84 protein-coding genes and 2 pseudogenes are annotated in these 93,903 nt (G+C 31.1%); 38 read left to right on the forward strand and 48 right to left on the reverse strand.

The features are described from left to right. The first annotated feature begins 299 nt into the window (after positions 1-299). From kdpF to B0A57_RS02675, 7 genes are all read left to right on the forward strand, one after another. A complete protein-coding gene (gene kdpF / locus B0A57_RS12445) occupies positions 300-377 on the forward strand; it encodes a K(+)-transporting ATPase subunit F (protein ID WP_016362011.1) in 78 nt (25 codons plus the stop codon). A 116-nt stretch (positions 378-493) separates the two neighbouring features. Then, a complete protein-coding gene (gene kdpA / locus B0A57_RS02650; protein ID WP_038466858.1) occupies positions 494-2,215 on the forward strand; it encodes a potassium-transporting ATPase subunit KdpA in 1,722 nt (573 codons plus the stop codon). A gap of 100 nt (positions 2,216-2,315) precedes the next feature. Next, complete coding sequence (gene kdpB, locus B0A57_RS02655; protein WP_034098450.1) at positions 2,316-4,349, forward strand: potassium-transporting ATPase subunit KdpB; 2,034 nt, start codon at positions 2,316-2,318, stop codon at positions 4,347-4,349. A gap of 52 nt (positions 4,350-4,401) precedes the next feature. Continuing rightward, on the forward strand, positions 4,402-4,956 hold the full coding sequence (locus B0A57_RS02660) for a K(+)-transporting ATPase subunit C (protein WP_011963800.1): 555 nt from the start codon (positions 4,402-4,404) through the stop codon (positions 4,954-4,956). A gap of 285 nt (positions 4,957-5,241) precedes the next feature. Beyond that, entirely contained in the window at positions 5,242-6,318 is a 1,077-nt protein-coding gene (locus B0A57_RS02665; RefSeq protein WP_034098448.1) for a porin, read from the forward strand. A 128-nt stretch (positions 6,319-6,446) separates the two neighbouring features. Then, complete coding sequence (locus tag B0A57_RS02670) at positions 6,447-7,574, forward strand: histidine kinase (protein WP_034098446.1); 1,128 nt, start codon at positions 6,447-6,449, stop codon at positions 7,572-7,574. Positions 7,575-7,601: 27 nt separating this feature from the next. Continuing rightward, the gene (locus B0A57_RS02675) at positions 7,602-9,332 is read left to right on the forward strand and encodes an ATP-binding protein (protein WP_038466863.1); all 1,731 of its coding nucleotides are present in this window, start codon (positions 7,602-7,604) and stop codon (positions 9,330-9,332) included. A 110-nt stretch (positions 9,333-9,442) separates the two neighbouring features. Here the strand turns inward: B0A57_RS02675 and B0A57_RS02680 are convergent, their stop codons facing one another. Next, complete coding sequence (locus B0A57_RS02680; protein WP_034098444.1) at positions 9,443-10,420, reverse strand: YitT family protein; 978 nt, start codon at positions 10,418-10,420, stop codon at positions 9,443-9,445. Positions 10,421-10,439: 19 nt separating this feature from the next. Further along, positions 10,440-10,892 carry a hypothetical protein gene (locus B0A57_RS02685; protein WP_034098442.1) on the reverse strand — a complete coding sequence of 151 codons (453 nt, stop codon included), beginning with the start codon at positions 10,890-10,892 and terminating at the stop codon, positions 10,440-10,442. Between the two features lie 70 nt (positions 10,893-10,962). Between B0A57_RS02685 and B0A57_RS02690 the strand changes: the two genes are divergently transcribed. Both B0A57_RS02690 and B0A57_RS02695 read left to right on the forward strand, forming a co-directional pair. Next, positions 10,963-11,520, forward strand: a complete 558-nt coding sequence (locus B0A57_RS02690) for a YeeE/YedE family protein (protein ID WP_011963794.1) — start codon at positions 10,963-10,965, stop codon at positions 11,518-11,520. A gap of 4 nt (positions 11,521-11,524) precedes the next feature. Then, on the forward strand, positions 11,525-11,938 hold the full coding sequence (locus tag B0A57_RS02695) for a DUF6691 family protein (protein WP_034098440.1): 414 nt from the start codon (positions 11,525-11,527) through the stop codon (positions 11,936-11,938). Here B0A57_RS02695 and B0A57_RS02700 read toward each other — a convergent pair. The 5 genes and pseudogenes from B0A57_RS02700 to B0A57_RS02720 form a co-directional block, all read right to left on the reverse strand. Beyond that, a pseudogene (locus tag B0A57_RS02700) lies at positions 11,935-12,600 on the reverse strand (lysoplasmalogenase). The gene B0A57_RS02695 and the pseudogene B0A57_RS02700 sit on opposite strands and share 4 nt — an antisense overlap. A gap of 214 nt (positions 12,601-12,814) precedes the next feature. Then, entirely contained in the window at positions 12,815-13,168 is a 354-nt protein-coding gene (locus tag B0A57_RS02705) for a sterol desaturase family protein (RefSeq protein ID WP_052079112.1), read from the reverse strand. A 33-nt stretch (positions 13,169-13,201) separates the two neighbouring features. Continuing rightward, positions 13,202-13,477 (reverse strand): ATP-dependent Clp protease adaptor ClpS, encoded by a 276-nt coding sequence (locus tag B0A57_RS02710; protein ID WP_011963789.1) that lies wholly within the window; start codon positions 13,475-13,477, stop codon positions 13,202-13,204. A gap of 40 nt (positions 13,478-13,517) precedes the next feature. Then, positions 13,518-14,351, reverse strand: coding sequence for a 50S ribosomal protein L11 methyltransferase (prmA, locus tag B0A57_RS02715; protein WP_011963788.1), 834 nt, complete (start codon positions 14,349-14,351; stop codon positions 13,518-13,520). A gap of 129 nt (positions 14,352-14,480) precedes the next feature. Next, on the reverse strand, positions 14,481-14,978 hold the full coding sequence (locus tag B0A57_RS02720; protein WP_011963787.1) for a GNAT family N-acetyltransferase: 498 nt from the start codon (positions 14,976-14,978) through the stop codon (positions 14,481-14,483). A gap of 78 nt (positions 14,979-15,056) precedes the next feature. On the opposite strand from B0A57_RS02720, the gene menD reads away from it, so the two are divergent. Together menD and B0A57_RS02730 are read left to right on the forward strand one after the other, a co-directional pair. Beyond that, positions 15,057-16,709, forward strand: coding sequence for a 2-succinyl-5-enolpyruvyl-6-hydroxy-3-cyclohexene-1-carboxylic-acid synthase (gene menD, locus B0A57_RS02725; protein ID WP_034098437.1), 1,653 nt, complete (start codon positions 15,057-15,059; stop codon positions 16,707-16,709). A 73-nt stretch (positions 16,710-16,782) separates the two neighbouring features. Continuing rightward, positions 16,783-17,127, forward strand: coding sequence for a DUF2853 family protein (locus B0A57_RS02730; RefSeq protein ID WP_011963785.1), 345 nt, complete (start codon positions 16,783-16,785; stop codon positions 17,125-17,127). Positions 17,128-17,263: 136 nt separating this feature from the next. On the opposite strand, the gene B0A57_RS02735 is transcribed toward B0A57_RS02730, so the two are convergent. Further along, positions 17,264-17,644, reverse strand: a complete 381-nt coding sequence (locus B0A57_RS02735; RefSeq protein WP_038466868.1) for a heavy-metal-associated domain-containing protein — start codon at positions 17,642-17,644, stop codon at positions 17,264-17,266. 90 nt (positions 17,645-17,734) lie between these two features. On the opposite strand from B0A57_RS02735, the gene B0A57_RS02740 reads away from it, so the two are divergent. Next, positions 17,735-18,601, forward strand: coding sequence for a DMT family transporter (locus tag B0A57_RS02740; RefSeq protein ID WP_034098435.1), 867 nt, complete (start codon positions 17,735-17,737; stop codon positions 18,599-18,601). A 6-nt stretch (positions 18,602-18,607) separates the two neighbouring features. Here the strand turns inward: B0A57_RS02740 and B0A57_RS02745 are convergent, their stop codons facing one another. From B0A57_RS02745 to B0A57_RS02770, 6 genes are all read right to left on the reverse strand, one after another. Beyond that, entirely contained in the window at positions 18,608-19,171 is a 564-nt protein-coding gene (locus B0A57_RS02745) for a ferritin family protein (protein WP_011963783.1), read from the reverse strand. Then, positions 19,171-20,226, reverse strand: a complete 1,056-nt coding sequence (locus tag B0A57_RS02750; protein ID WP_011963782.1) for an NAD(P)/FAD-dependent oxidoreductase — start codon at positions 20,224-20,226, stop codon at positions 19,171-19,173. Before B0A57_RS02750 ends, B0A57_RS02745 begins: the two co-directional genes overlap by 1 nt. 191 nt (positions 20,227-20,417) lie before the next feature. Then, a complete protein-coding gene (locus B0A57_RS02755; protein WP_011963781.1) occupies positions 20,418-20,657 on the reverse strand; it encodes a NifU family protein in 240 nt (79 codons plus the stop codon). A gap of 3 nt (positions 20,658-20,660) precedes the next feature. After that, positions 20,661-21,794 carry an Mrp/NBP35 family ATP-binding protein gene (locus tag B0A57_RS02760; protein ID WP_034098553.1) on the reverse strand — a complete coding sequence of 378 codons (1,134 nt, stop codon included), beginning with the start codon at positions 21,792-21,794 and terminating at the stop codon, positions 20,661-20,663. A 156-nt stretch (positions 21,795-21,950) separates the two neighbouring features. Beyond that, a complete protein-coding gene (locus B0A57_RS02765; RefSeq protein WP_011963779.1) occupies positions 21,951-23,495 on the reverse strand; it encodes an Rne/Rng family ribonuclease in 1,545 nt (514 codons plus the stop codon). Between the two features lie 384 nt (positions 23,496-23,879). Further along, on the reverse strand, positions 23,880-24,176 hold the full coding sequence (locus B0A57_RS02770; protein ID WP_011963778.1) for an HU family DNA-binding protein: 297 nt from the start codon (positions 24,174-24,176) through the stop codon (positions 23,880-23,882). A gap of 129 nt (positions 24,177-24,305) precedes the next feature. On the opposite strand from B0A57_RS02770, the gene mutY reads away from it, so the two are divergent. From mutY to gldD, 3 genes are read left to right on the forward strand one after another with little or no spacing between them, the layout of a single operon-like run. Then, positions 24,306-25,337: an A/G-specific adenine glycosylase gene (mutY, locus tag B0A57_RS02775; RefSeq protein ID WP_034098433.1), complete on the forward strand. Its 1,032-nt coding sequence runs from the start codon at positions 24,306-24,308 to the stop codon at positions 25,335-25,337. Between the two features lie 40 nt (positions 25,338-25,377). Beyond that, positions 25,378-25,800: a single-stranded DNA-binding protein gene (locus tag B0A57_RS02780; protein ID WP_011963776.1), complete on the forward strand. Its 423-nt coding sequence runs from the start codon at positions 25,378-25,380 to the stop codon at positions 25,798-25,800. 10 nt (positions 25,801-25,810) lie between these two features. Continuing rightward, a complete protein-coding gene (gene gldD / locus B0A57_RS02785; protein ID WP_034098550.1) occupies positions 25,811-26,374 on the forward strand; it encodes a gliding motility lipoprotein GldD in 564 nt (187 codons plus the stop codon). Positions 26,375-26,408: 34 nt separating this feature from the next. On the opposite strand, the gene B0A57_RS02790 is transcribed toward gldD, so the two are convergent. From B0A57_RS02790 to B0A57_RS02825, 8 genes are all read right to left on the reverse strand, one after another. Further along, a complete protein-coding gene (locus B0A57_RS02790) occupies positions 26,409-28,805 on the reverse strand; it encodes a T9SS type B sorting domain-containing protein (protein WP_034098431.1) in 2,397 nt (798 codons plus the stop codon). A 39-nt stretch (positions 28,806-28,844) separates the two neighbouring features. Next, entirely contained in the window at positions 28,845-31,118 is a 2,274-nt protein-coding gene (locus tag B0A57_RS02795) for a T9SS type B sorting domain-containing protein (protein WP_034098429.1), read from the reverse strand. 14 nt (positions 31,119-31,132) lie between these two features. Then, entirely contained in the window at positions 31,133-31,969 is an 837-nt protein-coding gene (locus B0A57_RS02800; protein ID WP_011963772.1) for an ABC transporter permease, read from the reverse strand. A gap of 35 nt (positions 31,970-32,004) precedes the next feature. Then, positions 32,005-32,928, reverse strand: a complete 924-nt coding sequence (locus tag B0A57_RS02805; protein ID WP_011963771.1) for an ABC transporter ATP-binding protein — start codon at positions 32,926-32,928, stop codon at positions 32,005-32,007. 205 nt (positions 32,929-33,133) lie between these two features. Beyond that, the gene (locus B0A57_RS02810; RefSeq protein ID WP_011963770.1) at positions 33,134-34,192 is read right to left on the reverse strand and encodes a nucleoid-associated protein; all 1,059 of its coding nucleotides are present in this window, start codon (positions 34,190-34,192) and stop codon (positions 33,134-33,136) included. A gap of 56 nt (positions 34,193-34,248) precedes the next feature. After that, positions 34,249-34,560: a four helix bundle protein gene (locus B0A57_RS02815; protein ID WP_052079113.1), complete on the reverse strand. Its 312-nt coding sequence runs from the start codon at positions 34,558-34,560 to the stop codon at positions 34,249-34,251. Positions 34,561-34,649: 89 nt separating this feature from the next. Further along, positions 34,650-35,189 carry an IS1096 element passenger TnpR family protein gene (locus B0A57_RS02820; protein WP_011963768.1) on the reverse strand — a complete coding sequence of 180 codons (540 nt, stop codon included), beginning with the start codon at positions 35,187-35,189 and terminating at the stop codon, positions 34,650-34,652. Positions 35,190-35,275: 86 nt separating this feature from the next. Then, positions 35,276-36,502, reverse strand: coding sequence for a T9SS type A sorting domain-containing protein (locus B0A57_RS02825; protein ID WP_034098427.1), 1,227 nt, complete (start codon positions 36,500-36,502; stop codon positions 35,276-35,278). A 440-nt stretch (positions 36,503-36,942) separates the two neighbouring features. Between B0A57_RS02825 and B0A57_RS02830 the strand changes: the two genes are divergently transcribed. The 7 genes from B0A57_RS02830 to B0A57_RS02860 all read left to right on the forward strand — a co-directional run bounded on the left by B0A57_RS02830 (position 36,943) and on the right by B0A57_RS02860 (position 43,103). Then, positions 36,943-39,096, forward strand: a complete 2,154-nt coding sequence (locus B0A57_RS02830) for a TonB-dependent receptor (protein WP_034098548.1) — start codon at positions 36,943-36,945, stop codon at positions 39,094-39,096. A 121-nt stretch (positions 39,097-39,217) separates the two neighbouring features. After that, on the forward strand, positions 39,218-39,838 hold the full coding sequence (locus B0A57_RS02835) for a hypothetical protein (RefSeq protein ID WP_011963764.1): 621 nt from the start codon (positions 39,218-39,220) through the stop codon (positions 39,836-39,838). A gap of 58 nt (positions 39,839-39,896) precedes the next feature. Further along, positions 39,897-41,264, forward strand: coding sequence for a histidine kinase (locus B0A57_RS02840; RefSeq protein WP_034098425.1), 1,368 nt, complete (start codon positions 39,897-39,899; stop codon positions 41,262-41,264). 2 nt (positions 41,265-41,266) lie between these two features. Next, positions 41,267-41,587 carry a 2TM domain-containing protein gene (locus tag B0A57_RS02845; RefSeq protein ID WP_038466873.1) on the forward strand — a complete coding sequence of 107 codons (321 nt, stop codon included), beginning with the start codon at positions 41,267-41,269 and terminating at the stop codon, positions 41,585-41,587. Between the two features lie 21 nt (positions 41,588-41,608). Next, positions 41,609-41,914 (forward strand): 2TM domain-containing protein, encoded by a 306-nt coding sequence (locus B0A57_RS02850; RefSeq protein ID WP_011963761.1) that lies wholly within the window; start codon positions 41,609-41,611, stop codon positions 41,912-41,914. Between the two features lie 7 nt (positions 41,915-41,921). Further along, positions 41,922-42,272: a 2TM domain-containing protein gene (locus B0A57_RS02855; RefSeq protein ID WP_038466876.1), complete on the forward strand. Its 351-nt coding sequence runs from the start codon at positions 41,922-41,924 to the stop codon at positions 42,270-42,272. A gap of 69 nt (positions 42,273-42,341) precedes the next feature. Next, positions 42,342-43,103: a LytR/AlgR family response regulator transcription factor gene (locus B0A57_RS02860; protein WP_034098420.1), complete on the forward strand. Its 762-nt coding sequence runs from the start codon at positions 42,342-42,344 to the stop codon at positions 43,101-43,103. Positions 43,104-43,195: 92 nt separating this feature from the next. Here the strand turns inward: B0A57_RS02860 and B0A57_RS02865 are convergent, their stop codons facing one another. The 7 genes from B0A57_RS02865 to gmd all read right to left on the reverse strand — a co-directional run bounded on the left by B0A57_RS02865 (position 43,196) and on the right by gmd (position 50,299). Next, positions 43,196-43,969, reverse strand: coding sequence for a CDP-alcohol phosphatidyltransferase family protein (locus tag B0A57_RS02865; RefSeq protein ID WP_011963758.1), 774 nt, complete (start codon positions 43,967-43,969; stop codon positions 43,196-43,198). A gap of 104 nt (positions 43,970-44,073) precedes the next feature. Next, on the reverse strand, positions 44,074-45,093 hold the full coding sequence (locus tag B0A57_RS02870) for a COX15/CtaA family protein (RefSeq protein WP_011963757.1): 1,020 nt from the start codon (positions 45,091-45,093) through the stop codon (positions 44,074-44,076). 85 nt (positions 45,094-45,178) lie between these two features. Beyond that, positions 45,179-46,600 (reverse strand): CCA tRNA nucleotidyltransferase, encoded by a 1,422-nt coding sequence (locus B0A57_RS02875; RefSeq protein ID WP_034098417.1) that lies wholly within the window; start codon positions 46,598-46,600, stop codon positions 45,179-45,181. A 54-nt stretch (positions 46,601-46,654) separates the two neighbouring features. Continuing rightward, the gene (locus tag B0A57_RS02880) at positions 46,655-47,221 is read right to left on the reverse strand and encodes an L-threonylcarbamoyladenylate synthase (RefSeq protein ID WP_011963755.1); all 567 of its coding nucleotides are present in this window, start codon (positions 47,219-47,221) and stop codon (positions 46,655-46,657) included. A gap of 12 nt (positions 47,222-47,233) precedes the next feature. Continuing rightward, positions 47,234-48,337: a glycosyltransferase family 2 protein gene (locus tag B0A57_RS02885; RefSeq protein WP_034098415.1), complete on the reverse strand. Its 1,104-nt coding sequence runs from the start codon at positions 48,335-48,337 to the stop codon at positions 47,234-47,236. A gap of 50 nt (positions 48,338-48,387) precedes the next feature. Further along, entirely contained in the window at positions 48,388-49,281 is an 894-nt protein-coding gene (locus tag B0A57_RS02890) for a GDP-mannose 4,6-dehydratase (RefSeq protein WP_034098412.1), read from the reverse strand. Continuing rightward, complete coding sequence (gmd, locus tag B0A57_RS02895; protein WP_034098410.1) at positions 49,265-50,299, reverse strand: GDP-mannose 4,6-dehydratase; 1,035 nt, start codon at positions 50,297-50,299, stop codon at positions 49,265-49,267. Before gmd ends, B0A57_RS02890 begins: the two co-directional genes overlap by 17 nt. A 161-nt stretch (positions 50,300-50,460) precedes the next feature. Between gmd and B0A57_RS02900 the strand changes: the two genes are divergently transcribed. Further along, positions 50,461-51,747: a glycosyltransferase gene (locus B0A57_RS02900; RefSeq protein ID WP_052079114.1), complete on the forward strand. Its 1,287-nt coding sequence runs from the start codon at positions 50,461-50,463 to the stop codon at positions 51,745-51,747. A gap of 57 nt (positions 51,748-51,804) precedes the next feature. Here the strand turns inward: B0A57_RS02900 and B0A57_RS02905 are convergent, their stop codons facing one another. Then, positions 51,805-52,770 (reverse strand): glycosyltransferase, encoded by a 966-nt coding sequence (locus B0A57_RS02905; protein WP_038466880.1) that lies wholly within the window; start codon positions 52,768-52,770, stop codon positions 51,805-51,807. 4 nt (positions 52,771-52,774) lie between these two features. Further along, positions 52,775-53,752 carry a glycosyltransferase gene (locus B0A57_RS02910; RefSeq protein WP_034098391.1) on the reverse strand — a complete coding sequence of 326 codons (978 nt, stop codon included), beginning with the start codon at positions 53,750-53,752 and terminating at the stop codon, positions 52,775-52,777. A 273-nt stretch (positions 53,753-54,025) separates the two neighbouring features. Here B0A57_RS02910 and B0A57_RS02915 point away from each other — a divergent pair, with 273 nt between their 5' ends. From B0A57_RS02915 to B0A57_RS02935, 5 genes are read left to right on the forward strand one after another with little or no spacing between them, the layout of a single operon-like run. Next, positions 54,026-54,748 carry a lipopolysaccharide kinase InaA family protein gene (locus B0A57_RS02915; RefSeq protein ID WP_034098389.1) on the forward strand — a complete coding sequence of 241 codons (723 nt, stop codon included), beginning with the start codon at positions 54,026-54,028 and terminating at the stop codon, positions 54,746-54,748. Positions 54,749-54,757: 9 nt separating this feature from the next. Further along, positions 54,758-55,942, forward strand: coding sequence for a glycosyltransferase family 87 protein (locus B0A57_RS02920; RefSeq protein WP_034098387.1), 1,185 nt, complete (start codon positions 54,758-54,760; stop codon positions 55,940-55,942). A gap of 2 nt (positions 55,943-55,944) precedes the next feature. Beyond that, positions 55,945-56,883, forward strand: a complete 939-nt coding sequence (locus B0A57_RS02925; protein ID WP_011963746.1) for a glycosyltransferase family 2 protein — start codon at positions 55,945-55,947, stop codon at positions 56,881-56,883. Further along, positions 56,883-57,656: a polysaccharide deacetylase family protein gene (locus B0A57_RS02930; protein WP_034098385.1), complete on the forward strand. Its 774-nt coding sequence runs from the start codon at positions 56,883-56,885 to the stop codon at positions 57,654-57,656. Before B0A57_RS02925 ends, B0A57_RS02930 begins: the two co-directional genes overlap by 1 nt. Before the next feature lie 2 nt (positions 57,657-57,658). Further along, a complete protein-coding gene (locus B0A57_RS02935; RefSeq protein ID WP_034098383.1) occupies positions 57,659-58,405 on the forward strand; it encodes a glycosyltransferase family 2 protein in 747 nt (248 codons plus the stop codon). Here B0A57_RS02935 and B0A57_RS02940 read toward each other — a convergent pair. From B0A57_RS02940 to B0A57_RS02970, 7 genes are all read right to left on the reverse strand, one after another. Then, a complete protein-coding gene (locus tag B0A57_RS02940) occupies positions 58,387-59,502 on the reverse strand; it encodes a glycosyltransferase family 4 protein (protein WP_034098381.1) in 1,116 nt (371 codons plus the stop codon). The genes B0A57_RS02935 and B0A57_RS02940 overlap by 19 nt on opposite strands. 153 nt (positions 59,503-59,655) lie before the next feature. Further along, entirely contained in the window at positions 59,656-60,624 is a 969-nt protein-coding gene (locus B0A57_RS02945) for a glycosyl transferase family 90 (protein ID WP_011963742.1), read from the reverse strand. 114 nt (positions 60,625-60,738) lie between these two features. Further along, positions 60,739-61,698: an exostosin domain-containing protein gene (locus B0A57_RS02950; protein ID WP_011963741.1), complete on the reverse strand. Its 960-nt coding sequence runs from the start codon at positions 61,696-61,698 to the stop codon at positions 60,739-60,741. A gap of 20 nt (positions 61,699-61,718) precedes the next feature. Further along, a complete protein-coding gene (locus B0A57_RS02955; protein ID WP_011963740.1) occupies positions 61,719-62,534 on the reverse strand; it encodes a 2,3,4,5-tetrahydropyridine-2,6-dicarboxylate N-succinyltransferase in 816 nt (271 codons plus the stop codon). Between the two features lie 894 nt (positions 62,535-63,428). Beyond that, positions 63,429-65,441, reverse strand: a complete 2,013-nt coding sequence (locus B0A57_RS02960; RefSeq protein ID WP_034098404.1) for a protein-disulfide reductase DsbD family protein — start codon at positions 65,439-65,441, stop codon at positions 63,429-63,431. Positions 65,442-65,515: 74 nt separating this feature from the next. Then, complete coding sequence (gene tilS, locus B0A57_RS02965) at positions 65,516-66,820, reverse strand: tRNA lysidine(34) synthetase TilS (protein ID WP_034098375.1); 1,305 nt, start codon at positions 66,818-66,820, stop codon at positions 65,516-65,518. Between the two features lie 141 nt (positions 66,821-66,961). Beyond that, on the reverse strand, positions 66,962-68,248 hold the full coding sequence (locus B0A57_RS02970; RefSeq protein ID WP_034098373.1) for an anthranilate synthase component I family protein: 1,287 nt from the start codon (positions 68,246-68,248) through the stop codon (positions 66,962-66,964). A 176-nt stretch (positions 68,249-68,424) separates the two neighbouring features. Between B0A57_RS02970 and B0A57_RS02975 the strand changes: the two genes are divergently transcribed. Further along, positions 68,425-69,330 (forward strand): DUF4349 domain-containing protein, encoded by a 906-nt coding sequence (locus B0A57_RS02975; RefSeq protein ID WP_011963736.1) that lies wholly within the window; start codon positions 68,425-68,427, stop codon positions 69,328-69,330. Between the two features lie 65 nt (positions 69,331-69,395). Further along, a complete protein-coding gene (locus B0A57_RS02980) occupies positions 69,396-70,037 on the forward strand; it encodes a M15 family metallopeptidase (protein ID WP_011963735.1) in 642 nt (213 codons plus the stop codon). On the opposite strand, the gene B0A57_RS02985 is transcribed toward B0A57_RS02980, so the two are convergent. From B0A57_RS02985 to tsaD, 7 genes are all read right to left on the reverse strand, one after another. Then, positions 70,038-70,607 carry a hypothetical protein gene (locus tag B0A57_RS02985; protein ID WP_034098400.1) on the reverse strand — a complete coding sequence of 190 codons (570 nt, stop codon included), beginning with the start codon at positions 70,605-70,607 and terminating at the stop codon, positions 70,038-70,040. A 5-nt stretch (positions 70,608-70,612) separates the two neighbouring features. Then, a complete protein-coding gene (locus B0A57_RS02990; protein ID WP_034098371.1) occupies positions 70,613-71,791 on the reverse strand; it encodes a THUMP-like domain-containing protein in 1,179 nt (392 codons plus the stop codon). Further along, on the reverse strand, positions 71,791-72,879 hold the full coding sequence (locus B0A57_RS02995; protein ID WP_011963732.1) for an AI-2E family transporter: 1,089 nt from the start codon (positions 72,877-72,879) through the stop codon (positions 71,791-71,793). The genes B0A57_RS02990 and B0A57_RS02995 overlap by 1 nt, the downstream gene beginning before the upstream one ends. An 81-nt stretch (positions 72,880-72,960) precedes the next feature. Further along, positions 72,961-73,956, reverse strand: coding sequence for a zinc metalloprotease (locus B0A57_RS03000; protein ID WP_034098369.1), 996 nt, complete (start codon positions 73,954-73,956; stop codon positions 72,961-72,963). Between the two features lie 301 nt (positions 73,957-74,257). Further along, the gene (locus B0A57_RS03005; RefSeq protein WP_034098367.1) at positions 74,258-74,896 is read right to left on the reverse strand and encodes a DUF4159 domain-containing protein; all 639 of its coding nucleotides are present in this window, start codon (positions 74,894-74,896) and stop codon (positions 74,258-74,260) included. Between the two features lie 33 nt (positions 74,897-74,929). Further along, complete coding sequence (locus B0A57_RS03010) at positions 74,930-75,634, reverse strand: 16S rRNA (uracil(1498)-N(3))-methyltransferase (RefSeq protein ID WP_011963729.1); 705 nt, start codon at positions 75,632-75,634, stop codon at positions 74,930-74,932. 1 nt (position 75,635) lies between these two features. After that, positions 75,636-76,658, reverse strand: coding sequence for a tRNA (adenosine(37)-N6)-threonylcarbamoyltransferase complex transferase subunit TsaD (gene tsaD, locus B0A57_RS03015; protein ID WP_034098365.1), 1,023 nt, complete (start codon positions 76,656-76,658; stop codon positions 75,636-75,638). A 130-nt stretch (positions 76,659-76,788) separates the two neighbouring features. Here tsaD and B0A57_RS03020 point away from each other — a divergent pair, with 130 nt between their 5' ends. The 6 genes and pseudogenes from B0A57_RS03020 (at position 76,789) to B0A57_RS03045 (ending at position 87,213) form a co-directional block, all read left to right on the forward strand. Then, positions 76,789-81,315 (forward strand): translocation/assembly module TamB domain-containing protein, encoded by a 4,527-nt coding sequence (locus tag B0A57_RS03020; RefSeq protein WP_052079116.1) that lies wholly within the window; start codon positions 76,789-76,791, stop codon positions 81,313-81,315. A 71-nt stretch (positions 81,316-81,386) separates the two neighbouring features. Continuing rightward, positions 81,387-82,373: a 6-phosphofructokinase gene (pfkA, locus tag B0A57_RS03025; protein WP_011963726.1), complete on the forward strand. Its 987-nt coding sequence runs from the start codon at positions 81,387-81,389 to the stop codon at positions 82,371-82,373. A 60-nt stretch (positions 82,374-82,433) separates the two neighbouring features. Continuing rightward, positions 82,434-83,435, forward strand: a complete 1,002-nt coding sequence (gene gap, locus B0A57_RS03030) for a type I glyceraldehyde-3-phosphate dehydrogenase (protein ID WP_034098363.1) — start codon at positions 82,434-82,436, stop codon at positions 83,433-83,435. Between the two features lie 148 nt (positions 83,436-83,583). Continuing rightward, positions 83,584-84,428, forward strand: a pseudogene (locus tag B0A57_RS03035) (BadF/BadG/BcrA/BcrD ATPase family protein). Between the two features lie 223 nt (positions 84,429-84,651). Beyond that, positions 84,652-85,263, forward strand: coding sequence for a hypothetical protein (locus B0A57_RS03040; protein ID WP_011963723.1), 612 nt, complete (start codon positions 84,652-84,654; stop codon positions 85,261-85,263). Positions 85,264-85,677: 414 nt separating this feature from the next. After that, on the forward strand, positions 85,678-87,213 hold the full coding sequence (locus B0A57_RS03045) for a YifB family Mg chelatase-like AAA ATPase (protein ID WP_034098360.1): 1,536 nt from the start codon (positions 85,678-85,680) through the stop codon (positions 87,211-87,213). Positions 87,214-87,510: 297 nt separating this feature from the next. Here B0A57_RS03045 and B0A57_RS03050 read toward each other — a convergent pair whose 3' ends face one another. Beyond that, positions 87,511-88,398 (reverse strand): EamA family transporter, encoded by an 888-nt coding sequence (locus B0A57_RS03050; protein ID WP_011963721.1) that lies wholly within the window; start codon positions 88,396-88,398, stop codon positions 87,511-87,513. A gap of 308 nt (positions 88,399-88,706) precedes the next feature. Next, a complete protein-coding gene (locus B0A57_RS03055; protein ID WP_034098358.1) occupies positions 88,707-90,479 on the reverse strand; it encodes an MFS transporter in 1,773 nt (590 codons plus the stop codon). A 116-nt stretch (positions 90,480-90,595) separates the two neighbouring features. Between B0A57_RS03055 and B0A57_RS03060 the strand changes: the two genes are divergently transcribed. Further along, positions 90,596-91,525: a hypothetical protein gene (locus B0A57_RS03060; RefSeq protein ID WP_034098356.1), complete on the forward strand. Its 930-nt coding sequence runs from the start codon at positions 90,596-90,598 to the stop codon at positions 91,523-91,525. A 493-nt stretch (positions 91,526-92,018) separates the two neighbouring features. On the opposite strand, the gene fumC is transcribed toward B0A57_RS03060, so the two are convergent. Next, positions 92,019-93,416: a class II fumarate hydratase gene (gene fumC / locus B0A57_RS03065; RefSeq protein WP_011963718.1), complete on the reverse strand. Its 1,398-nt coding sequence runs from the start codon at positions 93,414-93,416 to the stop codon at positions 92,019-92,021. A gap of 295 nt (positions 93,417-93,711) precedes the next feature. On the opposite strand from fumC, the gene B0A57_RS03070 reads away from it, so the two are divergent. Continuing rightward, positions 93,712-93,879 (forward strand): hypothetical protein, encoded by a 168-nt coding sequence (locus B0A57_RS03070; RefSeq protein ID WP_011963717.1) that lies wholly within the window; start codon positions 93,712-93,714, stop codon positions 93,877-93,879. Positions 93,880-93,903 lie beyond the last annotated feature (24 nt).

Below are 93,903 nucleotides of genomic sequence, written 5' to 3' on the forward strand. Positions count from 1 at the left end.
AGGAATCTCATAATTTGAATAACTTGATGAGACTCCTCGTTGCTCGGAATGACAAACTGTATGTTTTTTTATCCCAGTAAATTTAAACTTTAAATGGTATTAGATAATAGGCTAAAAATGAAGTATAAAGTGTCTAAATCCTAGTTTCTAATTGCTGTGTCTATTATCTCTTTGTCTCTCATCTCAAATTCTAAATATCTTAAATCTTATGTTAATCACCATTCTTTTACTCGCATTAGGAACTTTGCTTTTTGCGATTTGTTTTAAAACCGTTCAATTTTTCGAAAAAATCTAAATATATGACAGCACTATTTATTATCGCACTTGCCGTATTTGGTTATTTGGTTTACGTATTAATTAAACCTGAAAAATTTTAATGAGAAGAGATATTCAGATCATAGACAAATAAATTATAGACAATAAAAGTCAAAAATATATCATCTATTCGTCTATCATCTATTCGTCTATATTCAACAATCTAAAATTAAATAATATGAACACAGAGTTATTTGGTGTCATCAGTATTTTTATAGTTTCAATCGTTTTAGCAATTCCTTTGGGAAGATATATTGCTAAAATCTATTCAAACGATAAAACATTGCTCGACCCGATTTTTAATCCAATTGAAAAATTTATTTTTAAAATCAGCGGCATCAATGCAACTGAGGAAATGAACTGGAAACAACATCTCAAAGCGCTTTTAAGCATCAACATGGTTTGGTTCTTTCTTTGCTTTTTTATCTTATTGTTTCAAGGATCTCTATTTTTAAACCCAGACAATAATCCGTCTATGCCACCAGATTTGGCCTTTAATACCGCCATTTCGTTTCTAGTAAACTGCAACTTGCAGCATTATTCCGGAGAAAGCGGCGTTTCTTATTTGTCACAACTCTTTTTAATGTTTTTGCAATTTGTTTCTGCTGGTGTCGGAATGGCTGCTGCAGCAATGGTTTTCACGGCTATGAAAGAACGAACTACCGATAAATTAGGAAATTTTTATAATTTTTTCATCAAAAGTTGTACCCGTATTTTATTACCGCTTTCTGTTATCGTTGCTGTTGCTCTATTATTTAGCGGCACACCAATGACATTTGAAGGAAAAGATACCATTACCACTTTGCAAGGCGATACTGTTGAAATTTCACGAGGTCCAGCCGCTGCATTTATAGCCATTAAACATATAGGTACTAATGGCGGTGGTTTTTTTGGAGCCAATTCTGCTCATCCTTTAGAAAATCCTACTTATTTTACCAATGCGGTTGAACTTTGGGCACAATTAATCATTCCGTTTGCAATGATTTTTGCTTTGGGTTTTTATTTAAAGAAAAGAAAATTCTCGTATGTTATTTTTGGTGTAATGACTGTTGGTTTCTTGCTTTTAGTAATTCCAACTGTTATTAGTGAACTCAACGGAAATCCAGCTATCGAAAGAATGGGAATTACCCAAGCTACTGGTGCTATGGAAGGCAAGGAAGTTCGTTTTGGACCTGCCGTTACTGGGTTTTGGAGTATTGCCACGACGGTAATTTCTACAGGATCAGTTAATAGTATGCACGATAGTTCGATGCCAGTTTCAGGTTCGATGGAATTGCTGGCCATGATGATTAATGCTTTTTATGGTGGATGCGGAGTAGGGATCTTGAACTTTTATATTTTTATTATTCTCGCGGTGTTTATTTCGGGTTTAATGGTGGGACGAACCCCTGAATTTCTAGGAAAGAAAATTGAAGCCCGTGAAGTAAAAATTGCTGCATTTATTGCTATTCTACATCCTTTATTGATCTTGTCGGGAACGGCTTTGGCTTCTTATTTTGCTGCGAATGATACCGCAATGGGTTATTGGTTTAGCGGTAACGCAACAGGCTGGTTGAATAATCCAGGACATCATGGATTTTCGGAAATGTTGTACGAATATACTTCGAGTGCTGCCAATAATGGTTCTGGTTTTGAAGGTTTAGCAGATAATAATCCGTTTTGGAACATCACTACAGGAATTGTATTGTTATTGAGTCGTTTTCTTCCTATAATTGGGCCATTGGCTATTGCAGGATTATTGGCTAATAAAAAATACATTCCAGAAAGTGCAGGAACTTTAAAAACAGATACTACCATTTTTGGAGTAATGGTTTTTGCTGTAATCGCGATTATTGCTGCTTTGTCTTTCTTTCCAGCGTTGGCTTTAGGACCATTAGCAGAATATTTTACATTAAAATAAAAAAAGTTAAAGGTTAGAAGTTAGAGGTTAGAAGTGCATCACTAAACTTAGAACCCGAAACCCATAAACTTAAAACTTATAACAGTTAACTCATTTCAAAATGACTAAAAATAAATCTAAATCATTGTTTGAGAGTAAGCAGGTGAAAGATGCCTTGGTGCAATCTTTTGTGAAGCTGAACCCGAAAACGATGTTCAAAAATCCGGTAATGTTTACCGTAGAAATAGGGACTGCCATTATGTTTGCTGTGTGTATTGCCATTTTATTTGGCGCACAGGACCAAGGTAGTTTTATTTACAATTTCATCGTATTCTTAATCTTATTAGCAACGCTTTTGTTTGCCAATTTTGCCGAAGCCATTGCCGAAGCACGTGGCAAAGCACAAGCCGACAGTTTAAGAAAAACACGTGAAGAAACGCCTGCCAAACAACTTTTTGCCAATGGTGAAATTAAAAATATAAGTTCTTCTGAATTGAAAAAAGGCGATATTTTCGTTTGCGAAGCAGGCGATCTAATTGCCACCGATGGCGAAATCATTGAAGGTCTGGCAACGATTGATGAAAGTGCCATTACTGGGGAAAGTGCACCAGTTATTCGGGAATCTGGTGGAGATAAATCATCAGTTACGGGAGGAACAAAAGTATTGTCTGACAAAATTAAAGTAATCGTGACCAACGAACCGGGCGAAAGCTTTCTGGATAAAATGATTGCTTTGGTAGAAGGGGCAAGCCGTCAGAAAACACCAAACGAAATTGCTTTGACGATTTTGTTGGCTGCTTTCACCTTAATATTCGTAATTGTTTGCGTGACCTTGAAACCGTTTGCTGACTATGCCAATGCACCAATTACGATTGCTGCTTTTATCTCTCTTTTTGTTTGTTTGATTCCAACAACTATTGGTGGTTTACTTTCGGCTATAGGGATTGCAGGAATGGACAGAGCGTTGCGCGCCAATGTAATTACAAAATCTGGAAAAGCGGTAGAAACTGCTGGAGATATAGATGTATTGCTTTTAGATAAAACAGGAACAATCACTATTGGAAACCGGAAAGCAACCCATTTTTATCCTGCAAAAGGAATCTTAGAAGAGGATTTTATTAAGTCAGCGGTGTTGAGTTCACTGGCAGATGATACGCCCGAAGGGAAAAGTATTGTGGAATTGGCAGGAGCTGAATTGGCTCAAAAACTGTCTATTGAAGGAGCTACTTTAATCAAATTTACTGCCGAAACTAGAACTAGTGGTGTTGTATTGAAAGACGGAACCAATATTAGAAAAGGAGCGCAAGATGCTGCTAAAAACATAGCGACTCAAGCGGGTAATGATTTTCCAGAGGATATTACTCAAAGGGTTATTGCTATTTCTTCAAAAGGAGGAACGCCTCTGGTTGTTGTAAAAAATAACCAAGTACAAGGAGTTATCGAATTGCAGGATATCATTAAAACGGGAATGAAAGAACGTTTTGACCGTTTGCGAAAAATGGGGGTAAAAACCGTGATGGTTACTGGAGACAATCCATTAACTGCTAAGTTTATTGCCCAAGCTGCTGGTGTCGATGATTTTATTGCCGAAGCTAAACCTGAGGATAAAATGAACTACATTAAAAATGAGCAACAAAACGGTAAACTCGTGGCGATGATGGGAGATGGTACCAATGATGCACCCGCTCTTGCGCAAGCCGATGTTGGTGTTGCCATGAATAGCGGCACACAAGCTGCTAAAGAAGCCGGAAACATGGTAGATCTAGACAATGACCCAACCAAGTTAATTGAGATTATCGAAATAGGAAAACAGTTATTAATGACCAGAGGAACACTTACCACGTTCTCGATTGCGAATGATGTTGCCAAATATTTTGCCATTGTTCCTGCACTTTTCATCACGGCTATTCCTGCTCTTGAGGGTTTAAATATTATGCGTTTGCATAGTCCAGAAAGTGCAATTTTATCGGCCGTTATCTTTAATGCGATTATCATTCCGATATTGATTCCGCTGGCTTTAAGAGGGGTAAATTATAAGCCAATTGGTGCCAGTGCCATCTTGAAAAGAAATTTATTAATTTATGGTTTGGGAGGATTGATTGTCCCGTTTATTGGAATTAAATTAATCGATATGGCGGTGGCGTTATTTATGTAATAATGACGTAGAGACGTTGCTATGCAACGTTTTTACAAAATAAACAAAAAAAATGAAAAATATATTTTCAATATTAAAATTGACCTTTTTAATGGTCGTTTTATTCGCAGTCATTTATCCTTTGGCGATTTATGGAATTGCACAATTTGCCCCAAATAAAGGGAAAGGAGAAACTATTTCTGTAAACGAAAAAGTGGTAGGGTATCAGAAAATTGGACAGAAATTTGATCAATCTAATTATTTCTGGGGACGACCATCGGCGGTAGATTACAATGCTGCGGGAAGCGGGGGAAGTAACAAAGCAGCAAGTAATCCGGATTATTTGGCTTTGGTTCAAAAAAGAATTGATACGTTTCTAATTGCACATCCTTATTTGAAAAAATTAGAAATTCCTGCCGATATGGTTACGGCTTCGGGGAGTGGTTTAGATCCGAATATTTCGCCAGAAGGGGCGCTTATTCAGGTGAAACGAGTTGCCGAAGTGCGCAAATTGTCTGAAGAAAAAGTAAAAGCCTTGGTAGAAAATAAAATTAATAAACCTACATTAGCGGGAACTTCAACAGTTAATGTTCTGGAGTTGAATGTGGCTTTAGATGAATTAAAATAGGGGTTCGATCTTTTGTCATTTCGACCTTTTGGGAGAAATCACATAATCTAGATCAACGTGATGTGATTTCTCCTTCGTCGAAATGACAAATTGGAATGATGAGAAACTGAATGAAAATGATAATGTCTAACAGGTTTTGGAAACCTTGAAGGATAACAAAAGCCCTTGTTACCCCAAGTTCCCTAGCCCAGATAGTAGTGGAAATCCTTTTGTGTTCGCTTTTTTTGCGAACACAAAAGATTGAAGCGAATAGCTGGAAATAGCTCCTTAAAATAAACAATAAAAATGAAAAAAATAATAGTTACAGCTTTAATAGCTTTTGGTTTTACAACGATTAGTGCTCAGGAAGTGTCTAAAAGTCCTATTGCGTTTTCGGGTTATGTAGATATTTATTATAGTTATGATTTTGGGAAACCAGACAATCATACTCGACCAGGATTTATTTATAATTACAATAAATCGAATGAAATGAACCTGAATTTGGGTATGGTTAAAGTAAATTATGCGAAGGAGAATGTTCGTGGGAATTTTGCGTTAATGGCAGGAACGTATCCTCAGTATAATATGGCGGGGGAACAGGGATTGCTAAAAAATGTTAATGAGGCAAATGTAGGTGTTAGAATTTCGAAAGATAAAAACCTTTGGGTAGATGCTGGAGTAATGTCTTCGCATATTGGTTTTGAAAGTGCGATTGGTAAAGATTGTATGACTTTTACTAGGAGTATTCTGGCTGAAAATTCGCCATATTATGATACTGGAGTAAAAATTGGTTATACTTCTGCGTCCGAAAAATGGTATTTGGCGGCTATGTATTTGAATGGTTGGCAACGTATTGAGAAAGTTGATGGCAATCAGACACCAGCTTTTGGAACACAAATTACGTATAAGGCAGTTTCGGGTGTTGTCTTAAATTGGAGTACTTATGTTGGTAACGAACAACCAGATGTAGATAAGAAATGGCGTTATTTTAATAATTTTTACGGGCAATTTAAAGTTACCGAAAAAACAAGTATGATAGCAGGTTTTGATATTGGTGCACAACAAGCGGCTAAGGGGAGTAGTAATTATAATGTTTGGTATTCTCCAATTTTGGTGGCGCAATACAAACCAATATCTAAAATTCAATTGGCTGCAAGAGGCGAATATTATAATGATGCGAAAGGTGTTATTATCGCAACAGGAACGCCAAATGGTTTTAAGACCTTTGGTTTTTCTACCAATTTTGATTATTTGCCCGCAGAAAATGTAATGTTTAGAATAGAAGCCCGAACTCTAAATAGTAAAGATAATGTCTTTTTGAAAGGCAATAATCCTACGGATAAGAACGTGTTTGTTACTACATCTTTAGCTATATCTATTTAAAAAAAAGTTGCTAAAAAGTAAAATTTTTATTGAAAACCATTAATAAATTAAGCCTCACAAACTTAATTTATTTAATGGTTTAAATAGGGTTTTTTATAAACAAAAAAATTTAACTCTTAGTTTAATTTATGGAGAACGAAAAAGAAAATAATGTCAAACACTTTCTCGATTTAATTCAGAAATCACGCAGAGGAAAGTTTAAAATTTACATTGGGATGAGTGCTGGTGTGGGCAAAACTTTTAGAATGTTACAGGAAGCACATACCTTGTTGAAAAATGGTATTGATGTAAAAATTGGTTATATAGAAACCCATAACCGTAAGGAAACCCAAGAGTTAATTGACGGTTTACCAATCATACCAAGACGAACCCTTTTTTATAAAGGAAAACAGCTCGAAGAAATGAATTTGCAAGCCATCATTAACCTGCGTCCCGAAGTGGTTATTGTCGACGAGTTAGCACATACTAACATTGAGGGGAGCAAAAATGAAAAACGTTGGCAAGATGTTTTGGAGATTTTAGAAGCGGGAATCAATGTGATTTCGGCTGTAAATATCCAACATATTGAGAGTTTAAATAAAAATGTAAAGCTCATTACCAATATAGAGGTGCAGGAACGCATACCTGACAGTGTTTTGAAATTAGCAGATGAGGTGGTTAATATCGATTTGACTGCTGATGAATTGATTGCACGTTTGAAAGAGGGCAAAATTTATACTGCCGATAAAATTCCTACTGCGTTGAATAATTTTTTTAAATCAGACCAAATTTTGCAATTGCGGGAATTGGCATTGAAAGAAGTGGCCAGTCAAGTTGTTCGAAAAGTAGAAAATGAAGTTCCTAAAAATCTCGCTTTGAAACACGATAAATTCCTAGCCTGCATTAGTAGTAACGATACAATGGCTAAAATCGTGATTAGAAAAACGGCCCGTTTGGCCAGTTATTACAATAGCAAATGGTATGTTTTATATGTTGAAATACCTAGTGAGAACAGTGATAAAATTGCGCTCGACAAACAACGACATTTAATTAATAATTTCAAATTAGCAACACAGCTTGGTGGCGAAGTTATAAAAGTGCAAAACAAGAAGATCACAGATGCTATCTTGGAGGTAGTTAAGCAAAAAGAAGTAACTACGGTTTGTATTGGTAAACCGCATTTGAGTTTGTTTAAAGTCATTTTGTCTACCACTATCTTCAATAAATTACTTCACAATTTATCCTCATCCAATATTGATTTAATAATTTTATCATAGAAAAAACAACCTCAAAAAAGAATAAAAATGAGAATAAAAACTAAATTAAATTTGGGAGTAGGATTGCTATTTGTACTAATATTAATTCTCACATTTGTAAGTGGTTTCTATATGTTTTCTATTAAAAAAGATACCGAAAACATTCTGAAAGCCAATTATAATACTTTAGAATATTCTAGAAATATGCTACTTTTATTAGATGAAATAAATGATAGTGAAATAGATAAAATTACGGTTTTTGAAACAAATTTACTCAAACAAGTAAATAATGTTACAGAACTAGGCGAGGCCAAAGCCACAAATGATTTGAAAAATAAATTTGATTTATTAAAACACAATTTTAGCGCAATAAGTATCAAAAATCAAATTAGAGTCGATATTTTCGAAATCATGGGATTAAACATGAAAGCGATAAAACAGAAAAGCGATATCGCTAAACATACTGCCGAAACTGCAAATTTGTGGATTGCTATTACAGGAACACTTTGTTTTCTAATTGCCTTTAATTTGCTGGTAAATTTACCCAATAATATTGCCAATCCAATTCAAGAACTCACAGAGAGTATCAAAGAAATTGCGAATAAAAACTATTCGAAACGGGTACATTTTATGAGTCATAATGAGTTTGGTGATTTAGCAAAATCATTCAATACGATGGCAAAAAAACTCGAAGAATATCACAATAGTAATCTCTATAAATTATCTTTTGAAAAGAAAAGACTGGAAACACTCATCAATAACATGCATGATCCAATTGTAGGATTAGATGAGCAAGGGTTTATCTTATTTGCAAATAATGAAGCCTTAAAAATAATGGGCGTAAAATTAGATGAGGTTATAGGAAAATTAGCGGCAAATTTGGCTTTAAAAAATGATTTAGTAAAATCTTTAATCATGACCGAATTAGAAGATGAAAAGCAAAAAGCAGTTCCAATGAAAATTTTTGCCGATGGAAAAGAAAGTTATTTTGAAAAAGAAATTGTAAATATTATAATAAAGCCCACAGGAGAAGAAAATACTATATACATTGGCGATGTTATTATATTAAGAAATATTACCCCATTTAAAGAATTAGATTTTGCCAAAACTAATTTTATTGCCACAATTTCTCATGAACTAAAAACACCAATTTCTTCTATAAAATTTAGTTTGCAATTATTAGAAAAAGAACAAACAGGAATCCTAAATGAAGAGCAAAAATACTTAGTAGAAAGTATTCAGGACGATAGCCAACGTTTGCTAAAAATTACTGGCGAGTTGCTAGAACTATCGCAAGTAGAAACAGGAAATATTCAGCTAAACATAGAAAAAAGTAATCCTTATGATATTGTTTATTACGCCACAGAAGCCGTAAAAATTCAAGCCGAACAAAAACAAATAGAACTAGTTGTTGAAGCCGATGAAAAGCTTCCCAATATAAAGGCAGATAAAGAAAAAACGGCTTGGGTTCTCATTAATTTTTTAACTAATGCTATAAAATATTCTTCTGAAAACAGTAAGATAATTGTAAAATTAAAACAAGAAAATAACCATATCATATTTCAAGTTATCGACACAGGAAAAGGAATTGATAATCGCTATAAAAGCAAAGTTTTTGACAAATATTTCCAAATTCCTGGGAGTCACAAATTAGGAACTGGATTGGGTTTAGCAATTAGTAAAGAATTTATCGAAGCACAAAACGGAACCATAAGCGTAGAGAGTGAGTTGGGTTTAGGAAGTACTTTTGCAGTTAAATTAAAACTGTTTAATATATAATGCGATAAGCATTATTGTTTAATCTAGTTCGATTACTGGTAATGTATTTAAACTAAAAATTCTTCAANNTTGAAGAATTTTTAGTTTAATTTTTTAAATTCATCAGCATATTATTGTTCTAACGGACGTTTTCTAATCATGCCACCTTTAGTGTCTTTCACACTATTTATTACTACAAAAGCTGTGGGTTCAATTTTTTCGATTTCGGTATTTAATTTGTTAAGTTCAAACCTAGTAATAACGGTATATATAATTTCTATATCTTTTGTTTCACCACGTTTTCCGTAACCTTTTTTCCCACTGTAAATCGTTACACCACGTCCCATTTTATTTATAATCATTTGTCGTATTTCTTCACTATGTGACGAAATAATGGTAACTCCAGTATATTGTTCGATACCTTCTACAATAAAATCTAATGTTTTAGAGGCTGCTAAATAGGTTATCATCGAGTATAAAGCAATTTCTATACCTAAAAAAAAGGCCGCTGCTGCAAAAATAAATACATTAATCACTATTATAACGTCACCAATAGTTGTTCCAAATTTTCGGCTTAAATAAATAGCCAATACTTCAGTTCCGTCTATAACTGCACCACCACGAACGGCAAAACCAATCCCTGCTCCAAGAAAAAAACCACCAAATATGGCTACTAATAAATTGTCGTTTGTAATATTAGGAAAAGTAACTGTTGCTAATACTATTGAAAGTCCTGTTATGGCTATAGTTGTTTTGATCGCAAATTCTTTTCCTAAAATGTTGTAAGCAAGCAGTATAAAGGGAATGTTTACGCAAATAATAAGTATGTAAAGCGGTATATCTGTTAGTGCCGAAATAAGTAAAGAAATACCTGTTGCTCCACCATCTATAAAATGGTTGGTTAGCAAAAATCCTTTAAACCCAAATGATGCCGAGAAAACACCAATTGTTACAAGAATTAAGTCCTTGAGGAGTCGCTTAACATGAATTAAAAATTCTCTATAACCTTTTGCAAGTACAAAGTTCGAATACTCTTTTTTAGCTACAGATTTTTTATTCTTATATTTAAGAATGGTTTGAGCAATGATTAGTTTCCAAAATGAATTCATGTTTTTTGTTTTTATTAAATCATTTTCTAGCCGATAAACCAATAGGGATAAATAATTCGCCTTTTTCGAATTTGTTTATATAAAGCAAAATTGGTTTGTTTTGTCCTTCCCAAGTTATTTCAAAAACATCTATTATTCCTGCTCCAGTATTTGCTCTTTTACTAGGAAATGGGCAACAAGGATCTTTTTGTGTGTACTTAATTTTTTCACCTTTTGGTCCAGCTAAAGCCTTCAGAAATCTAATCTGATTATTAAGCCCATCTTCTTCCGAAGTAAAATTTACATTTACAGGATAATCTGGGTCATAGCCGTATTTTTTTGACGTCGCATTTTTTGTAATTATAAAACTGCTAAAACCTTCATTTAATGCTGGTTTAATAGCTAATTCATCTATATTTTGTATTGTCAATTTTGTACTAATGCAAGAAGACATTAATAAAATTATAAGGCAACTAATAATATTTTTTTTCATTTTTTTAAATCTTAGTATAATTCTAACAAATATAAGAAGATTCTGCTATTTTTGTATAAAAAAACATTTAATGGAATATATCACACATACTTGGCATTGGTCAATTTCTGGTTTTTTAATCGGAATTATAATGCTATTATTAATTTATTTTGGCAAACATTTTGGTATGTCTTCTAATCTTAGAAGCTTATGTTCTATGACTGGAGTAGGTAAGTATGTTTCGTTTTTCGATTGGGATTGGAAAACACAACGTTGGAATCTAATTGTAGTTATAGGTGCCATGATTGGCGGTTTTGTAGCGGTTCATTTTTTGTCAGACCCTTCTAATGTGGCATTAAATCCAGAAACGATTAAACAATTATCTAAATTTGGTATCGAAGCACCAGATGGTAAAATAGCACCCAATAGTATGTTTGGGTTCGAAGTTTTTCAGTCATTTAAAAAGATTTTTATTTTGCTAATTGGAGGAATTTTAATAGGGTTTGGTTCTCGTTATGCTGGAGGTTGCACTTCTGGTCATGCCATTTCTGGACTTAGTAATTTACAAATGCCATCGCTAAAAGCCGTTGTTGGGTTTTTTATTGGCGGTTTAATTATGGCTCATTTTATTTTTCCACTTTTATTTTAATACAATGAAATTACTTAAATACTTAGCAGTTGGTTTTCTTTTCGGATTGGTATTAACCAAATCTGAAGCGGTTTCTTGGTACAGAATATACGAAATGTTTATGTTTCAATCGTTTCACATGTACGGTATTATTGGGGTTGCAATAACTACAGGCATTATTGGAATTCAGATTATGAAACGAAATAATCTTAAGGATATTAATGGATTACCTATTGAGATTATCGACAAAGAAAAAGGTTCTTTTCGCTATTGGATTGGAGGCCTAATCTTCGGATTGGGTTGGGCATTAGTAGGTTCTTGTCCAGGGCCTATTTTTATACTTATTGGCGCAGGATTTATGAGTGTTGGTATTATATTAGTTGGCGCACTTTTAGGCACATTCCTTTACGGAGTTATAAAAGATAAATTGCCACATTAATTTTTTTTATTCATTTTTAAAACTCCAGCAGTAATACAATATTGCGCCACAAGATAAGTAAACATAATAATAAATTGGGCGCTTAAAATGGGGTTGTAAAATTTATTGATAGACAAAAAACTATCGGATACAATAAAAAATAAGGCACCAATTAGTATTAATATATTCATGGGTTTTTGCCATGTAAAATAACCTTTTATAGCCGTAATAAGCATTATCGAAATGGTAAAAGCATAAACAAAAACAGGTATTTTTAAATTTCCAAGTTTTGTAAATAATAACGATAATATACTTATAATATAAACCAATACAACCACAAAACCCAACTAAAACAGGCATTTTTTAGTATAATTCCCTTCCGATTTTTGTTTAATAAAAAGTACAATAAACAAAATATGAGCAATTAGAAACGAAACTAATCCTAAGATAAAATACAATTCGTTTTTGCTTGCAAATAGCAGAATAATATCGCCAATCCAAGAAAAGGTTAGGGCATACAATAACCATTTTTTTGTTTCAAACGCATCAGATTTATAAGTGGCTAATATTAAAAAAGGCAACAAGAAGGGCTTAAAATACCAAGCAGTATTGTCCTGATTAAAAATAAATAGCAGCAAATAAATAGTACTTATTACTATAAAATAGATAAATGAGTTTCTCATTTTTAATTAAGTGTTTGAAAATGACTTGTTTTCTAATTTGAAATCGATAGTAATCAAGTAAATATTTGCCAGTACCGAAACAGATAAGTATGCCAAAATAAAGTAATTTCCTTTCGATACTATTGTGTTAAAGCAAAACCAATCTCCATAATGAAGAATGATTCCTATGGCAAGAGCAAAGCGCATACATTCCCAGATGATCGAATATTTGTTTTTATGCACTGTGATGAATAGCGTGTTTGTTCCAGAAAAAGTTAATTAGATGAGACCATCTGTGTGTCCAGTAACCATAAAAATCGATAACTAAGAAAGCAATAATATATGTATATACAGAGGCTTTTAAAGTAAAAATGGCCATTTTAGAAACCAACCATTCATAGGAAAAAACAGAAACACTTAGTCCTAAAACATCTTTAACAGCATTTGCCATTCCTGAACTGATACTCGAAATACTATTTATTACAGGGGCGTAGTTTATACCTTTGTAATAGCCATATATTTTTTCTATTATTATCAATAACAAGAAAATAGGCATAGCAATAATTAGTATCTTTCCGTATTGTTCCATCTTTGTAGATTGAAAATTGCTGTTAAAGAATGATTATATTATCTCTGCACTCAAACCTGCTTCTAGCAATGAAGAACATTGTGGTTTTAGCTCGTCGAAAGTTCCAGTTTTTACAACACATTTGCCTTTATAATGTACTAGTAAAGCACATTGTTCTGCTTGTAATTCCTCGTGATGGCAAACTCTAATTAGGGTATTTATAACATGATCGAAAGTATTTACATCGTCATTAAATAATACAATTTCGTTGTTAATTGCTACATATTCTAGAACATCAGTTTCTGTTTGTGTTTTTTCTATTGTTGCCATTTTTTAGAACTTTAATATATTTTATTTTTAAACGCTATGACTAAATTACATATTTTAATGATACCCAGTTGTTTCGCTCAAATTTTTTAACATAAGTTAGCCCTTTTTCAGTGCAAGAAGCATTTATAAAGGGAATATCTTCGGTATAAAACCCGCTAAAAAGTATCGTTCCTTTTGGGTTCAAACAATCTACATAAGCTTGCATATCGTTTAGAAGTATGTTTCTGTTAATATTGGCAATGATTAAATCGTATTTTTTGTCTTTTAGCAAAGCTGCATCGCCTTCATAAACTGTAATATGCTTACAATTATTTCGTTCTGCATTTTCGATAGAATTCAGGTAACACCAATTGTCTATATCAATAGCATCAATAGGTTGTGCGCCTTTCATTTCGGCAAGAATGGCAAGAATTGCTGTGCCACAACCCATGTCTAAAGTTTTCATTCCAGTAACCTCTATTTCTAATAAATGCTGAATCATCATGTGTGTTGTTTCGTGATGACCCGTTCCGAAACTCATTTTAGGTTCGATAACAATATCAAATTCGGCATCGGTTTTTGGGTGAAAAGGGGCACGAACATGACAATTTCCGTTTACATCAATCGCTTCAAAGTTTTTTTCCCATTCTTCGTTCCAATTTACTTGCTCTATTTCTTCGAAAGTATAAGAAATTTTAAATTCTGGATTTTCTAAAATATAAACATCATTCATAATATCTTCTGTCCAAAGCGATTTTTGCACAAAAGCCGAAAAACCAGTTTCTGTTTCAACAAAACTTTCAAAAGCTTTTTCGCCTAATTCGGCAATAAGGATTTCTGAACCCAATTCCTTTGGCTCGACTATGAAATGGTAACCTAAATATATGTTTGACATTTTTTTATTTTTTGCCAAAGGTAAGAATCAAATTAGTATTAAAGTAGTAATGTTGAAAAGTCTTAATATGAAAGTTAAAAACCCTTAAAAGTCTTTATAATCTTCAATTTTATAGTTTTCAGGAATTATTTATTCTAAAATAAGTTGCATAAAAACAGAATCTAGCCAACGGTTAAATTTGAAACCTGATTCTTTAATAATTCCAACATTTTTAAAACCAAATTTTTCATGAAAAGTAATACTGCTTTTGTTTTCGGCATCAATCACACCAATCATTGTGTGTAGTTTTTGGGCTTTCGCCAAAGAGATTAATTCTAATAATAGCAATTTTCCTATTCCATTTCCATGAAAATCTTTGTGTACATAAATAGAATGTTCGACCGTAAATTTGTAAGCTTCTCTAAAACGAAATTCACTATAATAACCAAAACCAGTTACCATTTTATTTTCGGTAGCCACAATTATAGGGAAACCCTTGGTTGTTTTTTCTTCAAGAATAGCAATTTGTGTGGCTAAATTTCTAGGATTGTAGTCATATAAAGCGGTCGAATTTAAAATGTTGTAGTTAATAATAGCTAAAATAGCTTGCGTATCTTCAATTTGGAAAGGTCTTATTTCTATATTCATTTTAAAATAAATTTATAGTGTAAAAGTATCAAAAACCTTTTACAACTTTGTAACTTTGATACTTTGAAACTAAAAAAGATGATTTATCCAAAAATACCTTTAGCACAAAGTATTATCGAAATATGTAATACTAAAGGATTGCACCATATTGTAATTTCTCCAGGTTCACGAAATGCACCGCTCACTATTGGTTTTACAAATAACCCAGTATTTACCTGTTATAGCATTGCCGATGAGCGTTGCGCCGCATTTTTTGCTTTAGGAATAGCACAACAATTGAAGAAACCAGTAGCTCTTGTGTGCACCTCGGGGTCAGCATTATTAAACTATTATCCCGCTTTTGCAGAAGCTTTTTATAGTCAAATTCCCTTAGTGGTTATTTCTGCCGATAGACCTCAAAGTAAGATAGATATTGGCGATGGGCAAACTATTCGTCAGGAAAATGTATTTGCAAACCATAGTTTGTACAATGCCAATTTAGTCGAAAATGTATCGGAAGAAAATGATACTAAAATTCAAGAAGCGATACATTTGGCTACGACCAAAAAAGGGCCAGTACATATTAATGTTCCTTTTGAAGAACCTTTGTATGAAACGGTCGATACAATCTCTGTTAATACAAAAATAATAGATTTTGATACAGAAAATAAGCCATTAGAAAACCTAGATGTTTTTGTAAATCGATGGAATGATGCCAAGAAAAAGCTAATTCTAATAGGAGGTTGCGATCCAAATGTTATACAACAATTTATTATAGATTTTTTGGCAAACGATACTTCGGTGGTGGTCATGACCGAAGTAACATCGAACGTGCATCATGCTAATTTTATAACCAATATAGATGCGATTATCACACCATTTACAGATGATGATTTTACTAATTTTCAACCAGAAATTCTAATAACAATGGGCGGAATGATAGTTTCTAAAAGGATTAAAGCATTTCTTAGAAAATACAAACCACAACAACATTGGCATATAGATGAGTTGCGTGCTTATGATACTTTTGGTAGTTTGACAAAACATTTTGAAGTTTTGCCAAGTGTTTTTTTTAAAGAATTTATACCAAAAATAAATTCTTTAAAAAGTAATTATTTGCCATATTCTTTAGAAATAAAAAAAGTAAGAACCCAGAAAACCAACACTTATTTAGCAACAATTCCGTTTTCCGATTTTAAAGCTTTCGAGATTATATTGCCAAAATTACCTTTATACAGCCAGTTGCAAATAAGTAATAGTTCGGCAATTCGTTATGCACAATTATTTTCTATACATTCTAGTATCGAAGTATTTTGCAATCGTGGTACTAGTGGGATTGATGGCAGCACCTCGACAGCAATAGGAGCAGCGATAGCTTCAGGCAAAGAAACGATTCTCATTACGGGCGATATTAGTTTTTTGTACGATAGTAATGCGTTATGGAATAATTATATACCTGAAAATTTTAAGATAATTTTACTAAATAATGGAGGTGGAGGCATTTTTAGAATATTGCCAGGACACAAAGAAAATGAAACTTTCAATACTTATTTTGAAACTTCTCATAGATTAACGGCAAAATATCTCGCTAAAATGTATAATTTTGGATACGAAAAGGCTGTTGATGAAAAAACATTAGAAGAAAAACTAAAAATTACGATAAATACTAAGAAATCGATAATTTTAGAGGTATTTACACCTACAAAAGTTAATGATTTAGTGTTATTAAATTATTTTAAGAATTTAACCTAAGATTGTTTATTATTTATAATAAAAATATATTATATTTGATTTTAAAATAACAACAACACAACAAACTATTATTATGAGTAAAAGAGACGAACTTATAGCTGTATATGCAGCAGATTTGAAAGAAAAATGCGCACATACTGCCGATATAGATTTACTAACGAAAGTAACCGTTGGTTGTGGGCCATCTATTTACAATAAAGATGCAGCAACAGTAGCAGGCAGCCAGCAATCTGAATTAGATACTGTAAAAAATAATTTCTTAATTAAAAAATTAGGTTTGGCAGATGGTGACCATTTAGATAATGGTATCGATGCAGTTTTAGAAAAGTATGGTAAATCTAATAAAAATAAATACAGAGCAGTAGTTTACTATTTGTTGACAATACATTTCAATAAAGAAAGTGTTTACGACAAATAAATTTAATTGCAGATTAAAATAGGTAATTAGATAACTTAATGTAAATTAAAAAAGCCATTCTATTTTTTAGAATGGCTTTTTTTATACGAAAAGTTACCTGATTTTATAATAACAGCATTATTACTTTATTTGCAAATCATTTTACGTTCGAAACCTTGTAGGTTTTACCATCAGCAACCGCTTCTACAGTTTGTACTAATTTTTCTGGGGTTTGTACCGTTGCATCATATTGTATAATTGCCATTTTTTTATCAAAATCGACCGTTGCTTTTTGTACGCCATCAAGGCTTACTAATTTATTTTCGATTGTTTTTGCACAACCTATAGCGCAGGTCATTCCTTCAATATTAAAACTTGTCGTTTGCTTCGCCTGTTTGCTAATGCTCGAGTCTGTTTTTGAAATTGTTGTTGTAACAGAAGTTTTTTCGGTTTTAGACACTGTGTTTTCTTTCTTACAACTTACAAATATTGAAGCAGTTGCAATTAGTATTCCTAATGTTATTTTAATGTTTTTCATGGTGCAAAAAATAATTGTTTAACAAAAATATACAAAAAATGAGTTGATATTCATAAAAATAACAGAATTTTGGGAATTAAAAATTAAACTATGCACATTAAAACTAATAAATGGATTTTATTGATTGTCCTTTCGCTTATTTGGGGAAGCTCATTTATACTCATGAAAAGAGGATTGGTTGGGTTAAATCCTTATCAGTTAGGTTCATTGCGAATTATTTTTGCAACTATTTTTTTGCTTATTGTAGGCTTTAAAAGTTTGGCTAAAATTCCTATTGTTAAATGGAAATTTATAGTCTTTACAGCCTTTTTAGGCACATTTTTTCCTGTTTTTTTATTCGCTTATGCTCAAACGGGAATAAAAAGTTCTGTTAGTGGAATTTTAAATTCCTTAACACCATTATATACTATGCTTTTGGGGGCATTAGCTTTTGGATTTTCTTTTCGAAGAAACCAAATAATAGGAGTTGTTTTAGGTCTTAGTGGTTGTTTGATATTAGTTATTAATGGAAATTCAGCAAATGGGGATACTAATTTTTTTTGTACGATTCTAGTAGTTATTGCTACTGTTTGTTATGCTTTGAATGTAAATTTGATTAAGAAATATTTATCTGATGTGAGTCCGTTAAGCATTACAACGGGAAATTTTGCAGTATTGCTAATACCTGCAATTATCATCTTATTTGGTTCTGGTTTTACAAATGTGATTGCACAAGCGACTGTGCAACATTCGGTTTTGTTTGTTATGTTGCTTGGTGTTTTAGGTACTGGTGTTGCTAATATTTTGTATTTTCAATTGGTACAAATAACCTCTCCACTTACGGCTTCATCAGTAACATATTTTATCCCTGTTGTGGCTATGAGTTGGGGAATTCTTGATGGAGAAATGCTTAATCCTTTACAGTTTTTGGGTGCTTTTATAATTTTATTGGGTGTTTATATGGCCACAAAAAAGTAGAGAGAATTATTTTTTGCAATAATGATTAGAATTTTCGACGGGATATTTTTTGTCTAAATCAATATTATTGAAACTTTGGTTGTTTCCCCAAGAAAAATATTTTTCGTAAAAAGGTAAAAATTTATTGGTTTTTATTTTCTCTAAAAAGTAGATTTCGTGTTCTTTTTCTTTGATACCCATTTCGTAAAGCATTGTGTCATAAGTATTAATTCCGAGTGAATTAAAAAATTGTTTCATTCTGAAATACTCGCAAACATTGCCACTTTCTAATCTTCCAGCGAAATAAAAAGGCATAAACCAACCTATAATATGACAACTTGCTGAGATTGCTTTTCCAATAATATGAAATTTGAACTCGTAATATTTTGAAATAGAAATATCAAAATCATTCATAATTTGCAAAACTTCCTTACGGTGAAACCATTCATCGATTTCTATTTGACGAATTTCTTTTTTCTCTGTTTCATCTTTTACCGAGGCGGCATGACCTTGATAAGCAAATGCTGCAGCTTTCTCGGCAGAGTATGCTTTTTTTATTAAATCGACTAATTCAGGATGATTTAATGTCATTACTCGATCGATTTTACTACTTGTTTTTCTGCTTCTTTTCTAGTCCCATCGAAACCATCAATTCCTGAAACGGTTGTGTATTTTAGAACATATTTTTTTCCAGGATTTATGCGTTGGTACACACTTTGTACCATAAGTGTTGCCTCGTGAAAACCGCAAAGAATTAATTTTAATTTTCCAGGATAAGTATTTACATCGCCTATGGCATAAATTCCTTCGATATTGGTCTGATAATCTAAGGCATTATTTACTTTGATGGCATTTTTTTCAATCTCTAATCCCCAGTTTGCAATGGCGCCAAGTTTTGGGGTAAGACCAAATAGTGGAATAAAATAGTCACAAGGAACTGTTGTAAGTGTTGTGTTAACTTGAATGTCGACTGATTCTATTTTTTCAGAACCTTTAAAACCTACGACTTCTCCGGGGGTAATTAGTTTTATTTTTCCTGCCGATTTTAATTCCTGTACTTTTTCTACCGAATCTAAAGCGCCGCGAAACTCATTTCTGCGATGTACTAGTGTTACTTCGGAAGCTATATTAGATAGGTAAATACTCCAGTCTAGGGCAGAATCTCCCCCGCCTGAAATGACTACTTTTTTATCTCGGAATTTTTCGGGGTCTTTTACAAAATATTCTACACCTTTGTCATTTTCGTAAAATTCGATATCTTTTAGAATGGGTTTTCGGGGTTCGAAACTTCCTAATCCTCCTGCAATGGCTATAGAGTTTGCGTGGTGTTTTGTTCCTTTGTTTGAGGTTACTATAAATGTTCCGTCTTCTAATTTTTCGATAGTTTCGGCAGTTTCGTTTAGGGTAAATCCTGGTTGAAATTGCTTGATTTGTTCTATTAGATTAGTTATTAAATCTCCTGCTAATACTGATGGGTAGCCTGGAATGTCGAAAATGGGTTTCTTGGGGTATAATTCTGTTAGTTGCCCTCCTGGTTGGGGTAGTCCGTCTATTATATGGCATTTTAATTTGAGTAGTCCTGCTTCAAATACTGTAAATAGTCCGGTTGGACCTGCTCCGATGATGAGTATATCTGTTTCGATCATTTTATTCTAGTCTAAAGTATAAAGATTTAAAGTGCTAAAGACTTTAAATTTTTGAAAATCTAATTATATTTTGAAAAATATTGTTGGTTTGCGTGAGGGATTGCAGTGGAAATCCTTTTTTGAGGTTTTTCTCCGAAAAAAAGATTGTAACGGAAAGCCCGACCCGATTTTTCTTCGGGTCACGCCCAATTTTAGGCTATATTTACTACGGTTTCTATTTGTGGTGCGTATTTTTTTATTGTGGTTTCTACTCCAGCTCGCATGGTCATTTGGCTTACACTGCATGAGTTACAAGCGCCTTGTAGGCGAACCTTGACGTGTTTAGAGTCTTCTATTGAAACCAATTCTATATCACCGCCATCGGAATTCAGAAAAGGTCTGATTTCTTCTAAGGCTTTTTCTACGTTTAATGTTAGTTCTTCTGGTGTCATAATCTATTTTTTATTTGCTGCTGAACAACCTGCCATAGTTGTAATTTTTATGGCTTCGGTAGCGGGTAAATTTTCGTTTCTGGCTACGGTTTCTCTTACTACATTTCTTGTTACTTCTTCGAAAATAGTTTCGATTATTGATGCGGTTTGTAGTGCTGCTGGTCTGCCGTAATCTCCTGCTTCTCGAATGCTTTGTACTAATGGGATTTCTCCTAGAAATGGTACTTGTAGATCTTCGGCTAGGTTTTTTGCGCCTTCTTTTCCGAAAATGTAATATTTGTTGTTGGGTAATTCTTCTGGTGTAAAATAGGCCATGTTTTCGATAATTCCTAAAACGGGTACGTTGATGCTGTCTGAGAGGAACATTGATACTCCTTTTTTTGCATCTGCTAAAGCCACGGCTTGTGGGGTGCTTACAACTACTGCGCCAGTTATGGGTAGGGATTGCATGATTGATAAGTGGATGTCTCCTGTGCCTGGTGGTAAATCGATTAGCATAAAGTCGAGTTCGCCCCAATTTGCATCAAAAATCATTTGGTTTAGTGCTTTGGCAGCCATTGGTCCACGCCATATAACGGCTTGGCTTGGTGCTGTAAAAAATCCGATGGATAGGATTTTTACTTCGAAACTTTCGACTGGTTTCATTTTAGATTTTCCGTCGACTTCGATAGAAATAGGTTTTTCGTTTTCTACATCGAACATAATTGGCATGCTTGGTCCGTAAATGTCGGCATCTAGTACGCCAACTTTAAAGCCCATTTTTGCTAGTGTTACGGCTAAATTTGCTGTAACAGTAGATTTTCCTACGCCTCCTTTTCCTGAGGCTACGGCAATGATATTTTTTATTCCAGGAATGGCTTTTCCTTTTATTTCGTTTGCTTTTTCAGGTGTTTCGACCTTGATGTTTACTTTTACTTTGGCTGTTGCCAAAAAGGTGTCTTGTATTAATTTTCGGATGTCGTCTTCTGCACGTTTTTTGATGTGCATGGCTGGTGTAGAAAGTACTAAGTCGACTACAACTTCGTCTCCAAATGTGATTACATTAGTGATTGCGCCACTTTCGATCATGTTTTTTCCTTCGCCTGCTATAGAAATGGTTTCTAAAGCTTTGAGTATTTCTTTTCTATCTAATTTTATCATATATCTAGTGTCTTATTAAGACTCAGTTTTTATTACAAAGATAGTGAAGAAGTTGTAATATGACAAAGTAATAGGCTTGTAAAGTTTTGATAATTTTTTGTAGGGTTTGGAAACAAAAAAACCGTCTCATTGTTATAATGAAACGGTTTTTATTTAGTCTTTTATTTCCTTTCCTTGGTTGTCATTAAAATGATATTCGAGGTACGTGTAGGAGTCACGTGGAATGATTTTTATCCATTTTTTGTATTCAAAGAACCATTTTGAACGTATTGATGGATATCCTTTTACAAGGTAAGCAGCTATAAATGGGTGTACGTTAAGTACTACTTTTTTATGCAACTTTATAATTCTTTCTAGATCGGAAGCAATTCGGTCAATAATTAAAATAGGTGCTTCAATGTCACTGTTTTCATTATTAGGATTCTCTTCGCGAGTTTCAATATTTACCTCTGGTCTAACTCTTTGTCTAGTAATTTGTACTATTCCGAATTTGCTAGGAGGCAATATTTTGTGTTTTGCTTTGTCGTCACTCATTTCTTCTCTTAAGAAATCGAACAGTACTTTACGATTGTCTGGATTAGACATATCTATAAAATCGACACATATTATACCACCCATATCTCTTAAACGCAATTGTCTTGCTACTTCGGCAGCGGCAATCATGTTTACCTCGAGCGCTGTGTCTTCTTGATTGGTGGCTTTGTTTGATCGGTTTCCGCTGTTTACATCGATAACGTGCATGGCTTCGGTGTGCTCTATAATTAGGTAAGCACCTTTACTCATCGATACGGATTTTCCAAACGAAGTTTTTATTTGTCTTTCGATACTGTACTTTTCAAAAATTGGAGTGTCTTTTGACTGATAAAGCTTTACCATTGATTCTTTACTGGGAGCAATTTGTTGTATGTACTCTTTCGTTTCGTTAAATAGTTCTTCGTCATCTATAATAATTCCGCTAAAAGTATCGTTAAAAACATCTCGTAATATTGATGATGCTCTGTTTAGTTCTCCTAGCACTTTTGATGGATGATGTGCTGTTGGAATACGTTTGCACATAGATGTCCATTTGTCCATCAAGTTTTGTAAGTCTTTGTCTATTTCTGCAACTTTTTTGCCTTCTGCTACTGTGCGAACAATAACACCGAATCCTTTTGGTTTGATAGATTGTACAAGGCGTTTTAGCCTGTCTTTTTCTTCTTTAGAGTCTATTTTTTGAGAAATAGAAACGCGGTCAGAAAAGGGTACTAAAACTATATACCTACCGGCAAGCGAAAGCTCTGAGCTTATTCTTGGTCCTTTGGTAGATATTGGTTCTTTTACCACTTGTACAAGAATTGATTGATTAACTGCAATTACATCGGTAATTGTACCATCTTTATCAATTTCTTTTTCAAATTGGAAACTTTTAAGGGAGAAATCTTTTATTTTACCTGTTGTTACAAGTTTTATGAATTTCATCTGAGAAGCAAGATTAGGTCCTAAATCATGATAATGTAAAAAGGCATCTTTTTCGAAGCCTACATTTACAAAAGCAGCATTAAGACCAGCAACTGGTTTTCTTATTTTGGCAATAAAAATATCACCTACTTGAAAATTGCTTGTTTCTTCTTCCTTATGTAATTCGATTAATTTTCCATCTTTTAATAAGGCAAAATCTACAGCGTCAGAACTAGATCTAATAATCAATTCTTTATTCATGTGTAAATTTTTATCTGTATTTTTAGATAATAGATATTTAGATTGATTGATAGATTTAAAAAAAATCTAAAAAATGACAGTCTAAAATCTAAAATAAATTAGTACAGATGGATTAAACATTACAGGTTTTTACCTGGGAGAAAATTAGATTTTTTTAGATAAAATATTCTAGATAACAAACTTTTGTCTTTTATCTTTTGTCTTTTATCTATTTATCTTTCCTCAATTTCAATGAACGTTTAAAAAAGAAAAAAGTAGTTTAAAACTACTTTTTCTTTTTATGACGGTTAGCTCTTGCACGTTTTTTACGTTTGTGCGTTGCTACCTTATGTCTTTTTCTTTTTTTTCCACTTGGCATAATGTGTAGTTTTATTGATTAATAATTTATTTTGTTGTTGCTTCGTTATTTGTTTTTACTCCTTCTACGAATACTTTTGCAGGTTTAAATGCTGGAATATTGTGTGCTGGGATTTTAATCGTTGTGTTTTTAGAAATATTTCTTCCTGTTTTTTCGGCTCTTGTTTTTACTATAAAACTTCCAAAACCTCTTAAGTAAACATTATCTCCAGTTTCTAATGAATTTTTAACCTCTTCCATAAAAGTTTCTACTGTAGCCTGTACATCTCCTTTTTCTAGTCCTAATTTCTCTGAAATTTTCGCTACGATATCTGCCTTTGTCATTTTAATACGTAATTATGTTTATGTAATTTTTTGAGGTTGCAAATATATAAATTAAATAAACAATATTTCAAGCTAAATGATTAAAATTTAATCACATAAATTTTTATTTTTGCTAACCAAATAATTATAATGAATTTTACTGAAAAAATAATCGCTTGGTATTTAGAAAATAAGCGAGATTTGCCCTGGCGGAAAACCTCAAATCCGTATGCAATTTGGTTGTCGGAAATTATGCTGCAACAAACAAGAGTTGCACAAGGACTGCCTTATTATAAGGCTTTTACGGAAAAATTCCCTACGGTTTTCGATTTGGCTAATGCCACCGAAGAGCAGGTTTTAAAACTTTGGCAAGGGTTAGGATATTATTCTCGGGCTCGAAATTTGCATGCTACGGCAAAATTTATTGCTAATGATTTGAACGGAATTTTTCCTTCAGATTATAAAAATTTACTAAAATTAAAAGGGGTTGGAGAATATACAGCCGCCGCAATTGCCTCTTTTTCTTATAATGAAGTGGTTCCTGTTGTTGATGGAAACGTATTTAGGGTGCTTTCTCGTTATTATAATGTAGCAACAGATATCGCTTCGGGAAAAGCCAAAAAAGAATTTACGCTTTTGGCTCAAGAACTAATATCGAAAGATAATCCAGCCTTGTTTAATCAAGCTATTATGGAGTTTGGCGCTTTGCAATGTGTTCCTAAGAATCCTAATTGTTATTTTTGCCCTTTAAATACAAGTTGTGCTGCGCTTTCGCTAAAAATAGTTGGCCAATTGCCAGTAAAAATTAAGCGATTGAAAGTAAAAAATAGGTTTTTGAACTATCTATATATATTAGACAATAATAATGAAACAACAATAAACCAGCGAACAGTTAAAGGAATTTGGCATAATTTATATGAATTTCCATTGGTTGAAACCGAAGCTTTAGAGCCAGAAAATATTGTTTTACAATTAATTAAAGATAAATTTGATGATATTTCCGAGATATTATTAATGGAAACCGAAACCATAATACACAAACTAACACACCAACATTTGCATGTTAAATTCTGGAAAATTAGAAGAAATACCATATTAGAAAACGGTCTGGATTTTGAAAATTTAAATAAATTTCCTTTTCCTATTGTGCTTCACAATTTTATCGAGAATAATAGGTTTTAATTAAAATGCCTTATCTTTGGTTTTCTCAAATTAAATTATAATGAACGGAACGTTAAATAAAGTCATGCTAATAGGTCATCTAGGGGAAGATATTAAAATGCATTATTTTGATGGAGGCAATTGCATCGGGAGATTTCCGCTTGCAACAAATGAGATTTATATTAATAAATCTACTAATGAAAAAATAACTTCGACCGAGTGGCACAATGTAGTAGTTCGAAATAAAGCTGCCGAAATTTGTGAAAAATACTTGTCTAAAGGCGATAAAATATATGTAGAAGGCAGGATAAAATCGCGCCAATGGCAAGCAGAAGATGGAACTGTTAAATACACAACAGAAATACAAGTTACTGAATTTACATTTTTGAATACTAAAAAAGATTCTGAAATTGTAAAAACAGCCTCTGAAGCACCAAAAACAACAAGTTTCGATTCAACTGTAGAAAATGATTTGCCTTTTTAAAACAAAAAAAATGTTTAATAAATATATTACTTCTCTTTTTTTTATAGGTATTACAACTTGCATTGTTAGTTGTAAAGACGATGTTTTGCCTAAACCTAAAGCTTATTTGAGCCTAAATTACCCAAAACCCAAGTATTCAAATTTCGATAAAACATGCGGTTATACATTTCAATATAATACATTAGGAAAGGTTGTAGATAAGGGTAATTGTAATTTCGATATCGATTATCCAAAGTTAAAAGCAACGGTTTATTTGAATTATAAATCTGTAAATAACAATCTAAAGGATTTGTTGCGTGATGCTCAAAAACTAACTTACGAACATGTTATAAAAGCGGACGGGATTAGCGAGCAACCTTATGCAAACAAAGAAAGAAAAGCATACGGAATGTTTTATGAAGTGGGCGGTAATGCAGCTTCGCAATCACAATTTTATTTAACAGATAGTACGAAACATTTTCTTGTAGGTTCTGTTTATTTTTATGCAAAACCCAATTACGATTCGGTATTACCAGCAGCGGATTATATAAAAAATGATTTGCGAATTTTGATGGAAAGTTTAAAATGGAAATAAGAAAAGGCTCCTGTTTTTGAGCCTTTTCTATTTATTATCGTTTTAAAGAAAAATTGCCTTTTATGTTTTTTCCGTTTTCAAACTGAATTGTGTACCAGTAATCTGTTGCGGGAAGTTTTTGTCCGTTATCTGTTCCGTCCCAACCTTGGTCTAAAGGAGAAATTTGTTTTATTAATTTTCCGAAACGGTCAAAAATGGTAATAGTAGTATTGGCATTAAAAGTGGCGGTTATACCTTCTACATTCCAATAATCGTGTATTCCATCTCCATTTGGTGTAAAATATTTAGGAACTCCTAACACATTTATTTCTTGAGGAACAGTACCGCAACCATTTAAATCTTTAACATATATTTGATGTATTCCAGCTGTAACATTAGAAAAAATATTACTTTCTTGGAATGGTCCAAATTCTTCATCGATGCTATAAACATAATCTCCAGTACCAGAAATATTTACTACCGCAGTGTTGTTGTTAACTAAATCTGTAATCGTTATATTTTTAATTATTGCTGTTTCTGAAGGGGTTATGGTAATACTTCTTGATTTTTTACAATGTGTTAATTTGTTCTCAACTTCTACAGCGTAATTTCCTGGTAAAAATGTGTTAATATTTTGCGTAATTTGTTCATTAGGTGTCCATTTATATGAATATAAATTGGGGTCATCAATTGTTTTTACTATTAAATTTACGGGCTTTGTGGGGTTATTTAAACATAAGATTTCATTGTTCTGAATTTCAAAAGAAGGTAGCGGATTTACTTTAAGAGTAATTAAATTTATCTCTTTGCAGTTATTTCCATTTTCTATTCTAGCATAAATGGTTTGGTTGTTAGCTTGTGTATTAGTAAATAGTGTAGCAATTGCATGTTCTTCTAATAAGGCATCGTTTAAATTTTGAAAATAAGTAGCTGTATTTCCTGAAATTTCAAAACCAGCTTGGGATAAATTAAATTTTGTAAATCCTATGGTAGTAATGTCATCGTCATCGCATTCTTCTAATGTAACATTTCGGGTTGGATTAGTAATTCCTTTTAGTGTTAGAGTTGTAATAGAATAGCATCCTGTTGTATTATTAATAACTCGAACTGATATAACCTGAGGGTTTGTTGTATTTTGAAAATTTGGTGCTATTGAATTTGACTGGCTTTGGGCGTCTGTAGGATTTAAATAAAATTTTGTTGAAAGATTTGTATCGTTATTTGTTAAAAAGGCATTGGCTTCATTTAAATTGAAGGTTGTTAATCCGTCTGGAAATAGTTCTAAATCACATTGAATAAGAGTTGTAGGATTTGTAGGGGGAATTTTATTTAATATTAAATTTAAAGATTTATAAGCATAACAACCTGTTACTGTATTTTTAATTTTTGCCCAAATAGTTTCATTTGTAAAAGCAGTTTGGTTAGTATAGTTGTTGGCTAAGGTTATAAGGTCATTGTTGTTTGGGTGGTAGGATACAGCAATATCAGAATTTCCATTAATTAGCGTTGCATTATTGGCTGAAAGTGTATAAGTAACAAAACCATCATTATTTAAATCACATTCTTTTAGGTCGTTTGGATTATTTGTATCAAACGGAGTTACATGAAGTGAGAAACCTGATGTGGTAAAGCATTTTGTAGCAATATTTGTAAGTCTTATGTATATATTTTGAGGATTTGATGTGTTCCTAAAATTAGTAGAGTTTGTTATAGGGTTTGCATTAACCGTGGCATCGTTAAGAGATGTGTGAAAACTAGCTGTAACACCAGTTTGATTTCCAATAGCTAAAGTAGCATTTTGAGTAAAATTGAAACTTGTTTTATTATCTTGTACGTTGTCAGAGTCACATTTTTCTATGTTCAAAGTGTTTTCCGCATTGGGATTGGTATTTATTGTAGGAGGCTGATTGAAGGTTGCTGTTCCTGTCCAGTTGATCGAGAAGTTGCTATTACCATCAAAACGATCAATAACAATGTAATAAGTTTCTCCTATTTGCACGTCTAGCCATTTTATGAAACTATTTCCGTTTGCTCCAGGACCTTCCGATGTATCTGTTTCGGTGCCATTCATTCCTGTGGTATTATTTGTGGCATTTACAGCAGCAGGGTTTGTTGTTGAGCATCTGATTGCATTACCTAAATTTCCGCAAGTTGCAGTAGGTCCAAAAATATAAAAATCGAAATCGACATTTAAATTTGTATTTTGAGGTGTTAAAGTAAAGCCGAGAGTACCAGCAGTTCTAATATTAACCTTAATCCATAATGAGTTTGTTTCGTTTCCATCGCAAGTGTTAGCATTTGATATCTCGTTAACTCCTGATCCAGTTATATATAGGTCTGTGTAACTGTTGTTTCCACAAGCTGTTAGTGCATCTGTACAGTCATTTTGAGAATATATGGTTTGAGAAATAAGCAAAAAAATAAAAAAAGTAACGTTTTTTAATAATTTCATTTTGGTAAAAAATTAATTTAATCCCCCAAAAGTAGTTATTTATCTCTTAAGTATAAAGTGATTTTTTATAGTTTTGTTATTCAAAAGGGTTAGCACAAACCAGTAATCGTCGGAGGGTAAGTTTTCGCCATTATAAGTTCCGTTCCAGCCTGCAGAATTCGAATCTAATTGTTTTAATAATTTTCCAAATCGGTCAAATATATTAATGGTCGCACTGGGTCTAATTTTTATATTTTGTATTATCCAAGTGTCATTTATTCCGTCTCCATTTGGTGTAAAAAACTTAGGGTAATCTAATACATAAATTACTTTTGATGGAGTTGGCAAACAACCATTTTTATCTTTTACATAAATGGTGTACTCGCCAAGAGAAATATTTGTAAAAACGGGACTTTCTTGATAGTTTACTCCATCAATCGAGAATATATAATCGCCGCCATTGTTGGTATAAGTAATAGTTATTGTATTATTGTTTTCTGAAAAATCATTTATCACAGCATCAATATTTGTGGCTGGTGCCGATGGTTGTACGATAAATGTTTTAGTTGCTTTGCATCCGTTTGAGTTTGTAACTTCTATCGAATAATTGCCAGGGGTAAAAATTTCTGTTTCAAAATTAGCATCACCATTACTCCATGTGTAGTTTAAAAAAATTGGGTCAACGCTTAAAAAAACAGATGATCCTTGGCACAAACCAATAATTTCATCTTCAAAATTATCTGGTTTTAAAACATCAACTTTCAAATTCACATCAATAATTCCGCTACAATCAGGCCCATTAATAATTCGGGCAAAAATGGATTCACTATTTGCAATTACGTTCGTATAATTATTTGGTAGTGGGCTATTTTGAGTTATTGCATTATTTTTTGTAGCATAATATTTAACGACTAATCCGGGGGCAATATTGGGAGTAATTTCAGTATTTAAATCGAAAGAAGTTATACCGTCTTGGGCTCCAACTGTATCGCATTTTTTCTTTAGATAAGGCAAATAGACTGTGTTGTTAATTTGTAATGTTACTTGTGCAATGCTTTTGCAGTTATTAGAGTTAGAAACTTCGGCAAAAATGGTTTTAGGAATACTAGTATAATTTGATGGGTTTGTAATAGCAATACCACCAATGGTTTCGTAATAAGTTACGGCACTTAATGTATTGTCGTTTGAATTTTTAATCAAATCATCTAGTTTGGTAAGATTAAAAATAGTGCTTCCATCATTATCATCGTCGCATTGCACTAAAGTTTTATTGCTAAGTACTGGTATGGGGCTATATTCAATAGTTACTTTTCCTTTTGCAATACATGATTTTGCGCCAAGACTTACTTCTACACTATATGTTCCTGTTGTCGAAACCTGATATGTTGGATTTGTTTGTCCAATAATTTCGATTCCGTTTTTAAACCATTTGTAGCTATTTATACCAGCTTCTGTAGCATCTAATAGATAGGTTTCTCCTTGACAAAGCGGATTTTTTGTAGCAATGAGTTTGTTTTCTCCAAGATCTGTACCTACCTGAAAGGTTCCTGCGCCTAGAAAAATGGCAGAATCATATTGCGGATTTGTTTCGTCGGCAATAACTAATTTTATATGATATTTTGTACCAGGTATAACCGTTGCTTTTGCCGTCATGACAACAGTTTGCCCGTTAAAGTTTATAGATGCATTTGGGCCATTATAACTGCCAAAATACGTTTCATTTATTGCCGAACAACCGTTAGGAATATCTCTGTGAACGGAGGTTACTTTTACAGGCATGTTAGTGTTAGGTACTAAAGCTAAATTTTGATATGGTGCAGAACTTCCCGCAACTTTAAGCAAAAAACCAAACCCATCAGAGTATTTACAAGGTGCAGTACCATGATATTCTTCGGAAGCAAACAAATAATCGAAACTGATGTTACTTGCAAAGGGTATAAAATCGAATTCTAATATAGTTGCATTTGATGTGTTAGAAATATTTAGCGCTTGCTCTAAATCTGTGTCACCAAACCAGCCAGTTGCATTTTCACTTAATAAACTGTTGTTTGGGCCTTTAGTAGAAGCTGCTCTACTTGTACTAAGTACAATCCCTTTTGCGAAAGGAAAACCACTTGTTCCAGCATTAAAATAAGCATAACTTTGTTTTCCAGTTTCAAAATTTCCGCCTGTTGCAGAAAAATTTGAAACAAGGGCACAGGAACTATTTATGAGTGTGTTTTGTACTAAATCTTGTGCAGTAACATTGTCGGTAATTTGAATGTATTGCGAAAATGTATTTGTAGATACAAATAAGATAATACTAAAAATAAAAATTTGCAGATGTAATTTCATAGTTTACAAATATACTACAAATCTCGTTTTTCTAGAACTTTATAAGACATTAACATAAATATAACAGTCCAGACCAAAACAATAAGAATTGTAGTAAAATGTACAGTATAATCCTTAATATTGTTTACACCTATTTGTGTACCAATGGTTTTAATGACTGACAACCTAGAGAATGGTTCGACTATCAAATTTGACATTGCTTCTAATGGAAAAAATTGCGTAATATTTTGAGCGGTATTGCTATTAGGGAAAATTTTAAAAGTTAGCATTCCTTTAGCAATTCCTTCCACAATATTCCACACAAATAAAAATCCTAGTGCAAAGGCAGAACGTTTTACAAAAATGCCTAAAAATAAGCAGAAAGAGAAAAAACCAACCAATTTTACAAAAAAGGCTAAAATATATTCTAAACCCGAAAATACAATCCCCAATTCTGTATAAGACGAGAAGCTATAACCAAGAATTATACTCATTACAAAAACAAAAACGGTCGAGCATAAAGCAAATAAAATAACCGTAAGAAATTTAGATAAAATAAACTCTTTTTTACTCATGCCATCAATAAGGTTTTGCTTTAAAGTACCATAACTATATTCGTTTGCCATCATAGATACGATGACTATAGCCAAGAAAAACTTTAATATTGCAGCAATATAAGTATTGAAATGCCAAATAAAAGGGAAATTAAATATTCCCATTTCGGCAAGATTTAATTTAAAAGCACCTAAATCAAATTTAATTGAAGCTATTAATGCAATAAAGGAAAGCAATACAAAATAGGTAATTGTTAAAACACGACTTGCTTTATTTTTCCAAATTTTTTGTAATTCGATAGATAATAATCTTTTCATGGTTTTATTTTTTCACAGAGATTGTTAAAGTTTTTTTATCGATTTTTGAAATTGTTATCACTATGATTAGCTGTTAGTTCTAAAAACTGTTCTTCTAAACTTACTTTTCGTTTTACAAGATGTTCTAAACTAATATTATTATCAAATAAATATTTGTTTAAATCTGCGGGTTCTAAATTTCCTTTCAAGTAAACTAAGACTTTTCCTTCTTCTTCAACTATTTTATCGACAGCTTGATGGTTTGCTAAAACTAATTTTAATGTTTGATGATTTTCAGATTTCAATTCAAAAAAACCTTCGTTGTTTGTCATTCCGTTTACTGTTCCAGAATATAGCATTTCGCCTTTTCGTAAGACCAAAACATGGGTACATACTTTTTCTACTTCATCTAGCAAATGCGAAGCCAGTAAAATAGTGGTTCCTTGCGAAGCAATATGCTTAATAATATCCCGTATTTGATGTATTCCTTGAGGGTCTAAACCATTTGTGGGTTCGTCTAGGATTAAAATTTCTGGATCGTTAAGTAGGGCAGAAGCAATAGCCAAACGTTGTTTCATTCCTAACGAAAAGGTGCTAAATTTACTATCTTTTCTATCTACGAGTCCTACTAATTCTAGCTTTTCTTGAACTTTAGCATAATTAATGTTCTTAATTTTGCAAACTAGTTCTAGATTTTCTTTAGCCGTCATATAAGGGTAAAAGTTTGGGCGCTCGATAATAGCACCTACTTTTTTTAGCGCTTCATGTGTTTGTGTTTTTCCGTCAAACCAACTATAACTTCCTGATGTTTTGTTTACTACATTTAAAACAATTCCTAATGTTGTCGATTTTCCTGAACCATTTGGTCCCAAAATCCCATAAACATTGCCTTTATAAATTTTGATCGAGAGGTTTTTTACAGCATGAACATGTTTGTTGTAAATCTTATTAAGGTTGGTAATTGTAAGAATAGTTTCCAAAAGGTTTTATTTTTTGATTAATTATAGTAAGACGAAAGCGTTTGTTTTTTGTTACAAAAAAAATAGTGACTATTTTTTTTGCAACTTCTAAAAAAAAAAAGCAAACCGCAAATTCGCAGTTTTTGTTAAATAATCTGTGAATTTGCGGTGAGATTTTATATATTCAACTTCACAATTTTTTAGTCTGTAAAATTAAACTAATGCACTAGGATTTTTGCTCTTTATTAAAGTAAACCAAATAATAATACATTTGTTTTTCTTCGTCCCATCCTTTTTCTACAAATTTTTCGGCGCTTTCTGGGTTTATAAAATCTAGTTTTATTTGAATATTTGTATCTAAATTGATTACATTTTTCATGGTTCTTCTTGCATCCGAAACCGCAGCGTTTGCAATAGGAAAACTAGTTAAATCTTCGATACTGTATTTCTCGCCTTTGTCTACTTTGTAGTTCTTGAATTCTGAAATTAGATCTGGGTTATCTATAACTTCATTCAAAAAATTGCTTTCTTCGAACTGGTCATTTTTTGCAAAATGATTTACTGCTCTGTTCATAAACATGACTTCTTCTTTCTTGTCTTCTGCAGGAAAAACAACATCTTTTGCAAAATCCTGACAAAATTTTAAATATTTTTTAGTTTTAAAATTTTCATCCTGAAAAGCATCTACCGATAGGAAATGTTCTAGCCAATAGCGAGCATCATAACGATTACTATCTACAGTAAGAATTTTATAACCTTCTTCTTTTTTGTAATTAAAAATTAAACAACCTTTGTCTAGTTTATTCAAATTAATTCCTTGTTGCAAGATCATTTCTAGCGTTGTTCCTTTTTCTTCAAACTGAAGAAAATCGGCTTTAAGTTCACTTTTAAATATTCCTATAGCATCAACAACATTATTATCGATAGAAATATTGGTAAGATGCGTTACATAAACTTCTCCATTTTTTATATGTGGATGGTTTGATTGCTCGAAAAGATGTTTGGTTATTTTTTTTGAAATGTCATGAGTTTTGCTTGGATTTTCGAAAATTTCGGTTGCAAATTTAAACATTTCATTATATTCTAAATCTACTTCGTGAGCAAACTGAAAATAATTTTCTTCTTTTTCCCGAAATGATTTAAGGAAATATTCCTTTAGTAATGGCATGATTTCGTCATTTAACCCATAAGGATTTTCAGATAAAAACATATCCTCGTTACGACTTACATTTCCTACTCTGTGAATAGAAAGGGATTCGATATGTGTGTTGAAAAGGTTAATCATTTTTTTTAATGGTATAAGGTACAAAGTGGCAAAGGTTCAGAGGAAAAAGCAGATAATTAAACTCTTTCTTTTATTCTTCTGATGAATGAACTTAACATTCTCTTACTTTCTTCGTTTATTTTGTTAAATTGAATTTCGTTGATATATTGTAAATTGTATGCAATTTCAAATTGTGTTTGCATTTCGAAAAGAGAACTAATTCCTATGTTTAGAAATTTTAAATAATCTTTATTTCCGTGTCTTTCGTAACTTTCGGCAATATTGCTTGGAACTGAAATTGTACTTCTTCTTATTTGTGATGTTAGTCCGTAAATTTCTTCTTTAGGAAATGTATTAGTCATTTGATACACTTCGGTTACTAAAGCCATCGATTTTTGCTAACTTAGTAGATCCCTAAATGTGCTCATTTTTTATTTTCTTAAAACCTTTGTGCCTTAATAACTTTGCAGCTCAAAATTTAATTCCAATTATCTTCGAATCCGTAATTTTCATAACTATCATCGCCGCTAAACATATCTAAATCTTCGTCGTCTATATCATCTTCATATTCGTTATAGCTTTCTTCGTCTTGATCTGCAAGGAAGTTTTTTTCGCCAGAATCGTCTGGCATTTCTCCATGCGAAAAAATAGTTTCTGGATACGTTGCACTAGCAGATATTTCTTCGATAGCCGCTAGTTCTACTAGAAATGTCCACATGTTTATAAAATCGTAAACGTAAATTATTTTTCTGTTTTCCTTGTCTAAAATATCAGAAAGCAAGTAATCGCTCATGATTTTCATTTGGCCAAGTATATCGCCTGAATCAAAAAGGGGAATTTCATCTTCCTGATTCCAAGTATCATCGCAAGTATAAAAAGAGCCCACCTCCATTCCGTCGAAACCAAATGAATTGAAAATTGCATTGTGCAAATCTTCTAAAGTATCATCGGCAAGTATTGCAATATCTCTAAAAACATCGTCTTCATTGTCAAGAATTACTCTGAATTTGTAAACCATAATCGTATTTTTATTAAAGCATCAAAGGTAAAATATAAATTACGAATTACGAATTACAAATTACGATTTGTTGATAAGATTTTTAATTATAGTTTAATAAATTTATAAACCGATTGGTTTTGAATGTTTATATAGTAAATACCTGTACTATAATTTGACACATCTATTTGCCATGTTTTTTTTAGATGCTTACTAGTAAATACTTCCTGGCCTATAGAATTGGTTATTTTTATATTAAATTCGTTAGTGTTTGAAATGTTAAGTTGCGAATAAGTAGGGTTCGGATAAATTGACGGCGCTTTTTTCTCAAATGAGTTGGTATTGAGTGTTCTTATAACGATTTCTTTTTCTATTGTTTCTTCACAATTGTTTCTAATTACTTTTAGCTTTACAATTTTAATTCCTAGGGTTGTGTATATATGTGTTGGATTGTTATTTGTAGATATGTCTCCATCTCCAAAATCCCATTCTAACGAAGTAGCGTTGCTAGAGGTATTGGTAAAAGAAATTAAATTAGAATTTACGATAAAATTAAAATCGGCATGAAGATCGAAATTATTTATGCGCCATAAAGGTTTATTGGGCAAAACAACCTGATCTGCTATACCCTGAAAATATTCGGCAGTTGCTTGTGTTAATCCTCCATAAAAAGTACTTCCTGTTACTGGTTCCTGAAAAATTGTTGCAAACATTGTTGCGGCAACTAAATAAGATCCGTTTAAGTTTGGGTGAATATCATTGTAACTACTATGTAGTAGTAAATCTTGTTGTGCAGTGTAATGCATTCTGGCACTTTCTCCAGCAGGGGCAAAAGCGACATGTAGGTTATCGGCCATTTTTATAATAGAATCCCTAATTTTAGTTTGTATATTAAAATAAGCTGGATAAGTAGTTGACGATGGCACTCCGTAAGGGATTTGGTACAATATAATTTTAGCACAAGGACTATACTTTTTTATAGAATCTATTAGTTTTTGACCACGTTGTATTGTTGTATTTACCGTAGAGGAAGTACCCGAAGACTCACCAGTTCCTGGCTGTAATACGACAGTATCCCAAACATTATTCTTAAACAAATTATATACAGCAGGATCTGCGACATGGTTTACAAATCCTTTTCCGCCTATTGCGTACATTTGGGTGACCACATTTTTGGCTTTATTATTTGCAATGTTGCGAAATAGTATGGGCATATCATTAAAATAGGTAATACTATTACCTACAAATAATATTTTTTTTTCTTGGGCTTGTGTATAATATATTGTAGTAAAGAATAAAAGTATCCAAATAATTAGAGGTAATTTAAGTTTCATTTTTTAAAAATTAGGGATACAAATATACAGCTTTTTTTTTAAAAGACTGATGTACAATGCTATTGTTTTCGTAAGAATGATATATAAAAAAAATATACAGCAATTTTAATTATTTTAATGATCTTCTGTATTCGAGATAAATATGCAAATTGGGCAGGATAAAGAATTGTGTATTTATTATTTCAGTAAGATTAATCATAAAATGATGCAATACATAGTTTTGTGGGCTAATAATTAGTTTGTTGAACTCTTTTTTGTATCTCTTTATTTGGTTTATATTTTAAAAGGCTAAATTTTTATTAATTATGTCCAACGGGGTAATTAATAAAAATTTAGCCCAAAAAAAGCATAGCAATTCATCATTATATTTCTACAATTCAGTAAATATAAATTTCAAATTTATTGGTTATAATTCAACTTTGCATTATCAAAAAAACATTATGAAAATTATATTAAACATTGTAATCTTATTATTATCAATCATGGGTTTTTCCCAAATTACAGTTTCAGGCAAAGTTGTCGATAAAAAAAACATTCCCATTTCTGGCGTTAATATTTTTATTGAAGGCACTTATGACGGAGCAACATCGACTGAAAATGGAGATTTTATTTTCGAAACATCAGCAAAAGGCAATCAAGTTTTAGTACTTAGTTTGATGGCTTTCGAAACTTTAAAAATTAATATCGATGTAACTAATTATCAAAACAAAAACATCGTTCTTAAACAAAGCATTAATATGCTCGATGCGGTTGTTATATCGGCAGGAACTTTTAGGGCGGGCGATCATTCTAAAATTACGGCATTAAAAGCTATGGATATTTATACCACGGCAGGTTCTAATGCCAATATTGTTGCTGCAATGCAAACTTTGCCTGGAACACAAAAGGTAGGAGAGGACGGTCGGCTTTTTGTTCGTGGTGGCGAAGCCGACGAAACCCAAACCTATGTAGATGGTATTCGAGTGTCGCAACCCTACAACGCTTCGGTTAGTAATTTGCCAACTCGAAATAGGTTTTCGCCTAATTTATTTAGTAATATGTCGTTTTCTACAGGAGGCTATTCTGCCGAGTATGGGTTTGCTTTGTCTAGCGTTTTACTCATGAATTCTATAAACGAACCTGCAGACGATGTGACTAATATAGGCATTATGACTTTGGGTTTAGGAATAGGAAAAACATCTAAATTTAAAAAAAGTTCTTTGAGTTTCGATGTCAGCTATATTAACCTAGCACCCTATCAGTTAGTTGTTCCTCAAAAAACAGATTGGAACAAACCTGTACAAGCTATTTCTGGACAAAGTATTTATCGCTATAAATGCAACAAAGGGTTGTTTAAATTGTATGTTACTTACGATCATACTTCGTTAGATTTGAATCAGGAAGATATTAATTATTCCAATAAAATTAGGTTCGATTTACACAACGATAATTTTTATATCAATTCGTCTTATAAAGGTGAGGTAAGTGATAGATTACAAATTCAAACTGGTTTGAGTTTTGGTTATAACAAAAATACAATAGGTATTGTTTCAGATAAATTAAATAATACCGAAAGGGATTTTCATTATAAATTAAAATTTCGAGAATCGTTTTCTAATTATTTTAAATTGAATTTTGGAGCAGAAATTTTTAACACCCATTTTGATGAAAGCTATACGGCAACAACTCATTCTGCTATTAATTATGGATATAAAAACGTACAAACAGCACTTTTTACCGAAGCCGAAATCATGTTTAGTCCAAAAGTAGCATTAAATCTCGGAGTTCGTGGTTCGAATGCTTCTGTAGTTGACAAATTTGTGGTAGAACCAAGGATTTCTTTTGGTTATAAAATGGCTAAAAACAGTCAGTTTTCTGTAGCATACGGTACTTTTAATCAAACAGCGAAACAAGATTATCTAAAATTCGATCCTCATTTAGATTACGAAAAAGCATCTCATTATATTTTAAATTATATGTATAATACTAATGGAAAAATGCTTCGTGTAGAAACTTATTTTAAAGATTATTCTAATTTAATAAAATACGATTCTAATAAGGCAACTTACAATAGTACTTATAATAATGATGGTTTTGGTTACGCTAAAGGTTTAGATATTTTCTGGAAAGACAGCAAAACTATTAAAAACCTAGAATATGCTATTTCTTATTCCTATATAGATTCTAAAAGAAATTACAAAAATTACACACAACAAGTTACTCCTAGTTTTGTGGCCACAAATAGTGTTTCGGTAGTAACAAAATACTGGATAGAAAGTTTAAAATCTCAGCTAGGATTAACCTATTCGTATAGTTCAGGAAGACCTTATAATGATCCAAATACCAATAATTTTATGGCAGAAAAAACAAAATCATATACTGATTTGTCATTAGGTTGGGCTTATATTTTGCGACCACAAAAAATTATTTATATTAGTATTTCTAATTTGTTAAATACTAATGCTATTTACGGATATCAATATGCCAATGCTAAAAATAGTAATAATATTTATGAGAGTCAAGCCATCACGCCACCAGCAAATCGTTTCTTTTTTGTAGGTTTTTTCTGGACGATAAGTACTAATAAAAAAACAAATCAATTGAAGGATTTGTAAAACAAGAGGGTATTTTACAATTCAGTATCATAAAAATACAGTTCAGTAAAAATCAATTTTAAAACAAAAACAATCAATATAAATTTACATCAGAATTAAAACAATTAAAAAATTAGAAATTATGACAAAAGTTATCATCGCTATCGCATTTTTTGTAACCAGTTTAGTAAGTGCGCAAACTCAATTTGAGCAGGGTATGGGCAAAGCATTCGGATTATGGAAAGAAGGAAAAAATACCGAAGCATCGGACATGTTTGAGCGAATAGCATCGGCAGAAAAAAGTAGTTGGTTGCCTAACTATTATGTGGCGTTAGTAAACACAACGGAAGCATTTAAACCAGAAAATAAAGAAAAAGTATCTGTTTTTCTAGACAAAGCAAATGCCGCTTTAGATATCGAATTAGCAAAAAACAAAAACAATGCAGAGCTTTTAGTTATTCAGGCTATGGCAAAAACAGCATTGCTGGCTTCTAATCCTATGGCTTACGGTATGACACTTTCGCCTAAAATTGCCCAAATTTACGCATTAGCAAGTTTATTAGCTCCAGAAAATCCAAGAGTGGTATATTGCAAAGCCGAATTTGCAATAGGTGGTGCAAAATGGACTGGCGCCGATGTAAAACAATTATGCGGGGAGGTAGAAAAAGCTATCGGACTTTTTGCTACTTTTAAGCCAGAAACAGTTTTTTCGCCAAAATGGGGATTAGAAAGAGCTACAGCAGCAATAAAAAATTGTAAATAATTAAGCAATAAATTGTAATATTCAGAATTTTATTATTGCTTTTAAAAAAGATGAAAAAATGGAGAATCAGAGAATACGTACTTTTTCAGAGATTAAAAAAGGGACTATTGCTTGTCTGAAAATTTCGGTCCTATTTACCTTAATTTCGGTGCTAATCAATCAGGAGTATAGCCTCGAAAATATTGGATTCTCCTTTCTAATTAGTTCTTTGTATTCTTTCGGACTTGGTTTTGGCAACGGATTGATAAATAATGTGTTAGATAAAAATTGGGATTGGTTAGAACAAACAAATTTGCGAGTTTATTTGGGGGTTATAGCCACTATTTTATATACAATTCCAGTAGTTTTGGGTGTAAATTATGTTATTTTTGTTATATTAATGAAACTACCAATCGCCGATTTTTTTAGCGAAAGAATCGTTTTAATACATCTTTTTTATATTATTTTATCCCTTGGTATATCTACCTTTATGCACGCCAGAAGTTTTATGATTAACTGGAAAAACGTAAGTAAAAAAGAAGTTATCGAGCAGAAAATTATTGCAGGAACAGCTTCCGCAAAATTTGAAAGTTTAAAAAATCAGATCGATCCACATTTTTTGTTTAACAGCCTAAATGTTTTAAGCTCTTTGATCGAAGAAAATCCCGAAAACGCACAACGATTTACCACTTCTTTATCTAAAATTTATCGATATGTTCTCGAACAAAAAGACAAAGAATTAGTTTCGGTCGATGAGGAATTAGCTTTCGCAAAAACGTATATGAACTTGCTCAAAATGCGTTTCGAAAATAGTTTAACATACGAAATAACAATTAATCACATTGCTCCGTCTATAGCAATAAAAGACGCAAAAGTAGTACCACTCTCATTACAATTATTACTCGAAAATACAGTGAAACACAATGTGGTTTCAGAACAGAAACCGTTGCATATTAAGATTTTTATTGATAGTGATTATTTAGTCATTCAAAATAATTTTCAGAAGAAAGACGTTTTGCAAGATAGAAAAGGTCTTGGATTGCAAAACATCATTAACCGTTACGGGATTATTTCTAATAGAAAAGTCCTAATCGAACAAACCGAAAACACATTTAGCGTAAGAATACCCATACTAACAAAACAAATAACTGTATTAGAAACAAACGCTAATTATGCAGAAAATAATGCCTATTATCGTGCAAAAAAACGAGTAGAAGAGCTAAAAGGTTTTTATGGTAATTTAATATCTTATTGTTGTGTGATTCCTATTTTAGTTTTTATAAACTTAAGATTTTCGCCAGAATTTCAATGGTTTTGGTATTCTGCTGTGGGTTGGGGATTTGGTTTAATGATGCACGCCTTCAAAATTTTTGGATATACAACCCATTGGGAAGAACGAAAAATTCAAGAAATTTTAGACAAACAAGATAAAAACAATTGCAAATAATTATGAAAAAAAATCAAAATTATTATCAAAATAAAGAAATTTTAAATATAGCTCAAAGCAAGGTGGCAAGGCTGAAAGGATTTTATATACACACTTTTGTTTTTAGTATTGGTGTTATTATTTTTGTTTTAAAAGAATATTTTAAAATGAAACTTAATTTTTTCCCAATAAAACATATCAATTACTTTGCCATGGCAATCTGGATAGTCGCTTATTTAATCTCTGTGCTGGGAATGTTTTTTGAGTATAAGGTCTTTGGGGAAAAATGGGAAGATCAAAAAATAAAAAATATGATTAAAAAACAATCTGAAAAAACAATCTGAAAAAACAATCTGGAGATAATCATGGAAAATAAATATCATAATGAAGATCGCTATTATGCCGCAAAGAAAAGAGTAAACGAAATTAAGGGTTTTTACGGAAATTTGGTTTCTTATATTCTTGTAAATCTTATACTTTTAGCAATTAATTTTGCTACCTCCCCCGAGTGTTTATGGTTTTTTTGGCCATTATTGGGTTGGGGCGTAGGGGTTGTTATTCACGGTATGATTATTTTTCAGTGGTTGCCCTTTTTTGGAAAAGATTGGGAAGAAAAAAAGATAAAAGAGTTTATAGACATCGAAAAAAGGACAAAAGAACGCTTTAAATAAGTATAAAATGAGAATGAATAATCGTTTCTTTGATGACAATATATTAAGTAACATAAGTTCTAACACGCGTTATGACAGGGCATTAAAAAGAGTAAAAAGGATAAAAAGTTTCTATATTCATTTATTGGTTTATATTCTGGTAAATGCCTTTTTTCTTTGCAGTAGTTACCTCAGGCATCAATCAGAAAGTGAAATATTTTGGCGCTGGGAAACCTTTTCGAGTGGGCTGTATTGGGGCGTTGGTTTAGTAGCCCACGGAATATCTGTTTTTGGTAAAAATATATTTTTTGGAAATGAATGGGAAGAAAAGAAAATCAAAGCGCTAATAGAAAATGATAAAGACGAGAAATGGGAGTAAATTAGTGGTAAGGTTCCGAGATTCAAAACCTCAGAAACCTTGTATCGTTGTAACTTTGAACCTAAAAACATGAAAACTATAATAATTGAAGACGAAAAACCAGCAGCAAGATTATTACAACGCAAGCTCGATAAACTTGGAGTAAAAGTCGATGTCATGCTACACTCGGTCGAGGAAGCGATAGCTTGGTTTTCTAATAATAAACATCCTGATTTGATATTTTTAGACATTCAATTATCTGACGGATTATCTTTTGAAATTTTTGAAAAAGTAACCATAAAATCGGCAATAATTTTTACAACGGCATACGACGAGTACGCATTAAAAGCTTTCAAACTAAATTCGATAGATTATTTGTTGAAGCCTATTGATGACGATGAATTGTCAATTGCTATTTTTAAATTCAGAAATCAATTTCAAAAAACAGAAAATATTCCTGTAAATTTAGATTTCGAAGCTATAAAAAAAATGTTTCAAAACCCGTTTGATAAAAATTTCAAAACCAGATTTATTGTAAAAATAGGGCAACAACTAAAAATTATTTTAATAGAAGAAATAGAATGTTTTTTTAGTGAAAATAAAGGAACCTATATTCATACTTTCGACAACAGAAATTACCTGATAGACTTGACTCTGGAAGTTTTAGAGCAAGGTTTAGATCCAGAAAATTTCTTTCGTATTAGTAGGAAATTTATTGTTCCTTTAAAATCTGTTAAAGAAATTATCTTGTATTCTAACTCACGATTAAAGATTGTTTTGCCAACTTATAAAGAAGAAGAAGTCGTAGTTTCTCGAGAAAAAGTACAAGAATTTAAATCTTGGATAGGATGATTTTTAAATAAAGTTTATGATTAACTAAGTGATGTTAAAGTAATGGTGTTTAGTTTTTTAGTTGTTTACAATCAATTTTATTGATAGTAAATTTAAGCTTTAAAATATACTTTTCTAATCCCAATAAAAACAAACATAGGTATCGTATAAATGATAAAAAAGGGAACGATATATTGTATTAAATTCATTGGGAGCATCACCGCAATTATGAGTAATTGAAATCCTAAACCATAAATAGAAACCAAAGTCATAAACCAGTTTGGAAACGTTTTTACTTTATAAGCATTGCTATCTAAATAATGAATTATCTTATCGAAAATCCCATAAACCAAGGTGTAAATTTTAAATAAAATATTTACTGTTTTTTGACTCTCTCCAGGTAAAGCACGAGGTGATTTATACTCAAAAACTTTACTTGTTGTATCTCCTCCAACTAATTTGTTTCTTAAGATTACATAATAATAATTGTATAAAGTTCCTTGCAATTGAACACAAAAAAAGGCTAAAATTGTTATTAAAAAGGATGTTTTAGAAACGTAACAAATCGTCATCAAAAACATAAAATTTAAGACAATATCAAACACACTATCTAGATATCTTCCAGAATACGAGGGTGTGTTTTTTAGTCTTGCAAGTTCGCCATCTGCAGCATCTATTGCTGATTTTAGTATGATAAAAAGACTTGCAAAAAAGTAATTTTTACTCAATATGCAACCAATTGCAATTAGACCAGAGAGCCCAAAGAGTAGCGTTACATGAATAGGTGTGAAGCGTGTTTTTTTGAGAGAATTGGCAAGTAATTTTCCAAAAGACCTTCCGTAATCTGATAAATCTAAAAATTTATCCTGAGCAGCGAGTTTAGACATTTAAGTGTGAAAACGAATAGATGTGACAATATAGTCAGATTACAAAAGTAATCTTTTTTAGCTATTATTTTTTGTATAAATAATAGTTTGTATTTTGTTAAATATTACTTACTAAATCTATGTAAAGTATAAGTTGTAGTTGCTAGTAATATAAATGCCATGGCTTGATGTATAACTCCTAACCAAAGCGGAACGCTGTATAATAAAGTTAGCACACCAAGTGTAAATTGTATAAAGACAATTATAAGTAATGCGTTTAATCCGTTTTTTTGTTCTAACGAAAGTGTATGTTTTTTACTTTTGAAGGTTAAAAATACTATTAATCCAGCTACAAAATAAGCAATGGTTCTGTGTACAAATTGCACACCACTTTTACCTTCTGTAAATCTTGCAAACCAAGACTCTTTTTCTAGAATAATACTTTCGTGAAAGAATTGCCCATCACTCATTAAAGGCCAATGGTTGTGTATTAATCCGGCATTAAGACCAGCAACAAATCCGCCGTAAATAATTTGCAGAATTATTATTGCCAAAGTAATCCTAGCGATATTTCGTAAAGGGAGAATTACTTGTTTTTTTTCAGGATAAATTAAATCTAGAGCAACCCATAAGGTGTAAGCAAAAGTTATAAAAGCAAAAGTTAAGTGTAATGAAAGGCGAAAATGGCTTACATCTGGTGCATCAATTAAACCACTTTTTACCATAAACCAGCCTAAAAAACCCTGAAAAGCACCCATTCCTAGTAGAATTGCACATTTTCTTAGGGTTTCGGTATTCAATTTTTTCTTTATCAAGAAATAAATAAAAGGAATAATAAAAACCAATCCAATTATTCTGCCAATAAATCGATGAAACCATTCCCAGAAATAGATAAATTTATAATCTGACAGTGTAAAATCGTTGTGAATATTTATTTTTTGGTATTCTGGAAAAAGCTTATATTTTTCGAAAGTTTCTTCCCATTTAGCTTCAGTAAGCGGAGGGAACGTATCGGTTACTAGATGCCAATCTGTCATCGATAAACCAGAATTTGTTAATCTTGTGATTCCGCCCACGACAACCATTATAAATACTAAAAAGCACCCCGAAAGTAACCAGATTATTACAGATTTATTATTTTTCATTAATTATAAATTTTCAACATGTAAAGTTATATGGTTTAGATATTTTTTGTTTTAAAACAAATTATAATTAAATATTAATTATTTGTTAATTTAACACTTTTTTTAAACCTAATTTTTCAGCTTTTTTTAAAACAAATTTATAGGCTGCTTGGTATTCATTTGGAATTTCCCCTTCTAAAATGGCTTCTTTTACAGCTTCTTTCAAAACGCCAATTTCTCTACCTGGTTTTATGTCAAAAATTTCCATAATCTGTTCACCAGTAATTGGCGGTTGAAAGTTTCGGACAGAATCACGTTCTTCTACTTCGATGATTTTCTGACGTACAATTTCGAAGTTTTTATGGTATTTCTTAAACTTATTTGGGTTTTTTGTGGTAATATCGGCTTCGCACAAAGTCATTAAATTTTCTACATCTTGGCCAGCATCAAAAACGAGACGGCGCACTGCAGAATCAGTCACAATATCTTCGGACAAAACGATGGGACGAGAACTCATCATAACCATTTTTTGTACAAATTTCATTTTTTGATTTAGGGGCATGTGTAAACGTTCGAATATTTTTTTTGCCATTTTACCTCCTAAAAACTCATGTCCGTGAAAAGTCCAGCCTTGTTTTTTATTAAAACGTTTGGTTGGTGCTTTGCCAATATCATGTAATAATGCAGACCAACGCAACCAAACATCATTGGTATTTGGGCAAATATTATCAACGACTTCTAACGTGTGGTAAAAGTTGTTTTTGTGTGTATGACCTTCTATTTCTTCTACTTGATTTAAAGCGGTTAGTTCTGGAAGAATAATATCTAACAATCCTGTTTTAAACAATAATAAAAATCCTATTGAGGGTTTATCTGACGAAAGGATTTTATTTAATTCATCGACAATTCGTTCGCCCGAAATAATATTTATTCTATCGGTATTTTTAGCGATAGAATTTAAAGAATTTTCTTCAATGGCGAAACCCAATTGTGTTGCAAACCGAATACCACGAAGCATTCGCAAAGGATCATCAGAATAGGTAATATCAGGATCTAAAGGGGTTTTTATTGTTTTGTTTTCTAAATCGGTTAAGCCATCAAAAGGATCTAAAAGTTGGCCGTAATTGGTTTTGTTTAGGGAAATTGCTAAGGCATTTATTGTAAAATCACGACGGTTTTGGTCATCTTCAAGCGTTCCGTTTTCTACAACAGGATTGCGACTTTCGAGATTGTAAGATTCTTTTCTTGCTCCAACAAATTCTATTTCAGTATCTTCAAAACGAAGCATCGCTGTTCCGTATGTTTTAAAAACTTGTACTTTAGGTTTGTGTGGTAATAATGCTGAAACTTTTAGTGCCAACTCGATTCCTGAGCCTACTGCAACAATATCTATGTCTTTTTTAAATTCTCTTTTTAAAATCAAATCACGTACAAACCCGCCAATTACATAGCTATCTATGCTAAGTTCTTGGGAAGCTTCTGAAATTATTTCAAAAATTTTGTTATTTAGTGCTGATTTATAGTTCATTTCTTGTTTCTGTATTTTCTCCTTGGTCGAAATGACAAACTATAATATAAAACTTTATTTGCGAATGACCTTTACTTGCGAATCATTCGTTAATTTTATGATTGTAGATGGTTTTCCTCCAATTTTTTCGTGATGCAAATTTACAACATAGTCTACACCTTTTAAAATTTCTGGGCTAATATCTTTAAACGCAATAGGGGTAGGTTGTCCAGAAATATTTGCTGAAGTTGATACTAGAGGTTTTTTCATTCTTTCTAGTAATTTGAAGCAAAATGGTTCTTTTACGATTCTAATACCAAGTGTCTTATCTGTTGCGATTAAGTTTGGTGCTATGTTTCTAGGATTGTCTAATATTAGAGTAGTTGGTTTTTCGGACACATCCATAATTTGCCAAGCTACTTCTGGGATGTCTTTAAAAACGTTGTACATCATTTTTTCGCCATTCATGAGGCAAATCATGCTTTGTGTTTCGGCTCTTTGTTTGAGTTTGTATATTTTGGCAACTGCCTCAGGGTTTGTAGCATCGCAGCCTATTCCCCAAACGGTATCGGTAGGGTAAAGAATGATTCCGCCTTCTTTGATGACTTCGTAGGCGTTGTGTATTTCTTGGTTGATGTCCATATTAAGAAGGTTTTAAATCTTTAATTTCCAGATAAATTTTTTATTATAGTGTTTTATTTTAAAAAAATTGAAAAATAATGGGCGATTTAGAATAAAACGTCTTTTATATCTATCATATTTTTTTGGAGAATCTATAATTTCAAAATATTTATTTATTGTCTTAATCGTATTAAAGGATAGCAAAGTAAATATATAATGTTTGTTTTCTGTTAATAAAGATAGATAAGGTTTAGATCTTGGGTATTGGTTTTTCTTAAATTTATTATGAACAAGCTTTAAGGTGTTATTATTTATTTCTATAGTGTTTACTTCTTTTAAAATCAAGGTTTTAAAGTAAGTTAAATATATACCTATAATTTCTTTATAATTTTTAAATATAATATTATTATAATATTTTTCGTTAATAATATCGAATGCTTTTAAAATATATATTATGTTTTGATCTTTTTTGTTATTTGTAATGGAATGAATGTTATTTGTGTGATAATAGTAAGTTTCCTTATTGCAAAATGAGATTTGTTTTGCTAAAAACCAGGTTTCAAAAAACCATAAATAATCTTCATGTAAAATTCCTTTTTTAAATTGAAGCGAATTATCTTCTATGAATGTTTTACGATATATTTTATTCATTACCGTAACGCAATGTCCTTCTTCAATTATTTTCAGAATTATTTCCTTATTCAAATTTTTTAATGTGCCCTGAGTGTATTTAAAATGATGTGTTTCACCTAAAAATTCAGTTGTAAGAATGTTTCTCATTTGGGTTATTCCTACGACAAAATCAGATTTGATATCAATTGAATTAATCAAATCCAGTATCGAATTTGAAGGTAATAAATCATCAGCATCAAGAAAAAAAATGTACTCTCCCTTAGCCAATTGAACGCCATTATTTCTTGAAGTTGATACCCCTTGATTCTCTTGATGGTGGTGAAAAAAGCGATTGTCTTTCTTTACCCAGTTATCTATTATATTTGAACTTTGATCTGTGCTACCATCATTAACAATTACACATTCCCAGTTTTTATACTCTTGATTAAAAACAGATTCTAATGTATTGTTTAAATAGTTTTCTCCGTTGTAACACGGAACTATTATGGATACTAAATTTTTCATAATTACAAGGGCGTTGTTGTAAATTTTTTTTTTGAACTAATTGGGGTTGTTTAAAAAAAAGATTTTAAAGTTTCTTTTATCGAAAAATCATCTGTTAAACTAATCATACCATTTAGTTTTTCAGGGGAACCGGATAATTTATATATTTCGTTGTTTCTTACAAAAGCTGGATTTATCTTAATTTCTAAATTATGTTTTGAAATTTCTTTGCAGGCATTTATAACTTCATCTAGCGAATGTGTTTTTCCAGAACATAAATTCACAATTTCTGATAAAAAATCACTTATTGCTAACTTATGGTAGCATTCACAAATAAAATTTATCGAATTATATTCTCTATATACATTAATATTTCCCAGTTCTAATACGCTAGCTTTTTCTTTAAATGCTTTCGTGATTTTGGGTATTACAAAATTTACATTTTGTTCTGGTGCTGTATAATTAAACGGTCTTGTTATAATTATTGGTAGTGTGTCAAAATAAGTTTTGGCAACAAATTCCATAGCTAGTTTACTAATCCCATAATGATTTACGGGATTAGGACATAAAGCTTCTGAAAGTACTGTTTCAGTTTGGTTTCCGTAAACGGTTGCGCTACTTGCTATAATTATTTTGCGAATACTATCTTTCGATTCGTTTTTTATTGCTTCTAGCAGGTTTTGTGTTCCTATTACATTTACATCATACATTTCGTTAAGATTCTCATGTCCAACAAAAGATATTGCTGCAAGATGAATTACGATGCTTGGTTGAATTTCTTTTATAATTGCACTTAGTTTTTCTTTTTCTAATAAGTTACAAATAAAGATATTAGGATTTTTACTTTTATTACTATTTGCTAAACCAAAAACTTCAAAGTTTTTATCGGCAAAATATTTAGAAAGATAAATTCCTGTAAAACCATTTATTCCAGTAATAAAAACTTTTTTAGAATGAGAATCCATTTGTGTTTCTTCTTATATCGGCTTCCACCATTATTGAGCAAAGTTTTTCTAAGCTTGTTTTAGGATGCCAGTTTAATAAATCATTTGCTTTTTTTGCATCACCAATTAACAATTCTACTTCTGAAGGTCTGAAAAATGCTGGGTTAATTTGAACTAATAATTCATTAGTTTTTTGATTAAAACCTTTTTCGTCGACACCTTGACCTTTCCAAACTAGATCGACGCCAATTTGTTTGAAAGAAAGTTCTACAAAAGTTTTAACAGTAAATGTTTTATTGGTTGCTAAAACAAAAGTCTCTGCATCCTTGTATTGTAACATTTTATACATTCCTTCTACATATTCTTTGGCATAACCCCAATCTCTTTGTGCATCTAAATTTCCTAATTCTAATATAGATTGTTTTTTAAGAGATATTTTAGCAACGGTATCTGTAATTTTTCTTGTTACAAATTCCCTTCCTCTTAAGGGCGATTCGTGGTTAAATAAAATACCACTTACACCAAAAATATCATAACTTTCTCTATAGTTTATTGTTGCCCAGTGTGCAAAAAGTTTCGAAAAACCATAAGGACTTCTTGGGTAAAAAGGGGTGTCCTCGGTTTGTGGTACTTGTTGTACTTTACCAAACATTTCTGAGGTACTGGCTTGATAAAATCTAATTTTAGGATTAATTATTCTAATAGCTTCTAATAAATGTAAAGCCCCAATTCCGGTTGTTTGTGCCGTAGAAATTGGTTGATCAAAAGATACCCCTACAAAACTTTGTGCTGCTAAATTATAAATTTCGTCTGGCTGAACTTTGTCTATTAGTCGGATATTGCTCGTTTGGTCATTTAAATCATATTCTAGTAAATGCAAATTTGGATTGTTTTGAATTCCTAATTCTTCAATTCTCCAGAAATTCATAGAACTAGAACGTCTATATGTCCCGTAAACTTCATATCCTTTGCTTAAAAGTAATTCAGCTAAATATGCACCATCTTGTCCTGTAATACCTGTTATGATTGCTTTTTTCATGTATATATATTAAATTTTTATTAACTGCTTTTATGCAAAAGTACATTTTTTTAAAACAACCCGAAAAAGAATTAATCAAAAGTATATCTTTGTCCCTGAAGTTTTATTAAAAGGTAATTTAAATTACTTTTGCATTTGTTTTTTTGTAAATTATTTTAACTATGAAAGAGAAAATTGGCGTTAACGTTTTTGGATATATAAATGGTGAATTTGGTCTAGGTGAAGCCGTAAGATTACTAATAAAAGCTATGCAAAGCGTAGATATTCCAGTAGCATTAATAAATTTAGACATAAAAACAAATCATCGTCACGAAGATAAGACTTTCGAAAACTTTACAAAAGAAGCTCCTTATTCAATAAATTTAGTGTTATTAGGACCAGGAGAGGCAAGCTTACCGCTAACTTATTTTGAGGATTCTGGCTTGTTTAAAAATAAATACAATATCTATTATTTAAATTGGGAGTCTGAATATTTCCCTCAGGAATATGTAGATAATATTAGCTTTTTTGATGAAATTTGGGTGCCTGCAAAATATTGTCAAAATGTAATTTCTAAGGTTACTAACATACCAGTAACGGTTATTCATTATCCTATTGAAATTGTAATACCAGATACAATCGATGAGGAAGCCGAAAAATTCTATGATAAATCAAGTTTTAATTTTTTATTTATTTTCGATTACAACAGTACACTCGAAAGAAAAAATCCTATAAATTTAATTAAAGCATTCAAAAAAGCATTTGACAAGCACGATAAAACAGTTTCGCTAACGATCAAAACCTCTAGAGCTACTAGGTTTGCAAAAGAAAAATTAAAATTATTGGAGGAAATAGAAGGGTTTGAAAATATAAATATTGTAGAAAAAATATTCGAGAAATACACTTTACATAACATTATAAAAGGTTGCGATAGTTATGTTTCTCTTCACCGTTCAGAAGGATTTGGTCTCACCATGGCCGAAGCTATGTTTTTTGGGAAACCAGTTATAGCAACGGGTTACTCAGGGAATCTAGAATTTATGAATAATGAAAATAGCTTTTTAGTTGATTATAAAACCTGTACAGTAGATTCAAAAATCATCAATTATGACAAAAATACGATTTGGTCTGATCCTGATTTTGAGTACATGGGAGAATTAATGAAAAGAGTAAAAGAAAATTCAACTGCGATTAAAGAAATTGCAAATAAAGGTAATGAAACAATACTAAATGAGTTCTCAACTATAAAAATAGGGAATGAAATTAAAACTAAAATAGAGTCAATATTAGAGAATTTTAGAATAGATCCAATCAAAAACGGATACATTTCTGTTTATTTAGAAAATATAAAACTAAAGGAAGAACTTCGTCTCGTTTATAAAAGCAAGTTAATTACTACAATATTAGATGTTAAACTATACTTTAGAAATAGAAAATTAAAACGTAAAAATAAAAATAAAAATAAATAAAAGCGTAATTTTTTACGAATGTTTTTTTTTGTTGGTTAAAAATGAGATATTCATTTTCTAACTAAATTGACGTTTTTTTAATAGTTTATCTGTAAAATTTAATAAACTGGTTTTAATAAAATATCTTTTCTTCATTTCAAATTTTGTGTTATTAATTAATTCTTTTAGTTCTAATAAAACGAAGCCAAATCGATTGTCTAAATTTGTTTGAAAAGCTAAAAAAGTTTCTATTTGATTGTATGAATTAATGATTTTTTTCAATCTTTTTTTATAACCATAAAATGATATTTCATAATTTTTATAATCAAAAATCTCTGTTAGTAATAATTTTTCTTTTTGGGTTTCATTAAAAAAAACACCTCCAACTTGTTGATTATTATGAATTCTATAGTAAAAATATTTTTCATTCAACATTTCAAAAGCATTATTATTGCTAGAAACTAATGCAATCCATTCATCATGATGAAAATTTTTCATTATTGGAAAAGGTATTATTTCGGGTATGATTTTTTTTCTGAAAGCCATTGAAGCTCCAGTTGCAATATTTTCTAAATAACTAATCATATTGAAATAATTATAATCGATATTTTTTTCTCTTAAAAATTGAGGTACATCCCAAATTGCATATTTATCATGAACAATTCCTCTTTCGTCGATGCAATAACCGTTTGATGCTAATGCATCAATTTTAGGGTTATTATTAAAATATTCAGCATATTTTTCTACTTTAATTTCTACCCAAAAATCATCTTGATCTGACAGAAAAATAATATCACCAGTACATAAAGTAATTGCTTTTTCGAAATTTTTTACACTGCGAAGATTTTGTTCATTAATATAAATCTTAAATAAACCAGGATTTGTCGAAGAATAATGATTTAAAATTTCGACAGTTTTGTCGGATGAACAATCATCGCAAACTATAATTTCGTCAACTTTTTTTGTTTGGTTTAAAATAGAATCTAATTGTTCCTTAATATATTTCTCACCATTATATGTGCATAATGCTACCGATGTTTTCATTTATTTATATTTTGAAAATAGTATTCACCCAATTGTCTAAAGAATATTGGTAATAAATTTTATCAGAAAGTGGTTCGTAATTGGTTTCAAAAAAACATTTATCAAAATCATAGTTTTCATTTTCTAATACTAAAATATTATTAGGGTTATAAAAATTATAAGTCTTAATATTTTTGTTATTTGTAATTAGTTTTTTCTGAAAAGCCATGGCTTCAAAAACTCTAAAGCTAAGCCCTGATTGGTTATCTCTAACTAAATCGAGTATGGTTTGTGTTTGTGCATATAATTTTTTTAAATCATTTTGTTTGATGCGATTTCTCTTGAATTCGATTCCTAATATTTTCGATGAAAAAACATTTTTTAATTTATATAAACTCGTTTTTTTTCCTACAATTATAAATTTATAACTCACTTTTATTTTCTCGAAAGCTTGTTTTAGCAACATGACTTTCTCCAGTCTATTGTCAAAAGAAGCAATGTATAAAACCTGATTTTTAATCGAAAGACCATCGGTTATAGGTTGTTTTTCGAGATAATTATAATTTGTTGTTTCTTTAAAACCATATTTTTTTACATCTCCTTTATCGAAGGAGTATATTTCGTTAAATACGCCATGTAACAAATGCTCGATAGGGCATCTTTCTACGCTGTCATATAAATAGGCAATATATTTAGGTGTAAATTTTTTTATTTTCTGATGGTATTCTAAACTAATAACTTCAGGATTTATGACTAGGATTTGATCTTGAAAACCTTTTTCTTCAAGCATTTTTATAATATGTTCCTGACGTTTTTTTATCTTAGGATTTTTTCCAAGTACTATTTTACTAAATGTGTTAATAATTCTTGTACCTATATTTTTATGCTTAAAACCACCAATTTTTATGTGAAAAGAATCAATACCTTTTTCATTTAATTTATCAACTATGTGTTTGTCGTAGTTCCAGTGGTCAAAACTAATGATGCAAATTTTTTGAGACATTTTTAAATTTTATAACCTAACAAAGGTATTAATATTTTTTGCTAAAGTAACAAGCCAAAAAGGCAATTTTATAAAAAGGTCTAGTTTATTAATTTACTCTACTACTTATTTTTTGTTACAAAAATTAAAAACATAATAAGTTAGTGTGGTAGGTCTTTGCGGGCTTAAAACTTGATGACTTTCGACTTTAATTTTACTTTTTTTAATTATTTTTTTGAAATCAGAATATTTAAAATCTAAAATTAGTCTATTTTTGTTTTTCAAAATATATTTATGAATAACGAATTGCTCAACATTATTACCAATTTTGATTCTTTAGGGAGCGATTTTGTAATAGGTAAAAGAAATAAAATAAAAACAATACCTTATAATGATATAATTTTAAATGTAAAATCATTTAAAATCCCCTTTTTTTTTAACGGAATTGTGTACAAATTTTTCAGAAAATCTAAAGCAGAACGTTCTTATAACTATGCCAAAATATTATCAGAGAAAGGAATTGGAACACCTAATCCTATTGGTTTTTATGAAAATAAATCTGCCTTTAGATTATTAGATAGTTATTATATTTGCGAGCATTTATCGCCAGATTATGTTTTTAAAGATTTATTTAATACTCCAAATGAAAACTTAGATGATATACTAAAGCAATTTACATACTTTACATTCAATCTGCATGAAAGAGGTATCGAATTTTTAGATCATTCTTCTGGAAATACACTCTTAAAAAAAGTTAGTCAAGATAAATATGAGTTTTATTTGGTAGATTTAAATAGAATGAAATTTCATAAAGAAATGGATTTTAAGACCCGAATGAAAAATTTTAATCGTATCACACCTAGTGAAGCGATGATAAAAATTATAAGTTTTGAATACGCAAAATTATACGGAAAACCTGAAGAAGAAACCTTTCAATTAATGTGGAAATATGCTTCGGAGTTTCAAGAAAAAGCAAGAAGAAAAATTAGGTTAAAGAAGAAACTAGGTATTAAATAGACTGTTAGTATGAATAATTTTTTTAGAAACATTTTTAAGCATCCTTTTTTTACAGATAAAAAATATATTATAGCAATATGGCTTCTTGTTACCATTGTTTCTGTTGTAAAACAGTTATTTATTGGTAGATACAATAATTATAAAATTTTTAAGGCAGTTTATTTTCATACCATAAATAAGCTTCCTTTATATAGTGAATATCCTTCTGAATATTTCGATCACAATCATTACGGACCAGTTTTTAGTTTGCTAATCGCTCCCTTTGCTATGCTACCAGATTGTGTTGGAATAGTGCTATGGGGAATTTTTAATGCCTCAGTTTTAGTATGGGCAATTACAAAACTACCACTAAAACAAACTCAAATAGCAGCTGTTTTATGGATCTGTTTTCATGAGTTTCTAACTACTTTGTTAGGGCTTCAGTTTAATCCTTTAATGACCGCACTTATTATACTTTCCTTTGTATATGTAGATAAAGAAAAAGTTTTTTGGGCAGCTTTTTTTATAGTTTTAGGAGTATTTGTTAAATTGTATGGTATTGTTGGGTTGGCATTTTTCTTTTTTACCAAAGATAAAATTAAGTTTATAGCATCCTTAATCTTCTGGAGCGTTATCCTTTTTGCGCTTCCTATGCTTATTTCATCTCCAGACTATATTATTCAAACTTATCAGCAATGGTTTTACGATATTATTGATAAAAACACCGAAAACACAAACTTAACTTCCTATCAAGATATCTGTTTAATGGGAATGGTTCGACGATTTATGCAAGACAGCAACATTTCAAACCTACCCTTTTTATTTAGCGGAATTATATTATTTGGGTTGCAATATTTGAGAATAAAACAATACAAAGAAAAAGGATTTAGATTAATGCTATTAGCTTCGGTATTAATATTTACAGTTATTTTTAGTACAGGATCAGAATCACCAACCTATATTATTGCATTTCTAGGCGTTGCAATTTGGTTTGTTATTCAGCCCAAACCAATATCAAAATTTCATGTATTCTTATTTGTTTTTGCTATGATTTTAACAAGTTTATCTCCATCAGATTTAATGCCTAAATTTTTAAGAGAAAATTATATTCGTCCTTATGCACTAAAAGCCTTGCCTTGTGTGCTTATCTGGATTGCTATAATTTATGAAATGCTAACCAAGCAATTTAATAAATACCGTTCTATAACAACTTAAAAATGAGTTTAAATAATAAAATATCTATTGTTATACCCTGTTTTAATGAATCACTAAATATTTCAAAAATCATCAATGAAATTGAAAATGTTTTTGCCGAAATTACTTATGATTTCGAATTAATTTTTGTAGATGACGGAAGTATAGACGATTCTGTTTCAATTCTAAAAACAGAAGCCGAAAATAAATCATTTGTAAAATATATAGAATTTTCTAGAAATTTTGGAAAAGACCAAGCCCTAAAAGCTGGAATTGATATAGCAAAAGGAGACGCATTAGTAACTATTGATGCCGATTTGCAGCACCCACCAGCATTAATCAAAGAAATGATTAAAAAATGGGAAAACGGTTACGAAGTAATTTATGCTTTTAGGAAAGAAAATAACCCAGATGCCAGTTTTAAAAACAGAATAGGTTCGAAAGTATTTTATAAATTAGTAAATTATTTGTCTGATATTAATTTAGAAAATGGTATTGCAGATTACCGATTGATGGATAAAAAAGTAATAAAATCATTAAAAAATATTAATGAATACGAACTTTTTTTACGAGGAATGGTCAAATGGATTGGATTTAAACAAATAGGAATCCCTTATATCCCAGAGCAACGCTTTGCAGGCGAAAGTACTTACTCTATAAAATCACTTATAAAATTAGCCTTGCATGGCATAACTTCCTTTAGCACAAAACCTTTGTATTTGTCTATATATTTAGGTTTTTTGTTGTCAGGAATCGGATTTTTGTTCTATTGTACTTATGTTTTTTATAGCCTTTTTTATAGTTTAGCCATTTCTGGATGGGCATCGGTAATTTTTACCATCGTATTTTTCGGAGGATTAAATCTAATAGTTTTAGGTATTGTAGGAATTTATGTAGGTAAAATTTTTATGCAATCTAAAGGTCGTCCCAATTATCTAATTAAAGAAACAAATTATAAATAATGGTATTATTAAGTTTTGATATCGAAGAATTTGACATGCCTTTCGAATATGGTAAATCAATCTCTTTCGAAGAACAAATAGCAATTTCTATAGAAGGAACAACAGTAATTTTAAATTTATTAGAAAAAAATAAGGTAAAAGCTACTTTTTTTAGTACAGTTATTTTTGCTCAAAATGCTCCCGATATTATAAACAGAATTATTGCCAACGGACACGAAATAGCTTCTCATAGTTATTATCATAGCGACTTTACAATAGAACATTTGCGAGAATCTAGAGAAAAATTAGAAGAAATAACCAATACTAAAGTGGTAGGTTACCGTATGCCTCGTATGTTTCCTGTTGATGAAAAAGAAATTTTTAAAGCTGGTTATTTATACAATTCGTCTATAAATCCCACCTATTTACCTGGTAGATACAATCATTTCGATAAACCTAGGACTTATTTTAAACAAGTAGGAGTGTGGCAAATTCCAGCATCGGTAAGTCCAATTATTCGATTTCCATTATTCTGGTTGTCTTTTCATAATTTGCCTTTGTGGTTGTACCAAATTTTAATTAAATGGACAATTAATAAAGATAATTATTTAAATATTTATTTTCATCCTTGGGAATTTACGAATTTGAAACAGCCCGAAAAATTTGGCTTTCCTGCGTATGTTTCTAAAAATAGCGGCAAAGAAATGATCGCACGTTTTGATCGCATGTTAGTTTGGATGAACAAAAGAAACTATAAATTTGGATCTTTTAAAGATTTTTTAACCACAATATAATTATGCAAAAAATATCAGTATTTATAATTGCTTACAACGAAGAAAAAATAATTGAAAAATGCCTTAAAAAACTTTCTTGGGCAAATGAAATTATTGTTGTCGATTCTGGAAGTACTGATAAAACAATTAGAATTTGCGAAAAATTAGGTGCCAAAGTGATTTATAATAAATTCGAAAATTTTGGTAAGCAGAAGCAATTTGCATTAAATCAGACCACTAATAATTGGGTTTTATCACTCGATGCAGACGAAGTTTTGTCGGACGAATTAATATCAGAAATTAAAAACATCGATTTTTCATGTAATGGCTACTTAATTCCTAGAACTCATGTTTTTTTGCATAAAATTTTTAAATCAGGTAGCGAAAACAAGAAGCCAATTCTTCGGTTTTTTAATAAAAAACAGGGGAAATTTATCGAAAACAAAGTGCATGAAATTATTACAGTTGATGGGGAAATTGGGGTGCTTAAAAACGAAATGCTTCATTATACCGTTTTTGATGTTTCGACAGCAATACAAAAGCAAGTTAAATATTCACTTTTAAGTGGGGAATTTTTGTTCGAAAAAGGAAAAAAAGCTTCATTGGCTAAAGTAATAATCAAATTTCCATTCGATTTTATTCGATTTTATTTCCTTCATCGAAATTTTTTAAATGGGTATCAAGGCTTCATTTGGAGTATGTTATCGGCCTTTGGTAGCTTTATAAAATATGCAAAATTATATGATTTGCATCAAAATAAAGATTCATAGCATTGCATAATTTCTTTTGCAATGAGATTATCATTAAATTTCTGAACAAAGTTGAAACCTTTATCTGAAATTTCATTTCTTAAAGGTTCGCTAAGCAAAAGTTTTTCTATTTCTACTTTTAAATCTTCAGCATTATTAGGGTTTATGTAAATAGAATTTGGTCCGCCAGCTTCGGGGAAAACACCAGAATTTGTAGTAATAACAGGTGTTTTAGAAAATAATGCTTCAATAATAGGAATCCCGAAACCTTCAAATACCGATGGGTAAACAAAAACTGTGGCTAGTTGATAAGTAATTGCTAATTCTTTGCTGGTTAAACCTTGTAAGAAAATTACTTTTTCTTCTATATCATTTTCTTTGATATAGGTTTTTATTTTGTCAGCATAAGCAGTTTTTTTTCCTATTAATACCAGTTTGGTATCAATATTTTTAATGGCTTTTACAATAGTTAAAGCGTTTTTTCGTTCTTCAATTGTACCTACATTTAGTATAAACGTTGCGGGTAAATTATATTTTGCAGTAACTTTATTCTTTTCTTCTACCGAATATTTTTCTTTAAATACCGCTTGACAACCTTGATAAATGACCTTTATTTTATGGGCAGGAACTTTAAGATAAGTAATAATGTCTTCTTTAGTTTGTTGGCTAATTGCAATTATTAAATTAGCATTTTTTGCTGATTTTTTGAATTTATAATAATGTATTTTTCTGTCAAGAAAAGAATATAAGTGTGGGTATCTCATGAAAATTAAATCATGAATTGTAACCACACTTTTTATGTTTTTACTTTTTAATCCAGAAGGAATTTCACCAGATAATCCATGAAATAGTTCAATTTTATCAGCTTCTAAATCATTAATAATTCCTTTTTGTCTCCACAAATTATAAAATTTAGTATAAAATGAGGTAGTAGGCAATTTTTCGAAAATAACAGGTGAATTAGTCGTAAAAAGGGCTTCTTTATTTTTTTTAGGATTGTAAAGAAAATAGCTATTTTTAGGATAATAAGTAGCCAAAATACGTACTAAATCCCTACTATAATTGCCTAAGCCAGTTTTGTTATGAAAAATTCTTTTTGCTTCGTATCCTATATTCATTTGTTCTTTAAAATTAATATTTTTCTAGAATAAGTTTGCTTGTAATGGCTTTTGTAAGTTACTGAAATTCGAAAACAGTTTAAATTCTGTTTACCCCCAACACAAATGTACTAAAAGTAGATTTGAGTGTTTTTAGTATCTCTTTAAAAAAAGTTAGTAGGATTGATTTGTTTTTTCAAAATATTTTACCATTACCAGTAGGCTAATTATTTTTTCTCTTTTGTAATCGAAAAATTGAGCACAGTACTCATTGGCATTTTTAATAATTTCTAGTGCTTTCTCAGGGTGTTTTAAGTAATATTGTATTTTTACTTCTAAATCTGAGAAATCAGGGTTTACTTCTATATAATGAAAATTAGGTATTAATTTTGCTTCCATGAACCAAGTTTCGCAAGTAGGCTTTGGCATAACTGCAATAGAATTTGATGACATTACCCATTTTAAGTTGCTGGCTACATCATTTCCTTCTATTGCCATGATAAATTTGTAATTTAAATGTTCCCAAAGTGTTTTTTTAGGTGTTTTCCACTGTGGATTAATTAGGTGTTTCGAGACATCTCCTATATCAAAGAGATCGTTTCCAAAGAATTTTTGCATAAAATCTACTCGTTGTTGCTTGCCAATTATCTTACCTCTAAATATTACTTTGTTTGCTTTATCTTGGTATGTTTTTCGGTCTTTTAAAAAAATGAAATGGCGAACTTTATCTAGCTTTAGTAAAATACTATTTTGGTTATTATTGCTAATAGGGCGACTTTTTAAGATAGAGGGATTCTCCGGAATGTGGGTAATATCTCCATAACAATAAAACCATTTTAGGTTTGGTTTAAAATAGCGTATGATTTCTTGTGTATCATAATAATATACCGAGCCTTCTTTTTGTATAGTATTCTCTTTTAATTTTTTTGCATTTTCATGTAGTGAAGTTATCACTGTAAGTTTATTGTAGTAATTTACTCTATCTAATATATATTGCTTGTCGATTCTTTTTTCAAATTCTTTTAAAATTGGTTTTAGCCGTATTCTAAATATAATTTTAGGGAGAAATCCTAAGGCTATATTTTTTAAATAATACTTCCATTTTGGGTTTTTACCATTATTTAAAATGAAAAATAAATTCATATTGATTAATATTAGTGAAAATGTTGTTCGTTATAATAGTTTTGAAAACTAATAATTATCTATAATTTCTATTTGACTTTTATGCGAAAAAAGACGTTCTGTATTTTTATTTGTTTATGATTTCTTATTTAAATTAATTTTTATAGTAGCTATTTTTTTCTTGATTTTATATTTTAGATGCGGAAATTTCAGAAAAAAAGGTTTTTCTGATTTGATAATTTTAGGGTTATTTTTTTCAATAATCAGAAAATTAAAAATTTGAGAACCAAAGCCTTTTTCAGAAAAGTAATCCTCAAAAAGTTGTCTGCATTTTTGTTGCACTTCTATAACATCAGTTTCATTTTTTTGAGTCCACCAATTATTTATTTTTTGTGTTAATTGAGTTTCTGTTTTTGCTTTGATTATATAGGAATCCCAATTTATTTTTTTATCAAACGGAAAAACCATATCAGTATCTAATAAAACTGGAATTCTTCCTAAAGATAATACTTGATAAAAACGTATCGAGAAATTGCCCATTCCTCTATTGCAAATTGTAAAATGAGAGTTTAAAATATTATTTTTAAATCGCTCAATAAGCTCACTTTTTCCTCCTCCAAAACCTATATGTTTTATAAAATTTGTTGCAATGCGAGTATCTGATTCTATTTTCTGCATTGTACTTTCTCTGAGGCCAGTATTGTTTTTTACATTGCCACAAAAGCCAACTATTGGTTTTTTTGTTTTAGCTAGAGATTGAAAATCATCATAAAACGATTCCCATATATATGGCAAAATATACTCATTTTGTTTTTTAATAGATTTATATATTGAAGTTCTAAATAAAATTACATTTGAAGGGATTTTTAATTCATTATTATAGTCACTAATTAGAAAAACAATGACCCTTTTTGGGGAATTATTATATTTATTTAAACTTTTCTGAATGTATTCTTTGTTTGCATTTCCAAATTCAAAATTAGAACTTACTACAAAGTCACATTCATTATAATTTACACTAATATGTTTTACATTTTTTTTAAAAAAAATTGTACAATAATCATTTCCTTCAAAAAATAATTTTAAATTTTCCATATATAATTTTGGTTAGCGCTCTATACCGCTACATCATATTCGCGCAAAGCGTCATTCAGAGAAGTTTTTAAATCTGTCGATGCTTTTCTAGTACCAATAATTAGTGCACAAGGTACTTGAAATTCTCCTGCAGCAAATTTCTTAGTATAACTACCAGGAATTACGACTGATCTTGCAGGAACATATCCTTTTCTTTCTATAGGAGTTTCTCCTGTTACATCGATAATTTTTGTCGAGGCTGTCAAGCAAACATTAGCACCCAGAACAGCTTCTTTTCCTACATGTACTCCTTCAACCACAATGCAACGAGAACCAATAAAAGCGCCATCTTCAATAATAACTGGTGCTGCTTGCAAAGGCTCTAGTACGCCACCAATTCCTACGCCACCAGATAAATGTACGTTTTTTCCTATTTGTGCACAACTTCCTACGGTTGCCCAGGTATCTACCATAGTACCTTCATCTACATATGCGCCAATGTTTACATAGCTTGGCATGAGGATAACACCTCTAGCAATATAAGCGCCATGACGTGCTACGGCGTGTGGTACGACACGAATTCCTTTTTCTGCATAACCACGTTTTAATGGGATTTTATCATGATATTCGAAAATTCCTACTTCAAAAGTTTCCATTTTTTGAATAGGGAAGTACATCACGACCGCTTTTTTAACCCATTCGTTTACTTGCCACGCATCACCTTTTGGTTCTGCCACGCGTAAAGTTCCAGCATCAAGTAAATCTATGACTTCTCTAATCGCATTTGTAGTTGTTTCTTCTTGTAGCAAAGCACGATTTTCCCAAGCTTGTTCTATGATAGTTTGTAAGTTTTTCATTTGTTTTTAGAGGATTTCCTTTTAATTTTATATTAATTATTATTTCTTAATACTTAAGTAATCGATGTAATAAAAAGCAATAGACCTTATGAATAGGATATTTGCAACAAAGATAACTTTTTTTGGCAATTTGAAAAATTATTGTACTTAGTAAACCCTAAATTATAACCTAAAAAATTGTATATTTTTGTGTAAAAGTAAATGTGTTTTTATATAAAACGAGCAAATCTATTAGTAGAAGCTCATGCTATAATTTTTTTTCTAAAATTACAGAAGACAATGACAAGTTACGCTTATTTTGATCGACTTCTTTTTATTGTACTTTCTATGAGTCGGTTTTTGTCTTATACGGGTTCTTTGTAAATAGTATATCTATTGTATTTTCTATATGCGAGACTTACTAATCAGTTAGTAAACTCTCGGAAAATTGATGTTCTTTTTTTTGTATTACTCTATTTAATAAAGAGTTGCGTTTTGTTGCGTATCTTCTAGCAGCAGGAATTGCTGTTATGCTAACATTTGAAAACGCTTATAATTACAGCTAAATATATTAAAAAAGGAGTATAAAATTTAAGATTTCTACTCCTTTTTATTGATTAATTCTACAATAAACATTTTTTTAAATCTTATTATTTGGGCGTTACCACAAGGGTCGGGTTTTATGTTACAACCGAAGTTCACGGAACTCTTATAAAAATAAAAAAAAGGTGAAGTAATCTTTTTGAGGTATAAAAAACCTCAAAAAGGATTTTCACTGCACCAGAGCCTAAAATAGCCAACTTTCCAAGCAATCCCTAACGCAAAATGCTATATTTAATAAAATTAAGCCGATTAATTTATCCGAAAAAAAACTTTTTCAGTACCTTTTAGTTTTTACTAGATATAGACTAAACTTTATTGTTTTTTAAAATTAGAAATTCCTTCTTCTAACCAAGTTTTATATTCCTGAATGTTTGGAGTGTAAGGAACGGGTTTGTTTAACTTTTTTTCATCTAAACCTATTAAAACATAGTAGGGTCTTGCGTTTGTACCATAATTTAACCGTTGAAATTCGCTCCATTTCTGACCAATAGTTGTTATTTTGTTCCCAGTTTCTTTAGATAGATATTGCTCATTTGTAGCTAATTCTTTTCTGTCATCACCGTAAAGAGAAATTAATACAATATCATTTTTAAGAATTTTTAAAACCGTTTCGTCCGACCAAACATTGTTTTCCATAACCCTACAATTCTGGCATTGTTTTCCTGTAAAATCTATTAAAATAGGTTTGTTTACTTCTTTGGCATAAGCCAAACCTTCTTCATAATCTTCAAACGATACTAAATTATGAACTCCATAAACCGCATTTTTAGGTAATTGTGCTGTATTACTTGCAATGTTATTATTTCCAAATCCTTGTGGACTTTCGCTATAAGTACTTGGCGGTGGAAATGCAGATATTATTTTTAGTGGCGCTCCCCAAAGTCCAGGAATCATATAAATTGTAAATGATAATGTGATTACTGCCAAAACCATCCGACCAACAGCTATATGAGTTATTGGGCTATCATGTGGCAAGGTAAATTTCCCGAATAAATATAGCGATAATGCCCCAAATATGGCAATCCAAATCGCAATAAAAACTTCTCTTTCTAGCAAATGTAAGTCTAAACCAATGTCTGCATTAGAAATAAATTTCATTGCCAATGCTAATTCTATAAAGCCAAAAACAACTTTTACAGTATTTAGCCAACCGCCAGATTTTGGCAAATTACTAAGCAGGCTAGGAGCAAGTGCAAAAAACATAAATGGTAATGCTAATCCTAGACCAAATCCGAGCATTGCTATCGATAGAATTGTAGCACCTCCGTCAGAATTTAAGGAAGTTCCCATTACTAAACCAATTGCTGGACCAATACAAGAAAAGGAAACTATAATTAAGGTTAATGCCATAAAGAACACACCTACTAATCCGCCTTTGTTAGAAGCATTATCTACTTTATTTGCAAATTTATTAGGGATTGTAATTTCGAAAGCTCCAAAAAAGGAGATGGCAAATACTGTAAATATAATGAAAAAGAAAATATTTAAATAAACATTATTGGATATTTCGGAAAAAATATCCCTATTTATTCCTTCTATTAAATGGAACGGAATTGTTATTAATACACAAATTGCAACGATACAAAACCCGTAGAAAAAGGCATTAAATTTCCCTTTAGATTTGCTAGATGATTGTTTCAAGAAAAAACTAACTGTCATAGGAATCATTGGGAAAACACAAGGTGTAATGGTAGCAAATAATCCTCCTAAAATTGATAGTAAAAAGATAGACCAAATACCATTATTTTCACTTTTTTCTTCCTTTTTTTGAGAAATATTTGCCTTTTTTTGTTTTGCAATATCAGTTTTTACAGTTTGTTTTGTTATTGTAGAAGAATCTACATTTTTAAGAGCAATTATAGGTTTTGTAGCTTGGATATCTGATTTTGAAAATGTAAATAAAAATGATTTATTTACATTAATACATGATTCTTTACAAACTTGGTAATCTAAATCAGTTTTTATATTTTTTAAATCTAGATTTGTAATTTTCACTTTTTGGGTTAAAGTCACATTTTTCTCGAAAAAAGTTTCATTTACTTCAAAAACATCATTAAAAGCTGTTTTTGTTTTGCTTTCTTTGGTTTTTCCTACTAATTCGTATTTGCCTTTTTCAAATTTTAAAACTGCTGGAAGTGGTCCTCCGTCTGGTGTAAATTGAGAATACATATGCCAACCAGCATCTATTTTTCCTTCAAGAATTAAGTTATATTCTGTTTCAGAAATTTTCTCGACTCTGGAGTTCCATTTTACGGGATCTAGAATTTGAGCTTGTGTATTTAAAACTGTAAAAAATAAGAGTACAGCAATTATTTTTGTACTCATAAAACTTTTAATTTTGTTATTTGGAAATTGCTTTTTTAGTTTGCAAAAGCTAGGGTTTTGAATCTTTGATTTCATTATAATAATTCTAATTTTATAATATTTTGGGTTGTTTTATTTGCTACAAATTGCTGGTCGGCACGTTTTCCTATTACCCAAACAATTTTATTTTTGGAACATAAAAGCCAAGTGTTTTCTTTCTCTATTAATGACATTTTTTCATCTTTAAAGTATTTACTCAACTTCTTTTTGCCCTTCATTCCTGAGGGATAAAAAGAATCTCCTTCATTCCTTTTTCTGATGGTTAATGGAAATTGAAGTTTATCTTCATCAACAAATATAATTGTATTTTTAGGACTAGAAATGTCATTTACTTTACAAATAGAAAAATTTAAGGGAATTTTAACTTCTTTTTGGTTTGTTTTTATAAAATAAGCTTCGTTTTCTAACTCTTTTATGAGTGATAAAATTAAAAAATCTCGGTCTTTTAGTAATCGATATTTTTTTGAAAAAATTTGTTTTCCTGATTGAGATTCGACCAAATTGTAAATATCTTCCCAAGCAGTAAAATCATATTCTCTCAGCCATTGGTACAAATAGGATTTGTAATTGGGTAATTGGGTTAGCTTTTTTAAATCGAAAGAAATAATTTCATTATCTTCTTTGGCAACTTGCTGATAAATCATAATCGTTGCATCTTCGATCATAACTTGCGCTTCTTGTAAGTAATTTTGTGTTTTTAGAAAGGAATCTAGAAAATTAGGATTTAATACTTTTAGTATAGGAATTAAATCATGACGAATTTTATTTCGTAAATATTTATCGGAAGCATTGCTCGAGTCTTCTCGCCATTGTATGCTGTTTTCTTTAGTATATTCTTCTATTTCTGAACGAGAAAAGGGTAATAAGGGGCGAATAATTTGTTCGTTTTGTTCAGGAATTCCAGTCAATCCGTCTAATCCTGTTCCTCTTGTTAGATTAATTATAAATGTTTCTAGATTATCATCGGCATGATGTGCGGTGAGAATAAAGTCGAAATTTTCGGTTTCTAGCAATTCATAAAACCAATTGTATCGAAGTTCTCTAGCGGCAATTTGAGTTGATAATTTATAATCTTTGGCAAAATTTTCGGTATCAAAATGAGTTACAAATGCCGGAATTTTATTTTTTGAAGCATACTCTTGCACAAATTGCTGGTCGCCAAAACTCTCTAAACCACGCAATTGAAAATTACAATGCGCAATGGCAATGTTGTAATTTAGTTTCTGGAATAAATGCAACATTACCATGCTGTCTATTCCTCCGCTTGTGGCTAAAAGGAGCTTTTTTTCTTTAAGAAAAGGCAAGTTTTTGGTGAGATGATTTTCTAGTTTTAAAAGCATTTTTAAAAGTAATTATTTCATTTTTATTTAGGGTTATTCCCTATAACCTAACTTTTTTTGCCACAGATTAAACGTATTAAAATGATTTAAAAAAATTTGTGGTAATATTTTTAATCTGCGGTAATAAAATAAATACCAATGTTATTGCAATACTTCCAGCATTGCTTTAGCTTTCAATATACATTCTTGATATTCATTTTCAGCAATTGAGCCAGCAGTAATGGCACTTCCAACAGAAAAAGAGACATATTTTTCTTCAGAATTATATAATATACTGCGTATTACAACATTAAAATCGAAATCGCCAGTAGGCGTAAAGTAGCCTATTGTGCCACTATACAAACCACGTTTTGTTTCTTCTAATTCTTCAATAATTTTCATTGCCGAAATCTTAGGGGCACCAGTCATACTTCCCATAGGGAAAGTAGTTTTTAGAATATCAATCGGGGAAGTTGTGTGTAAAACTTGCGAAGTAATTCTAGAAATAAGATGGTGTACTTGCTTAAAAGTATAAATCTTGCACAATTCTTCTACTACAACAGTGCCTTTTGTAGCAGTGTGCGATAAATCATTGCGAACCAAATCGACAATCATGACATTTTCTGATCGTTCTTTGGGATTTTGCGACAATTCTAGTTTCGATTTTTCGTCTTCAATTGCATCAGAAAATCGTTTTGAAGTTCCTTTTATAGGTTCCGAAATTATTGTTGTTCCTTCTTTTCGCAAGTAGCGTTCTGGCGATGCAGAAAGTAAGTAATTTGTATTGTTTTTAAAAAAAACAGAAAATGGCGGTTCGGAAATTGTATTTAGTTTAGTATAAATTTCTAATGGATTTATTGTAGCGTTTTCTGCAAAATAAGCCATGCAAAAATTAGCTTCGTAAATATCGCCACGATTAATGCGTGATAGCATTTCGCCCACTTTTGCTAAATATTTTTCTTTAGATATTTGTGGTTCTATTTTAAGATTAACATCACTTTTGCCTTTTATTTCTTGCTTTTTGCTTATATCTATAAAATCGTATTCAACTTCGTCATCACACATATTGAGGTATTGAATTTCTATTTGATTTCCTTTCAATAAAAATAACTTTTTAGGTTGAAAGAAAAATAAATCAGGAAAAAACAAACCATCACGATTTTTAGAAATTAAATCTTCGGTATCGTTTTTTAAATCATACGATAAGTAGCCAAAAATCCAATCTCGTGCTTGACATTGGTACTGCTTTAAATCTTCGAAAGCATTGTAAGAGTCTGTTTTTATTGATGTAAAGGCATCTACAGCCAAAACACAATCATAACTAGAATATTGTTGCGGATAATGATTACTGTCTAGAAAAATAACCTCTCTAAACTGATTTCCCCAAGCCAAAAGTTGCTTTTTAAATAAAATAGGATCTTGTAAATCCTTAAAAATAGATGTTCTCAAATTGAAAATGAATATCTAACAAAATTACAACATTTTACTTGTAATGAATAAAAAATTTCGGCACAGTTTTTGGTAAATCTAAAATTATATAATAATAGATAAATTCATGTTAAATTATTGATTGAAAAACTACCTATAAGTTCCTTTTAAAGCAATATCCTCAATTAATATTAAATATGAAAATTATGAAAAAAACACCCGCAATTGGTTTGGCATTACTACTAGTAACTATTGCCTACTCTTGTAAACAAGCTTCAGAAGAAGCACCAACTGCCGAAGAATTTGTTACCGAAAATTCTAATGGAAAAGAAGTAATATCTTCAGCAGCAGCAGTCGAACCCAAAAATTCTAAAAGAAAATTTGTTAGAACGTCCGACATTAAATTTAAAGTAAAAAATGTTCCCAAATCTACTTACGCTATTGAAGATGCAACTACAAAATTTGGGGGTTTTGTTACTTATACCAACCTGCAAAGTACTGTTTCTAACAAAGATGAAACTAAGGTAAGCCCAGACAGCACATTAGTTACTACAAAATATACGGTCGAAAATAATATTACCATTCGTGTACCCAACAAACGATTAGATACAGTTATAAAAACCATTGCAAAACAAATAGATTTTCTTGATTTTCGGGTTATAAAAGCAGATGATGTTACTTTGCAAATCTTGTCTAACCAAATGGCACAAAGAAGCAGTAATATTTCTGAGAAAAGACTTGAAAAAGCGATTGATAGTAGAGGCAAAAAATTAGATGATATTGTTGGTGCCGAAGATCATTTAGATGCCAAAAAAGCACAAAATGATGCTAGTAAACTCGAAAATTTATCTATAAACGACCAAGTAAATTTTAGCACACTTACCCTACAAATTTACCAGCGAGAAGCCGTAAAACAAGAAATGGTTGGTAATGAAAAAAGTATAAACGCTTACAGACCCAACATTGGTTTACAAATTTGGGATAGCCTAAAAACAGGCTGGTTTATGCTCGAAGCAATTATTGCATTTGTAGTACAATTATGGGGGGTCGCTCTGATTATTGGTTTAGGTTATTTCGGCTATAAGAAATACATCAAAAAGTAAGCTACAAACCACTGGGAAACTGGTGGTTTTTTTATTTATATTTGTTTTCAAACTTCAAAATAATAATGAAAATAAAGAAACTATTGCTTTTAGGATTTATGCTAAATGGTATAATTTGCTGTAAAGCACAAAATGCCCAACAAAATCAGGTAATTATTAGCGACACCACCTTGGTAAATATAAAAGATTATAGTTCTAATTTTATTTTAGATATGAAATATGCTACGGAAGATAATTTCCTGAAGCGCAAAGTTTACGATTGCCAATCTTGTTTTTTGAGATTAAAAACTATAAATTCCCTTATTAGAGCCAATAAAGAGTTTATAAAAAAAGGCTACAGAATAAAATTATTAGATTGTTACCGCCCACTTGATATTCAGAAAAAAATGTGGCAAATTATTCCCAATGCAAATTACGTAGCAAATCCCGCAAGTGGGTCTATACACAACCGTGGTGGTGCAGTAGATATTACTTTAGTCGATGAGAAAGGTGTAGGGCTAAATATGGGGACTGTTTTTGATTTTTTTGGAATAGAATCGAGCCATAATTACAGTAATTTTTCTGTAAAAATTTTAAAAAACAGACAATTATTAAAAAAAATAATGACAAAAAATAATTTCGAATCTTTAGATTCAGAATGGTGGCATTACAACCTAATAGATTCTAGAAAAGACAATTTGTCTAATTTTAAGTGGAAATGTGAGTAACTACTCGATGCACAAAAAATTATCTATAAATAAATTTTCGGGTTCAAAAATACCAAATGTTTTTTCGCCACGAAGCTCTTTTTGCAGGATATAATCTTTAGTTTCTGATGCTAATTTTATTCTCATGGTTGTAATTGGATATTTTTTTAAATCTTCAAAATTATCTTTCATAAACAAAAAATGAGCATTTAATAATCGATTGTTTAATTTCTCTTTGGTATTGTAAATTAAATGATCACATTCGTTTTGGCTGGCATTTATTAAGGTATAAATTTTCCCGTTAGATAGCTGAAAATATATTTTAGAGTTTTTGTCTAAACATTTTGGCGTAATAAAATCGGTACTTTTTTGAATAAGTTGAAGGTTTAAAATAGGTGTGCCATTATCTGAAATTAATGACAAAAAAATAAGTTGGGCCGAATTTCCAAAAACTTTTTCATAAACTAAACAGCTTTTGGTTTCCTTTAGCGTACCAATCGAGTCTGTAATATTTACACTATACTCGCAAGGTTTTTGTGCAAATAAAGTAGATTGAAACCAGAAAAATAAAATAATTATAGGAATTCTCATTGGGTTTAAATTTTTGCGCAAATTAAAACAATTTTATAATTATTTGCATCGGTTGTAAAAAAAACATAACTATTTCCGCCATCGCTTATTTTCCATTTTTTTCTAATGTTTTCAACGGTTTCTGGAAAATTTCTGGTGGTAATATTGGCTTTGGTATTTTCTAGAAATTCTTTCATTTCATTCTTATTATATTCAAAACGATTTTTAATTTCGAATATTCGTCCTGGGAAATTTATTATTTCATTAGAGGTGTATAAATGGGAATGTTGGTGTAGTTTTTCTATTTTAAAATGATTTGCAATCAGCTCGAAAGCTCCTGATTTTAAGAGGGCAGCATTGGGTTCGTAAATATTTTTTTTTGGTAAAGTATATTTTTTATTTTCTATTTCTTTATTTAAAATAAAATTAAAAACATCTTCTTTTTCTTTATTAAAGTTAATAGTTTTTATAGTAATTGCATCTTTATAATTCTGCTCTATTTCCCATAATAATTCTTTTACTTCATTATTTATAGCAATAATATGTATTGTTTTTACATTTTGTAATTCATTTAAACCTGAAGTAATATCTAGTATTGGTGCTGTTTTTATGAGTATTTTATTAGAAAATTTAAAATAATCTTCCAGCAGTTTAGGTACATTAGGTAAGCAATCTTTTAGCATAAATACCTTGCCTTTTGTATCGCTTCTTCGGGAAGGGTCTATATATATCCAGTCGAATTTTTGATTTAGTTTTTTTAGTGTTTCAAAACTATCGCCTTGTAAGCAGGTGATGTTTTTTTGATTTAAAACCTCAAAATTATGCACAACAATTTCAGATAATTCTCGATTTAATTCGCAATGGTAAACCTGATTTATTTTTTTTGAAAAATAATAATCATCTACACCAAAACCACCCGTTAAGTCGATTAAACTTTGGCCCGACACGAGATTAGATTTATAATAAGCCGTTTTTTCTGACGAAGTTTGTTCTACTGATATTTTGTTGGGGTACATAATATTTTGGTGTGCATACCAAGTAGGTAACTTTTCTTTTGCTTTGCTTTTTGCCGAAATTTGTGTGAGGATTTCGACCCAAGGAATTTCTGGAAAAGGATTTTTTTGCAATGCTAATTTTGAGATATTAGCATCAATATTTAGAGCGATAAACTCTTGAATTTCAAAAGATAATAAAGAGGAAATCATTAGATGTTTTTTGTAATGAGTTGTACAATTTTATTTTCAGGCAAAAATTCTTTAGCAATTACCTTTAGCATGGTATAAAAGGGAATAGCAATAATCATTCCTGTTATTCCAAAAAGGAATCCACTAATTAGGGTAACTAAAAATATTTCTAGTGGGTGAGAATTAACGCTTTTTGAAAAAATTAAGGGTTGCGATATATTATTGTCTATTAATTGTACTACCCAAAACCCAAACATAACGTATAATGTTGTAGGTAAAATATCATTTTGAAAATCGCCTCCTAGGTTACTAATCATGGTTAATATTGCTGCTAAAACAGATCCTATTAGTGGGCCAACATAAGGAACAATATTTAATAAAGCACATAAAAATGCAATGACAAAAGCATTTTCTACTCCAAAAATAAGTAAAACGATTAGATATAAAATAAATACAATCGATAATTGAATTAATAATCCAATAAAATAACGGCTTAACATTTCGTTTATTTTAGTAAATGAATTTAGGATTTTTTCTTCGTGATTGTCTGGTAAAATTATTTTCATGCCATTTGTAAAGATAATTTTGTCTTTCAAAAAGAAAAAAGTAATAAATAAAACCGAAGCCAATCCCATACCAAAACTGCTTATTGTTCCTAAAATAGAATTTAGAATCGTGGGTATAAAGTTGAAATTTATTTTGGATGTTAAACTCGAAAAATTGAGTAAATTTCCAGCATTAATGTGATGGTTTGTTAGATATATTTTAAATTGATTTGTTAATTGGGTTGCGCTATTTTCAATAGATTTAGTATCTAATAAAGATAAATTTTCACTTTGGGCTAAGATAAGTGGCACAAACATCATGATTAATCCCACGAAAGTTAGCATTAATAAAAACATTGTAAATACAACAGCTATTGTGTTAGAAAATTTTAGTTTTCTTTTTAAAAAGCCAACAAATGGACTTGTAATTAAGGTTAGTATTAGAGAAACTATCAAATAGATAATTACTGATTGGATCTGATATAAAAAGAATAATAGCATTGCAATTGCAACAATAATTAGTAATGCTTTTATAATTCCGTTTGCAATAATTTTAGATGTCATTTTTTATTTGAATTTAAAAACGAATGTAATAAAAAAACTCGCCACAAGAGCGAGTTTTAAGTTTATGTTTAAAAAGATATTTTATAATCTGAAAGAAGCTCTTGCGCCTCCAACTGCAAATAGTGCATTCATTCTTGATTTTTGACCTAAAGAGAACATATACATAGCATTATCATCAGTATAATCCATATAGTTCATATACATTTCTAATGGAGTACCTGTACAAGTACTTCTGTGTCCTACTGCTGGAACGCCAAAGTTTGGTGAATCATGTAACGGAGTATCTGAAACTAAATCTGAAGCACAGCCGTTTCCGTCTCCCCAAATATGGCGTAAATTCATCCAGTGACCTATTTCGTGAGTTGCAGTTCTTCCTAAATTGTATGGTGCAGCAGCAGTTCCTATTGTTCCTAAACAATAATTTCCACAAACGTAACCGTCAGTTGCAGAAGATCCTCCTGGAAATTGTGCATATCCTAATAACTGACCAGAAGTTCTACTTGCTAAATTATTTACTACCCAAACGTTAAGTTTAGTAGTTGGAGATGTTGGAGCCATACCGCCTTGAGCAGCGATTTTCATATATCCGTCTTCAGAATACCATATAGTTTTAGGAGATTGTTTTCTAATTACTCTGTCTAACACAAAACGAATACCAATATTTGCTCTCACGCTGCTGTAAGGGTTATTTGCTGTATTATAATCAGAATTTGTTGCATTAAAATCTTTATTTAGTGCATCAACTTGCGATTGAATTTGTGCTAACGAGGTATTATCTGCTGCGGTATTGTAAAGAACATTAAATACCATAGGAATTTCGATAACTCCATTTACAATTCTACTTGTGCTTAGTACATTTTTTGTTTGAGTTTCAATATTAGCCATTCTTGCTGCTAATGCTGGATCTTTTTGTAAATCTAATGCTAACATTTGTTCAGATGCGCATCCTCTATTTTCAATTGATGCAATTGCAGATGGTGTAGCGTTTGGTTGAGCAGCGTTAACTGTAGATTCGTTATCTTTTTGACAAGAAAACATAAAGAATACTACCGAAGCAGTTAATAATAATTTTTTCATAATTTGTTAATTTTGGGGTTGGTTTGTTAATTTTTATTTAAATTATTTAGCAATAATATAAATAATTAATCTTTTTACAATTTTTTTTTTAAAATAAATTAATTAAAAAATTACAAATAATAAAAGTTGTTAAGTATTAATAACTTGGGTATTAGTAGTAAAATAAGCTAAAGAGGTTTTTGTTTTATTTAAATTATATTCATATAAATAAGACTTTTTTTTTGTTTTTTATAAAATAAAACAAAAAATCGCGTTTAATGTGTATGTTTAAAGCGTAAATCCTGCTAATATTTTATAACTGTTAGTTTTTAAAAATATAACTCATAATATTAGCCCCCATTTTTAAGGCTTTTTCTCTAACAGCTGGTGGGTCATTATGCACTTCGGGATCTTCCCAACCATCTCCTAAATCGCATTCGTAAGTATAAAGTAATACTAATTTAGTATCTATAAAAATGCCAAAAGCTTGAGGTCTTTTCCCGTCATGCTCATGAATTTTAGGTAATCCGTCAGTGAAAGGAAACGGTTTTTGGAAAATGGCATGGTTGGCTGGAATTTCGACTAAAGCTTCATTAGGGAAAAGTTTTGAAATTTCTTTTCTTATATATTGATTCATGCCATAATTATCATCAATATGAAGGAAACCACCAGAACGCAAGTAATTTTGTAAGTTTTGAACTTCCGCATCATTAAAAACTACATTACCGTGTCCTGTCATGTGAATAAACGGGTACGAAAAAATATCGGCACTTGCAGGAGTAACCGTAACTGGTTTGGTTTTTATGGTCGTATTTATATTCTGATTGCAAAATTTTATTAAATTGGGTAGCGAGGTAGGATTGGCGTACCAATCGCCGCCACCACTATATTTGAGTAAAGCGATTTCTTGTGATAATACTGGAGTTGTAATTAGAATTAAAAATAAAATTATTTTTTTCATATATCTGCAATCTAAATTGGTTAATCTAAAATCTTACTCATTCACAAAAACCACACTATGACAAGCAACCACGGCAGCAGTTTCTGTTCGCAATCGTGTGTTTCCTAACGATACAGGAATATAATTGTTAGCTAGTGCTAATTGAATTTCTTTTTCAGAAAAATCGCCTTCAGGACCAATTAGGATAGTGTATTTTTCTTTTGCTTTTATAGTGTTTTTTAATAGTTTTTTGTTAGTTTCTTCGCAATGTGCAATACATAAATTTCCGTCGTGTTGCTCATTAATAAAATCTTTGAACGAAATAGGTTCGTTTAACTTTGGCAGAAAAAATTGCAACGATTGTTTCATTGCCGACAAAATAATCTTATCGAAACGCTCGTTCTTAACGATTTTTCTTTCGGAACGATCACATATAATAGGCGTAATTTCGTGAACTCCCATTTCGGTAGCTTTTTCTAAAAACCATTCGAAGCGATCATTCATTTTTGTTGGTGCCACTGCCAGATGAATATAAAAATCCGTTGGTTGATATGTTTCGGTTGTTTCTATTTTTACAGTGCATTTTTTTTCGGAAGCTAAAATAACTTTGGTCGAAAATAAATTTCCTAAACCATTGGTTACATGTAAAATATCGCCTTCTGTTTTGCGCAATACTTTAATAATGTGTTTGCTTTCTTCTTTATCAAAGGAAAACTCTTTTAATTCAGTATTTATCTCTGGATTGTAAAATAATTGCATATTAAAAATCGATTCGTGCTTTGCTAACTACAGAAGCATCATTAAATTTATTTTCTAAAAAGCGTTGGTAACCTACGATACCAATCATAGCTGCATTGTCGGTCGTATATTCAAATTTTGGGATAAAAGTTTTCCAGCCATATTTTTTTTCGGCTTCCTTCAATGTGCTTCTAATTCCTGAATTTGCAGAAACGCCACCGCCAATTGCAATTTGTTTTATTCCTGTTTGTTGTACCGCCAGTTTTAGTTTTTCGATCAAAATTTCGATAATAATATGTTGTATAGAAGCGCAAATATCGTTCCTATTTTCATCAATAAAATTGGAATTTTCTTTTACATTATTCTGAATAAAATATAAAATTTGGGTTTTTAGTCCAGAAAAACTAAAATCTAAATTTGGCATTTTTGGTTTGGTAAATTTATACGCTTTCGGATTTCCCAATTGTGCATATTTATCTACTAATGGGCCACCAGGGTAGGGTAGACCTAATATTTTGGCACTTTTGTCGAAGGCTTCCCCTACGGCATCATCTGTAGTTTCGCCAATAATTTGCATATCAAAAAAGCTGTTTACTTTTACAATCTGCGTATGTCCGCCAGAAATTGTTAGGGCTAGAAACGGAAATTCTGGTTTATCATAACCATCTTCATCAATAAAATGAGCTAAAATATGAGCGTGCATGTGGTTTACGGCAATAAGCGGAATATTTAGTGCCATTGCCATACTTTTTGCAAACGAACTGCCTACTAATAAAGACCCCATAAGTCCTGGCCCTTGTGTAAAGGCAATGGCCGACAATTGTTCTTTAGTAATATTGGCTTTTTTGAGTGCTACATCAATCACGGGAACTATATTTTGCTGGTGTGCTCGTGAGGCTAGTTCGGGAACTACGCCGCCATATTGCTCATGTATAGCTTGTTGTGCAACAATGTTAGACAATACTTTGTTGTTTTGCATCACGGCTGCCGCAGTGTCATCGCACGAACTTTCGATAGCTAGAATAAAAATGTTTTTTTGATGCATAAAAGGCACAGATTTTATTTTATATTTGATAAACCGATATAAAATATTAATTTTACATCGAAGCCCAAAAATAAAGATTTTTTATCAAATCTAAAGGTTTAGGGCTGTTTACCTTTGCAAAAAACTATTATTGGAAGAAAAGAAAAAAAATACAGCTCTAAAAAAACTTAGAAAATATACTTTATTATTTCTTACGGGACTAGTATTGCTATTGTTAGGACTTGGTATTGCGCTTTCTTTGCCATCAGTTCAAACTATGCTAGGACAATATGCGACTGAGCAGTTAAATAAAGAATTTGGTACTAATATAACTATTCAGGAAGCTAATTTTACGATATTTGGTGGTGTAAAGCTAAAAAAAGTTCTAATTAGAGACCACAAAAAGGACACTTTATTTTACATCAATAGATTAAAAACAAATATTCTTGATGCTAAAAAACTAATTGATGGCGATTTGCATTTTGGCGATGTTGCTCTCGACGGATTGTTTTTTAATCTTAAAAACTACAAAGGCGAAAAAGATAATAATTTAGATAAATTTATCGATTTGCTAGATGACGGAAAACCCTCTAAATCGAAGAAAAAGTTTTTGCTAACGGCAAATAAATTTAATTTAACCAATGGTAAATTTTCGTTTAACGACTATAATATCGAAAAACCACTACTTTTTAGTGCTAAAAGACTAAATGCAGTTACTAAAAATTTTAAAATTCTTGGTCCCGATGTGACAACTTATATACAAGAAATGTCGTTTGTAGACAATCGAGGTCTTGTGATTGATGATCTTATATCGAAATTTACTTATACTAAAAAGCATATTCTGTTAGAAAAACTAACCGTAAAAACCCCGAAATCTGACCTAGAAGGAAGCATAGCATTACGATATGATAGAAAAGATTTCTCAGATTTTAACAATAAAGTTATTTTTGATGTAAAAGTAGATAAAGCCTCTATTTCTTCTAATGATTTACAACATTTTTATGGCGAATTCGGGAAAAATCAACGGTTTAATCTGAGCGGGAAATTATTGGGAACACTAAATAATTTTTCTACAAAAAAGCTCAAGCTGATAGATTACAATAAATCCGAAATTATAGGCGATTTTACTTTCAAAAACCTTTTTTCTAAAAATAAAGGCGATTTTTATATGAAAGGAAATTACTCAAAAATATCCTCGACCTATAACAATTTAAATGCCATTTTGCCAAGAGTTTTAGGGAATAATTTGCCAACTACTTTCAAGAAATTTGGCACATTTACAATTTCTGGTACGACCGAAGTTACATTAAAAACTATAAAAGCAGCTGTTTTACTAAAAACAGCTCTAGGAAATGTAAAGTCTAATTTGACCATGACCAATATAAATAATATAGACAATGCAACTTATATTGGAAACGTAAAATTAGATAATTTTAATTTAGGAAAACTCTTAAGTAGAACCGATGTTGGTGTTGTAAATCTCGATGTTAATGTTGATGGTAAAGGATTTAATCAGAAATATTTAAACACAAAACTACAAGGAAATATACAAAGTGTTTCTTATGATCAGTACAATTATAAGAATATAGTGGTTGATGGTACCATGATAAAATCGATATTTACAGGAAATATAACGGTAAATGATCCAAATTTACAAATGAATTTTGATGGTATTCTTAACCTAAACAATAAAGTAAATAAGTACGATTTTCATGCCAATGTAGAATATGCCAATCTAGAGCAACTAAAATTATATACAGCCGACTCGATTTCAGTTTTTCATGGTGACGTTACTATGAAGCTACAAGGAAACTCGATAGATAATTTGTATGGAGAAGTTTTTATAAATAGTACTTCTTACGAAAACAATAAAGACACTTACTTTTTTGATGATTTTGTCGTAAAATCATCTTTCGATGAAAATCGAATTAGAACTATGACCATTAACTCTCCCGATATTATTGAAGGAAAAGTAGTAGGAAAGTTCCAATTTAATCAGCTTCAAAAATTAATAGAAAACTCTTTAGGAAGTTTGTATGCTAATTATTTGCCAAATAAAGTAAGCAAAGGACAATTCTTGAAATTTGATTTTAATGTGTACAGCAAATTAATCGAAATTTTTCTTCCAGAAGTTTCTTTAGGCCAAAATACCTTTATGAAAGGAATGATAAGCGCTGATAATGATGAATTTAAATTTAATTTTAAATCGCCAAATATTACCGCTTACAATAATTATTTTGACAATATAAGTATAGATATAGACAATAAAAATCCTTTGTATAATGTTTATGTCGAGATGGATAGCATTAAAACAAAGCACTACAAAGTATCTGATTTTAGTCTTATAAATGTAACAGCAAATGACACATTGTTTTTTAGAACAGAGTTTAAAGGAGGCAAAAAAGCAGACGATTTTTATAATCTGAACTTGTATCATACAATTAATAAAGACAAAAATAGTGTGGTTGGAATTAAAAAATCGGAAATAAATTTTAAAAATTATTTGTGGTTTATAAATGAAGACGAAAGTAAAGACAACAAAATTATTTTTAACAAGAAACTAACCGATTTTTCTATCGAAAAAATATCTATGTCCCACAAAAATCAAGCAATGGAACTCATGGGTATTTTACGAGATTCTACCTATAAAGATTTAAAACTTTCGTTAAAAAATGTAGATCTAGACAAAATAACCCCTTCGGTAGATAGCTTAAAATTTAAAGGAAAAGTAAACGGATTAGTCAATTTTAAACAAAACAAATCTATTTACGAACCAACAGCATCAGTAACTATTGATAGTTTAAAAATAAATAATTTAGCATTAGGAAAATTAGCAATCGATGTAACGGGCGATGATAGTTTTAAGAATTTCAAAATTAATTCAGTTTTAAAAAATGATGGTTTAGAATCTTTCTCTGCCGATGGAAACGTATTTATCGAAAACAAAAAACCTTTACTCGATTTAGACCTGCGACTCAATAATTTTAATATAGGAGTTTTTAGTGCCCTAGGAGGCGATGTTATTACTAATATTCGAGGATTAGCATCAGGAACCGCTAGTTTTGAAGGCGAATTAGAAAATCCAGAAATTAAAGGAAGGTTATATTTAAACAAATCAGGATTAAAAATTCCTTACTTAAATCTCGATTATGATTTCGAAAACAACTCGGTAGTCGATGTAACAGAAAATCAGTTTTCATTTAGAAATATAAAAATTACAGACTCTAAATACAGCACCAAAGGAATTTTAAGTGGTGGTATTAAGCACCATAATTTTGGCGATTGGTTCCTAGATTTAAACCTTGCCTCTAATAGGTTATTGGCATTAGATACTAAAGACGCTGAGGAAGTATTATACTACGGAACCGCTTTTATAGATGGCGATGCAACCATAAAAGGCCCCACAAACGGATTGGTTATTACTGTAAATGCAAAATCTGAAAAAGGAACTTCTGTAAAAATTCCTATTACAGATTCTGAAGTTTCCTCAGAAAATGATTATATAAAATTTAAATCTAGAAAGGATGATTTTGTAAATAAAACAAAAAATAAAAAACAAAAAACATATAAAGGAGTCGAACTTAATTTTGAATTAGATATTACTAAAGACGCCGAAATAGAAGTTATTATCGACAAAAACTCGGGACACTCTCTAAAAGGTAGAGGCGCAGGAACTCTAGCATTAGAAATAAATACTTTGGGCAAATTTAAAATGAATGGAGATTTTCAAGTGTACGAGGGAGTTTATAATTTTAAATATGGAGGGATAATAGATAAAAAATTTAAAATTAAACCATTAGGATCTATCTCCTGGGACGGCGATCCGCTAAACGCAACACTAAACATGGAAGCAGTTTATGTCACAGAAGCAAATCCAGGTATATTGTTAGAAAACTCCTCATTTACTAAAAAAATACCTACCGAAGTTGTAATCAAACTAACAGACAAATTAACAAGTCCTACCCCCGACATATCTATTAATTTCCCAACGCTAAGTTCAGTTTTAAAATCTGAAATAGAATACAAATTAAGCGATAGCGACAAAAGACAAACCCAAGCCATGGCATTACTATCCTCAGGAAATTTCCTCAGTGATAAAGGGGTTGGAGAAAACATAATAACAGGAAATCTTTTAGAAAAAGCAAATAGTTTATTTCAGGATATTTTTTCTAATCCAGATGATAAGCTAAAAATAGATCCTTACTTTATACAAGCAAACAAAAGAAGTTTAGACTCTAGAACAGAAGGACAAGTTGGGGTAACACTTTCAACAAAAATTAACGACAAAGTAACGATCAACGGGAAATTAGGCATCCCAGTTGGTGGGGTAAACGAGTCCGTTATCGTTGGTGATGTTGAAGTACAATTGCGTCTTAATGACGATGGTTCGCTCAAAGCGAGATTTTTTAATCGTGGAAATGATACAAATTATACAGGAGAAAGCATAGGTTATACTCAAGGTTTTGGAGTTTCTTATGAGGTCGATTTTAATACTTTCAAAGAACTACTTTCAAAAATTTTAAATTCTAAAAATAATAAAAAAGAGAAAGAATCTAAAAAAGAAGAAGCTCCAGATTCCGATTTGTTACCAGAATTTATCCAGTTTACAGAAAAACGTCATAAAAAGACAACCGAAAAACCCAAAAACATTCCAGAAACTGCACCCGATTTAAATTAAAAAAACAAAATTTAATTTTATCTTATTTAAAAATGTAATACCTTAGTATTCTATATTTCAATAATTTTATAATGCCAAAAACAATAAAAAAAATAGGAGTTTTAACCTCAGGAGGCGATGCACCAGGAATGAATGCCGCTATCCGATCTGTAGTTCGCACATGTGCTTACCATAATATAGACTGTATAGGAATATACCGTGGTTATCAGGGAATGATAGAAGGCGATTTTGAAGAAATGGGACCACGTTCTGTAAATAATATCGTAAATAAAGGAGGAACAATCCTAAAATCAGCCCGCTCTAAAGAATTTATGACAGCGCAAGGTAGGCAAAAAGCGCACAAACACCTTATCAATTCGAATATCGATGCCCTAGTAGTCATTGGAGGGGACGGAACATTTACAGGAGCCGAAATCTTTAATAACGAATTTAATTACCCCGTAATTGGAATTCCCGGCACAATAGACAATGATATTTATGGTACCAGCCATACTTTAGGTTACGATACCGCTCTAAACACAGTTGTAGAAGTCATCGATAAAATTAGAGATACAGCCAGTTCTCATAACCGATTATTTTTTGTAGAAGTTATGGGGCGAGATGCAGGGCATATAGCACTAAATGCAGGCATTGGCGCAGGAGCAGAGGAAATCTTAATCCCAGAAGAAAATTTAGGATTAGACAGACTATTAGAATCCCTACAAAAAAGTAAAACATCAGGAAAATCATCAAGTATTGTAGTAGTTTCAGAAGGAGATAAGATAGGCAAAAACGTATTCGAACTAAAAGATTATGTCGAAGAAAACTTGCCAGAATACGATGTTCGAGTATCGGTATTAGGACACATGCAGCGTGGTGGTGCACCATCGTGTTTCGACAGAGTTTTAGCTTCTCGTTTGGGGGTAAAAGCAGTCGAATCATTACTAGAAGGAAAATCTAATTACATGGTAGGATTGTTTCAAGATAAAGTATCATTAACACCATTAGAACAAGCCATTAAAGCAAAATCACAAATAGACAAAGAATTATTAAGAGTATCAGAAATTATGTCCACATAAAAATAGTTTAAGGTTTAAAATTAAGCATATTACACCTTAAAAAATTAAAAATAAAATACAATGAAAATAAAATTAGCAATAAACGGTTTCGGAAGAATAGGCAGACTAGTATTCAGAGAAACCTGCAACAGAGACAATGTAGAAGTAGTAGCCATAAATGACTTACTAAATGTAGAACATTTAGCCTATTTATTAAAATACGATTCAGTGCACGGACGTTTTTCAGGAAAAGTAGAAGTAAAAGACGACAAATTGTATGTAAACAACAAACACATTAGAGTTACCACCCAAAAAGACCCAGCAACACTAAAATGGGACGAAGTAGGAGTAGATGTAGTGGCAGAATGTACAGGAATTTTTACCACAATAGAAACCGCACAAGCACACCTAAAGGGAGGCGCAAAAAAAGTAGTCATATCATCACCATCAGCAGATGCCCCAATGTTTGTTATGGGCGTAAACCACGAAAAAGCCACAGCCGCAGACACCATAGTATCTAACGCATCATGCACCACAAATTGCCTAGCACCACTAGCAAAAGTGATCAACGATAATTTCGGAATTGTAGAAGGTCTAATGACCACAATACACGCAACAACAGCCACACAACTCACAGTCGATGGCCCTTCAAAAAAAGATTATCGAGGCGGAAGATCAGCACTACTAAATATAATTCCCGCCTCAACAGGTGCCGCAAAAGCAGTAGGAAAAATAATACCCGAGCTAAACGGAAAACTAACAGGAATGTCAATGAGAGTTCCCACTGCCAATGTTTCTGTAGTAGATCTAACAGTAAAACTAGCCAAAGAAACTACCTACCAAGAAATAATGACAGTCTTAAAAAATGCTTCAGAAACAACCATGAAAGGCATTTTAGGATTTACCCAAGACGATGTTGTTTCTCAAGATTTTATAGGAGAAAAGTTTACATCAATCATCGACTCTAAAGCAGGAATTGGCCTAAATTCTACCTTTTTTAAATTAGTTTCATGGTACGATAACGAGTACGGATATTCAAGCAAATTAATCGATTTATCAATACACATATTAGAATTAAAATAAATTTCAGGAGCTAATCCTGCCATCCGCTATATCTTTTCCTTTTTAAAGAAAAAAGAAAAAGGATGCCGCTACTGTCAGGGCTAGAACCAACCACCCAATACAATTTTAGATTTACTTAAAATCTAAAATCTAAAATCTAGAATTTAAAATGAAACTACTCGTAGATAGTGGCTCAACAAAAGCCGATTGGATTGCCATAAATGATGAAGGAAAAATATTATTTACCACACAATCCTTAGGATTAAATCCAGAAGTATTAACCAAAGAAGAAATCATCAAACGATTAGATGGCAGATTCGATATTTCAAACAATAAAGACAAAGTAACACAACTCTTCTTTATGGTGCAGGTTGCGGAACAGATAGAATGAAAATTTTCTTAACCGAAGTTTTTCAAGACTATTTTCAAAACGCAAAAACAACTGTTCACGAAGACACCTATGCAGCAGTATATGCCACAACCCCAAAAAACGAAAAAGCCATAGTTTGCATTCTAGGAACAGGATCTAATTGTAGTTATTTCGACGGACAGGTATTGCACCAAAAAGTACAATCACTAGGTTATATAGCTATGGACGATTGCTCAGGAAACCGCTTCGGAAGACATTTGCTTCGAGCATATTATTTTAACAAAATGCCAGCTAATTTAGCCCAAGAGTTCGAAACAACTTATGATATCGAACCAGATGCTGTCAAAAATAATTTATACAAAGAACCCAATCCTAATGCCTATTTAGCAACATTTGCACAGTTTTTAATAAAACATAAAGACAGCGATTTTTGCCAAAAAATAATAAAAGATGAAATCGAAATTTTTGTCGAAAATTATATCAAACAATTCGAAAATTATAAAGAAGTTCCAGTACATTTTATAGGTTCGATAGCTTTTTATCTAAAAGAAGAACTGCAAAATGTGTTAAACAACCACGAGATAAAACTAGGAAATGTATTGCGCCGCCCAGTAGATGGTCTCATAGATTTTCATATCTTTTAACAAGTAAAATAACACTTAAAATACAAGTCCTAAAAGTGTAATACTTATTATTAGTTGCAATTTTTTTTATGAAAAAAAATCGTAACTAATAATAAGCTAACACAAAGTAATTTATGATATTAAAATTTTTCGCACTTTCACCTTTTTTTTTGTAAATAAAATGTTTTTTATTCTGTAGCTCAAATATTTTTGTATATTGGCTAAACCAAATTACGTATTTATTATGAAAAAAATTGCATTATTAGCCTTATTTGTTTTTTGCGGAAATGTATATTCTCAGAAAAAGAAAGCACCAGCCAAAACACCACCAGTAGTCATCGCAAAAGGGAATAATTATTCGGCCGAGCTAGCTAAAAACAAATTTTATCTTGTTGTAAATAATACTGTCTCAAAAGACACATTATCACTAAAAATATATCCAGATAAAACAACCCCCACAGATTGTAAAATAACAGCTTTTACCACAAAAGGCGTACCAATGTATCTAGTCTCTTGGACAGAAAAATTAATTACAGAAACCAAACTAAAAACAGAAGACAATTTAATTACCGAATCTCAAATCTGGAATCCTGCTACAAAGAATTTATTAGTGGGTAACACACAAACGGTTACAAAAATTAAAGAAATTATATTTTTAGACAAACTAAAAACAGCATCAGAAACACAAGAAAAAATAAGAAGATCAGGTTATGAATTTACCTTTTTGGGAGGAGAAGAGTTCTCGCTAAGTGACAAATATTCAAATACAAAATATTCATATAATCCAACTTCAATGAAATATGAAATTTTTAGACCAAAAGTAGCAGAATCAGCACCTAAAAAGAAAAGAAAATAAATAAACCCAAGCATTTAGATTACCCCAAAAAAATACAATTATTACAGATCACTATTGTCTTCCAACAGTAAATAAATCACGAAATAAGATTATTTATCCGTCAGAATGCAAACCGCAATTATTTATTATAATTAATAGAATATTAGGTAAATTGGTCAAAAAAACACAAAACAGTATCAATATTATTATTGATGCTGTTTTGTGTTTACAATACTAAAAAAAAAAAACAGTCGTTTTAATTTCTAAACACTTTCCTACCTAAATAAGTATAAACTAGCCAACAGAAGTGCTAAAGAATAAAATGTGAATATATTTCGATTATTACAAAATTGGTATTAATTTTTTTAGAACCAAATGTAAACCACCCAAAATAAATATTTTTTTAACTATATTTGAAATAATAAAATATTTGCCATGTTAGTAAAAGTATTTGGAAGTGCTGTTTTTGGAGTCGAAGCTACAACAATCACCGTAGAAGTAAATATAGATAAAGGTGTTGGTTATCACCTTGTAGGATTACCAGATAATGCTATCAAAGAAAGTAGTTATCGTATTGCCGCTGCTCTAAAAAATAACGGATACAATCTTCCCGTTAAGAAAATTACAATAAATATGGCCCCCGCCGATTTGCGAAAAGAAGGCTCAGCCTACGATTTGACATTGGCTATAGGGATTCTTGCCGCTTCAGGACAAATAAAATCAGAAGAAGTAGACAAATACATTATCATGGGAGAATTGTCTCTCGATGGAAGCTTGCAACCCATAAAAGGTGTTTTGCCTATTGCTATAAAAGCCAAAGAAGAAGGATTTAAAGGTTTTTTTCTGCCCAAACAAAACGTAAAAGAAGCCGCAATTGTTGCTGGACTTGATGTATATGGAGTAGAAAATGTGCTAGAAGTTATCGATTTTTTTGAAGGAAAAGGAACCCTCGAACCCACTGTGATAAATACTCGTGAGGAATTTTATAAAACATTAGATTTTCCAGAATTCGATTTTTCTGAAGTTCGGGGGCAAGAAAGCATCAAACGCTGTATGGAAATTGCTGCTGCTGGCGGACACAATATTATACTAATTGGTCCCCCTGGCTCAGGAAAAACTATGATTGCCAAGCGTTTGCCTAGTATTTTACCTCCAATGACACTTAAAGAAGCTTTGGAAACAACAAAAATACACAGTGTTGCAGGAAAGGTAAAAGATGTTGGACTCATGAACCAACGTCCGTTTAGAAGTCCACATCATACCGCTTCGAGTGTTGCACTTGTGGGTGGTGGTAGTTATCCGCAACCTGGAGAAATTTCATTAGCACACAATGGCGTTTTGTTTCTTGATGAATTGCCAGAATTTAAACGTGAAGTTTTAGAAGTCATGCGTCAACCGCTTGAAGACAGAGAAGTTACCATTTCGAGAGCAAAATTTACCATAACCTACCCATCATCATTTATGCTCGTAGCCAGTATGAATCCTAGTCCGAGTGGTTTTTTTAATGATCCTGATGCCCCAAATACCTCCTCCCCTCATGAAATGAATAGATATTTAAGTAAAATTTCGGGACCTTTACTTGACAGAATAGATATTCATATCGAAGTAACTCCTGTTCCGTTTGATAAACTAACCGAAAAAAGAAATGGAGAAAGCAGTGTCGAAATTAGAAAACGTGTAACTGTTGCACGTGAAATTCAAACGGCTCGATTCGAACTTTTTGACAATATTCATTACAATGCACAAATGAGTACCAAGCAAATTAGAGAACATTGCGCCCTCGACGAAGCCTCATTGCAATTATTAAAAACAGCTATGGAAAGGCTAAATCTTTCTGCACGTGCCTTCGACAGAATTCTAAAAGTATCTAGAACTATTGCCGATTTAGAAGGTACTGATAAAGTAAATTCGAGCCATATTGCAGAAGCTATACAGTACCGAAGCCTAGACAGAGAAGGCTGGTTAGGATAAATATTTAAAAATTATAAAAAAAACTATGCTATTTGCAGGCGACCGAAAAACGGCTCTTATTTTGATTGAATTCATTTTAATTTTAGTAAATCCTAAATAAAATATGATTACAATATACGCACCAAATATTACAGTATTTTTAAAATTAAGACGGTGTAACTTAAAAAAAAATGATTGCATGCGTTTAAAATATTTCTCATTTTTATACCCATTTTTTATTTATGAATGTTCACTTCAAGATAATTAGTAATGAGGGCTAATAAGATTTTGAGCGTTAATTTTGTCTATTACCCCAAATTAGTCCTTAGATACTCTTAATAATTTCTCGTTAAAAATAATTATAGAAAATAGAATTAATAGATAAGAGCCAATTTGTACAGAATTTATTTCTTCTTTAAAATAAAAAATAGCTAATAAGAGATTTATCATAGGATTGCTGTACATTAAAATTCCTACTGCAGATGAAGTTATTCCTCTTAGTGCAAACAAGTTTAAAAATAATGGAATAATGGTAAATAAAACTACAATTATAGTCATCAGAATATAAAATATTGGTTCTGTGGGTATTTCTCCTCGATAAACAGGGAAGAAGGGCAACAAAACCATTGATGCTATTAGTAATTGAACTGTTAGTACTACAAAACGGTCGAATTTATTATTTTCTCGTTGGCTAATCAAGTACAATGCAAAAGAAATGGCTATTACTAAGCTATAAATAAGACCCCTCAGATCGCCATATGATAGCATTGCGCAGCTAATTATACATAAAAAAACAGAAAACCATTGCCATTTACTAAGTTTTTCTTTTAAAATAAAATAGGCTAAAATAGTCGTAACAATAGGGCATATTAGATAGGCAAATGATGCCGATTTTAGACTAACATGATTTATAGCATATATAAACATAAACCAATTGAAGGTGAGTAAGAATCCGCCAAGAACGGTTAGCAAAAGTGTTTTTATTTTCTCTTTTTTTTCTAAAGTAAGGTATGATTTCCAATCGTTTTTTAGTTTTTCTTTTCTAAACAGAAGATTAATTATTATAGATAATCCAGTTGCATAAAAAACCCTATAAAACAAAATATCTAGCGAAGGATAATTATGTAGCGGTTTTAGTACTAAACTAAAAAAACCCCAGATAACAAAAGATGATAATGCCGATAAATAATATTTGTTGATTTGCATATAAAAAAATTTCGGAGTAAAAGTAACAAATTACTTTTGCTCCGAATTTCAATTTTAATATTAATTTTGGCACTTAGTCGTAATTACTAAATACTCATTATTTTAAAATACTAACAAAGATGTGTCTTTTTTATTGGTATTAAAAATAAAAATTAGTCAATTATTTAACATATTTATACTGATTAATAAATTAATTTTGTTCATTTATGCGAAAAAAAAATTATAAATTAATTTTAATTTGTATAAAGATAAAATTTAGCCTTTAGCCTACAATCATTTAAATCCAATAGAGAGATAGGTTCATTTTATTAGTGGCTTGCTTCTACCTCTATAGCATCAACATCTATATTTTGTTTTTTCAGAATTCCTTTTACTAAAACTGCAAATAATGTTAAATATGCAAAGCAAACACAAGCAACAATATACGATTGATGAATTCCTATAATATCTGATAATTTACCTTGTATTGGTGGTATAATTCCGCCACCGAGAATCATCATAATTAGAAATGCAGAACCTTGAGAAGTATATTTTCCTAATCCAATAATAGACAAGCTAAAAATAGCTGGCCACATAATACTACAAGCTAATCCGCCCGATAAAAAGGCATAAATAGCGACAATTCCAGTAGTAGATAAGCCTATTAGCATGGCAATAACGCCAAAACTTCCAAAAATCATTAAAGTTCTAGCTGGTTTATCTTTGCTTAAAAAGAAAGCGCCAATTTGTATAAAAATGCAAACTATGTAGTAATATAATGGTTTCATGTCTTTCCCAGAAATAATATTTACACCTAAAATTATAGCAAAAGCTGTGAGCGGAATAATGATTAATGCAATTTTTTTGTTTGTTCCTTTTAAGTTAAATACACTAATAGCTCCTGCCCAACGACCTATCATTAAACTACCCCAATACATCGAGATATAAGGTGCTATATCTGATGAAGCTAAGTTTCCAAAATCTTTTAATTTTAGTAATTCACCTAAATTACTTCCTATAGCAACTTCTACCCCAACGTAAGTAAAAATGGCTAGCATTCCCAATACTAATTGAGGATATTGCATAGCACCCCAGCCCTCAGATTTTTTTTGAGCAGATACATAGGAAAAAAATATTCCTCCTAAAATAACAAATAAAGCGCCTGTAAGCCAAAACATTCTTTTTTGTTCTAAAGGTTCTCTTAATAATTTTACTTCAAGTTCTTTTTTTGAAGTAACGTTGTTATATAGCGTAATTCCTTCTTTAGTAAATTTAGAAATTTTTAATGTTTCTTTGCGCTTATTTATTTCGGTATTTAAAATTTCAATTTTTAAAGCTTCTTCACTTTTATAACTTCTAAAAATTGGTGTAAAACATACTGCTAACAATAATGTCATCATAACTAATGTAAGTAAAGCTTTATTTGCTTTTTCCATTGGTTCATTTGCAATGCCACTTGGAACTTTTTTCGAAAAATAAAATAATGCTGCAGATGCCAAAAATAACAAACCAACACATATATATAGGATCACTACTTTATTAAGTTCTAATAATTTTATTTGTTCCTCGGTTACTGATGCCGCTGTACCAAATAATGCCAAAGCAACAATTATTGGCCCCACAGTAGTTCCTAAAGAGTTTATTCCTCCTCCAAGACTTACCCTGCTGGCACCTGTTTTTGGATCTCCCAACAAAATAGCAAACGGATTAGCAGCTGTTTGTTGCAACGAAAAACCAAGCGCAACGATAAACAAACCTATTAGCATTCCTGCATAAATATTAGCCTCTACAGCAACAATCATTGCTCCTGCACCAAGTGCCGAGAACAATAATCCGTAAACAATACTTTTCTTATAACCCCATTTTCCTACAATATCGTTCCCAGTAATATCTCCAAGTGCAAACAAAAGTAATGCACCAATATAATATGCAGTATAAAAGGCAAAATCTATTAATTGCGATTGAAATTGATCTAGTGAAAAATAGCTTTTACAAAAAGGTATAAAAATACTATTACCAGCAGCAATAAATCCCCAAAAGAAAAATACTGTGATTAACGTATAAAGTGCTGGATAGTTGGTTTTGTGTGTTTGAGAAGTCATGAAATAATAAAATTTAATTTTGCCAAATATAACAATATTGTTTAATTTTTCTTAAATACAAGAATAAAGCTTTTATTAGTAATTAAAAATATTATTTTTGTTTAAAATTTATAACAATGAAATATTTCCTAGCTATAATTATAAGTGTTTTATTACTAAGCAGTTGTGATGATGGTAATTTAATTACCGAGAATTTTGTTTTCGAAAATGCAACTGTGCAAAAATGTAGTGATTCTAATGTTTTATATAAAATAAATGGTGCAGAAGCATTAATTTTTAAATCACTAGACACCTATTTTGAAAATATCGAGCAAGTAAAAACGTATTCAATTTCTGGAAACGCAAACTTAATTTACAGAAAATTTGCAACAACCACTTCTACAAATAACATTTGTAATACACCAACAATACCTGTTCTAGAAGAATGGACAGTAACAGGTGGAACAGTGCAAATTACCACAACAAAAATTTTAGACAGTAACAGAACTACTGTTGTGGCATATACTCACAATATTGTTTTTAAAAATATAACATTTACAACACCTAGCAAACAAATTGTTTATGATACATATGTTTTTGGAAATTATAGAACAGAGGTTGTAGATCTGCATTTTGCTTATGATTTAATAACCACCCAAAATTGTGGTGGAAGCAATTTAATTTTAAAATACAACAATAGCAATGCTTTGCTATTAGATGTAGATGCTACATTATTTCCAAATTCGACAGTTGGATCACCTAGAACACGAGTAATTAACAGTACAACTAATAAAGTAGTGTATAGAGTTTATAACGGAAGTTTAAATACTAATTTCTTTTGTTCGGCAATAACACCTTCTACCCCAAATCTTACCGAAGAGTGGATTGCGCAAAATGGAGTGGAAGGTGCAAGCGGCGAAATTAGAGTTGTGACAGTTGCTATAGATGCGACACACTTTAAACATACGATTACTTTATACAAAACAACTTTCAAAAAAGGAGTTTTAACGTATATTTTTCCCACAAGTGATAATTTTATTTTCGGGACTTATATAACCACTATATAAAATTCTTATTTAGCTATGATATAATCATTTTTTAACTTTTCAAAACCTAATCATACTATTTACAAGCTTGTATAAGTTAAAAAGAGGCACATAGAAAGTGCAATAAAAAAAGTTGCAAAATTTAAAAAAAAAAAACGCTTATAACAGATTGCTTAAATCCTGTTACAAGCGTTTTTTTATACCTAAAAACTGAAGTTAATCAAGATATGAGCGGTTTCTTATTACCCTCATATTGTAAGTTTTTATATTATATTTGTTCGGTATAATTAGTATTTTGATTTAGGAATTGCTTCTCGAGTTCGCTCTTTCAGGCTCGGGTAAAAAGGAAATCCTTTTTTAAGGCTTTTTTGGCTCAAAAACATTGCTTTACTATATTTTTGTTTTTATAGGAGTTTAGTGAACTTCTTTTGTAACGCAAATCCCGACCCTTTTGGTAACGTCAAAATAATAAGATTTAAAAAAGCGGTTTATTATAAAATTAAGCGATTTGTTCTTATTTTAAGCTTCCAACCATTTCTTCTGGTTTTACCCAGGCATCAAAATCTTCGGCAGTAACATAACCCAAACGTACAGATTCTTCTTTTAGCGTTGTTCCGTTTTTGTGTGCTGTTTGTGCAATTTCGGCCGCTTTGTAGTAGCCAATTTTTGTATTAAGAGCCGTAACAAGCATTAATGAGTTGTTTACTAATTCTTCAATTCTTTTGTAGTTAGGTTCTATTCCTTGTGCGCAATGTTCGTCGAAAGACATGCAGGCATCTCCTAATAATCTTGCTGATTGTAAGAAATTTGCTGCCATAAGTGGTTTAAAAACATTTAGTTCATAATGGCCTTGCATTCCTCCTACAGAAATGGCAACATCGTTACCCATAACTTGTGCACAAACCATTGTTAAGGCTTCACATTGTGTTGGGTTTACTTTTCCTGGCATGATAGATGATCCAGGCTCGTTTTCTGGAATTAAGATTTCTCCAATTCCTGAACGTGGTCCTGAGGCTAACATGCGAACATCGTTTGCAATTTTGTTTAATGAAACGGCAATTTGTTTTAGCGCTCCATGTGTTTCTACAATAGCGTCATGTGCTGCTAATGCTTCAAATTTGTTGGGTGCTGTTACAAACGGATGTCCTGTAAATTGCGCAATATATTGCGCAACTTTTACATCATAACCCGCTGGTGTGTTTAGCCCTGTTCCTACGGCTGTTCCGCCAAGTGCTACTTCGGATAAGTGTGCTAATGTGTTTTTTACTGCTTTTATTCCGTAGTTTAGTTGTGCTACATAACCAGAAATTTCCTGACCTAATGTTAGCGGTGTTGCATCCATAAGGTGTGTGCGACCTATTTTTACGATATTGTTATAGGCTGTTGCTTTGGCTTGTAATGTATCACGTAATTTTTCTAGACCTGGAATGGTAATTTCTACAACTGCTTTATAAGCTGCGATGTGCATTCCTGTTGGGTACGTATCGTTAGATGATTGTGATTTGTTTACGTCATCATTGGCTTTTATAAATTGTTCGCCTTCGCCTATTTTGTGTCCTGCTAGCACTTGAGCGCGATTAGCTACTACTTCATTTACGTTCATATTGCTTTGTGTTCCTGAACCTGTTTGCCAGATTACTAAGGGAAACTCATCGTCTAGTTTTCCGGCTAATATTTCGTCGCAAACGGCTGCAATGGCATCACGTTTTTCTGTTGGTAAAACACCTAAATCGCAATTAGCATAAGCGGCTGCTTTTTTTAAGTATGCAAAACCTTCTATGATTTCTTTAGGCATCGATGCTGATGGTCCTATTTTGAAGTTGTTTCTTGAACGTTCTGTTTGGGCTCCCCAGTATTTGTTTGCTGGAACTTGTACTTCGCCCATTGTGTCTTTTTCTATTCTGTATTCCATTTTTTGTTAATTTTGTTAATTTGGTTATGTGTTTATTGGGTTTTTAGCCAGATGGTAGAGGAAATTTTTTTTTGAGGCTTTTCGCCAAAAAAAATATTTCACTAACGTTTATTTCAATTGGGGTTCAGTGAACTTCGTTTGAAACGGATAGCAGGAAATAGCTCCTAAAAAACCTTTACAAAAATAATGATTCTTACTTGCTTAAAAAAATGTATTAAAATAAATTTATAATTATTATTGGTAAAAAGAATAATTACATTTACATTTGTTGGGTATTAATAAATTACGATTTATCATGGTTGAATTTCCACAATATTTAGGTTTTATTCTTTTCTTGACAATATTAACTATTGGTTTTTGGTTGTTGTTTTTTCTCGTAGGGTTTGTTCAGTACTGGATTGGCGGTGCTTTATGGGAGTTTTATAAAGAGAAAAGAGCTAAGAAAGAGGAGGAGTCTAATTAATTAGATTTTTAGAAAATAAAAAAA

It is taken from the genome of Flavobacterium psychrophilum DSM 3660 = ATCC 49418 (assembly GCF_002217405.1).
Classification (GTDB): Bacteria; Bacteroidota; Bacteroidia; order Flavobacteriales; family Flavobacteriaceae; genus Flavobacterium; species Flavobacterium psychrophilum.

Excerpts from the sequence above, each read along its gene's own strand:
- B0A57_RS02685 (WP_034098442.1), bottom strand. The coding sequence starts at position 10,892 with ATGAAAAAAAATATTATTAGTTGCCTTATAATTTTATTAATGTCTTCT.
- B0A57_RS02750 (WP_011963782.1), bottom strand. The coding sequence starts at position 20,226 with ATGATCGAAACAGATATACTCATCATCGGAGCAGGTCCAACCGGACTA.
- pfkA (WP_011963726.1), top strand. The coding sequence starts at position 81,387 with ATGCCAAAAACAATAAAAAAAATAGGAGTTTTAACCTCAGGAGGCGAT.
- B0A57_RS02735 (WP_038466868.1), bottom strand. The coding sequence starts at position 17,644 with ATGAAAAACATTAAAATAACATTAGGAATACTAATTGCAACTGCTTCA.
- B0A57_RS02930 (WP_034098385.1), top strand. The coding sequence starts at position 56,883 with ATGGTATTATTAAGTTTTGATATCGAAGAATTTGACATGCCTTTCGAA.
- B0A57_RS02660 (WP_011963800.1), top strand. The coding sequence starts at position 4,402 with ATGAAAAATATATTTTCAATATTAAAATTGACCTTTTTAATGGTCGTT.
- B0A57_RS02935 (WP_034098383.1), top strand. The coding sequence starts at position 57,659 with ATGCAAAAAATATCAGTATTTATAATTGCTTACAACGAAGAAAAAATA.
- B0A57_RS02745 (WP_011963783.1), bottom strand. The coding sequence starts at position 19,171 with ATGACATTAAATCATCCTGAATTAGTCGATTTAATAAAAAAAGCATAC.
- B0A57_RS02940 (WP_034098381.1), bottom strand. The coding sequence starts at position 59,502 with ATGAATATAGGATACGAAGCAAAAAGAATTTTTCATAACAAAACTGGC.
- B0A57_RS03040 (WP_011963723.1), top strand. The coding sequence starts at position 84,652 with ATGAAAAAAATTGCATTATTAGCCTTATTTGTTTTTTGCGGAAATGTA.
- B0A57_RS02885 (WP_034098415.1), bottom strand. The coding sequence starts at position 48,337 with ATGAAAAATTTAGTATCCATAATAGTTCCGTGTTACAACGGAGAAAAC.
- B0A57_RS02800 (WP_011963772.1), bottom strand. The coding sequence starts at position 31,969 with ATGAAAAGATTATTATCTATCGAATTACAAAAAATTTGGAAAAATAAA.
- B0A57_RS02980 (WP_011963735.1), top strand. The coding sequence starts at position 69,396 with ATGAAAATAAAGAAACTATTGCTTTTAGGATTTATGCTAAATGGTATA.
- B0A57_RS02670 (WP_034098446.1), top strand. The coding sequence starts at position 6,447 with ATGGAGAACGAAAAAGAAAATAATGTCAAACACTTTCTCGATTTAATT.
- mutY (WP_034098433.1), top strand. The coding sequence starts at position 24,306 with ATGAATTTTACTGAAAAAATAATCGCTTGGTATTTAGAAAATAAGCGA.
- B0A57_RS02865 (WP_011963758.1), bottom strand. The coding sequence starts at position 43,969 with ATGTCTAAACTCGCTGCTCAGGATAAATTTTTAGATTTATCAGATTAC.
- B0A57_RS03050 (WP_011963721.1), bottom strand. The coding sequence starts at position 88,398 with ATGCAAATCAACAAATATTATTTATCGGCATTATCATCTTTTGTTATC.
- B0A57_RS02890 (WP_034098412.1), bottom strand. The coding sequence starts at position 49,281 with ATGGATTCTCATTCTAAAAAAGTTTTTATTACTGGAATAAATGGTTTT.
- menD (WP_034098437.1), top strand. The coding sequence starts at position 15,057 with ATGATTTATCCAAAAATACCTTTAGCACAAAGTATTATCGAAATATGT.
- B0A57_RS02740 (WP_034098435.1), top strand. The coding sequence starts at position 17,735 with ATGCACATTAAAACTAATAAATGGATTTTATTGATTGTCCTTTCGCTT.
- B0A57_RS02830 (WP_034098548.1), top strand. The coding sequence starts at position 36,943 with ATGAAAATTATATTAAACATTGTAATCTTATTATTATCAATCATGGGT.
- B0A57_RS02860 (WP_034098420.1), top strand. The coding sequence starts at position 42,342 with ATGAAAACTATAATAATTGAAGACGAAAAACCAGCAGCAAGATTATTA.
- B0A57_RS02770 (WP_011963778.1), bottom strand. The coding sequence starts at position 24,176 with ATGACAAAGGCAGATATCGTAGCGAAAATTTCAGAGAAATTAGGACTA.
- B0A57_RS02795 (WP_034098429.1), bottom strand. The coding sequence starts at position 31,118 with ATGAAATTACATCTGCAAATTTTTATTTTTAGTATTATCTTATTTGTA.
- B0A57_RS03005 (WP_034098367.1), bottom strand. The coding sequence starts at position 74,896 with ATGAAAAAAATAATTTTATTTTTAATTCTAATTACAACTCCAGTATTA.
- B0A57_RS02675 (WP_038466863.1), top strand. The coding sequence starts at position 7,602 with ATGAGAATAAAAACTAAATTAAATTTGGGAGTAGGATTGCTATTTGTA.
- B0A57_RS02695 (WP_034098440.1), top strand. The coding sequence starts at position 11,525 with ATGAAATTACTTAAATACTTAGCAGTTGGTTTTCTTTTCGGATTGGTA.
- B0A57_RS02665 (WP_034098448.1), top strand. The coding sequence starts at position 5,242 with ATGAAAAAAATAATAGTTACAGCTTTAATAGCTTTTGGTTTTACAACG.
- B0A57_RS02870 (WP_011963757.1), bottom strand. The coding sequence starts at position 45,093 with ATGAAAAATAATAAATCTGTAATAATCTGGTTACTTTCGGGGTGCTTT.
- gmd (WP_034098410.1), bottom strand. The coding sequence starts at position 50,299 with ATGAAAAAAGCAATCATAACAGGTATTACAGGACAAGATGGTGCATAT.
- B0A57_RS02680 (WP_034098444.1), bottom strand. The coding sequence starts at position 10,420 with ATGAATTCATTTTGGAAACTAATCATTGCTCAAACCATTCTTAAATAT.
- B0A57_RS02995 (WP_011963732.1), bottom strand. The coding sequence starts at position 72,879 with ATGACATCTAAAATTATTGCAAACGGAATTATAAAAGCATTACTAATT.
- tsaD (WP_034098365.1), bottom strand. The coding sequence starts at position 76,658 with ATGCATCAAAAAAACATTTTTATTCTAGCTATCGAAAGTTCGTGCGAT.
- B0A57_RS02825 (WP_034098427.1), bottom strand. The coding sequence starts at position 36,502 with ATGAAACTTAAATTACCTCTAATTATTTGGATACTTTTATTCTTTACT.
- B0A57_RS02755 (WP_011963781.1), bottom strand. The coding sequence starts at position 20,657 with ATGACACCAGAAGAACTAACATTAAACGTAGAAAAAGCCTTAGAAGAA.
- B0A57_RS02820 (WP_011963768.1), bottom strand. The coding sequence starts at position 35,189 with ATGGTTTACAAATTCAGAGTAATTCTTGACAATGAAGACGATGTTTTT.
- B0A57_RS02720 (WP_011963787.1), bottom strand. The coding sequence starts at position 14,978 with ATGAATATAGAAATAAGACCTTTCCAAATTGAAGATACGCAAGCTATT.
- prmA (WP_011963788.1), bottom strand. The coding sequence starts at position 14,351 with ATGTCAAACATATATTTAGGTTACCATTTCATAGTCGAGCCAAAGGAA.
- B0A57_RS02955 (WP_011963740.1), bottom strand. The coding sequence starts at position 62,534 with ATGAAAAACTTACAAACTATCATAGAACAAGCTTGGGAAAATCGTGCT.
- B0A57_RS02705 (WP_052079112.1), bottom strand. The coding sequence starts at position 13,168 with ATGGAACAATACGGAAAGATACTAATTATTGCTATGCCTATTTTCTTG.
- B0A57_RS02985 (WP_034098400.1), bottom strand. The coding sequence starts at position 70,607 with ATGAGAATTCCTATAATTATTTTATTTTTCTGGTTTCAATCTACTTTA.
- B0A57_RS02920 (WP_034098387.1), top strand. The coding sequence starts at position 54,758 with ATGAATAATTTTTTTAGAAACATTTTTAAGCATCCTTTTTTTACAGAT.
- B0A57_RS02880 (WP_011963755.1), bottom strand. The coding sequence starts at position 47,221 with ATGGACATCAACCAAGAAATACACAACGCCTACGAAGTCATCAAAGAA.
- B0A57_RS02910 (WP_034098391.1), bottom strand. The coding sequence starts at position 53,752 with ATGTCTCAAAAAATTTGCATCATTAGTTTTGACCACTGGAACTACGAC.
- kdpA (WP_038466858.1), top strand. The coding sequence starts at position 494 with ATGAACACAGAGTTATTTGGTGTCATCAGTATTTTTATAGTTTCAATC.
- B0A57_RS02690 (WP_011963794.1), top strand. The coding sequence starts at position 10,963 with ATGGAATATATCACACATACTTGGCATTGGTCAATTTCTGGTTTTTTA.
- B0A57_RS02790 (WP_034098431.1), bottom strand. The coding sequence starts at position 28,805 with ATGAAATTATTAAAAAACGTTACTTTTTTTATTTTTTTGCTTATTTCT.
- B0A57_RS02765 (WP_011963779.1), bottom strand. The coding sequence starts at position 23,495 with ATGAATAAAGAATTGATTATTAGATCTAGTTCTGACGCTGTAGATTTT.
- fumC (WP_011963718.1), bottom strand. The coding sequence starts at position 93,416 with ATGGAATACAGAATAGAAAAAGACACAATGGGCGAAGTACAAGTTCCA.
- B0A57_RS02900 (WP_052079114.1), top strand. The coding sequence starts at position 50,461 with ATGAAAGAGAAAATTGGCGTTAACGTTTTTGGATATATAAATGGTGAA.
- B0A57_RS02840 (WP_034098425.1), top strand. The coding sequence starts at position 39,897 with ATGGAGAATCAGAGAATACGTACTTTTTCAGAGATTAAAAAAGGGACT.
- B0A57_RS02855 (WP_038466876.1), top strand. The coding sequence starts at position 41,922 with ATGAGAATGAATAATCGTTTCTTTGATGACAATATATTAAGTAACATA.
- B0A57_RS02915 (WP_034098389.1), top strand. The coding sequence starts at position 54,026 with ATGAATAACGAATTGCTCAACATTATTACCAATTTTGATTCTTTAGGG.
- B0A57_RS02730 (WP_011963785.1), top strand. The coding sequence starts at position 16,783 with ATGAGTAAAAGAGACGAACTTATAGCTGTATATGCAGCAGATTTGAAA.
- B0A57_RS03000 (WP_034098369.1), bottom strand. The coding sequence starts at position 73,956 with ATGAAAAAATTATTATTAACTGCTTCGGTAGTATTCTTTATGTTTTCT.
- B0A57_RS03010 (WP_011963729.1), bottom strand. The coding sequence starts at position 75,634 with ATGCAATTATTTTACAATCCAGAGATAAATACTGAATTAAAAGAGTTT.
- kdpB (WP_034098450.1), top strand. The coding sequence starts at position 2,316 with ATGACTAAAAATAAATCTAAATCATTGTTTGAGAGTAAGCAGGTGAAA.
- B0A57_RS02780 (WP_011963776.1), top strand. The coding sequence starts at position 25,378 with ATGAACGGAACGTTAAATAAAGTCATGCTAATAGGTCATCTAGGGGAA.
- B0A57_RS03070 (WP_011963717.1), top strand. The coding sequence starts at position 93,712 with ATGGTTGAATTTCCACAATATTTAGGTTTTATTCTTTTCTTGACAATA.
- B0A57_RS03045 (WP_034098360.1), top strand. The coding sequence starts at position 85,678 with ATGTTAGTAAAAGTATTTGGAAGTGCTGTTTTTGGAGTCGAAGCTACA.
- gldD (WP_034098550.1), top strand. The coding sequence starts at position 25,811 with ATGTTTAATAAATATATTACTTCTCTTTTTTTTATAGGTATTACAACT.
- B0A57_RS02815 (WP_052079113.1), bottom strand. The coding sequence starts at position 34,560 with ATGGCTTTAGTAACCGAAGTGTATCAAATGACTAATACATTTCCTAAA.
- B0A57_RS02850 (WP_011963761.1), top strand. The coding sequence starts at position 41,609 with ATGGAAAATAAATATCATAATGAAGATCGCTATTATGCCGCAAAGAAA.
- B0A57_RS02975 (WP_011963736.1), top strand. The coding sequence starts at position 68,425 with ATGAAAATTATGAAAAAAACACCCGCAATTGGTTTGGCATTACTACTA.
- B0A57_RS02925 (WP_011963746.1), top strand. The coding sequence starts at position 55,945 with ATGAGTTTAAATAATAAAATATCTATTGTTATACCCTGTTTTAATGAA.
- B0A57_RS02875 (WP_034098417.1), bottom strand. The coding sequence starts at position 46,600 with ATGAACTATAAATCAGCACTAAATAACAAAATTTTTGAAATAATTTCA.
- B0A57_RS02950 (WP_011963741.1), bottom strand. The coding sequence starts at position 61,698 with ATGGAAAATTTAAAATTATTTTTTGAAGGAAATGATTATTGTACAATT.
- B0A57_RS02810 (WP_011963770.1), bottom strand. The coding sequence starts at position 34,192 with ATGATTAACCTTTTCAACACACATATCGAATCCCTTTCTATTCACAGA.
- B0A57_RS02945 (WP_011963742.1), bottom strand. The coding sequence starts at position 60,624 with ATGAATTTATTTTTCATTTTAAATAATGGTAAAAACCCAAAATGGAAG.
- B0A57_RS02835 (WP_011963764.1), top strand. The coding sequence starts at position 39,218 with ATGACAAAAGTTATCATCGCTATCGCATTTTTTGTAACCAGTTTAGTA.
- gap (WP_034098363.1), top strand. The coding sequence starts at position 82,434 with ATGAAAATAAAATTAGCAATAAACGGTTTCGGAAGAATAGGCAGACTA.
- B0A57_RS03060 (WP_034098356.1), top strand. The coding sequence starts at position 90,596 with ATGAAATATTTCCTAGCTATAATTATAAGTGTTTTATTACTAAGCAGT.
- B0A57_RS03055 (WP_034098358.1), bottom strand. The coding sequence starts at position 90,479 with ATGACTTCTCAAACACACAAAACCAACTATCCAGCACTTTATACGTTA.
- B0A57_RS02960 (WP_034098404.1), bottom strand. The coding sequence starts at position 65,441 with ATGAGTACAAAAATAATTGCTGTACTCTTATTTTTTACAGTTTTAAAT.
- kdpF (WP_016362011.1), top strand. The coding sequence starts at position 300 with ATGACAGCACTATTTATTATCGCACTTGCCGTATTTGGTTATTTGGTT.
- B0A57_RS02710 (WP_011963789.1), bottom strand. The coding sequence starts at position 13,477 with ATGGCAACAATAGAAAAAACACAAACAGAAACTGATGTTCTAGAATAT.
- B0A57_RS02905 (WP_038466880.1), bottom strand. The coding sequence starts at position 52,770 with ATGAAAACATCGGTAGCATTATGCACATATAATGGTGAGAAATATATT.
- tilS (WP_034098375.1), bottom strand. The coding sequence starts at position 66,820 with ATGCTTTTAAAACTAGAAAATCATCTCACCAAAAACTTGCCTTTTCTT.
- B0A57_RS02845 (WP_038466873.1), top strand. The coding sequence starts at position 41,267 with ATGAAAAAAAATCAAAATTATTATCAAAATAAAGAAATTTTAAATATA.
- B0A57_RS02990 (WP_034098371.1), bottom strand. The coding sequence starts at position 71,791 with ATGATTTCCTCTTTATTATCTTTTGAAATTCAAGAGTTTATCGCTCTA.